We start from the raw sequence: 113,280 nt of genomic DNA on the forward strand, positions 1-113,280 counted from the left end.
TTTTCCTCCGTCCTTGTTGTTTGTAGGGTGTTTTCTTTTTTTTTTCTTTTTCTCCCCCCCCCCCCCCCCCCCCCCCCCCCCCCACCCCCCACCGGCCCGCACCCTAAGAACCGGCCGCAACCTTCCCCCGCGCCTCCTTCATCCGCACCGCGTGCTCGTTCGTCCGGACGTCGTACGTCATGAGCTTCGGCAGGCACAACGCGAGCGCCCCCACCGCGGCCACGCACAGCAGACCCCCGGCCCACACGGACCCCCGCACACCGATCCACGCGGCCATGCCGCCGGCCCGTACCTGTCCCAGCTGAGGCCCGACCGAGTACGAGAGCAGCTCGATCCCGGCCAGCCGCCCCCGCAGCTCGTCCGGGATCGTCTGGTTCCACATCGCCGCGCGGAAGATCCCGCTGACCATGTCGAAACACCCGCCCAGCGCGAGGAACAGCAGAACCAGCCACACATCGTGGACGACCCCGGCGGCCACCATCGCGAGCCCCCAGAACGCCGCCGCCAGCACCACCATCCGCCCGTGCCGATGCACCCGGGACGTCCACCCGCTCGTCAGGCTCACCAGCAGCGCCCCGGCGGGCAGGGCCGCGTACATCAGGCCCAGCGACCACTCGGCGTCCAGCTCGTCCGCCAGGAAGGGCAGTACGGCCAGCGGGAACGCGAAGAACATGGCGGCCAGGTCGATGGCGTACGTCCCCAGGAGCTCCTTGCGGCTCCACGCGTACTGGGCCCCCTCCAGGATCGACCGCAGTGACGGCTTCGCGGCCTCGTGGGAGGCGGGCGACGCGGCGAGGCCCACGGCGAGCGCGACCGACACCACGAAGGTCGCCAGGTCCGCGGCATAGGCCCAGCCGAGCCCGGCGTACGCCACGACGAGCCCCGCGACCGCCGGGCCCGCGACCCCGCCGACCGTCCACCGCAACGAGTTGAGCGCGGCCGCCGCGGGCAGGTGCTCGTGCCGCACGATGCGTGGCGTGAGTGCGTCCAGGGCGGGCCGCTGGACGGCGACCAGCGAGGAGGAGAGCGCGGCGACGGCGTACAACGGCCACACCAGGGGATCCGGCAGCAGCGCGTTGACCAGCAGCACGGCACTCAGCAGCCCCTGCCCCACCTCCGTCCAGAGGATCAGCTTCCGCTTGTCCAGGGCATCGGCGAGGGCCCCGCCGTACAGCCCGAACACGATCAGCGGGACGAGTTCCACCGCGCCGATCGCGCCGACGGCCACCACGGAGCCGGTCAGATCCTTCATCTGCACCGGCAGCGCGACGAAGGTCAGGAAGCTGCCGAAGTTGGTGACGAGCCCGGCCACCCACAGCCGCCGGAAGTCGGCGGAGGTCCGCCACGGCGCCAGATCGGGCAGCAGCGCGCGCAGGCGCGAGGGGGCCGGGCCAGGGGCCGAATCGGGGGTATCGCAATCGGGTTCCGTCACGAGGTGCCATGGTCCGGCGCGGCCCCGACGAGGACAACCGCTTTTCCGACCGCGGAGGACCTCCGGGCCACCGGCGAGCAGGTCACCGCCACATTGACACCGGCCAGCACGTCACCGCCACGGCGGCACCTGCGAGTACTTCGCCGACAAGGTGGCACCTGCGACTACCTCACCGACGCCGCGGCACCTGCGACTACCTCACCGGTACAGCGGCCCCGGCGAGTGCGTCACCACCGTGCCGGCGGTGGAGACGTCAACTGGTCCGCCAGCCGCGACAGCCGGTCCCGCAGCCGCCGCCTGCCCCGCGGGGAGGGGAGCGAGTTCTCCCCGGCCGCCGCGCTCACCAGGTGCTGCACGGTGTCCAGGTCGAGGTCCGGCTCCGATGGCACCGCGAGCGCCTCGTGCGCCATCGCGTGCAGTTCACGGTCGCCGCAGTCCAGCGCGAGGACCGTCGCCCCCGCCCGGCGTGCGTCGTGGACCCGTTCCAGGAGCGGGGCCCCGGGTGCGTCCGGCGCCACCACGAGAAGCGTCTCGCCCCGCCGGGCCGCCTCGATCCGGCCGAGTCCGACGGCCAGATGGGCCGGGTCCCCGGGCCGCGCCCCGTGCCGTACGAGCGTCGGCGTCAGCTCCGGGGTGCCCGACCAGGCGGCCTCGTCCACGAGGTGCGCGGCCAGGTGCCACGGCTCGTACTCCGCCGTCCCCACCAGCAGCAGTCCGCCCCCGTGCGGCAGCACGGAGGACCGCAGCGCTCCCGCGAACCGCCTTGTGGCACCCGGCCACTCGGTTCCGGCGAGCACTTCGCGCAACAGGGCGACCCGTACGGCATCCATGCGCACGCATCCTGCCGCAACCGGCCACTCGTCAGGTGGAGTTCACCATGAATTCGCCCGGGGTGGGCAGAGTGTCCGTCCGAGTCGGTAAGGGAGGGTTCCATGGCCAGTACTGAGACATCCGTGCCGTTCCGGGCGGGACAGGAGGGCTACGCGAGCTTCCGCATCCCGGCCGTCGTCGCCACCGGCGGAGGCACCGGCAGCGGCACCCTGCTTGCGTTCTGCGAGGGCCGGGTCGGCTCCCGCGACGACTTCGGGAACATCGACATCGTGCTGAAGCGCTCCACCGACGGCGGCCTCACCTGGGGCCCGCTCCAGGTCGCCGCCAAGAACGGCGACGCGCTCTCCGGGAACCCGGCCCCCGTCGTCCTCGACACCGGCCGCGTCCTGCTCGTCCACCTCCGCAACGCCGCCCTCGCCACCGAGGACGCCATCCGCCGCGGCAAGGTGAGCGCCGCCGACGGACGTCGCGTCTGGGTCCAGCACAGCGACGACGAGGGCCTCACCTGGTCGAGCCCGAAGGAGATCACCAAGCAGGCGAAGAAGGACACCTGGCGGTGGTACGCCACCACCCCGGGCCACGCCGTCCAGTTGAGCACCGGCCGGGTAGTCGTCCCCGCCAACCACTCCCTGCCGCCGACCGGCAAGGACACCGGCACCGAGGGCAAGTACAACGGCGGGCACTGTCTGCTGAGCGACGACGGCGGCGGGACCTGGCGCATCGGGTACGTCGACGACAACACCGACAACTACATCAACGTGAACGAGACCACCGCCACCGAACTCCCCGACGGACGCGTCTACTTCAACACCCGCACCGACTCCACCGCCCCCGGCACCCGCGCCGACGCATACTCGCGGGACGGCGGCCAGAGTCTGGTCAAGCCCTTCCGGCCGCAGGCCGGACTCACCGGCCCGGTCGTCGAGGGCAGCGTGCTCCAACTCCGCGACCCGGACGTGCTGCTGTACTCCGGCCCCGCCGACCCCGGTTTCCGCGCCCTGATGACGATCCGCGCCAGCACCGACGACGGCGTCACCTGGCGGCCCGCGCACACCGTGGACGGGCTGCCCGCCGGGTACTCCGATCTCGTCCGCGTCGACGACGACACCGTCGGACTCCTCTACGAGACGGGCGACTTCGGCGCGTACGAGACCATCGTCTTCCGCAGGGTGCCCGTGACGGCGCTCACCTGACCGCCGCGGACGCGAACCGCGCACGTAAAGTCGGCCCATGACCTCTACTGACAGTGCACAGAAGGCGCCCGCGAAGGACCCCTGGGACCTTCCCGACGTGTCCGGGCTCGTCGTCGGCGTACTCGGCGGCACCGGTCCGCAGGGCAAGGGCCTCGCCTACCGGCTGGCGCGGGCCGGCCAGAAGGTGATCATCGGATCGCGGGCCGCCGAGCGCGCGCAGGCCGCCGCCGACGAACTCGGCCACGGCGTCGAGGGCGCCGACAACGCCGAGACCGCCCGCCGCAGCGACATCGTGATCGTCGCCGTGCCGTGGGACGGACACGGCAAGACGCTGGAGTCCCTGCGCGAGGAGCTGGCCGGCAAGCTCGTCGTCGACTGCGTCAATCCGCTCGGCTTCGACAAGAAGGGCGCGTACGCGCTGAAGCCCGAGGAGGGCAGCGCGGCCGAGCAGGCCGCCGCCCTGCTTCCGGACTCGCGCGTCACCGCCGCCTTCCACCACCTCTCCGCGGTCCTCCTCCAGGACCCGGAGATCGAGGAGATCGACACCGACGTCATGGTCCTCGGCGAGGAGCGCGCGGACGTCGAGATCGTCCAGGCACTGGCCGGCCGCATCCCCGGTATGCGGGGCGTCTTCTCCGGGCGGCTGCGCAACGCCCACCAGGTCGAGTCGCTGGTGGCGAACCTGATCTCGGTGAACCGCCGGTACAAGGCCCACGCGGGTCTGCGTGTGACCGACGTGTAGCCGTGCGGCGAGTTCCGGACGGAGCGCGTGCGGACGGGCTCCGGACGTGGGGGACACTGGACACAGCAGTGTCCCCCCGACGGGACAGAGCACTCGTCCCCTCGACGGGACCGAGCAGAGTCCCTCGGCGGGACCGACAGCCACGACAGGAACCGACAGGAGCCGCACCCCATGTCCCGACTCGCCCTCTACGCCCTCGTCGTCTGCCTGCTGGCCACCGCCGCGGCCGTCGTCTCCTTCGTCCAGGGCAGCTGGCTGGGGATCGTGTGGGTGCTGCTCGCGGGTCTCTCGTCCAACATGACCTGGTACTACCTGCGCCGGGACAGGGCGCGCCGCCAGGCGCAGTCCGTCACGGGCTGACCGAGCAGTACTCGTTGGTGTCCGTCCAGAAGCGGTAGAGGTTCTGCCCGCAGTACGTCCGGAACTCGTCGATGTCCAGGCTGCGCAGCAGCGCGTCGATCACGTCGAAGAACACGCCGTTCACCGCCGGGATCCACAGGATGGCGATCACGAGGAGCAGCCCGAAGGGCGCGAGGGGCTCCACCTGGCGACGGATGTTGTGCGACAGCCAGGGCTCGATCATGCCGTAGCCGTCCAGGCCCGGCACCGGCAGGAAGTTCAGCAGCGCGGCCGTGACCTGGAGCAGCGCGAGGAACGCGAGGGCGAACTGGAAGTCCGCCGGTACGCCGTCCAGCGCGTCCAGCCAGAACGGGGCCGTGCAGACCACCGCGAACAGCACGTTCGTCAGCGGGCCCGCCGCCGAGATCAGACTGTGCTTCCAGCGGCCCTGGATCCGGCTCCGCTCGATCCAGACCGCGCCGCCCGGCAGACCGATACCGCCCATCATCACGAAGATGACGGGCAGCACGATACTCAGCAGCGCGTGGGTGTATTTGAGAGGGTTGAGGGTCAAATACCCTTTCGCGCCGATCGAGATGTCGCCGCTGTGCAGGGCCGTGCGCGCGTGCGCGTACTCGTGCAGGCAGAGTGAGACGATCCAGGCGGCCGTCACGAACAGGAAGACGGCCACGCCCGGCTGCTCGGCGAAGCCCGTCCAGGTGGCCCATCCCGTCACCGCGGTGACGGCCACGATCCCGAGGAAGACGGGGCTGATCCGCCGGTCGCTGTGGCGGGTGGTGGCGGTGGTCATGGGGTCGGGCTCCCTGGGGTTCGCTCAGCGGGCTTCATGCTGAGGGGCGTGCCCGACCGTACCGGGCGTATGCCGAAAACGTCTCGCGATCGCCTGTGAGTTCCGGAGAGGGTGGACCCATGAGGTCGTGGCAGGTGTTCTACGCGGGCAGGCGGGCGCAGTGTGAACCCGTACCCGGGGAGCGGTCGCCGCGTCCGGCCGATACCTGGGCCAAGCGGTCCGAACCGGCGGAAACCCGTACACCGGAGAGCTCCGCAGTGACCGGTGTCCTCGTCACGATCGACATCCCGGGCGCCACTCCGCAGGAACCCCGCGACCCGTGCTGAGACCACCGGAGACAATGGACCCCGTGCGCTACCGCATTCTCGGCACCACCCAGGCACTCCGCGGCGACGGCACCCCCGTCCCGGTCGGCGGGGCGCGGCTGCGTGCCCTGCTGACCGTGCTCGCCCTGCGGCCGGGACGGACCGTGCCCGCGGCCGTACTGGTCGACGAGGTGTGGGGCGCCGACCCGCCCGCCGATGCCACGGGCGCGCTGCAGGCCCTGGTGGGCCGGCTGCGCAGGGCGCTCGGCGCGGACGCGATCGCCTCCGCCGAGGGCGGCTACCGGCTGTGCGCGGCGGCCGACGACATCGACCTGTACCGCTTCGAGCGGCTCGCGGGGGAGGGCGTCCGCGCGCTCGCCGACGGCGACCCCGGCAAGGCGGCCGTCGTCCTCGACGACGCCCTCGCGCTCTGGCGCGGCCCCGCCCTCGCCGACCTCCCGGACCGCACCGCCGAGTCCTCCCGCTGGGAGACCCGCCGCCTCGACGCCCACCGCGCCCGCCTCACCGCGGCCCTCGCCCTCGGCCAGGCCGAGCAGTACCTCCCCGACCTCACCGCCCTCGGCGACGAACACCCTCTGGACGAGCCCCTCCAGGTCCTGCGCCTGCGCGCCCTGCGCGACGCGGGCCGCACCGCGGAGGCACTGGCGGGCTACGAATCCGTACGACAGCTCCTCGCCGACCGTCTCGGCACCGACCCGGGCCCCGAACTGCGGTCGCTGCACGGGGAGTTGCTGCGGGGGGAAGCGACTGAGAACGGACACCGGCCGACGTCGTACGAGCAGCCGCCCGGGCCCGATGCCCCGTCCGGCGCCCGCGACCGCACCCTCGGCAACCTGCGCGCCCGGCTCACCTCCTTCGTCGGCCGGCACACCGACCTGGAGACCATCCGTGGGGACCTCGGATCCGCCCGCCTCGTGACACTGCTCGGGCCGGGCGGGGCCGGCAAGACCCGGCTGTCCCAGGAGGCCACCGAGAGCATCGCCGCGTCCATGCCCGACGGGGTGTGGCTGGCCGAACTCGCGCCCGTCGACTCCCCGGAGGCCGTACCCGAGGCCGTGCTCACCGCGGTCGGAGCGCGGGAGACCGTGCTGCGCGGCGCCGGCGCCGAGGAGATGCGGGCCGTCACCGACCGGCACGACGACCCCCTCGTCCGGCTCACCGAGCACTGCGTCAACCGCCGCATGTTGATCGTCCTCGACAACTGCGAACACGTCGTGGACGCCGCGGCCCGCCTCGTCGAACAGCTCCTGGAGCGCTGCCCCGGACTGACCATACTGGCCACGAGCCGCGAACCCCTCGGCGTACCGGGGGAGTTGCTGCGGCCGGTGGAACCGCTGCCCGAGCCCTACGCGCTGAAGCTGCTCGCCGACCGTGGCGCGGCCGCCCGGCCGGGCTTCCGTGTCGAGGACGACCCGGAGGCGGCAGCCGAGATCTGCCGGCGGCTCGACGGACTGCCGCTGGCCATCGAACTGGCCGCCGCCCGGCTGCGGATGCTCACCCCGCGGCAGATCGCCGACCGCCTCGACAACCGCTTCCGCCTCCTCACCTCCGGCAGCCGTACGGTCCTGCCGCGCCAGCAGACACTCCGTGCCGTCGTCGACTGGTCCTGGGACCTCCTCGACGAGGGTGAACGGGGCGTGCTGCGGCGGCTGTCCGTCTTCGCCGGCGGCTGCGACCTCGCCGCCGCCGAGGCCGTCTGCGGACCCGCCGCGCTGGACGCCCTCGGCTCGCTCGTCGACAAGTCCCTTGTGGTGGCGGCGCCTTCCGCCGTGGAAGGGGCCGACGGCGGGATGCGCTACCGGCTCCTGGAGACCGTCGCCGAGTACGCCGGGCAGCGGCTGGACGAGTCCGGCGAGCGCCCCGCCGCCGAGCGCGCCCACCTCACGTACTACCGCGAACTCGCCCGCACCACCGACCAGAAGCTGCGCGGCCCCGGCCAGCGCGCGGCCATCGAACTGCTCCAGGTCGAAGGCGAGAACACGCGCGCCGCACTGCAGCACGCCGTCGCCGAACGCGACGAACAGGAGGCGCTCTGCCTCGTCCTCTCCCTCGCCTGGTACTGGCAGATCCGCGACCTGCGCACGGCGGCCCGCAACTGGACCCGCGAGATCATGGCGCTGGGCCCCGACCCGTTCGCGCCGCCCGCCGAGCCCGCCGTCCCGATCTACGAACCGTGCACCGCGACTCCGCCACCGATGCGCCCCGAGGTCCTCGCCGAGGCCCGGCGCGGTGTCCACCTCCTCCATCTCGCCTGTATGGACCTGGAGTTGGAGACCTGGCAGACCTCGGAGGCCGAGGCGAAGCTGCTGGCCATCACCGAGACCTACCAGCCGGGGCTCCCGCAGGTCTGCCGCAACCCCGGCTTCCTCTGGTTCTACGCCGTGATGCTGACCGGCGACATGGACCGGCTGCGCGAGGTCATCGACGCGAGCGTCGACACCTGCCGGGAGCTCGGCTACCAGTGGGAGCTGGCCGGCTCCCTGCAGATGCGCGCCAACATCCTTGCCAACCGCGCCGACTGGGCCGGTGACGCGACCCGTGACGCGGACGAGTCACTGGAGATCTTCGTCCGCATCGGGGACGGCTGGGGTGCCGCCGAGGCGCTCTCAGCACGGGGCGAGGCCCGTGAACGCAAGGGCGAGTACCAACTCGCCGCGGCGGACTACCGGGCGGCCATCACCCACGCCGAACACCTCGGTGCCCGCGCCCAGACGGCCATCCTCACCACCCGCCTCGGCAGCGTACTCATCGACTCGGGGGAGGCCGAGCGGGGCGAGCGGCTGCTCCGTGACGTCCTGGAGAAGGGCCACGGAGCGCGCAACGAGGCGATGCCCGCGGCCCGGCTCTTCCTCGCGATGTGGCTCGGCCGCACCGGCCGGCTCGCCGAGGCCCGCACCCAGATGGACCGGATGCGTGAGGAATTCGCCGCTGTCCATTTCGTGGTCTTCGACGGGTACGTGCTCGGGGTCGAGGCATGGCTGGACGCCGTGGAGGGGCTGTACGAGGGAGCGGTTACGAAGGTGCGGGGTGCCCTGCAGCGGGCGCGAGACCCGCTGAGCCTCATGATCTCGCCGAACATGATGTCGGCACATCTGGTCACCGCCGCCTTCGCGCTGTGCGGCGTCGACGGCGGACAACGGGTCCGGGACGCCGCCCGCTGCCTCGGCGCCGCCGACGGGCTGCTGCCGTCCGGCCACTTCCGGTCCGCGATCGAACGGCATGTGCGGGAGCGCGCCGAGACGGCCTTGCGCGCCGTCCTCGACGACGAGGCGTACGAGACGGCGTACGCGGAGGGCGGCGGCCTCTCCGCGGAGGAGGCCGCCGCCCTGGTCTGACGACGCGGATCGTGGACGTACCGTGGTCCGGACGATTCGTGAACGTCAGCTCTTGGTACGGAACTTGTGGATCGCGACCGGCGCCATCACGGCGGTGATCGCCACCGACCAGGCGAGGGTCACCCACAGGTCGTGCGCCACCGGGCCGCCCACCATCAGCCCGCGGGCCGCGTCGGCGAGCGTGGACAGCGGGTTGTAGTCGGTGAACGCCTGCAGCCAGCCGGGCATGGACGCCGTCGGGGCGAAGATCGACGAGCCGAACTGCAGCGGGAAGAGCACGAGGAATCCCATCGCCTGCACGGACTGTGCGTTCTTCAGGATCACGCCCAGGGTGAGGAACACCCACATGATCGACGAGGCGAACACCGCGGCCAGGCCCACGGCCGCGAACAGACCGGGCCAGCTGTTGATGTCGAACCCGACCAGTACGGCGACGATCATCAGCACGGTCGTCGCGAACAGCATGCGCACGAGTTCCACGGAGACCTTCGCGAACAGCACCGAGCCGCGTCCGATCGGCAGGGACCGGAAGCGGTCCATGACACCGGAGTTGAAGTCCTGGCTGAAGCCGGTGCCGACGCCCTGGGACAGCGTCATGCTCATCATCGCGATCATGCCGGGGATCACGTACTGCACGTAACCGTCCTGGCCGCCGCCCAGGGCCTGCCCGATCGAGCCGCCGAAGACGTACACGAACAGCAGGGTGAAGACGACCGGCATCAGCAGGGCGTCGAACATCGACTCGGGGTCCTGCCGGATCCACAGCAGGTTGCGGCGGACGAGGGCGCCGGTGTGGCGCAGATGGCCGCGCAGCGGGATCCGGCCGTCCGCCTTGGCGTCGGCGGCGGAAAGGTCGCTCGGGGCAAGAGTGGTGGCGCTCATACGGCGACCTCCTCGAGGTCGGGGGCGGGCGTCGCGTCCTGCGGGGCACTGGCGCGGTGACCGGTGAGGGACAGGAACACCTCGTCCAGACTGGGCAGTTCGGTGGTGACGGAGGAGAGCGTGATGCCGCGCGCGACGACCGCGCCGACCACGGCGGTCAGCTGCTCGTCGCTGAGGATCGGGACCAGGACGGCACCGCGTTCGGTGTCCACGGTGCTGGCGGCGAGGCCGGTGAGACCCAGCTCGTCGAGCGCGGCGGCCAGGGGCCGCAGCTGCAGCGGATCGACCGGGCGGACCCGCAGGGTACGGCCGCCGACCTTCGCCTTCAGCTCCTCGATGGCGCCGCCCGCGATGACCTTGCCGTGGTCCACGACGGTCAGCTCGGAGGCGAGCTGCTCGGCCTCCTCCATGTACTGGGTGGTGAGCAGGACGGTGACACCGTCGCCGACCATGCGCTTGATCTCGGTCCACACCTCGTTGCGGGTGCGCGGGTCGAGACCGGTGGTGGGCTCGTCGAGGAAGAGGACGGAGGGCTGCCCGATCATCGACGCGGCCAGGTCGAGGCGCCGCCGCATGCCTCCGGAGTACGTGCTCGCCGGCCGCTTGGCGGCGTCGGTGAGCGAGAAGCGCTCCAGCAGTTCGTCGGCACGGGCGCGGGCGTCCTTGCGCGGCAGATCGAGGAGCCGGCCGATCATGTAGAGGTTCTCCCAGCCCGGGAGCTTCTCGTCGACGGAGGCGTACTGACCGGTGAGACCGATCACACGGCGCAGCTGCCGCGGCTGCCGTATGACGTCGTAGCCAGCGACGTTCGCCTGCCCGGAGTCGGGGGAGAGGAGGGTGGACAGGATGCGTACGAGGGTGGTCTTGCCGGCGCCGTTCGGTCCGAGCACACCCATCACGGTGCCCTCGCGGACGTCCAGGTCCACGCCGTCCAGTGCCTTGGTCTCGCCGTAGTGCTTGACCAGCCCCCGTACGGAGACGGCGGCGTTTCCGCCGCTGGGGTTCTTGTCGATTCGCGTCATGCCGCCAAGGTGTCAGCCCCCACCGACAAACCACCGACATCCCACCGACAGACTCGATATGTCACCGACAGTCGTTTGTCGGGTGTCGTGTGCGGCGCCGTTGTGGCTGGTCGCGCAGTTCCCCGCGCCCCTGAAAGCGGCCCGCACCCGATCCCGGCCCGGCCCGCGCGGCAAAGGGGCAGCCCGCCGACGGGGGAAGATCGGCGGGCTGCCTGGTGCCACAGTGGACTAGTGGACGGAGTGCTCCTCCAGAGGGAACGTTCCGCCGACGACGTCATCGGCGAAGGCCTTCGCCGCGTCGCCCATGACCTCACGCAGATTGGCGTACTGCTTCACGAACCGGGGCATCTTGCCTCCGGTCAGCCCGAGCATGTCCGTCCAGACCAGCACCTGCGCATCGGTGTCCGGCCCCGCCCCGATCCCCACCGTGGGAATGTGCAGCACCCGGGTCACCTCGGCGGCCAGCTCCGCGGGAACCAGTTCGAGGACGACCGCGAACGCCCCCGCGTCCTGGATCGCCTTGGCGTCCCGCAGAAGCTGCTGGGCGGCCTCCTCGCCGCGCCCCTGGACGCGGTACCCCATCGAGTTCACGGACTGGGGGGTGAGCCCGATGTGCGCCATCACCGGGATACCGGACTCCACGAGCAGCTCGATCTGCCGGTGGGACCGCTCACCGCCCTCCAGCTTCACCGCCCCGACCCCGGCCTCCTTCACCAGCCGGGTCGCCGAGCGCAGCGCCTGCACCGGCCCCTCCTGGTAGGACCCGAAGGGCAGGTCGCCGACGATCAGGGCGCGCGAGGTGCCCCGTACGACGGCCGCCGAGAGCATGGTCATCTCGTCGAGGGTGACGGGCACGGTCGACTCGTACCCGAGGTGGCAGTTGCCCGCCGAGTCGCCGACGAGCATGACCGGGATACCCGCCTCGTCGAAGACGGACGCGGTCATCGCGTCGTACGCGGTGAGCATCGGCCACTTCTCGCCGCGCTCCTTGGCGGTGGTGATGTCGCGGACGGTGATGCGGCGTGTGCCCTTGCCCCCGTACAGCGCCCTACTGCTGCTGTCGGTGGTCGCCTGGGCAGCCGAAAGCTGCGTCATTGCAACGGCTCCTTCTGTCATCTCGAAGCGCCCTCACGGCGTCTCCGGATCCCCTCCATGGTGGCACCTCGTGCCAGGGAACGGCTAGAGGGGGCACCCCGCTCCCCATAGCGGGGCACCCCGCGGCACCCCGCTCCCCATGGCCCCGTAAGGTCTCGGTAAAGGGTTTCAAATACGAGACGGTCTCGTATCGAATGTCTTCTAGGCTTTTCGGCATGACAACTCCCGCCGTCCCGGCCACCCGCATACCGGAAGCCGTGCACCGGCGCCGCTGGGCGATCCTCGGCGTCCTGATGCTGAGCCTGCTGATCGTCGTCCTGGACAACTCGATCCTGAACGTCGCGATCAAGACCATCTCGACGCCCGCCCCGACCGGCCTGGGAGCCACCCAGAGCGAGCTGGAATGGGCCATCAACGCCTACACCCTCGTCTTCGCGGGCCTCCTCTTCTCCGCGGGCCTCCTCGGCGACCGGCTCGGGCGCAAGAAGGTCCTGCTCGGCGGACTCTTCGTCTTCGGCGTCGGCTCGGCACTCGCGGCCTCCTCCGGGACGCCGGTCGAGCTCATCTCGTTCCGCGCCGTGATGGGCCTCGGTGCCGCCTTCGTGATGCCGGCCACCCTCGCGGTCCTCATGAACGTCTTCGAGCGCGACGAGCAGCCCAAGGCCATCGGCATCTGGGCGGGCGGCGTCGGCCTGGCCATCGCCATCGGCCCGATCACCGGAGGCGTGCTCCTCGACCACTTCTGGTGGGGCTCGGTCTTCCTGATCAACGTGCCGATCGTGATCCTCGCACTGGGCCTGATGATCTGGCTGGTCCCCGACTCCCGAGACCCGAAGCCGGGCCGGATCGACCCCGTGGGCGTCGTACTGTCCGTCGTCGGTCTCGTCCTGCTCGTCTACGGCATCATCAAGGGCGGCCAGCTCGCCGACTTTACGGACCCCACGGTCCTCGCGACCATCGGCGCCGGACTCGCCGTACTCGTCGGCTTCGTGGTGTTCGAGAAGCGCAGCAGCCACCCGTCGATCGACGTCACGTACTTCAAGGACAAGGTCTTCTCGGCGGCGATCAGCGCCATCGCGCTCGTGTTCTTCGCGCTGATGGGCGTCACCTTCTTCGCCGTCTTCTACACCCAGAGCGTGCGCGGCTACTCGCCCCTGCAGACCGGCCTGCTGATGCTGCCGCTGGCCGTCGCGCAGCTCGTCTTCGCGCCGCGCGCCCGGCTGGTCGTGGACCGCTTCGGCAACAAGGCCACCACCACCGGCGGCATGCTCCTCATCGCCGCCATGCTCGCCGCGTTCGCCACGCTGGAGGCGGACACGCCGATCTGGATCCTGGAGGTCATCTTCTTCCTCATGGGCGCCGGGATGGCGCACATCATGACGCCCACCAGCGTCGTGATCATGCAGGCCCTGCCCCGCGAGAAGGCCGGCTCCGCCTCCGCGCTCAGTAACACGTTCCGCCAGGTCGGCGGCGCCCTCGGCATCGCCGTACTCGGCTCGGTCCTGTCCGCCGCGTACCGCTCGGGCATCGAGGACAAGCTGCCCGCCGCGGCCCGGCACAGCGCGGGTGAGTCCATCGAGGCGACGCTCGGCTTCGCCGCGAAGCTCGGCCCCAAGGGGGAGGCTCTCGTCGGCCCGGCCAACGACGCCTTCCTGCACGCGATGCATGTCACGGCCCTGTGCGGCGCGGGTGTCGCCCTCGTCGGCGCCGTGGTCGTGGGCCTGTTCCTGCCCGGCCGCACACCGGCCCCGGAGGAGAAGGAGACGGAACTGGTGGGCGCGGACAACTGAGCCGTACGGCAGGGATCCGGCCACCCGGGACGGCGAGTGACCGAACTCCCCGCGCACCGGGGAGAATCAACGGGGCGGCCGGCCGAACACGGGCGGCCGAAACAGCGGGATTCGAGAGCGGAGCGAGGACGTGGGCGTCGCGGAGCAGGAGGCGGGGGCGGCCGGCGGGAGCGGACCCGCCAGAGGGCGCCCGCGCAGCGAGGCCGTCGAGCACGCGATCGTCGAGGGCGTCATGAAGCTGCTGGAGGAGGGCGTCCCGCTCGCGGACATCTCCATCGAGCGGGTCGCCCGCATCGCCGGTGTGGGAAAGGCCACCATCTACCGGCGCTGGAGCGGGCGCGAGGAACTCTTCTGCGACGTGCTGCGCACCGCCGAACCGCCCGACCCGGAACTGCCCGGCGTCTCCATGCGCGAGGACCTGATCATCCTGCTCGAATCGCTGCGGCAGCGCGGTCTGGCCAACCGCTCGTCGGCGATCATGTACAACGTCCACGCGCAGATGAAGAGCAGCCCCAAGCTGTGGAAGGTCTACCACTCGGCCGTCATCGAACCGCGCCGCCGCATGACGTTCGACGTGCTGCGCCGCGGCCAGCTCAACGGCGAACTCCGCCCGGACGTCGACGTGGAGCTGGCCAACGACCTCTTCGTGGGACCCATGCTGGTTCGCGCCGTCCTCCGCCCGGACGCCGGTCTGGAGGAGGACCTGCCCGAACGGATCGTCGACACGGTCCTGGCGGGACTGGGACCAGCCCAACTCTGAGCGCGGCCCGGCGACGGCTTCCGGAACGGCTGCCGAAGAGGCTGCCGAGACGGCTTCCAACCCCCGTGGGAATGTGCGCGTTTCGTCACAGACCACCCCTGTCGGGCGCGCAACCGGAACTCCTCACGTCGACTCTTTCGTCCTCGTGCCCGTACGGCCGTCATGGCACGGCGAGAACAAACGCGATCATCCCCTAGGGTCTTATCCGCAGGGATGGTGTGCACGGCACTTGGTGAGGCGACGGTATGGCGCAGGCGTACAAGACGGAGACGGGCAGCGGTGACCAGGGGTCCGACCGCAGAGAACCCCGGCTTCGGCGCCTGCTCTCCACCCTCCGCGACGACCGGGGCATCTGGCGCCGGGGCATCGTCCTCGCCGCGTTCGCCCTCGTGCTCGCCCTGGTCATGGGGCTGCACGCGCGGATCCCGAACACCATCGGCAACCTCGGCAGCCTCACGGAGACGTTCCTGCCCTGGCTGGCCGTCCTCATCCCGGTGCTGTTCGTCCTCGCGCTGGTCCGCAGGTCCGCGACCGCGCTGATCGCCGTACTGCTGCCGGCGGTCGTCTGGCTCAACCTCTTCGGCGGACTGCTCGCAGACCGGACCGGCAGTGGCGGAAATCTCACGGTCGCCACGCACAACGTCAACGCCGACAATCCGGACCCGGCCGGCACGGCCCGCGACGTGGCCGCGTCCGGCGCCGACGTGGTCGCCCTGGAGGAGCTGACGGCCTCGGCGGTCCCGGTGTACGAGCAGGCCCTGGACCCGACGTACAAGTACCACTCCGTGCAGGGCACGGTCGGCCTGTGGAGCAAGTACCCGCTGAGCGAGTCCCGGCCGGTCGACATCAAGCTCGGCTGGACGCGTGCGATGCGGGCCACGGTCACCGCGCCGGAGGGGAAGCTCGCGGTGTACGTGGCCCATCTCCCCTCCGTGCGGGTCAAGATGGAGGCCGGGTTCACCGCCCGCCAGCGCGACAAGAGCGCCGACGCGCTCGGTGAGGCCATCGCCGACGAGAAGCTCCCGCAGGTCGCCCTGCTCGGCGACCTGAACGGCACGATGAACGACCGTGCGCTGAACGGCGTCACCTCGCAGATGCGCTCCACGCAGGGCGCGGCGGGCAGCGGCTTCGGCTTCAGCTGGCCCGCGTCGTTCCCGATGGCCCGGATCGACCAGATCATGGTCAAGGGCGTCGAGCCGGTCACCTCCTGGACACTCCCGGAGACGGGCAGTGACCATCTTCCGATCGCCGCGCGCGTGAAGCTTTCGGCAACCGGCTCGTAACCCCTGGGAATACTGGGGCTGGGACGCTTTGTTCCGTAGATGAACATAAGCTGTACGGAACTCCGCTCACCCTTTGAAAGGCCCCCTCATGCCCCTGGCCCTGCTCGCCCTAGCCGTGGGCGCCTTCGGCATCGGCACCACCGAGTTCGTGATGATGGGCCTGCTGCCCGACGTCGCGGACGACCTGGGCATCTCGATTCCCGCCGCGGGACACCTGGTCTCGGCGTACGCGATCGGTGTCGTCATCGGCGCCCCGCTGCTCGCCGCGGTGACCGCCCGAATGTCCCGCCGCAAGGTCCTGATCGGCCTCATGGTGCTGTTCGTCGTGGGCAACACGCTCTCCGCCTTCGCCCCCGACCACCACTCGCTGCTCGCCGCCCGCTTCCTCAGCGGACTCCCTCACGGCGCCTTCTTCGGCGTCGGAGCCGTTGTCGCCACCGGCATGGTCGCCCCCGAGCGCAAGGCCCGCGCGGTCTCCCTGATGTTCCTCGGTCTGACCGTCGCGAACATCGCGGGCGTGCCCGCCGCGACGCTGGTGGGCCAGAACCTCGGCTGGCGCGCCACGTTCCTGGGTGTCAGCGTGATCGGCCTGGTGGCCATCGCGTCCCTGGCGCTGGTGCTCCCGCGTGACGACTCTCACGCCCCCGCCGCCGGACTGCGCGGCGAACTGGCCGCGCTCAAGTCCCTGCCGGTGTGGCTGGCCCTCGGCACGACCGTCGCGGGCTTCGGTGCGCTCTTCTCGGCGTACAGCTACATCACGCCGATGCTCACGGACTCCGCCGGATACGCCGACTCCAGCGTGACCCTGCTGCTCGCGCTGTTCGGGGTGGGCGCGACCATCGGCAACCTGCTGGGCGGCCGCCTGGCCGACCGCTCGATGCGGGGCACGCTGTTCGGCGGGCTCGTTTCGCTGGTGGCGGTTCTGGCTCTCTTCCCGGTTCTGATGGGCACGGCCTGGAGCGCGGCCCTGGCCGTGGTGCTGCTCGGTACGGCGGCCTTCGTCACCAGCTCCCCGCTTCTGCTGATGGTCATGGAGAAGGCATCCTCGGCCCCGTCCCTGGCCTCCTCCGCCAACCAGGCCGCGTTCAACCTCGCCAACGCCGGTGGTGCCTGGATCGGCGGGCTCACGCTGGCGGCGGGCTTCGGCACGACGTCGCCCGCCCTGGCGGGTGCGGGGCTCGCGGTCCTGGGCCTGGGGGTGGCGGTGGTCGCGTACGTGGTGGACCGCCGTCGGGTGACGGTCCGTACCGGACGCGTTGTCGCCGGGGGTGTTCCGCGGCCTGTGGAGACTGCCGCCCGTCGATGACCTCCGGCGGTTGTCCGCACGTCTCGGGGACGGGTGCCGGTCCGGTGCCCGTCCCGCTCAGACGTTCTCGCGCCACCTGTTGGTGATCGGCAGACGGCGGTCCTTGCCGAACCCCTTCGCGGAGATCTTGGTCCCGGCGGGTACTGCCGCCGCTTGTACTCCGCCGTGTCGACCATCCGCAGCGTCCTGGTGACCATCTCGCGGTCGAACCCCGCGGCCACGATCGCGTCGCGGCCCGTGTCCCGGTCCACGTACAGCTCCAGAATCCCGTCCAGGACGGGGTAGTCCGGCAGCGAGTCCGTGTCCACCTGGCCGGGCCGCAGCTCGGCGCTGGGAGGCTTGCTGATGGAGTTCTCGGGGATCGGCGGGGTCTGACCGCGCTCGGCCGCCGCGCGGTTGCGCCACCGGGCGAGCCGGAAGACCGACGTCTTGTAGACGTCCTTGATCGGGCCGTACGCGCCCACCGCGTCGCCGTAGAGCGTCGAATACCCCACCGCCGGCTCGGACTTGTTGCCCGGCGCCAGCACGATGTGCCCCTCCTGGTTGGAGAGGGCCATCAGCATGGTGCCGCGCAGCCGTGCCTGGAGGTTCTCCTCGGCCAGGCCGGTGAGGCCGAGCGACTCCATGCAGGCACTGAACATCGGCTCGATCGGTACGGTCCGGAAGTTGAGCCCGGTGCGGCGGGCCAGCTCGGCCGCGTCGTCCATCGCCTCGGCGTTGCCGGCGAGATCGCCGACCGTCGAGTCGATCTGATTCAGGGCGAGACGTAGTTGAGCCACGTGGTGAGTGTAATCGTCAGAGCGACGAAATGGGGGGTGGGGGGCGGCTGGAGGTGGGTGGGGCGTTTGTCGGCTGAGGTCGGCCCCCACCCACCCGCGGCCGACGAACATGCGAAACAAGCCCCCCGCACCGATCATGGGCGTCAATGATCAAGCCCCGCCCGACCGCAGCCGCCCTCCTGGCACTCGGCGCGCTCACCTACGCCGCCTGGACACTCGAAGCCGTCCTGACGACAGAGCTCGCCCCCGCGCACACCTACGTGAGCGAACTGGCCGCCCGGAACCAGCCCCACGGCACCCTGTTCCGCACGACGGACCTGCTCGCGGGCGCCCTGGTGTGGGCCGCAGGCCTGCTGGCATGGCTCCGGCGGACCTCCCCGGGGCGGTGGGCACAGGTCGGCTGGGCCGCACTCGTCCTCTTCGGCGCCGCCACAGCCGTGGACTCCCGCCTGCCACTGAGCTGCGCGCCCACCGCGGACCCCGCGTGCGCGGCACGGGAGCGCGCGGGCCTGCTGCCGGTGGCCCATTCCGCGCATTCCGTGAGCAGCACGGTCGCCCTGTGCGGCATCCTCGTCGCCATGGTGATCCTCACCCTCACCGCCCGCCGGTACGCGCCCCGGGCGCCCCTCGCCCGCTCCGGCCCCGCCCTGGTGACGCTCGAACTGGCCGCCACGGCTTGGACGCTGGCCGCCATCGCCGCGCTGGAGGCGGGCCACGACGGCTGGGGCCTGGGCGTCGCCCAGCGGCTTCAGGTGGGCGTCATCGCGGTCTGGATGGGGATACTGGCCGTTTCGCTGATGCGCCCCACCACGACATCCGGCGCACCTCTTCGGCGGCGGGGCCCGGACGCGGACGTACTCGGCAGGGAACGTATTCCGTCCGGTTCCGGAGACGCCCGCCCATGACCTTCGTACGCATCCTTGGAGTCCCCCATCACATCCGCGTCGACGGCACCGGGCCCGTCTGCGTGCTCAGTGCCGGTCTGGGGATGGCGTGGTTCGACTGGGATCCCGTCGTCCCGCTGCTCGCCCCGCACCGCACAGTCGTCCGCTTCGATCGGCCGGGGCTCGGGCTCAGCGGCCACGCGCGCGCGTGGCCCACGCTCACCGGTGAGGCGGAGCGCATCGCGCACGTGCTCGACGCGGCCGGGGTCGGGATCGGTGTGCCCGCGACCGTGGTGGGGCACTCGCTCGCCGGGTTCCACTGCGAGGCGTTCGCCCGGCTCTTCCCGGAGCGGACGGCCGGGCTCGTGCTCGTCGACTCCAGCGTCGAGGAGGCGCCCCGGGCCAGGAGGGCCCCCGGGTTCGCGGACGCGTGCACGCGCGCGTGCGGCACGTTGCTGTCCGCCGCGGGTGTCCCGCGCGTCCTGGGGCCCCTCCTGAGGCGCACCGCGGTCCGCGTCGGGCGGCACAGCGGCGGTGATCCGGCTCCGGACGACCTCGTCCGCCGCGCCTACTCCACCAGCCGTTTCCTGCACGCCGTCCTCGCCGAGAACAGCCACTACAGGGATCAGGCCGTCGAGCTGGCCTCCCTGAGGGGACGGTTTCCGCTCGACGCGCCCGTCACCGTGCTCGCCGCGTACGAGGGTGGTTCACGCCGGTGGCTCGACCGGCAGAGAGTTCTCGCCGAGCGGCTCGGCGGTACGTTGCGCGTGTCCGCGCCCGCCGGTCACCTCATGATGCTCGACCGCCCCCAGGACATCGCGGACGCGATCCTGGAGACATGAGCGCGCCCGCCCTCGCCGACAAGAAGCGGGGGACGGGCGCCGAACACATGGGAAAAGCGTCAGCGACGGTATGACGTCACATAGCCGGGGGCGGGCGAACCCACTCCGGTGACGTCGTCGTATCCCCGCACGGCCTTCAGCGAGCTGTCCTTGCCGAGGCTGCGGACGGAGGTCAGCAGACCCTCCGACGCGTCGAACGCGTTGACGAAGTCGACGCGCGCCACCGCGAGGTCACGGCCCGTGGGGCGGTCCGTGACGTCGTGGTAGAGCTTCGAGCCGTAACGGTCGTAGATCGCCGGGTTGGCGAAGCCGATCGGGTGGCCGCCGCGCTGCTGCTGGGCGAGCGCCTGGACGCCCGCGATGACCGGCGAGGCGAGCGAGGTGCCGCCGATGCGGTACTCGTCGTACTTCTGCGTCCCGTCCGGGAAGGTCTGCGTCTGGCCGACCAGGAACCCGGTGTTGGGGTCGGCGATCGCGGAGATGTCCGGCACCGTTCGCATAGCTTGTTTGCCGCCCGCCTTCGCGAGCGCGGACGGGACCACGCCCCGCTGGTAGAACGGCTGCCTCACCGTCGCGCTGGTGCCGCCGCCCGCGCCGGAGGTGTACGCGCCCGGGAAGTCCGTCCAGCTCTTGCCGTCGTCCGACAGCGTGGCCCTGAACGTGCCCCAGCCGGTCTCCCACTTGTACGTGTCGCCCTTGCCGACGGCCAGCGAGGTGCCGCCGACCGCCGTCACCCACGCCGAGTTGGCCGGGGTGTCGACCTGCTTCGTACCGGTGTTCGCGACCTCGTCGCCGTTGTCGCCGGACGAGAAGTAGAAGCCGATGCCCTCGATCGCGCCCAGCTGGAAGACCTGGTCGTAGGCGGCCGCGAGGTCCGGTGTCTGGTTGGCCTCGATGTCGCCCCACGAGTTGGAGACGATGTCGGCCAGATGCCCGTCGACGATCTTGCCGAGCGAGTCGAGCAGATCGTCGTCGTAGCAGGACTCGGCGCCGACGTAGACGATGTCCGAGGCGGGCGCGACGGCGTGCACGGCCTCGACGTCGAGGGTCTCCTCGCCGTACCAGCCCGCCGCCCCGCACTCCTCGGTCCGCGTGTACTGCGTCGGCAGCACCTGGCTCAACTGCCCGCCGCCGTACGCCGCGTCGCCGTGCTTCGCCGCGTACGTGGCCGCGTCCGCCGCGATGGTGGGCGAGGCGTACGCGTCCGTGATCGCCACGGTCACGCCCTTGCCGGTCGCCCGGCCGGCCCCGTACGCGGCCCGCAGCTGCCTGCCCGTGTAGCCCTTCACGGCGTACGGGATCTTCGTGCCGTAGGCCTTCGGGAGCGTCGTCGCGGTCTTCGAGCCGTAGTACGAGGAGAACGGCCCGGCGTTGTGGAACACCGCGTCCGGCGGCGGCAGCGTGTCGGAGTGGTTCGCCTTGTGCGGGGCGTTGTCCAGACCGGTGACCGTGAGGACGGCGCCGTTCAGGCCCGCGGGCGCCGAGGCGGCCTTGGAGGGTGCCCGGTACGTCTTCCTGCCCTTGGCGTAGTTGTGCAGCTGGGTGCCGAACGCCTTCTCCGCGTCGGCCACTTCACCCGTCACCGAGAGGTAGTGCCGCGTGGTTTCCGTGACAGTCAGTCCCGCCGACTTCAACCAGGCGGTCACGTCGGCCACCTGGGCCCTGGTCGCGCCGAAGCGGGCCTCGGCCTGCCCCGCGCTCAGGTACTTCCCGTACGAGGCCGACGACGGGTCGGAGACGGCCTCGGCGTAGGCGCTCAGGCCCGCCGCGTCCCGGCCGGCGAGGTAGACCCGGGCCGAGACCCGGGAGGCGTCCGCCGTGGCTCCCTTGTCCGCCCCGGCGGTGGCCCACAGCGGTTTGGTGCCCTGGAGCGTGTCACGGCCGTCCGGGTCGGTCGACGCATGGGCCGCGGGTATGCCGAGTGCCAGCGCACCGGCGAGCAGAGGCAGTGTCGCCGCCATGCTCACACCGGCACGCACCGCGGCTCGGTTGGATCTCATGGAGAACCCCCTAATGGATCTCTGGATGGGGGTCACTCTTGCGATGAACCGTTCATGCCAGGGGAATGGCGGGGGCATGGCTGGGCCAAGAAGCGCCCAAGGAACCGTATGTGCAAAGGATTTGGGGCGCGATGCCCGACATAAAACGGTCGCGCCCCAGCGTCGGCGTCAGCTTCACCGGAGCGGCTTGCGGGGAGTTGCCTCGCCCGGCTCGGCTCGGCTCGGCCGCTTCGCGTCGGCCCCGGGCGAGCGGCTCGGCGCCGGGCTCAGCTCTGTGGCTTCGCGCCACGCTTCTTCAACAGGTCGGTGATGAGCCGCATCTCCGACTCCTGGGCCTGGACCATCCCCCGCGCGAGCCGTCGCTCGACGCCGACCTTGCACCGCTCCACACAGCCCTTGGCCATGTGCACCCCGCCCATGTGGTGGGCGTACATGAGCTGCAGATAGCGGATCTCGGCGGCCTTGCCGTTCAGCTTGCCCAGCGACTCCATCTGGGCCGTCGTCGCCATGCCCGGCATCAGCGAGCCGTCCCCGGCGGACGGCATGCCACTCATGTCCATCCAGGCCATGGGCTCCTCGGCCGACACCTTGGGCAGCTCCCACAGGTCCAGCCAGCCGAGCATCATGCCGCGCTGGTTGGCCTGCGTCTGCGCGATGTCGTACGCGAGACGGCGTACCTCTTCGTCCTTGGTGCGGTCGCGCACGATGTACGACATCTCGACGGCCTGCTGGTGGTGCACCGCCATGTCACGCGCGAAGCCGGCGTCCGCGGAGTCGGCCGCCGGGGCCTTCATGCCGGAGTCGTCGCTGTCGGCGACCGCGTACGTGATCGCCCCGGCCGCCACGACCACGGCCGCGGCGACCCCGGAGATCCAGCCGGCGAACTTCATCTTCCTCACTGCGACAGGCCGTTGGTGCAGGCGGCGCCCGGCTCGGGCGTCTGCTTGCCCTGGACGTACGTCTCGAAGAACTTGGCGGCGGCCGGGTCGCTCGCACTCGTCACCGTGCGCTGGTGGCCCCACGCGGAGAGCATGATCGGGTCCTTCTGGCCCTCGACCGGGCTCATCAGCGTGTACGGGGTCTTCTTGACCTTCGCCGAGAGCGCCTTCACGTCCGCGTCCGACGCCTTGCTGTTGTACGTCACCCAGACCGCGCCGTGCTCAAGGGAGTGCACGGCGTTCACGTTCTTGATCGCCTTGGTGTAGACGTCGCCGTTGCAGTTCATCCACACCTGGTTGTGGTCACCGCCGACCGGGGGCTCCATCGGGTACTTCACGTCCTTGGTGACGTGGTTCTGCGTGAGCTTGGTGCTCCACGTCTTCACCCCGTCCTTGCCCGTGACGAACTTCCCCGACGTCGACTTCGAGTCGCCCGACGCGCTGTCCTTGTCGTCGGACTGCGAGTTGATCAGGTACGCGCCGCCGGCGACGAGACCGGCGACGACGATCACGCTCGCGGTGATCGTGAGGATCCGGCTGCGGCGCTCACGTGCCTGCTCGGCACGCCGCATCTCCTCTATCCGCGCCTTGCGCGACTTGGACTCTGTCTTCTTGGCGGAACCCATGGGGTGGTCCTTCTGGGGGAAAGGTTGGATATGGGGTGTGCGCGAAGCGCTCGTTCAGGGTGGTGGTGGGTGACGGGCGGGCGTGTGGTCAGCTGATCGTAGTGGGGGAGAAGTGGATGTACGCGGGGAGGCCGGAGGAATGGCCAAATGAGGGTTTCGTCACCTGCCAGGAGACAGCAGCGGCCGGCCATTACATGCGCGGCGCTCAGCGGGCAAGATGGGCGTCACAGCAGTACACCTGCCGTATGTCAGGCGTTCAGGCGGAGGTCGGCCGGGCGATCTGGGTCCGCAACGCGCATGAAATGCTGTTGTGGTGTGATGCGCAGGTGCCCGACCGCCTCCCTGGGACGGGAGCAGGCGGCCTGACCAGCAAGATTGGGTGGAAGCGGAAGATGGACAAGCAGCAGGAGTTCGTGCTCCGTACGTTGGAAGAGCGCGACATCCGTTTCGTACGCCTGTGGTTCACGGACGTGCTGGGCTTCCTCAAGTCGGTGGCCGTGGCCCCGGCCGAGCTGGAGCAGGCCTTCGACGAGGGCATCGGCTTCGACGGGTCGGCCATCGAGGGCTTCGCCCGCGTCTACGAGTCCGACATGATCGCCAAGCCGGACCCCTCGACCTTCCAGGTCCTTCCGTGGCGTGCGGAGGCCCCCGGCACGGCCCGGATGTTCTGCGACATCCTCATGCCGGACGGCTCGCCGTCCTTCGCGGACCCGAGGTATGTGCTGAAGAGGGCCCTGGCCAAGGCCTCCGACCTGGGCTTCACCTTCTACACCCACCCGGAGATCGAGTTCTTCCTGCTGAAGGACAAGCCGGTCGACGGCTCGCGCCCGACGCCCGCCGACAACTCCGGCTACTTCGACCACACCCCGCAGAACGTCGGCATGGACTTCCGCCGCCAGGCGATCACCATGCTGGAGTCGATGGGCATCTCGGTCGAGTTCTCCCACCACGAGGGCGCCCCCGGCCAGCAGGAGATCGACCTCCGCTACGCGGACGCGCTCTCGACGGCGGACAACATCATGACGTTCCGCCTGGTCATGAAGCAGGTGGCGCTGGAGCAGGGCGTGAACGCGACCTTCATGCCGAAGCCGTTCTCGGAGCACCCGGGCAGTGGCATGCACACGCACCTCTCGCTCTTCGAGGGCGACCGCAACGCCTTCTATGAGTCGGGCTCCGAGTACCAGCTCTCCAAGGTCGGCCGCTCCTTCATCGCGGGCCTGCTGAAGCACGCGGCGGAGATCGCGGCGGTCACCAACCAGTGGGTCAACTCGTACAAGCGCATCTGGGGCGGCTCCGAGCGCACCGCGGGCGCCGGTGGCGAGGCTCCCTCGTACATCTGCTGGGGCCACAACAACCGCTCGGCCCTGGTCCGCGTCCCGATGTACAAGCCCGGCAAGACGGGCTCGGCACGGGTGGAGGTCCGCTCCCTCGACTCGGGCGCGAACCCGTACCTGGCGTACGCGATGCTCCTCGCCGCCGGCCTCAAGGGCATCGAGGAGGGTTACGAGCTCCCGCCGGGCGCCGAGGACGACGTCTGGGCCCTCTCCGACGCCGAACGCCGCGCGATGGGCATCGAGCCCCTTCCCCAGAACCTCGGCGAGGCTCTCTCCCTCATGGAGCGCAGCGACCTCGTCGCCGAAACCCTCGGCGAACACGTCTTCGACTTCTTCCTCCGCAACAAGCGCCAGGAGTGGGAGGAGTACCGCTCCGAGGTGACGGCCTTCGAACTGCGGAAGAACCTGCCGGTGCTGTAGGCGCAGGTCAGCGGGGTATACAGCCGATTCGACACCTTGGGGCCGACGGTCGTGGACCGTCGGCCCCAAGGTGTTTCATTGCTCTGGGCCGCCTCTGTTCCCGGAAGGAAACGGCTGACCCCAGACGCTCGCCGAAGGCCCGGCCGGCGAAAAGGTTGGTGCGCGGGGCCCAGCGCAAGAAGCTGTCCCGCGCCGAACGGCAGAACAACGGCCCGTACCGCAACCTCGACCGCCAGGGCGCAGCCGACCAGAAGGCGGAGCTGATGCGCAAGATGCGCGAGAAGGCAGCCGCAGCTGAGGGCGCCGGTCAGACGGGCGACGACACCGCAAAGAGCTGACGCACCGCTGCCGCAGGGGCGGCACCGCACGGGGCAGGGCCCCGGACCGCGACGCGCGGTCCGGGGCCCTGCTGCCGTACCGGGGCTCTTCTGCCGTACCGGGCGCGGCCGGTACGGCTCAGCTCGCGCCGACCCCACGACACCGTGCCACCGCATCGCCGTGAAGCACCGTATCTGGGACGAGCCGTTCGCCTCCGACGATCTCTGATCGTGGGGTCAGCCGGTGAGGGGGTCCGTCACGGGGTCTGTTCGGCCAGGTCCGTCATGAGCTTGTGGAGGGGCTTTGTGGCGCGCTCCCGGAATTCCTGGATGGCCCAGCCGTTGCCGTCCGGGTCGGTGAAGTGCATGAAGGTGCCGCCGTCCTGGGGGGCGTACTGGACGGGTTCGCTGACGTCCAGGCCCCGGGCGGTCAGCTCCTCGTAGGCCGCCTTGGCGTCCGCCACGACCAGCTGCAGACCGTGGTACGTGCCCGGCTGCGGAGTTCCCGTCGGGATGGGCACCCCCTCGGCGAGCGCGATCGAACAGCCGGAACCGGGGGGTGTCAGCTGGACCACGCGCGCGCCCGGCATCACCTCGGTGTCGAGGTCGACGTGGAATCCGACCTTGTCCTGGTAGAAGGCCTTCGCCCGGTCGATGTCGGTGACGGGAAGTGTGATCACTTCGAGGGCCATGTCCATGGAACGACTCCTTTGTCGTACGCATTGTCTTAGGCGTGCAGTAGGTGCTGCCGGTGGTGCTGTCGTAGGCGTTGCGCCGTCAGTCCGTGCGTCACGTGCGTCACGTGCGTCCGTCGAACCGCCAGCGGGTCTGGCTGAACGGCTCTCCCTTACCGAAGCCGAAAACGGTCCCGGGCGCCACCGAGAAAACGAGGGCCTTCCCGGCGCCGTGGTGGAAGTGCCCGTCGCCGACCTCGAAGTGCCAGAAACTGCCGTACTTGCCCTCCCACGCCTCGGCCAGCGCGCGCAGCCTGTCGTCGTCGGACACCCGGACCGCCTCGCCCTCCACCACGAGGTCGTACCCCTTGTTCCAGGTGTTGGTGCCCGTGGTCAGTACGACGCTCGGGTTCAGCGCGAGGTTGCGCGCCTTGCGCTCCTCGGGCCCGGTGCAGAAGTGCAGCGCCCCGTCCGACCACACCGTCGGCAGGGGCGTCACATGCGGCCGTCCGTCGGGGCGTACGGTCGAGATCCAGAACAGCTCGGACTCGGCCAGCAGCGCCTCGGTCTCGGACCAGGGGCGTGCGGTGGCGGTCTCGTCGCTGTAGCGCGTGTCCAGCTCGGCCCGTGGTTCCATGAGCTCTCCTCCTGTGGCCCGGCGGATGTCTGGATGATTCCTCACCAGGACAGACCCCGCCCACCGACGGAACTCATCGGTCCGGCGGTCACTACATGAGCCGGCGGCCGGCCACAGGACCTCCGCCTCGGGAACATCCGCTCGCCGCAACCGGCAGACCGGACGTGCTCGTGGACCCGCGCCGACCGGCCACGATGGTCGTGGCGCGCTGAAACCGCTGTCCCGCGCCCAGGCGCTTCCCCCAGGCTCTCCGGTTAGGCTCAGGGCCGTACGACCTTGATCCGTGGGAGGAACCGGAGGCCGGGGATGATGACGCCGGGGCGCAGGAGCAGTACCTTCACGCGGCTGCTGCGGCACGGCTTCACCGATCCGTCCGCCGCCGAGCGGCTCATGGAGAGCGCGGAGCTCGCGCCGATACGGAACGATCCGGTGCTGCTCGACGCGCTCGGAGCCACCGCCGATCCGGACCTGGCACTGCTCGGGCTCGTACGGCTCGTCGAGGCGCAGGACGGTCACACGGCCCGGCGCGAGCTGCTCGACACGCTGATCGCGGCCAAGCCGCTGCGCGACCGGCTGCTCGGGGTGCTCGGCGCGTCCGCCGCGCTCGGCGACCACCTCGCGCGGCATCCGCTCGACTGGCAGGTCCTCGTGATGTACGAGCCGCAGGACCTGCACCCGGGCACCGCGGAGTTCGAACGAGGGCTCGCCGGGGCCTCCGACCCCGTGACGCTGCGCGTCGCCTACCGGCGGTGTCTGCTGTCCATCGCCGCGCGTGACGTGTGCGGGACGACCGATGTCGCGCAGACCGCCGCCGAGCTCGCCGATCTCGCGACCGCCACCCTGCGGGCCGCGCTCGCCATCGCGCGGTCGGCCGCGCCCGAGGACGCCGCGATGTGCCGGCTCGCGGTGATCGCCATGGGCAAGTGCGGGGGACACGAGCTCAATTACGTCTCCGACGTCGATGTCATCTTCGTCGGGGAGGCCGTCGACGGGGCCGACGAGGGGAAGGCGCTGCGGGCAGCCACTCGGCTGGCCTCGCATCTGATGCGGATCTGTTCCGAGACCACGGTGGAGGGGTCGATCTGGCCCGTCGACGCCAATCTTCGGCCCGAGGGGCGCAACGGGCCGCTCGTTCGGACGCTCAGCAGCCACCTCGCCTACTACCAGCGGTGGGCCAAGACCTGGGAGTTCCAGGCCCTGTTGAAGGCCCGGCCCGTTGCCGGGGACGTCGAACTGGGGGAGACGTACGTCGCCACGCTCGCGCCGCTCGTCTGGCAGGCCGCGGAGCGGGACAACTTCGTCCCGGACGTGCAGAAGATGCGGCGACGGGTGGTCGAGAACATCCCCGTCGCCGAGATCGAGCGCGAGCTGAAGCTCGGGCCCGGCGGTCTGCGGGACGTCGAATTCGCCGTGCAGCTCCTGCAGTTGGTGCACGGGCGGGCCGACACGTCGCTGCGCAGCGGGACCACGCTGGACGCCTTGAAGGCGCTGGCCGCGGGTGGGTACGTGGGGCGTGTCGACGCCGTGCTGCTGGAGGACGCCTACCGGTTCCTGCGTTCCATGGAGCACCGCATACAGCTCTTCCGGCTGCGGCGTACGCACCTCGTGCCCGAGGACGACGCCGATCTGCGGCGTATCGGGCGGTCGTTGGGGCTGCGCACCGACCCCATCGCCGAGCTGAACCGGGAGTGGAAGCGGCACGCCTCCGTGGTGCGGCGGCTGCACGAGAAGCTCTTCTACCGGCCGTTGCTGGACGCAGTCGCCCAACTCGCGCCCGGCGAGAGCCGGTTGAGTACGACGGCGGCGCGGGAGCGGCTGGTCGCGCTGGGGTATGCCGATCCTGCCGCCGCTTTGCGGCATCTGGAGGCGCTCGCCTCCGGGGTTTCCCGTAAGGCAGCCATCCAACGGACCCTGCTGCCCGTTCTGTTGGGGTGGTTCGCCGACTCGGCCGACCCCGACGCCGGGTTGTTCAACTTCCGCAAGGTGTCCGACGCGCTGGGCAAGACCCCTTGGTATCTGCGGCTGTTGAGGGACGAAGGGGCCGCTGCCGAGAATCTCGCCCGGGTGCTGTCCGCCGGGCGGCTGGCCCCCGACCTGCTGATGCGGGCGCCCGAGGCCGTGGCGCTGCTCGGGGACGGGGACGGTGGCGGGCTCGAACCCCGCAGCCGGGCCCATCTGGAGCAGGAGATCCTCGCGGCCGTCGGGCGGGCCAGCGGGGGCGAGGCCGCGGTCACCGCCGCGCGTGGTGTGCGGCGGCGGGAGCTGTTCCGTACGGCCGCCATCGACATCGTGAACTCCTACGGGACCGAGGAGACGCCGGCCAACGCGGACCAGGGTGCGCTGGTGGATCTGGTCGGCGGGGCCGTCTCGGATCTGACGGCGGCGACGCTCGCGGGCACGTTGCGGGCCGTGGTGCGGGACAAGTGGGGGGAGACCCTGCCCACCCGGTTCGCGGTCATCGGGATGGGGCGCTTCGGGGGACATGAGCTGGGTTACGGGTCCGACGCGGATGTGCTGTTCGTGCACGAGCCCCGGGAAGGGGTCGATGAGCAGGAGGCTTCCCGGGCCGCGAACTCCGTTGTCTCCGAGATGCGGCGGCTGCTGGAGGTGTCCAGTGCGGATCCGCCGCTGCTGATCGACGCGGATCTGCGGCCCGAGGGGAAGTCCGGGCCGCTCGTGCGGACGTTGAAGTCGTACGAGGCGTACTACCGCCGGTGGTCTCTCGTGTGGGAGGCGCACGCCCTGCTTCGGGCCGAAGTCGTGGCCGGGGACGAGGAGTTGGGGCGGCGGTTCATCGAGCTGGTCGATCCGTTGCGGTATCCGGCGGAGGGCCTCGGCGAGGACGCCGTGCGGGAGATCCGGCGGTTGAAGGCCCGGATGGAGTCCGAGCGGATGCCTCGCGGGGCGGATCCGACGTTGCACACCAAGCTGGGGCGGGGTGGGCTGTCCGATGTGGAGTGGACCGTTCAGCTGCTTCAGCTGCGGCACGGGTGGGCGGAGCCCGGGCTGCGGACCACTCGTACGCGGGAGGCCCTCGCGGCGGCCTGTGCGGCGGAGCTGATCTCCGGAGAGGATGCTTCGACTCTGGACGAGGCCTGGGTTCTTGCCACTCGGGTGCGCAACGCGGTGATGCTCGTGCGGGGGCGGGCCGGAGACACGTTCCCTTCCGACGGGCGTGAACTTGCCGCCGTGGGGCGGTACTTGGGGTACGGGCCGGGGCATGTGGGGGACATGCTCGATGACTATCGGCGTACTACTCGGCGGGCTCGGGCCGTTGTCGAGGAGTTGTTCTACGGGGCCGCTGAACGGTAGCGGGGCGGCCGAGCGGTAGGGGGTTGTCGTCGTTCGCCCGCTCGGCGGGGGAGGGCGGCGGACTCCCCGCCGCGTCCCCTTCCGACGTCCTGCGGGTGCGGGTCATCGCCACGCCGGTCAGGACCACTGCCATGCCTGCCCAGATGCGGACGCCGGTGGACTCGTCGAGGACCAGGGCGCCCAGGGCGACGGAGACAACCGGGAGCAGGTAGCCGACCGTTGCCGCGCTCGTGGGGCCCTCGTCCGCGATGAGACGGTAGTTGAGGTAGAAGGTGACGCCCGTGCCGAGGATGCCCAGGGCGGTGACCGCCAGTAGGCCCGTGGCGTCGGTGTGCAGGGAGCCGGCCGCGGGGACGGAGAGGGTCGTCCAGGCTGTGGCGGCCAGGAGTTGGGCCGCCGACATGGCTATCGGCGCGCCCCGGTCGGTGAGTTTGCGGGCCATGTACGCGAAGGCGATGGCGTAGCTCGCCGCGGCGGCCAGGAGGGACAGGGCGCCCCAGGTCAGCAGACCCGCCGAGCGCTGCCAGGGGGCGAAGATCAGGAGTGTTCCCGCGAAGCCCAGGAACAGGCCGGTCAGGCGGACGCGGCCCAGTCCGCGGTCGGTGCCCAGGAGGATGCCGAGCAGCAGTGACCACAGGGGAGTTGTCGCGTTCAGTACGCCCGCGATGCCCGAGTCGACAGTCTGCTCGCCGATGCTGAAGAGGGCGAAGGGGATCGCGTTGCAGAAGAGGGCCGCGATGGCGAGGTGGCCCCAGGTGGCACGCGAGCGGGGGAGGTGCTGGCGCGCCGAGCGGGCCAGGAGGAGGAGTACCGCCGTGCCCAGGGCACAGCGGGTGATCGTGATCTGGGCGGGGGACAGGCCGTGGTTCAGGGCCAGTTTGATCCACAGGAAGCCCGAGCCCCAGAGGAGGGCCAGGGCGGCCATGCGGAGGGTCGATGTGAGTGGCATGCGTCCACGGTGAGGCAGACTGTGGTGTAAGGACAAGTGAAGGATCTTGCATTCACTGTTAAGCTCTGCTGCATGCTTGATGTGCGACGTATGCAGATGCTGCGGGCCGTGGTGACGAGTGGGTCGGTGACGGCGGCCGCCGCGCGGCTCGGCTATACGCCGTCCGCCGTCAGCCAGCAGATCGCCGTGCTGGAGAAGGAGGCTCGTACGCCCCTGCTCGAACGGGTCGGGCGCGGCGTGCGGCCCACCGCGGCCGGGCTGATGCTCACCGAGTACGCGGACGTGATCGGGCGGCAGGTCGCCGAGGCCGAGACCGCGCTCATCGACTTGCTGGAGGGGCGTACGGGGCGGCTTGCCGTGCGGTACTTCGCCACGGCCGGGGCCGCGCTGGTGGCTCCCGCCGTGGCGAAGGTGCGGGCCGAACACCCGGGTGTGCAGGTCGAGTTGAAGCTCGTCGATGTCGAGGACTCACTGCCGGACGTGAAGGAGGGGCGGGCGGATCTGGCGCTCGTGGTCCGGCCCCCGGAGGAGGCCGGACCCGACGATGTGCGGCTCGTGCGGCTGCTCGACGATCCCTACCTCGCCGTGCTGCCCGAGGGGCATCCGCTGGCCGGGCGGCGGACCGTCGCGCTGGCCGATCTCGCCGAGGAGCCGTGGGTGGGCAGCGAGTGGCCCGGGCCGTGCCTCGATGCCCAGCTCTCGGCGTGCGAGACCGCCGGGTTCCGGCCGCGGTTCGTGGTGGACAGCGGGGACTATGCGACCGCGCAGGGGTTCGTCGCGGCGGGGCTGGGAGTGAGTCTTGTGCCGCGGCTGGGGCTGGGCAGCCGGCATCCGGGCGTTGTGGTGCGGGAGGTCCGGGGGCCGGAGCCGGTGCGGTCGATTTTTGCCGCCGTGCGGGAGGGGGCGCCCCGGTCGCCGGCTCTGCGGAGCTTCCTGGGTGCGCTGAGGGAGGCCGGCGGCGCGACCCGAGGCTAAGCCTTTGTCGGCAGCAACGACCGCCTCGGCGGCTTCGCCGGGACCAGTTGCGGCAGGGCGTACGGCAGTGATCCGTACCAGAGCCTCGCCACCGTGTAGCCGAAGGCCAGGCAGATCATGCCGCCCACCGCGTCCAGCCAGAAGTGGTTGGCCGTGGCGACGATGACCACCAGGGTCAGCGTGGGGTAGAGCAGGCCGAGGACGCGGACCCACGGGACCGAGGCCAGGGCGAAGATCGTGAGGCCGCACCAGAGGGACCAGCCGATGTGCATGGACGGCATCGCGGCGTACTGGTTCGACATGTTCTTCAGGTCGCCGGAGGCCATGGAGCCCCAGGTCTGGTGGACCACGACCGTGTCGATGAAGTCGCTGCCGTTCATCAGGCGGGGCGGCGCCAGCGGATACAGGTAGTAGCCGACCAGGGCCACGCCGGTGGTGGCGAAGAGGACCATGCGCGTCGCCGCGTAACGGCCCGGGTGGCTGCGGTAGAGCCACACCAGGACACCCAGCGTCACCACGAAGTGCAGCGTCGCGTAGTAGTAGTTCATGCCGACGATCAGCCAAGTCACCGAGTTCACGCCGTGGTTGACGGACTCCTCCACGGCGATGCCGAGGTGGTGCTCGACCTTCCAGATCCAGTCGGCGTTCTCCAGCGCCTTCGCCCGCTGCTCGGGGACCGCGTTGCGGATCAGTGAGTACGTCCAGTAACTCACCGCGATCAGCAGGATCTCGAACCAGAGCCGGGGGCGGCGGGGCGTACGCAAGCGGCGCAGGAAACCTTGCCCCGCGCGGCTGTTCGTCTCGTCCGCGACGGGCTGGTGTGTGGCCTGCTCCTGGCCTTCCAGTGTCGTCACGGTGCTCTCACCCATAGAGACAGAGTCTGCCAGATAAGCCCTTCCCCACCGATCATCCCTCGGGTGGGTCCTGCCCGCACGTTCTACACCCGGAGTAGGTGGGGCACTACTGCTTACGTACGATTTCGGTCCCCAGGAGCCGAGGCGGTGGAACCCCGCACCACCAGTTCCGGCATGAACACGAACTCACTGTGGGGCGCCGGTGTCCCGCCGATCTCCTCCAGCAACGTACGTACCGCGGCCTGGCCCATGGCGGGGACCGGCTTGCGGACCGTTGTGAGGGGCGGGTCCGTGAACGCGATCAGCGGGGAGTCGTCGAAGCCGACGACGGAGATGTCCTTGGGGACGTCGAGACCGCGCTGCCGTGCGGCCCGTATCGCGCCGAGCGCCATCATGTCGCTCGCACAGACGATGGCCGTGCAGCCGCGGTCGATGAGCGCCGCGGTGGCCGCCTGGCCGCCCTCAAGTGTGTACAGCGAGTGCTGGACCAGACGCTCTTCGATGTCGGCCGCGGCCAGTCCCAGCAGGTCCTGCATCGTGCGGACGAAGCCCTCGATCTTCCGCTGGACCGGCACGAACCGCTTCGGGCCGAGCGCGAGACCGATGTTGGTGTGACCGAGCGAGACGAGGTGGGTGACCGCGAGTGCCATCGCCGCCCGGTCGTCCGGCGAGATGAAGGGTGCCTGCACCTTTGGCGAGAAACCGTCGACGAGGACGAACGGCACACCCTGGCCGCGCAACTGCTCGTAGCGCTGCATGTCCGCGGAGGTGTCCGCGTGCAGTCCGGAGACGAAGATGATGCCGGCGACGCCCCGGTCGACCAGCATCTCGGTCAGCTCGTCCTCGGTGGAGCCGCCCGGAGTCTGGGTCGCGAGGACCGGTGTGTAGCCCTGCCGGGTCAGCGCCTGGCCGATGACCTGGGCCAGGGCCGGGAATATCGGGTTCTCCAGCTCCGGGGTTATCAGCCCGACGAGCCCCTCGCTGCGCTGCCGCAGCCGTACGGGCCGCTCGTAGCCCAGCACGTCGAGCGCGGCGAGAACGGACTGGCGGGTGGTCGCGGCGACGCCCGGCTTCCCGTTCAGGACGCGGCTGACGGTCGCTTCGCTCACCCCCGCCTGGGCTGCGATGTCGGCAAGCCGTGTGGTCACAGGACTGGACTGTACCGGCCGGGTCTCGCCCTGCCCACCGAACGAACGACGGGTGCGGGCACTTGATCGGCCCGCTCGGGGCTGCTGCGTCATCGCGTTCCCTCGTGATTCTGGTCGGCACTTCGGTCGGCATTCCGGGCTGTGTCCGTCGCGTACGCGCTGTGTACGCCTGCGGGAAGGGGTGTTCCTGCAAGGCGCTGCCGGGGCGATGATCCCCGTGACCGACGGGTATGGCAAGAGCTTGCAGAGTCTTGCACAGTGGTCCCGTTCCCGGTGAATGCCCATGAACCAAGGCCTCGGGACGGTCGAGAAGAGGTCACGCCCGGGTAACTGTCTGTCGTTCTTGCACTTTTTTGCTGCAAGGTCTTTCGCGGCGCTTACATCGCTGTTACGTTCACGTCGCCCGGCGGCGGCAACGGTGCGGTCGGAGAGTCGGCAGGGACGGCGGACGGGGCCGTTCCCTCAAGCACACGGGCTTTCACCCTCAAGGAGAACTCATGCGGCGTGGCATAGCGGCCACCGCACTGGTGGCGTCCCTCGCCCTCGCGGCGACGGCCTGCGGCGGCGACAGCGACGACAGTGGCAAGGCGGACGGCCCGGTCACCATCACGTGGTGGGACACGTCCAACGCCACCAACGAGGCACCGGTCTACAAGGCCCTCGCGAAGGAATTCGAGAAGGCCAACCCGGGCATCAAGGTCAAGTACGTCAACGTGCCGTTCGACCAGGCGCAGAACAAGTTCGACACCGCCGCCGGTTCCAAGGGCGCCCCGGACATCCTGCGCTCCGAGGTCGGCTGGACCCCCGCGTTCGCCAAGAAGGGCTTCTTCCTGCCGCTCGACGGCACCGAGGCCCTCGCGGACCAGGGCAAGTTCCAGCCCAGCCTGATCGAGCAGGCCAAGTACGACGGCAAGACGTACGGTGTTCCGCTGGTCACCGACACCCTCGCGCTGGTCTACAACAAGGCCCTCTTCGAGAAGGCCGGACTCGACGGGGCGCCCGCCACCTGGGCCGACCTCAAGGCCGACGCCGGCACCATCAAGAAGAAGACGGGTGTCGACGGCTACTGGGGCTCCACCCAGGCCTACTACGCGCAGTCGTTCCTCTACGGCGAGGGCACCGACACGGTCGACGCCGACGCCAAGAAGATCACCGTCGCCTCGCCCGAGGCCAAGAAGGCCTACAAGACCTGGCAGGGCCTCTTCGACGGCAACGGCCTGCACAAGGCCGACACCACCGCGGACGCGTACGCCCACATCCAGGACGCGTTCGTCAACGGCAAGGTCGCCGCGATCGTCCAGGGCCCGTGGGAGATCACGAACTTCTACAAGGGCTCGGCCTTCAAGGACAAGGACAACCTCGGCATCGCCACCGTCCCGGCCGGCTCCAGCGGCAAGGCGGGCGCCCCGACCGGCGGCCACAACCTCTCCGTGTACGCGGGCTCGGACAAGGCCCATCAGGAGGCCTCGCTCAAGTTCGTGAAGTTCATGACCTCGGCGAAGTCCCAGGAGACGATCGCCCTCAAGAACTCCACGCTGCCGACGCGCGACGACGCCTACACCACCGAGGTCAAGTCCGACCCGGGGATCGCCGGCTACCAGGGCGTGCTCTCCGCCGCCCAGCCGCGCCCGGCACTCCCCGAGTACAGCTCGCTGTGGGGTCCGCTCGACACCGAACTGCCCAAGATCGCCGGTGGCAAGGAGTCGCTGGACAAGGGCCTGGGCAACGCGGAGACCGCGATCGCCAAGCTGGTGCCCGACTTCAGCAAGTGACCCGTGTGGCCGTCGGATCCGCCGGGCCCCCGCGCGACAGGGGTCAGGGGGGACGGATCCGGCGGCCACCGGCCGTGTCTCCAGAACGTGCGCCCAACCCCTGATGTGCAGATCTTCACGAAGGTTGTCGAACCATGACAGTCGTCATCGACCGCGCGACCGGCAAGCGCCGCGGTGAGCGGGCTCCGCGCCCCGGCCCGCTCCAGCGCATGAAGCACTCGTACCAGCGGTACTGGTACGCGTACGCGATGATCGCCCCGGTGATCGTCGTGCTCGGTGTGCTGGTGCTCTATCCGCTGGCGCGGGGCATCTACCTGACGTTCACCGACGCCACGAGCCTCAACTCGGCCCGCACGATCGGCGTCAACCACATCGACGCCACCTACAAGTTCATCGGCCTGGACAACTACGCCGACATCCTGTGGGGCCCCACCGCGTACGACCGCTTCTGGTCGCACTTCATCTGGACGATCGTGTGGACGGCCCTGTGCGTGCTGCTGCACTACGTCATCGGCCTCGGCCTCGCGCTGCTGCTCAACCAGAAGCTGCGCGGCCGGACCTTCTACCGGCTCATCCTGGTGCTGCCGTGGGCGGTGCCGACCTTCGTCACCGTCTTCGGCTGGCGCTTCATGCTCGCCGACGGCGGCGTCATCAACTCCATGCTCGACGCGGTGCATCTGCCCACACCGCTGTGGCTGGAGGACACCTTCTGGCAGCGGTTCGCCGCGATCATGGTCAACACCTGGTGCGGTGTGCCGTTCATGATGGTCTCGCTGCTCGGCGGGCTCCAGTCGATCGACGGCGTCCTGTACGAGGCCGCCGAGATGGACGGGGCCAACGCCTGGCAGCGCTTCAGGCACGTCACCCTGCCGGGGCTGCGGTCGGTCAGCTCCACCGTCGTACTGCTCGGCGTCATCTGGACGTTCAACCAGTTCGCCATCATCTTCCTGCTCTTCGGCGACACCGCGCCGGACGCGCAGATCCTCGTCACCTGGGCCTACTACCTGGGCTTCGGCCAGCAGCCGCGCGACTACGCGCAGTCCGCCGCGTACGGCGTGCTGCTGCTCTCCATCCTGATCGTCTTCACCTCCGTCTACCGCCGCTGGCTGGCCCGCAATGAGCAGCAGCTCGCGATCTGAGGCAGGAGTCCCCATGAGCACCACCACAGTCACGTCCCCCGCCCCGGCGGACCGGGACCCCGCGGACACCGCCCCGGCGGGCAAGGGGCCGCGGCGCGGCGAGCGCAGCCTCGCCGGCTCCCTGACCTCGCACGGCATCCTCGTCGTCGCGAGCCTGATCGCGCTCTTCCCGATCGCCTGGCTCGTCTATCTGTCCCTCGGCCCGGACAAGGACGACTACCTGCACCCCGGGGACATCCTCGGCAAGATGACGTTCGACAACTACTCGTTCGTGCTGCAGCACACGCCGTTCTTCGACTGGATGTGGAGCACGCTCCTCGTGTCGCTCGGCACGACCGTCATCGGCGTCCTGGTCGCGGCCACGACGGGTTACGCGGTCTCCCGCATGCGCTTCCCCGGCTACAAGAAGTTCATGTGGGTCCTGCTCGTCACCCAGATGTTCCCGGTCGCCGTGCTGATGGTCCCGATGTACGAGATCCTTTCGGAACTCCAGCTCATCGACAACTACTTGGGCCTGATCCTCGTCTACTGCTCGACCGCCGTGCCGTACTGCGCCTGGCTGCTCAAGGGATACTTCGACACCATCCCCTTCGAGATCGACGAGGCCGGGCGCGTCGACGGGCTCTCGCCCTTCGGTACGTTCGCGCGGCTGATCCTGCCGCTCGCCAAGCCGGGTCTCGCCGTGGCCGCCTTCTACAGCTTCATCACCGCGTTCGGCGAGGTCGCCTTCGCCTCGACGTTCATGCTGTCCGACACGAAGTACACCTTCGCCGTCGGTCTGCAGAGCTTCGTCAGCGAGCACGACGCCCAGCGCAACCTCATGGCGGCCACGGCGGTGTTGGTGGCGATTCCGGTCTCCGCGTTCTTCTACCTTGTGCAGAGAAACCTGGTGACCGGGCTGACCGCCGGCGGCACGAAGGGGTGACGCTCCGCTGCGAGGGCCGCGATGTGTCCGCCGTCGATCGGCTGCGGCGCCGTCGTGGCTTGTCGCGCCCACGCGGCGGAAGCCGCATATATCGATAGAGTCCCGCGCCCCCAAAGGGCGCGGGTGGCGGTCGCGGTGTCCATCCGACCCCGCTGACACCGCGGCCGCCTCGTCAGTAGTCCCGCATCAGCAGTCACACAAACGAAGAAGACACCCGCCACTACGGCGACTCCATGACCGAACTCAGTTACGTCTCAAGGATGTTATGAGCCAGCACTCCGCCGACCCGGCCCCGACCTCCGCTCTCGCCACTGTCGCCGACCGTCGCGACTGGTGGCGCGACGCGGTGATCTACCAGGTCTATCCGCGCAGCTTCGCCGACAGCAACGGCGACGGCATGGGCGACCTGGAGGGCGTACGTTCCCGACTCCCGTATCTGCGCGACCTCGGCGTGGACGCCGTGTGGCTCAGCCCCTTCTACGCCTCGCCGCAGGCCGACGCCGGCTACGACGTGGCGGACTACCGGGCCGTGGACCCCATGTTCGGCAACCTGCTCGACGCCGACGCGCTGATCCGCGACGCCCATGACCTCGCCCTGCGGATCATCGTCGACCTCGTGCCCAACCACTCCTCGGACCAGCACGAGTGGTTCAAACGGGCCCTCGCGGAGGGGCCGGGTTCGCCGCTGCGGGAGCGCTATCACTTCCGTGCGGGCAAGGGCGCGAACGGTGAACTGCCGCCCAACGACTGGGAGTCCATCTTCGGCGGCCCCGCCTGGACGCGGGTGACCGAGCCGGACGGTACCCCGGGCGAGTGGTATCTCCACCTCTTCGCGCCCGAGCAGCCCGACTTCAACTGGGACCACCCGGCCGTCGGCGACGAATTCCGCTCGATCCTGCGGTTCTGGCTCGACATGGGCGTCGACGGCTTCCGTATCGACGTGGCCCACGGGCTGGTCAAGGCGGACGGACTGCCGGACCTGGGATCCCACGACCAGGTGAAGCTGCTGGGCAACGATGTCATGCCGTTCTTCGACCAGGACGGCGTCCACGAGGTCTACCGGGCCTGGCGGATCGTCCTCGACGAGTATGCCGGGGACCGCATCTTCGTGGCCGAGGCGTGGACGCCGACCATCGAGCGCACCGCCAACTACGTGCGCCCCGACGAGCTGCACCAGGCCTTCAACTTCCAGTACCTGAGCACCCATTGGGACGCCGAGGAGCTGCGCTCCTGCGTCGACCGGACCCTCGACGCGATGCGGCCCGTGAGCGCGCCCGCCACCTGGGTGCTGTCCAACCACGACGTGACCCGGCACGCGACCCGGTTCGCCAACCCGGCCGGGCTCGGCACCCAGATCCGTACCGCCGGAGACCGCGAACTGGGTCTGCGCCGGGCGCGTGCGGCCACGCTGCTGATGCTCGCGCTGCCCGGATCCGCCTACCTGTACCAGGGCGAGGAGCTGGGCCTGCCGGACGTCGTCGACCTGCCGGACGAGGTGCGCCAGGACCCGGCGTACTTCCGGGGCGCGGGCCAGGACGGGTTCCGCGACGGGTGCCGGGTGCCGATCCCGTGGACCCGGGACGGCTCGTCGTACGGCTTCGGCAGTGGTGGCAGCTGGCTGCCCCAGCCGTCCGGCTGGGGCGAGCTGAGCGTCGAGGCGCAGAGCGGCGTCGCGGGCTCGACCCTTGAGCTGTACCGGTCCGCGCTCGCCGTACGGAGCGAGCAGGCCGACCTCGGCGCGGGCGACCGTGTCGAGTGGCTGAAGGCGCCCGAGGGCGTACTCGCCTTCCGCCGCGGGGCGTTCGTCTGTACGACCAACACCGGCGGCGAGGCGGCGACCGTCCCGGCGCACGGGCGGGTGCTGCTCGCGAGCGGCGAAGCGACGGTGACGGACGACGGCGAGGCGAAGCTGCCGGCCGACACCACAGTGTGGTGGATCGCTGACTGACCGTTCATCAACTCGGGGGTTCTGCAAGAACTTTCCGGAATTTTCAGAAGCCCGCCTTCCACTTCGGGAGGCGGGCTTCTACTATCTGGCGCACCGCACGGCCGTTGAATCTTGCAGCAAGAAACGTCAACGGCCCTCCCTTCAACGGAGAAGGACCCCCACATGGCCAAGAGAGCTCTGTCCGGCGCGCTCGCCCTCGCCGCGGCCGCGTTCGTCGTCCCCGCGAGCACCGCGGGAAGCGCGTACGCCTCCCCGCCCGGCACCAAGGACGTCACCGCCGTCCTCTTCGAGTGGAACTTCGCCTCGGTCGCCAAGGAGTGCACCAACCGTCTGGGCCCCGCCGGTTACGGATACGTCCAGGTCTCGCCGCCCGCCGAGCACATACAGGGCTCGCAGTGGTGGACCTCGTACCAGCCCGTCAGCTACAAAGTCGCCGGACGGCTCGGCGACCGTACGGCCTTCCAGAACATGGTCAGCACCTGCCATGCGGCGGGTGTGAAGGTCGTCGCCGACACGGTGATCAACCACATGTCGGCGGGCAGCGGCACCGGTACGGGCGGCTCGTCCTACACGAAGTACGACTACCCGGGCCTGTACTCCTCGCCCGACTTCGACAACTGCACCTCGCAGATCAGCAACTACCAGGACCGTGGCAACGTCCAGAACTGCGAACTGGTCGGGCTCGCCGACCTGGACACCGGCGAGGAGTACGTCCGCGGGGCCATCGCGAAGTACATGAACGACCTGCTCTCGCTGGGGGTCGACGGCTTCCGCATCGACGCGGCCAAGCACATCCCGGCCGCCGACCTCGCCAACATCAAGGGCAGGCTGAGCAACTCGTCCGTGTACTGGAAGCAGGAGGCCATCTACGGCGCCGGCGAGGCCGTCCAGCCCACCGAGTACACCGGCACGGGCGACGTCCAGGAGTTCCGGTACGCGTTCGACCTCAAGCGGGTCTTCAACAACGAGAACCTCGCCTACCTGAAGAACTACGGGGAGGGCTGGGGCTACATGAGCAGCGGGGTCTCGGGCGTCTTCGTCGACAACCACGACACCGAGCGCAACGGCTCCACGCTCAGCTACAAGGACAACGCCAACTACACCCTGGCCAACGTCTTCATGCTGGCGTACCCGTACGGCGCGCCCGACATCAACTCCGGCTACGAGTTCTCCTCGACGGACGCGGGCCCGCCCAACGGCGGTACGGTCAACGCCTGTTGGCAGGACGGGTGGAAGTGCCAGCACGCCTGGCCGGAGATCCAGTCGATGGTCGCCTTCCGCAACACCACCCGGGGCGAGTCGGTCACCAACTGGTGGGACAACGGGGGCGACGCCATCGCCTTCGGCCGCGGCAGCAAGGGCTTCGTGGCCATCAACCACGAGTCCTCCTCGCTGACCCGCACCTACCAGACCTCGCTCGCGGCGGGCACGTACTGCAACGTGCAGGCCAACACGACGGTGACGGTGAACAGTTCGGGCCAGCTCACCGCAACGCTCGGCGCGAATGCCGCGCTCGCGGTCTATTCAGGCAAGTCCAGCTGCTGACAGCCGCCGTTCGCGCAGTTCCCCGCGCCCCTTTCAGGGGCGCGGGGAACTGCGCAGTCTTTGTCCTTGACCGGTGCCGACCGGACAGTAGCTGAAAGTTCTTTCTACCCTTTGCAAGACTCTTGCTGAAAGGGTTTCGGCGGCGATACGTTCACGCGGATCCGTAATCGCAAGGAGTCAGGCCTGTGATACCAAGATGGCCGGTGCCCAGCGGGCACCGATCCGTACAGCGCAGACGGGCCGCGGCCGTCGCCGCGACCGCTCTCGCGGCAGCGCTCGCCGCAGCGTTCGTCCAGCCCCTCGCCGCGCGCGCAGCGGCCCCGCCCGCACCCCCGTCGGACGCGGCACTGGCCAAGGCGCCCGCCCGCAACGACCTGACCCGCGAGCAGTTCTACTTCGTCCTGCCGGACCGTTTCGCCAACGGCGACACGTCGAACGACAAGGGCGGCCTCACGGGCTCCCGCCTCGAAACCGGCTACGACCCCACCGACAAGGGCTTCTATCAGGGCGGCGACCTCAAGGGCCTGACGAAGAAGCTCGACTACATCAAGGACCTCGGCACCACGGCCATCTGGATGGCGCCGATCTTCAAGAACCAGCCCGTGCAGGGCACCGGCCAGGACGCCTCGGCCGGCTACCACGGGTACTGGATCACCGACTTCACGCAGGTCGACCCGCACTTCGGCACGAACGCGGACCTCGAGAAGCTCATCGACAAGGCCCACGACAAGGGCATGAAGGTCTTCTTCGACGTCATCACCAACCACACGGCCGACGTCGTCGACTACGAGGAGAAGTCCTACTCGTACCTCTCCAAGGGCGCCTTCCCCTATCTGACGAAGGACGGCGAGCCCTTCGACGACGCCGATTACGCGGACGGGACCAGCGACTTCCCGTCCGTCGGGACCGGCTCCTTCCCGCGCACGCCCGTCGTGCCCGCCGCGAAGAAGAACGTCAAGGTGCCGTCGTGGCTCAACGACTCGTCGATGTACCACAACCGCGGAGACTCGACCTTCGCCGGTGAGAACTCCACCTACGGCGATTTCGGCGGCCTCGACGACCTGTGGACCGAGCGTCCCGAGGTCGTCAGCGGTATGGAGAAGATCTACCAGCGGTGGGTCAGGGACTACGACATCGACGGCTTCCGGATCGACACGGTGAAGCACGTCAACACGGAGTTCTGGACCCACTGGGCCACTGCCCTCGACAAGTACGCCGCTCAGCAGGGGCGTGACGACTTCTTCATGTTCGGCGAGGTGTACTCGGCGGACACGTCGATCACCTCCCCGTACGTCACCGAGGGACGTCTGGACTCCACGCTGGACTTCCCCTTCCAGGACGCGGCACGGGCGTACGCCTCCCAGGGCGGCAGCGCCGAGCGGCTGGCCTCGGTCTTCGGGGACGACTACAAGTACACGACCGACAGGGCCAACGCGTACGAGCAGGTCACCTTCCTCGGCAACCACGACATGGGCCGCATCGGCACCTTCCTCAAGCAGGACAACCCGAACGCGTCCGATGCCGAGCTGGTGAAGAAGGACAGACTCGCGAACGAGCTGATGTTCCTCGGTCGCGGCAACCCGGTCGTCTACTACGGCGACGAGCAGGGCTTCACCGGGGCGGGCGGTGACAAGGACGCCCGCCAGACCATGTTCGCCTCGAAGACGGCCGACTACCTGGACGACGACGAGCTGGGCACCGACCGCACGCACGCCGAGGACGCGTACGACACAAGTGCACCGCTCTACAAGCAGATCAGTGCTCTCGCGAAGCTCCGCAAGGCCAACCCGGCCCTCGCGGACGGCGTGCAGACCGAGCGGTACGCGGCCGACGGCGCCGGCGTCTACGCCTTCTCCCGCACGGACGCGAAGACCGGCATCGAGTACGTCGTCGCCGTGAACAACGCCGACAAGGCGAAGGAGGCGACCTTCGCGACCGGTTCGGCGGGCATGACGTTCCGCGGGATCTACGGGACGGACGGCACGGGAGACGGGGGCGAGTCCCTCAGGAGCGGTTCCGACAAGAAGGTCACCGTCACCGTCCCGGCCGGTTCCTCGGTCGTGTTCAAGGCCGCGGGCAGGCTCGCACCGCCCGCCATCAAGCCGACTCTCACGCTGAAGGCACCCGCCGAAGGCGCCACCGGAACCGTCGAGATCTCCGCGGATGTGGACGGCGGACAGCTCAACCGCGTCGTCTTCGCCGCCCAGGTCGGCAACGGCGAGTGGAAGACGCTCGGCTCCGCCGACCACGCCCCGTACAAGGTCACCCAGGTCGTCGGCAAGGACGTACCGGCCGGAACCGCCGTGCGCTACAAGGCGGTTGTGATCGACTCCGCCGGACGCACGGCGAGTACGACGGCCGCCTCCACCACCGGCACCCCGCCCGCCGAGGAGGTCCCGAGCGCCTCCTCGCGCGAGTACGCGGTCGTCCACTACAAGCGCGAGGCCGGCGACTACGCGGACTGGCGGCTGTACGCCTGGGGCGACATCGCCGACGGCGAGGCGACCACCTGGCCGGAGGGCCACGACTTCGTCGGCCGGGACGCCTACGGCGCCTTCGCCTACGTGAAGCTGAAGCCGGGCGCCTCGAACGTGGGCTTCCTCGTCATCGACAAGGACGGCAACAAGGACGTCTCCGCCGACCGCACGATCGACGTCACCAAGACGGGCGAGATCTGGGTCGAGCAGGGCAAGGAGGCCGTACGGACCGAGCGGCCGGCCGCCGACTACCCGGCGCCGGACAAGACCAAGGCCGTACTGCACTACCAGCGCGCCGACGGGAACTACGACGGCTGGGGTCTGCACACCTGGACCGGTGCCGCCGACCCCACGGACTGGTCGAAGCCCCTGGAGCCGGTGAAGACTGACGCGTATGGCGCTGTCTTCGAGGTGCCGCTCACCGAGGGTGCCACCAGCCTCAGTTACATCATCCACAAGGGCGACGAGAAGGACCTGCCCGCCGACCAGTCGCTCGACCTCACGGCGAACGGCCATGAGGTGTGGCTGTTGAGCGGCCAGGAGAAGTACCTCCTTCCGCAGCCCGCGGGCAGCGCCGCCGCGCTCGACCTGACCACCTCCAAGGCGGTCTGGATCGACCGGAACACGGTCGCCTGGAACGGCAACGAGGCTGCCGCATCGACCCAGTTGCTCTACTCGCGCGACGGATCCATCAAGGTGAAGGACGGCGCACTCACGAGCGACGACGAGCGCTGGCTGCGGCTCGACAAGGCCACGCTCACCGACGCCCAGAAGGCGAAGTTCCCGCACCTCAAGGACTACCAGGCCTGGTCCGTCGACCCGCGCGACCGCGACCGGGTGCGCCAGGCGCTGCGGGGTCAGCTCGTCACCTCCCAACGGGCGGCCAACGGTGCGGTGTTGGCGGCGACAGGAGTACAGATCGCGGGAGTGCTCGACGACGTGTACGGCGGCGCCACGAAGGCGGACCTCGGGCCCACGTTCGACAAGGGACGGCCGACGCTCTCCGTGTGGGCGCCCACCGCACAGGACGTGAAGCTGGAGATCGGCGACAAGGACGCGCCGACGAGGACCGTCTCGATGAAGCGGGACAACGCCACCGGCGTCTGGTCCGTGTCCGGCCCCAAGTCCTGGCAGAACAAGGCCTATCGGTACGTCGTGCAGGTGTGGGCCCCAAGCGTCCGCGAGGTCGTCACCAACAAGGTCACCGACCCCTACTCGGTCGCCCTCACCGCGGACTCCGAGCGCAGCCTCGTTGTCGACCTGGGCGACAAGTCCCTTGCTCCGAGCGGCTGGTCGGGCCTGCGGAAGCCCGAGGCCGTACCGCTGAAGGACGCGCAGATCCAGGAGCTGCACATCCGGGACTTCTCCGTCGACGACAAGACGGTCCCGGCGAAGGAAAAGGGCACCTACCTCGCCTTCACCGACAAGGACAGCGCGGGCTCCAAGCACCTCAAGAAGCTTGCCGAGTCCGGGACTTCGTACGTCCATCTCCTGCCCGCCTTCGACATCGCCACCATCCCGGAGAAGAAGGCGGACCAGGCGACCGTCGACTGCGACCTCTCCTCCTACGCCGCCGACTCCGAGAAACAGCAGGAGTGCGTGGCGAAGGCGGCCGCGAAGGACGCGTACAACTGGGGCTACGACCCGTACCACTACACGGTGCCGGAGGGCTCGTACGCCACCGACCCCGACGGGACGGACCGCACGGTCGAGTTCCGGAAGATGGTCAAGTCGCTCAACGAGGACGGTCTGCGGGTCGTCATGGACGTGGTCTACAACCACACCACCGCGAGCGGCCAGGCCGGCACGAGCGTGCTCGACAAGGTGGTCCCCGGCTACTACCAGCGGCTCCTCGCCGACGGCAGTGTCGCCACCTCCACCTGCTGTGCCAACACGGCGCCCGAGAACGCCATGATGGGCAAGCTGGTGGTCGACTCGATCGTCACCTGGGCCAGGGAGTACAAGGTCGACGGCTTCCGCTTCGACCTGATGGGCCACCACCCGAAGGCCAACATCCTGGCGGTCAGGAAGGCCCTCGACGCGCTCACCCCCGCCAAGGACGGCGTCGACGGCAAGAAGATCATCCTCTACGGGGAGGGCTGGAACTTCGGCGAGATCGCGGACGACGCCCGTTTCGTCCAGGCCACCCAGAAGAACATGGCCGGAACCGGCATTGCCACCTTCTCCGACCGGGCCCGTGACGCCGTGCGCGGCGGCGGTCCCTTCGACGAGGACCCGGGTGTCCAGGGCTTCGCGTCAGGCCTCTACACCGACCCCAACTCCTCGGACGGCAACGGCACTTCGGCCGAGCAGAAGGCCCGCCTCCTGCACTACCAGGACCTGATCAAGGTGGGTCTTTCCGGCAACCTCGCCAAGTACACCTTCACCGACACCGACGGCAAGGAGGTCAAGGGCTCCGAGGTCGACTACAACGGGGCGCCCGCCGGATACGCGGACGCTCCCGGCGACGCCCTCGCGTATGTGGACGCGCACGACAACGAGTCACTGTTCGACGCGCTCGCGTTCAAGCTGCCGAAGGGCACCTCGGCCGCCGACCGGGCCCGGATGCAGGTCCTCGCGATGGGCACGGCCGCGCTCTCGCAGGGCCCGGCGCTGTCCCAGGCGGGCACCGACCTGCTGCGTTCCAAGTCGCTCGACCGCAACTCGTACGACAGCGGCGACTGGTTCAACGCGATCCACTGGGACTGCCGCGACGGCAACGGCTTCGGGCGCGGGCTGCCGATGGCGGCCGACAACGAGTCCAAGTGGCCGTACGCCAAGCCCCTGTTGACCTCCACGGGCCTCAAGGTGGGCTGCTCCCAGATAGAGGGCGCCTCCGCCGCGTACCAGGACCTGCTGAGGATCCGTACGAGCGAGAGCGTCTTCGGGCTCGGCATCGCCGAGCAGGTGCAGTCGAAGCTGTCCTTCCCGCTGTCCGGCAAGGACGAGACCCCCGGGGTGATCACCATGGAACTCGGTGATCTGGTCGTGGTGTTCAACGCGACCCCCGAGCGGCAGGAGCAGCGGATCGCCTCCCTGGCCGGGACGGCGTACGGACTGCACCCGGTGCAGCGGACGGGGGCGGACCCCACCGTCAAGTCCTCTTCGTACGATCCGGAATCGGGCAGTTTCGCCGTTCCGGGGCGGAGCGTGGCCGTATTCACCCGGACCGCCTGACTAGGCATTAATTTGGTGGGGCGGAACCCGAACCCTGTTCCGCCCCACCACCGTGCCCCGGGGGCTGCGCAGATGGACGGCAACGCCAACAGGACGCGCACCACCGTGCTGATCGTCGACGACGTGCCGGCCAGTCGCTACGCGCTGGGGGCCGTGCTGCGCCGCGCCGGTCACCGGGTCGTCCCCGTGGCCACCGCGAGCGAGGCGCTCGTCGAACTCGACGTACGGCTGCGCGCGGGATCCCTGCCCGACGTGGCCCTCATCGACGTAGGCCTGCCGGACATGAGCGGCTTCGAACTGTGCCGCCTGCTCAAGGCGCAGCCGCCCATGTCCACCCTGCCCGTCGTCCACTTCTCCGCCGCCGCCGTGGCACCCGCCGACCGGTGCGAGGGCCTGGAATCCGGCGGCGAGGCGTATCTGACGGTGCCCGCCGAACCCGAGGAGATCCGGGCCGTCGTACGGGCCGCCGTGCGCGCTGCCCGGACGCGCTCCGGCGCCGAGACACTCGTACGCCGGCTGACCCTGCTGTCCGGGATCATCGTCACCGTCCAGGCCGCGCGCAACCTCACGGAACTCGCCGACGCGTCCGCCGAGGGCGCCGCCCGGCTCACCGGCGGCCCGGCCGTCGTCTTCGTCCTCGGCCCGGACGGCGAGTTGTACTACAGCACCTCCAAGGGCCGCAGCGCCTTCGCCGTGCCGGACAGCCACGCACAGGAGGCCGTCGTCCGGCTGATCGGCCAGATCAGCAAGGGGCGCACCGGGGTGTTCCGTACCGTCGTGCCCGCGCACCTGTGGCCCATGGGCTTCTTCCGGCCCGGCGTCCGGGACGACGCCCGCCTGGTGCTCACCCTGACCCAGGACGGCAGGGCACCCGTGTGCTTCGCGACGCCGCTGCGCATACCCCGGCCCGGCGAACCGGATGACGGGGAGCTGGTCGGCCGCCTCGCCCAGGCCACCGCGCTCGCCGCCGAACCCCTGCTGATGTACCAGGTCGAGCGCCACGTGGCACTCACGCTCCAGCACAGCTTCCTGCCCCAGCCGCACCGACTGCCCGACCTCGCAGGCGTCGACGTCGTGGTGCGCTATGTGCCCGCGTCCCGGCAGACCGAGATCGGCGGCGACTTCTACGCCGCGCTGCGCACCGACGACGGGGTGCTCACCGCGGTCGGGGACGTCGTCGGGCACTCGCTGGAGGCGGCCACCGTCATGGTCGAGATGCGCCATGCCCTGCGCGCCTACTGCGTGGAGGAATCCGATCCGGCCGTGCTCGCCGACCGGCTCGACCACATGCTGCAGCGCTACCACCCCGAGGTCACGGCCACCGTCTGCCTGGTCCACGTCGACCCGGCCACCGGGCGCACCCGGATAGCCAACGCGGGCCACATCCCGCCGCTGATCGTCCGCGACTCGGGCAACGCCGAGTACGCCAAGGCCGCCGGGCCGCTGCTCGGCCTCGGCCTCGGTCTGCCCAGGCAGCCGCCCGTGGAACTGTTCCTCGATCCCACGGACCGCCTCCTCATGGTCACCGACGGTCTCATCGAGACCCGCGGCGTCGATCTGGCGGTCTCCATGGAGGAGCTCCGCACGGCCGCGGCCGAGGCGCCGCCCGGGGTGTCCGCCCTGTGCGACACGCTTCTGGAGCGGTTCGGCGGGGCGCCGGAGGACGACATCGCGCTGCTTGCCCTGCGGCTAGGGTGAGGTTTTCGAACTGGAACAGGAGTGCCCGTGCCGCAGATCACCGTTGACTACTCGACGTCCCTCTCCGACGCGTTCGACCGGCAGGGGTTCGCCGTCGCGCTGCACGCCGTGGTGGTGGAGACGGCCGCCGCGAAGATCGAGGCGTGCAAGACGCGGTTCCGGCCCGCGGAGGATGTTGTCGTGGGGACGGAAAGGGCCGGGCATGGGCTCGTCCATGTCACGCTCGCGCTGCTGGCCGGGCGGTCCGACGAGACGAAGCTCCTGTTGACCGAGCGGACGCTTGAGGTGCTGCGGGCGCATGTGAAGCCGGTTGACGGTGTGGCGTTGCATGCGTCCGCGGAGGTGCGGGACCTTGACGCGTCGTACCAGAAGTCCGTGGACTGACGTCCGGGCTACGACGCCAGCGCGACCAGGCGGCCGATCAAGTCCGCGAACGGGCCCTCTGCCGGTTCGTCCGCGAGCATGTGGCGTAGCAGATCGGCCATCTCCGGGTCGTAGGCGGCGCTGACGGCGGCGAGGGCCGCGAAGTCGTGGACGAGTTGGGCCTCCAACTCGGCGCGGGGGATGCGGCGGCCGTCCAGCCAGATGAGGGCGGTCGACTCGGCCAGGGAGATCCAGGAGCGGACGACCAGTTCGAGCCGGGCGGGCGGCCGGTCGATCCGCAGATGAGCCAGGATCTGGAGGTACGCGGCCTGCCGTACGCCCTCGATGAGGGCGTTCGTGTTGGTCGAGCCGACCGCCGGTCCACCGCGCATCAGGGCGGAGAAACCGGGCCCGTGCTCGTCGACGAAGTCGAAGTACCGTCGCATGACCCGCAGTAGCCGCGCGCCCAGCGGGCCTTCCTGAGGTTCGATGAAACGTTCCGCCAGATCGTCCGAGGCGCGCTTCAACGCGGCTTCGTACAGGCTGAGTTTGCCCGGGAAGTAGTGGTAGACCAGCGGGCGCGAGATGCCCGCGGCCGCTGCTATCTCGTCGATGGAGACGTCGTCGGGCGAGCGTCGGCTGAACAGGTCGAGAGCGACGCCGATCAACTGCTGCCGCCGCTCCTCGACACCCATCCTGCGGCGTACCCCGGTTGTCATGCGAACACCTTACCGATCGGATCCGGCCGCGAACGGGTCGGATCCGCGCGGTTGTTTACCCGCGTCAGCGCAGGCCGCCGATCGACCTCCCGTCGGCGAGGGTCCCCTTCAGGCCTGCCTGCGCGCCCTGTTCGGCCCGTACGGCAAGGAGATTGCCCTCGGTGGATCCGTCGACTCCGCCCGTCGCACGGATCGACGAGGTGTCCTTGCTCCCGGCGGCGAGGAGATACCAGTCACCCGTACCGGACTTCCACAGCACGCCCGCCAGGACGTGGGAGTCCTTCGCCCCGCAGGCGGCCACGTTCTGCGCCTTCGCCACGACCGCGCCGTACGGCTGGCCCTGGGCGTGGAACTGGGCCAGCACCCGTGTCCCGCCGCCGCGCCAGGTGTCCGCACGGGTGCACAGCCAGTTCGCGGTGCCGCTCGCGCCGGGCAGCGGCTGCCGGGCGTACTGCCAGGCGTTCACCGCGCGTACGCCCTGCCCGCGGACGGCCGCCAGGGAGCAGGCGAGCGGGGACCAGGTCGCCGCCGACGCCTCGTGGGGCTGCCCAGGGCGGCCCGAGGTGAGGCGGGCCGGGGTCAGCTCACCGAGGTCGGTCGTCAGCCGGGTGCCCGAACGGTCCGTGAGCTCCAGCGCGTTCCACGAGCGGCACTCACCGGTCTGCTGTACGGGGCTGGCGAACGGCTCGGTCACCCCGTCCGCCGACCGGCCGAGACGCGTCGCCCCGGAAGCACCGGAGGCGTCGGACGCGGGTGATGAGCCCGTCGCGGACTTCAGCAGGTCGCGGACTGTCGCCGTACGCACCCACGGTGCCGTCAGATAGCGGACGTTGCCGTCGGCGCGGCCGAGGACCACCGCGTTCGTGTCGGCCCCCGTGGCGCCGTCGACCCGGGCGAAGTCCAGGGCGGCGCCCTGCGTGCCGTCCTTCGGCTCGGCGTAGCGCGCGATGCGCAGTCCGTCGTACAGCAGCACGACCCGGCTCTGGTCGACCTCGCCCGCGTACAGCAGCTGGGGCGGTCCGGGCGGGGCGCCCGCCGGGGTGCCGGGGGTGGCCGAGACCTGCACGGACTCGCCGGGGCGTGCCCAGACGGCGAGCGCCCGGCGCAGCAGTGCCCTGTCACCGGTGAGGGTGCCGCGCGCGGGCCACACGGAGAAGTCGGTGCGCGTGGACGACTGCCAGGCGGCCGCCGGGACGAGCGTCAGCTTGCCGGGATCCAGGGCGGCCTGGGCGGAGGGGTTCTGCGCGTACGGGGGAGCGGCCGCGCCGTCGGGGCCCCAGCCGTCGCCCGGCAGCCCGAGCAGCGCCCCGCACACCGCGACGGCGGCGGCCGCGGCGAGCGCCGCCTTCATGTGCTGGCGGCGGCGCATCAGGTCCGGTGGTCGGGCCTGCAGCGAGCACGGGTCGAACTCGGGGGACGTCAGCAGCCCGTACTTCGCCTCGATCTCGTCGGCCTCGTCAAGCGCGTCGGCCGGGTCCTCCTCGCCCGCCGCGGCCAGCACCCTGAGCACGTCCGCGTCGGCAAGGCGCTCCAGACCGCGCAGGACGTAGGCGGCGCGGGCCGGGGCCGACAGGGCCGACAGCCGCTGGTCCAGGGCGAGTTCGTCGGCGCCGCCCGAGCGCGGGAAGAGCCGCAGACCCCACACCTGGGGGAGCAGCGGTGGCAGTTGCGCCCGCTTCGGCCAGGCCCTGAACGTCAGCGGGCGGCCGGCCTCCAGCGCCGTGCGCAGCACGCGGAGGCGTACGTACGCGTATCCGGGATCGGCGTCGCGGCCCTCGGCGGTCTTCTGGGCGGGGAGGACCGAGGCGTCGCCGGACGTCCGGCCGCGGGGCAGCGCGCGCTGGGTGAGGGCGTGCGCGGTGAGCACCCGGCGGTTGCGGCCGAGGCTCGGCGGCAGCACCAGATAGGCGAGCCGGACGAGCCGCGGATAGTGCTCGACGAGCGCGGCCTCGGCCTGCTCGACGTCGACGACCGGTCCGGGGCGGGGGTCCGGGGCGGGGCGCGGGGCGACATCCTGTGACTGCACGTTCAGCAAAACGAGCGAATCCGTGGTTGGTCACCTGGACTGCCCCGAGTCCATGGGGAGTTACCCCTCCGGCTCCACGAGCGCACGGGCGTAGTTCGCCATGGACCGCTGGTAGCGCGGCAGATGAGCGGCCAGGGCGCCCAGGACGAGCGCGAGCCCCTCGCGCTCGCGGCCCAGGCTCGCCAGGCACAGCGCGAGTGTGGCGCGTACGGCGTCGTCCAACTCGTCGGAGGGCGCGACGAGTTCGGGTGTCAGGAGCTTGACGCCCTCCTCCGGCCGGCCCATGTTCCGCAGCGAGCTGGAGAGCTGGATCTTCGCGCGCCGGCCGCGGTAGCCGTCGAGCCCGCGCGCCAGCGCCTCCTGGTACAGCGGCACGGCCCGGTCCGAGTGGCCCGTCGAGTCCCAGGCGCAGGCCCGCTCGAACGGGCCGACCGGGCTGTCGGCGGGCAGCTCGGCGACCAGCGCGTCGATCACCGCGCGGAAGTCGGCCGCCTCCGCCTCGGCGTAGTCGTCGAAGGTGGCCCAGGCGGCCGTCACGCGCTCGTCCCAGTCAGCATCGATGGTCGTCACGGGCCCACCCTCGCACAGGTGTGCCCGCGAACGACATCGGCTTTACGAGCCCGTCGACAGCCCTGTGCCCCGCCCCTGGCCGACAACGGAGGACCACCGATGTGGCGCACGTCACTGTGATGTGTCCGGTGATGCCGTAAACACGGAGGCGATTGAGCGCCGGGCGTGCGGGAGCCGTATCCGAAGGCAGAGCCCTCTACCGGGGCTCTCAACGGCGTGGGCCGGAACCGACCCGGAGGTACGTACGAATGCGTTTGACGAGGAAGAGGCTCGCGGTCGGTACGGCCGGGGCGGTCACGGCACTGCTGGCGGTGACCGGCTGCGGCGGCTCCGAGGACAGCGGGGAGAAGGTCCCCGAGACCGCGAGCGGGAGCCTGGAGCAGATCGCGAGCGAGGCGGGCTGCAAGCCGGACATGCAGACGGACGCGGACACGATCCGGCAGGCCATCTGCAAGAGCACCGACGGCAAGTACATCCTCGCGACCTTCGCCACCGACCGCGGTCAGCGCGAGTGGCTGAACGGGGCGAAGGACTACGGCGGCTACTACCTCGTCGGCCGCAAGTGGGTCGCCGTCGGCGAGCAGAAGACGGTCACGGCACTGCGCGGCCAGCTCGGCGGGACCATGGAGGAAGGGTCCGAGCACATGAATCCCGGTGGCAGTCACAACAGCGGCGGTCACAGCAGCTGACCGCGTCGACCGCGCCGACCGACGGGGTTCGAGGGCATTCGGTCGAAGGCGGACGTCGAAGGCGGACGAAGACATTCGGGGGCAGAAGACATTCGGGGGCAAGCGAAAGCCGGCGGTGGGAAATCCCACCGCCGGCTTTCTCGTGCTTACTGCCTGTTGCTCACTGCCTCTGTGTTACTGGCAGTCCTGACCGCTGTTGATGCAGTCGACCACCTGGTTCATCGTGTTCTCGTCGAAGAAGTTGATGAAGTCGTTGTGGTCGGTGATCGGCTTGTGCAGCTGGTCCGGGAAGGAGTCCACCGCGAAGGCGTTCTGTACCTGCCCGTTCTGGATCTGCGGGGCGTCCACGTCATAGACCAGACGGACCTGCAGCTGGGGGATGGCCTGGAAACCGTTGCCACAGGTGCCGTCCGCCTGGACGAAGGACACGTGCGTGCGGTGGTTGGCCGAGTCGATGTTCTGACCGTCCCAGCAGCTCTGGAAGTTGGTCGTCCGCACCACGGAGCTGCCCTCGGGGCAGATCGGGTACTTGTCCGTCAGCTGACGGTCCTCGAAGCCGGTGCAGCTCCAGTTGGTGTTGGCGTTGGCGAGGCCGTTCACGAAGGACTTGGCGTCACCGGTGATGATGCGAAGGGCCGTGGGCATCGCGACCACGTCGCCCTTCTGGTTGCCCACGAACTTCAGCTGGGCCTCGGCCGGCTGGAGGATGGTGCCGACGTTGCCGTCCTGACCGCCACCGGGGGCGTTCGCGTCGATGTCGTCCTGACCGTCCTGCACGCGCAGTACGGGCCAGAAGTACGAAGACTTGTCACCCTGGTTCTGGCAGGTGGTGTCCGCCGCCGCCAGGTCCTGGTCGCTCGCGAAAGCGTCGTTGTCCTGGTTGCCGACGTAGTCGTGCTGGTGCTGGGCACCGTTGCTGACACCGGGAGCGACGATCACGTTGTCCGAGTTGCGGTTCTCGTTCTCGTTCGTGCCGCAGTTCGTGGTGAACGTGCCCGTCGAACCGGAGTCCCCGTTCGCGGGAAGACCGTTCGGACCGACGCCCTTCGCGCCACCGGTCGGCTGGACCTGGGTGATGTCCTGGAAGTCGTCAGCCGCCGGACCGTTGCCGTCCTGGCCACCGTTGCCCTGGTCCTGACCCTGGTCCTGGCCATTGTCCTGACCCTGGTCCTGACCGTCGCCCTGGTCCTGACCCTGGTCCTGACCGTCGTTCTGGCCCTGACCGTCGCCCTGGCCCTCACCGGCGGCAGGCTGGTCGGCCGGCACGCCCTCACACTCGGCGAGCTGGTCCTGCTGCTGCGGAGCCTTGCCGCCTGAGCGCCGGATGTTGTTGCCGATCCGGTCGATCGTGGCGGTCCGCTTGGACTTCAGCGGACTGAGGATGGCGTTGTTGACGTAGCTGGAGTCCCCCGCCTGGGCCTGGCGCGTGTCGGCGAGGCGCTTGTAGGCCTCGGTGACCTGCTGGTCGAGCTTCGCCAGCTCCTTGTCGACACCGGCGCGTGCCCCCCTCGGCACGTCGGTCAGCTGCTGGCCGACGTCCGGACATTTGATCGTCGCCACTCCGGCGGCCGTCGTCTGCGCGTTCTGCGTCGAGTTCTTGCCCTCGCCCGCAGAAGCGTAGATGTTGGCCGCCAGCAGACCGCCGCCACCCAGCGCGAGAGCCGCCGATGCGGCTATCGCCCGGTTGGCGAGCGTGGAGCGGCGTTTACGGTTTGTGCGTCCCATGGAACTCCTCTGGCTTCCTTGCGGGGGCATTGAGGCGCCCGACAGGAGGTGAAGCGGCTCCGTTCAATACGGAGGGGGCTCCTGAGGTGTTCAGTGGTCCAAGAAATTGGTGAGAGTTCGGTGACGCAATCCCGGCGCAAGGGGCCCAGAAGCCCCTGAAACAACGGCAGTTGTGCGGGATTTATTGAATATCATTCAGCGAAAGCGGAACGTCGGACCCGCCTCCTGACGGATCTTGGGATGACCGCCGCCGGTCTTTCCCGATCCGCGTTCGGGACCCTTTCAGCGGTCCTGGTCCAAATAGGCGAGAACAGCCAGGACGCGACGGTTGTCGTCGTCCGAGACCTCAAGGCCCAGCTTCGCGAAGATGTTGGACGTGTGCTTGGCGATCGCCCGCTCCGTGACCACCAGTTGGCCCGCGATCGCCGCATTCGACCTGCCCTGCGCCATCAGTTCCAAAACCTCCAGCTCGCGCGGAGTCACCCGGCCCAGCGGGCGGTCGTCCGCCTGCCGCCGCGTCAGCAGCTGCTGGATGACCTGTGGATCCATCGCCGTACCGCCCGCCGCGACCCGCCGTACGGCGTCGATGAACTGCTCGGCGTCGAACACCCGGTCCTTGAGTAGATAGCCGACCCCGCCGGCCCCGTCGGCGAGCAGCTCGCGCGCGTACAACTGCTCCACGTGCTGCGAGAGGACCAGCACCGGCAGCCCGGGTCTCGCCCGGCGGGCCGCCAGCGCGCACTGCAGCCCCTCGTCCGTGTGCGAGGGCGGCAGACGTACGTCGACGACGGCGACGTCCGGCGCCAACTCGGCCAGCGCCCTGGTGAGTTCGGGCCCGGTCTCGACGGCCGCGGCGATCTCGAAGTCGTACGCCTCCAGCAGCCGGACCAGTCCGTCGCGCAGCAGGAACAGGTCTTCGGCTAGGACAACTCGCAAGGGATCTCCATGGTCACCATGGTGGGGCCGCCCGCGGGACTGCTGACGGCCAGGACGCCGTCGAATGTACCCAGTCGCCGCTCGACTCCGGAGAGTCCCGAACCCGCGCCGATCGTGGCGCCCCCGTTGCCGTCGTCGGTGACGGCTATCCGCAGCATCCCGCCGTGCTCCGGCGAGTGGTGGATGTCGACCCAGATCCGGTCCGCCCCCGAGTGCTTGACGGCGTTGGTGAGGACCTCGCTGACGGCGAAGTACGCGGCCGCCTCCACCGGTTCACCCGCCCGGCCCGGCAACTCCACGTCCACCTCCGTACTGATGGGCAGCCGCAGCGCCAACGCCCTTACGGCGTCGCCGAGTCCGCGCTCCGCGAGCACGGGCGGGTGGATGCCGCGTACGAGGTCACGCAGTTCCGTGAGCGCCTCCGCGGAGGACTTGCGGGCCTGCGCGAGCAGCTGCTTGGCCTTGGCCGGGTCCTTCTCGATCAGGGCCTCGATGGTGCCGAGATCCATGCCCATCGCGACCAGCCGCGCCTGCGCCCCGTCGTGCAGATCCCGTTCGATGCGGCGCAGTTCGGCCGCCGAGGTGTCCACGGCGTCGCGCCGGGTCTCCGTGAGCACACGGACGCGCTCGGCCAGCTCGCCCTGGCCGGACCCGAGGACGGACCGGGTCAGCAGGAAGTGGACCCGCAGCAGCAGGGGAGCGGTGTAGACACCGGTGACGAGCAGGGCCGCTCCCAGCGCGGCCGCGGCGAGGGCGCTGAGCTGCCCGCTGACCGGCACGAACCCGTACCACCAGCCGACGCGCGTGCCGTCCGTGAAGACCCGCCACAGCCCGGCGCCCAGCGCGAACCCCTCGAAGGGGTAGGTGAGCAGCGCGGCGGGCAGCAGCGCCGTGACGAAACCCGCGATCATGTCGACCGGCAGCCACATCAGGTCCCGCCACGTCGCCGGATCGCCGAGCAGCCCGAAGCACCGCGTCCAGGGGTTGGCGTCCTTCGGCACCGGCCGGTACGCGGGCGGGATCCGCACCCCGCACCACTGGGCCGCCACCAGCCGCCGCCAGTTCGCGAAGCCGCGTACGCCCGCCAGCACCCACGGTGTCGTGACGATGCCGATGCCCAGCGGTACGAGGACGATCGACACGACGGACAGGACGAAGAGGGTGATCGACCCGGCCGGCGCCACGACGGCCAGCACCAGGGCCCGCACCCCGGCGAGCGCGGCGGTACGCACCCTGCCGCCGACGGTCTTGTCGTCCCCGTTCGTCTTGTCCCCGTTCGTCTTGTCCCCGTTCGTGTTCATGCCCTCAGTCTCGCCGAGCCCGCCGCCGCGGTCACTGGGCCGAACCACCCGGCGGGGGTGGTGCCAACGCCACCCCCTCCGCGGCGCTCAGCCGCCCAGGACCTTCGCCTCCACCGAGGGGTCGAGCCCGACCACCGGCCGGTCGGGGCGCCGGGGAGCCGTACCGCCGATGCTCTGGAGCCAGCTCCAGGTGTCGGCCACCGTCTCGGCGACGGGCCGGCACCGCAGCCCGTCCCGTGCCGCCCTGGACACATCAGCCTGGTGCATCGCGTCGTACGACTCCGAGCCGGGCGGCACCCACACCGGCAGCTGGATCCACGGCTCGATCCCGGCCGCGAGAACCACCTCGGGATCGGTCCACCGGAGCTCGGCCGGACCTCCCGCGGCCGTGCCTCCGGCAGCCGTGCCTCCCGCGACCCGGACGCACGCGTCGAGCAGTGCCCCCATGGTCGCGTGCCCCGACGGGCTGATGACGTTGTACGCCCCGTCCGCCCCCGCCTCCACGGCCCCGAGGGTCCACTCGGCCAGATCGCGGACGTCGACGTACTGGAGGGGCAGTTCACGGGGACCGGGCGCGAGGACGGGCCCGCCGCGCGCCATCCGGTCCAGCCACCACGGCAGGCGCCCGATGTTCTCGTACGGGCCGAGGATCAGGCCGGCCCGTACGAGAAGCGTCCGCTCGGCACCGAAGGCCTCCAGCACGGCCAGTTCGCCGCCCCGCTTGTCGCGTGCGTAGTCGGTGTGTTCCGCGTCGGGGGAGGCGCCCTCCACCGGCGGGCTGCCCTCGTCGTATCCCGCGGCGGGCGGCCAGGCGTACACGGAACAGCTCGACACGTACACGTACCGGCGGGCGCGGTTCGCCAGCAGCCGGGCCGCGTCCCGGACGACGCGCGGGGCCGCGGACCAGGTGTCGACGACGACGTCCCACTCCTCCTCGGTCCCGGCCAGGGACGCGAGCCCGTCGGGCGCGGTGCGGTCACCGTGCAGGGACCGCACCCCCGCCGGAGGTTCGTGGCGTCCCCGGTGGAAGACGGTCACGTCCCAGCCGCGGGCGAGCGCCGCCTCCACGACGGCCCGGCCCACGAACTCCGTACCACCCAGCATCAGAAGTCTCATGGGGGTGACTCTGCCCGGCGGCCCCGCGTGACGGAACGGGAATCTGCCGACAGGAGAACCGTTCCGCCGACGGACGAATCCACGAGCGGTACGGGTACGGGTACGGGTACCGGTATCGGTTCGGGATCAGCTTGCGGTCGGCGGCGTGTACTTGTACCCCACGCGCCGCACCGTCTGGATCGCCTCCCGGTGCTCAGCCCCGAGCTTGCGGCGCAGCCGGGCGATGTGGACGTCCACGGTCCGGCCGTCACCCACGTGCCCGTAGCCCCACACCGTGGTGACCAGCTGGTCGCGGGTGTGCACCCGGTGCGGATGGGCCACGAGATGCGCGAGCAGCTCGAACTCCAGATACGTGAGATCCAGCGGCCGCCCGCCGACCTCGGCCGTGCGCTGCACGGTGTCGACGCGTACGAGGGAGTCGTCGCCCGCGCCCCCACGCTCAGGCTCCGCCCGGTCCGCGTCCGGTACGGCGACCGGCAGCAGGGGCGGCTGGTCGGCCGGCACGAGGACCAGGTACCCGATCATCGGCGGCCGGCCCGGCAGCGTCGGCAGGGTGTGCGGGGGAGCGGGCAGCCAGGTGGCGCCCGGCGGGAGGAGGTCCGTGACGTCGACCACCTCGTCCCGGTCGACGGCACGCAGTCGATGGCGCGCCGAGCCAGTGGAAGGGACCGGGGAGGGCGCCGTGGAGGGCGCGGTGGCAACGGACGAGAAGGAACGGGTGTTCGCCATGAGAGGTCAGCTCTTTCGCGCGAGAGGTCGTCGGAGGACGTACGTCGTGCGCGCTGGCCGAAGGCCGGGATGTACGGCTTTAGAGGGCCCGCGCGTTCACCGCGCGACAACACACCCGGTCGAAGTCGTGATGCTGCCGGGAAGGCCAGAAGGGCTCAAGATCACGACGACCCGTCGCGCTGAACTCCTGGAAGCCGGTCATGCTCCCATTGAAGCAGAGACGCGATCCCGACAGCACCCTTCTCTCACTGGTCGGACGCCAACTGCTCAGGGGCGCGGGGCTGTGTCGATGTGCGGCTCCGCCGCAGGGCGCGACAAGCCCCCACGCACCCGCACCCGCACCCGCCCACGCGGAAGGGGCGCCCACCATCAGCGGGCGCCCCTTCGGAAGAACAGGTAACTCAGACCTGCCCGGCCTTCTCAAGGGCAGAGCAGCACGTGTCGACGATGAGCCGCGTCACCAGGTACGGGTCGACGTTGGCGTTGGGCCGACGGTCCTCGATGTACCCCTTGCCGTCCTTCTCGACCTGCCACGGGATCCGCACCGAGGCACCACGGTTGGACACACCGTAGGAGTACTCGTTCCACGGGGCGGTCTCGTGCAGACCGGTCAGCCGGTCGTCGATCCCGGCACCGTAGTTCTTGACGTGGTCGAGCGGCTTCGAGCCCTCGCCCAGCGACTCGCACGCGGTGATGATCGCGTCGTAACCCTCGCGCATCGCCTTGGTGGAGAAGTTGGTGTGCGCACCCGCGCCGTTCCAGTCGCCCTTCACCGGCTTCGGGTCCAGCGTCGCGGAGACGTCGAAGTCCTCGGCGGTGCGGTAGAGCAGCCAGCGGGCCACCCACAGCTGGTCGGCGACCTCCAGCGGCGAGACCGGGCCGACCTGGAACTCCCACTGGCCGGGCATGACCTCGGCGTTGATGCCGGAGATGGCGAGACCGGCCTTGAGACAGTTGTCCAGGTGGGCCTCGACGATGTCACGGCCAAAGATCTCGTCCGAGCCGACGCCGCAGTAGTAGCCGCCCTGCGCGGCCGGGAAGCCGCCCTCGGGGAAGCCCAGCGGGCGCGAGCCCTTGAAGAACGTGTACTCCTGCTCGATGCCGAAGATCGGCTCCTGCGCGGCGAACTTCTCCGCGACCTCGGTGAGCGCGGCACGGGTGTTGGACTCGTGCGGCGTCATGTCGATGTTGAGGACCTCGCACATGACGAGCACGTCGTCGCCGCCGCGGATCGGGTCCGGGTAGACGGCGACCGGCTTGAGCACGCGGTCGGAGGCGTGACCCTCGGCCTGGTTCGTGGAGGACCCGTCGAAGCCCCAGATCGGCAGCTCCGCACCCTTGGCGTCGTCGGCCATTATCTTCGTCTTCGAACGGAGCTTGGCCGTCGGCTCGGTGCCGTCGATCCAGATGTACTCAGCCTTGAAGGTCACGGGCCACATCCTTCGGGGTGGGTCTCTCAGCGCAGTGCGGGTGCTGCGGCGCTGCGGCACCGGGGCGCCGCGGTGGATGCCGGGAAGCCTGTCAACAGGCGATTTCCCGATCATTGCTCGAATGTGAACCCCGTGTTACCTGGTGCCTCTGTGCTGCGACTCACTCGCTGAGAGCGTTCGCGCGCCGCGTACCCGCCTCCCGAACAGCGGATTCCGCATGACGCCCGCCCCAGCCCCGGACCCTCGTATGCGATGGGTTTCGCCCGCGCGTCCCGACCGGACGCGCGGCAGAGAGTCACCCGGCACCTTCGGATCACACATCCGGTTCCGCGCCCGATGCGCCGCCCGACGCAGCCTCCCGTACGCCCGCCAGGAAGCCCCGGATCGCGGCGAGTTCGCGCTCGTCGTACCCCCGGAGCAGTTCCACGGACCGGCCGATGAGCGGACCGAAGAAGGCCTGGCCCAGTTCGACCGCCCGCTTCTCCACCTCGACGAGCACCCGGCGCCGGTCGCGCCCGTCCCGTACCCGCCGCGCGTGCCCCAGCCGTTCGAGCCGGTCGACGACGGCGGTGGTCCCCGCCGAGTTGAGCCCGAGCAGGCCCCCGAGTCGTCCGGCCGTCATCTCGGTCCCGTCCCTGCGGGCGTCCATGAGGCAGATCAGTGCCCTGACGTCCGTGGCGTGCATGCCGTTGTCGTGCGCGAACCGGGCGCTGTGCAGGCCGAGTTCGACGGTGGCCGCGCGCAGGAGATGGACGATTTCCATCTCGGGCCCCTGGTCCTTCACACCGCGTCCCCGTCTATCATCTCGATGAGTGAGTATCTCGTTCAGCGAGATAATAGAGGGAGGGGAAGCGGAGCATGAACTTCAGCGTGGCGTACGACAAGGTCGTGGCCAAGTGGCCCGCCGACCGGGAGGAGATCAGCGTCCGCACTGCCTTCGGCGAGACCGTGGTCAACGTCTGCGGTCCGCGCGACGGCGCCCCGCTCCTCCTGTTACCGGGCGGAGGCGGCGCCACCTCGGGCTCCTGGTTCGCCAACGCCGCCGAACTCGCCCGTACGCACCGGGTCCACGCCGTCGACCTGATCGGCGAACCGGGCCGCAGCGTACGCGATGCCGAGAGCCCCCTGCGCACGGTCGAAGACCTCGCGGCGTGGCTCGACGAGCTCGTCGGCGCGCTTCTGCACGACATGGGCGCCGCGCCGGCTGCCCGGATCCACCTGGGCGGGCACTCGTACGGCGGCTGGATCGCCCTGCAGTACGCGCTGCACGCGCCGGAGCGGGTGAGCCGTCTGTTCCTCCTCGACCCGACGAAGTGCTTCTCCGGGTTCAAGACGGCTTACCTGCTGCGCGCCGGGTCGATGATGCTGCGGCGCTCGCCCCGCCGCCTGCGCGCCTTCCTGGAGTGGGAGACCGGGGGCGTCCCGCTCGACCACGACTGGCTGCGTCTTCAGGAGGAGGCCGGCACCTTCCCGCTGGTGCGGCCGGTCACGGGCCCGGCTCCCGAGCCGGAGGCCCTGCGCGCACTCGATCTGCCGGTCCTGGTCCTGCTTGCCGAGAGGAGCAGGACCCATGACGCACGACGGGTGGCGGCTCGCGCCGCCACCCTGTTGCCGCGCGCGGAGGTGGCCGTCCTGCCGGACGTGTCGCACCACGCGCTGCCCCACACGGACCCCGCCGAGCTGAACCGCAGGCTGACCGGCTTCCTGGCAGCCTGAACCGTCACTGCGGCGAGGTCCCACCGACGGGAGTCGTCCCGTCGGTCCACCCTCTCGATGAGGGCTCAGCCCACCTTCTCGATGAGGGCCCTGCGGATCAGGAACTTGCCGGGCTCGCGGACCTGCTCGAACGCCGCGTTGTTCAGGAGCGCGCAGCTGCCGGAGACCGAAGTGACCTCCACGGTCGTGGACTTGTTGTTGTCCAGGTTCGTGACCTTCAGCTTCGTACCGGCCGGGAACTGGTTGCTGGACGCCGCGGGGGCGCCGTCCTCGCCGGAGAGGGTGACGGTGGAACCGTTGCAGACCTGCTGGCCGCCGACAGCGTTGTCACCGCCCGCGTCACCGGTGGCAGGCGGGGCAGCGCTCTGCGAGGGCTGCTCGGCGGGGTCCGCGGCGGCGGGCGGGGCGGACGCGGCGGGCGTCCCCTGGGGCGCGCCCGCCTGCGAGGACTCGCCGACCTCGCACCCGGAGGCCTCCTGCTGGACCTTGATCTGGGCGATCACCGCTTCGCGGTTGGCGATCCGCGCCTCGGACTGGGCGTCCGGGCTGGTGCGCTGCCCCTCGATGAACTTCTCGTTGTTGCCGAGCGCGGTGGCCAGCCCGTCGCAGACCACCGAGGACTGCGCGGCCGGAGCGTTGGTGCTCGCGTTCGAGGTGGCGGCGAAGGCGAAGGCCCCGCCGCCGGCCACGGCCGCGGCGCTCACCAGCAGCGCGATCTTCTTCTTCGGGCCGAGAGTTCTCCTGCGTGACATGAACGGCTCCTGTCCCCGGCCACCCCTGGCGGTGGCCGTTCCGCCGCTATGTACGAGATACCGAACGGAGTTACTCAGTAGTTCACACGAGTCACCTGAGTAACGTAGATCACACGGGAGTTGAGGGATCCTCACCTTGACTTCGGCCCAACGCGTCACGTACGGCCTCGTCCGTACGTGCCACCACGGCGGTTCCGTCCTCCGCGGTGATGATCGGCCGCTGGATGAGCCGAGGGTGCTCCGCCAGGGCCGCGACCCACCGCTCCCGCGAACCGGGGTCCCGGGCCCACTCCTTCATCCCCAGCTCCTTCGCCACGGCCTCCTGGGTCCGGGTGATGTCCCAGGGCTCAAGACCGAGCCGCTCCAGGACCTGCCGGATCTCGGCCTCGCTCGGCACGTCCTCCAGGTACCGCCGAACCGTGTACGCGGCCCCTTCCGCGTCCAGCAGGCTGATGGCGCTGCGGCACTTCGAACATGCCGGATTGATCCAGATCTCCATACCGCACAAGGTACGCGAAACGCCGTTCGGGGCATCCGCCACGCCATGACCCAAAGGGCTTCTGGCCAGGGGTGATTGTCAGTAGCCGGGCGGGATCCGGTCCCGTGGTCCGTCAGGTGCCTCCGCCGCACCGTCCTCCGACTGCGCCGCGCTGTCCTCCAACTGCACGGGGCTGTCCTCCGGTTCCGCCGCGCCGTCCTCCAGTCGTGCCCGCTCGGCCACGGCCGGGTCGGTCGAGTCCGAGACCAACTCCGCGACGCGCAGGGTGCACTCCCACTCCGACAGCCTGCCCTTGATCACCACCAGGTACGACTCCTGGTCGGCGAAGCGGTACACATGGCGCCGCTTCTCCACGATGCTCTTGCTCGGCAGATACGTGTGGAGGGCAGCACGGAGTGCCTTCAGTGCCTGTTCCTTCGTTTCCTGCCCACGGCAGATGAACTCGGTTCTGTACACGTCGCTGCTGTACTGCGCGATCACGACCCAGTCGCCCATGCCCGCTCCCCCTCGGCGCCGCTGCCAGTCAGCCACAGCTCGGCCGCCGGAACAAGAACGACGCCGCCGGAACAAGCACGACACAGAACCGGGGGATGGCTCTGTTCGAATTTTTTGCCGCCTCACGCACATCTCGCAAACCAGGTGTGACACGGCGCCAATTGCCTTGCCCACCTGGACATTTACTGGACGCCCTGGGCTCGCTCGATGTCAGTGGCGGCCGGTAAACTATAAGTAGTGTTCGAGGGATTCGCCGGAGACGCCGGACGGTTCCCTGACCGCGACAGGAGGATGCCTGTGCCCGCTGCCGCACTCAGCCCGCTGCCCACCCAGTCCACATCCAAGAGGGCGGTCCTGCTCGACCTGCCGTACGAGCCCGTCGAGAAGCGCCCGCTGCCACCGGGCCGCCCGCGCGACTGGTACGTGACGCACAACCGCCGTCTGAAGGCGATGCGACTCGCGATCGCCCTCCTCGACTCGGGTGTGTACGTGCCGAACCAGGCCCGCAACGAGAAGATCCGCAGCACGGCCCAACTCATCGGAATCCACCCGCCGTCGGACACCACATGCCACATGGTCCGAGCCCTGATGAGGTACGCCCGCTGAGCTCACGCCCGGTGCGCCGCCCGTTTGTCGGGGCGGACGGCGCACCGGGTCGTGGCCCCGAGGTGTGTGCGCCACGAGTCGCCGGCGTGACGGCCCCCGACGTCAGCCCGACGCCAACTCCCGTTCCAGCGGCGTCCGGAAGCGCGGTGTGACCCGGGTCGGACCCACCCAGGCGTGCAGCCGCGCGGCCTCCGCCTCGATGGCCTCCCGCGCCTCGCGGCCCACACCCTCGGTGTCCAGCAGCCGCCAGACGATCTCGCCGTCGGGCCGCTGGGCCCACCCGCCGACGATCCGCCCGTCCCACCACACGGTGGGCCCGATGTTCCCGCTACGGTCGAAGAGCGCGGACCGCAGCTCCGCCGGGCAGTACCAGTCCCGCTCCTGCCAACCCATGGCCGTCGGATCCAGGCCGGGCAGCAGCGCGGCCCACGGCTCGGCCGCCCCGACCGGCTCCACGGCGTCGGCGAGGACGTGTCCGATGCCCTCGTCCACAGACACGGTCACCGCCCCGACCGCCTTGAGCGCGGTCCGTACGTCACTGACCTTCCAGCCCGTCCACCACTTCAGGTCCGCCTCCGTGGCCGGCCCGCACGCGCCGAGCCACCGCCGCACCAGCTCCGCCTGGGCCTCGGCGACCGGCAGTTCGGGGGAGGGCGGGGCCACCGCCCACCGGAACTGCGTGGACGTCCACGAGCCCAGCGGCCGCCCCCGTACGACCCGGCCCTCGACCCCCAGCACCCTCCACAGCCGCGAGGAGACGGTGTGCACGCCCTCGTAGCTCTTCCCCGCCGCGTACACGAACTGTTCCCTCAACCGGGGCTCGTCCTGGGCCAGTTCCACCGCGGTGGCCTCCCCGCGCCGGGCCAGCGCCGCCAGTGCGGACGCCTCCACCTCCGCGAGCCACTGCGCGTCCGGTGCCCCCGCCTTGGCCATGTCCTTGATCAGTGCGGCCCGCGCCCGCGCGGCGACGGTGAGTCCGGTCGACGCGTGCACGACCGGGACGAGCCCGGTGGGGAACACGAACACGGTGTGCCGCATGCCGTGCATCCGTACCAGCGTCCGGTCCTCGTACAGCGCGCGTTCCGTCTCCGGCACGGTCTTCGCCGCGTCCGCCAGGCGCGCGCCCACGGCGAGGAAGACGCTCGCGGGATCCGTCCCGTGCAGCGCCACCAGCGACTCCGCGACCTCCTCCGGCGAGTCCGCCCGCGCGGACCCGGCCAGCCGCTGCCCGACAGCCAGCCGGGCCCGCCGCTCCGCCACCTCGATGTACCGCAGTTGTCCGCTCACTCGATCCCCTGTGTCGCTCAGTGGCCGTGCCCTGCACTGTCCTGTCCCGGCCCCGCCCCTGGATTCTCCCTCCAAGCGTCGATTTTGTTCGACTTCAGGAGTTCTGTGAGCGTTCGCCCTCAGAAGCTGGCGTTATTCGTTTCCGTCGGACAGGCATCACCCGGCATCCTGAGGGCTACTCTCAACGCACCGACGGACGGGTGCCCGCCCCTGGGCCGTGTCCGACCCAGCGCCGCGTCGGACATCTCAAGGTCCCACCACCCACGCACAAGGAGACCCATCATGGGTACCTTGATCATTTTGGCGATCCTCGCTCTGGTCGTCCTCGGTTTCAACAACCCGCTCTGGTGGCTCGCCGGAGCCGTCCTGCTCTACCTGCACTTCCGTTACGGCCGCACCGGCCAGGGGACGACGGGCTCCTCGTCGCCCCGCGGGGCCGGCTCGTCGGTACGCGGCGACAACGACTACCGCGCGTACCGCCAGCGCCGTGACCAGCAGGCCAGGTGGGAGCGCCGCTACCGCCGCGAACGCCCCTGGATGACCCGCCAGAAGCGGAACTAGCCCGACCGGAGCAGCCCCCGCCCGGAGACCCGGAGACCCGGAGACAGGCCGGGCGGGGAACCGGCCCTGCGGAGGGGAGCGGCTAGCCCAGGCCCGGCGCTCCCCACAGCGGGAACCACCGGCCCAGGTCCTGCTCCACCCGCAGGTCGTTCCCGAGTGCCGCCCTGACCTGCAGTTCCAGCGCGTTGTCGCGCCGCTCACCCTCCCCGGGCAGCGGCGCGAACGGGTAGAACGTCCCGCGCTTGTAGAGATAGACGAGCCCGAGCCGCCGCCCGTCGCCGTGCCGGAACCCGACCACCGAGCACAGCAGTTGGGGGCCGAACCCGCTGCCCTCCAGCGTGCTGTTCACCGCGTGCAGATCACCGACGAGCGCGGGCAGATCGTCCGGCTCCCGCCGCGACACCAGCCAGGTGTACCCGTAGTCGTCCCGGCTTACCTCCACCGGCGGCTCCGAGTCCGCGTCGAGCAGTTCCCGCACTTCCTCCCGTACGTCGTCGAAGGCGGCCCCCTCGACGGACGCGAAGCACACCGAACCGTGCCCGGTCGGAGTGAACCCGGCCGCCGCCTCCAGTGTCACGGCGGCCGACGGCAGCCCGAAGAGCTGGTCGAGATCGGGCGCGACGGGCCTGCTGCGGCCGAGGAGGATGTCGAGGAACCCCATGCTCAGCCCGCCTTCCCGGGGGCCGGCGCCTCACCCAACTCGCCGGAGATACGGCCGAGTTGATCAAGCCGGTCCGCCAGGCTCGGGTGCGTCGACAGCAGGGAGGAGAAGAGCTGCCGACCGCCCGGTGCGGCACCGAACGCGGGCGTGAAGTAGAAGGCGTTGAAGGCCTGCGCGGTCCGCAGATCACGCGTGGGGATCTTCGCGATGTCCCCGGTCAGCTTGGTCAGCGCGGAGGCCAGCGCCGAGGGACGCCCGGTGAGCATGGCCCCGGCCCGGTCGGCGGCCAGTTCCCGGTACCGGGACAGGGCCCGGATCAGCAGGAAGCTGAGCGCGTAGACGGCCGCGGACACCGCCATCACCGTCATCAGGACGACGACCGTGTTCTGGTCCTTGCGCCCCCGCCCGCCGAACACCTGCGAGTAGAGCGTGAAGCGCACGACGAGCCCGGCGAGCACTCCGAGGAACGAGGCCACCGTGATCACCGCGACATCGCGGTGCGCCACGTGCGACAGCTCATGGGCGAGTACGCCCTCCAGCTCGGCGGGGTCGAGCCGGCGCAGCAGCCCGGTCGTCACGCAGATCGCGGCGTGGTCGGCGTTGCGCCCGGTGGCGAAGGCGTTCGGCATCTCCATGTCGGAGACGGCGACCACGGGCTTCGGCATGTCGGCGGTCGCGCAGAGCCGGTCGATCACCCCGTGCAGCTGCGGATACTCCTCGCGCTCGACGACCCGCCCGTGCATCGCGTACAGCGCGATCCGGTCCGAGAACCAGTACTGCGCGCCGAGCAGCGCCGCGGCGATCACCACGACCAGTACCCAGGACTTCAGCAGCACGATCAGCACGGCCACGAAGGCCACGTACAGCAGCCCGAGGAGGAACAGCGTGATGCCCATCCTCGCGGTCAGTCCCCGGTCGGCCTGGAAGCGGCTCTGCATAGCGATCACCTCGAAATCGGGCACTCGTCCCGATTCCAGTGTGCACCCGGGCATTTCCACGAATGGATCTGGATCAGCCCTCCACCAGGCAAAGAACGACAAAGCCCTGTCACTGCCCGAGGGCGGTGACAGGGCTTCGTCCGTCAGCTGTTCGTCAGCCGCGACGCGCTACGCGTACGTGTCGGTCACGGGGTCGATCACACGTCGTAGTAGAGCTCGAACTCGTGCGGGTGCGGACGCAGCTGCAGGGGAGCGATCTCGTTGGTGCGCTTGTAGTCGATCCACGTCTCGATCAGGTCGGGCGTGAAGACGTTGCCCGCGAGCAGGAACTCGTGGTCGGCCTCAAGGCGGTCCAGGACGGCCGGGAGGGAGGTCGGGACCTGGGCGACGCCCGCGTGCTCCTCGGGGGCCAGCTCGTAGAGGTCCTTGTCGATCGGCTCGGCCGGCTCGATCTTGTTCTTGATGCCGTCGAGGCCCGCGAGCAGCAGCGCCGAGAAGGCGAGGTACGGGTTGCCGGAGGAGTCGGGCGCGCGGAACTCGACGCGCTTGGCCTTCGGGTTCGAGCCCGTGATCGGGATACGCATGGCCGCGGAGCGGTTGCGCTGCGAGTAGACCAGGTTGATCGGGGCCTCGAAGCCCGGGACCAGGCGGTGGTACGAGTTCACCGTCGGGTTGGTGAACGCCAGCAGCGACGGGGCGTGCTTGAGGATGCCGCCGATGTAGTAGCGGGCGGTGTCCGACAGGCCCGCGTAGCCGGCCTCGTCGTAGAACAGCGGGTCGCCGTTCGTCCACAGCGACTGGTGGACGTGCATGCCCGAGCCGTTGTCACCGAAGATCGGCTTCGGCATGAAGGTCGCGGTCTTGCCGTTGCGCCAGGCGACGTTCTTCACGATGTACTTGAAGAGCTGGAGGTCGTCGGCCGCGGCGAGCAGCGTGTTGAACTTGTAGTTGATCTCGGCCTGGCCGGCGGTGCCCACCTCGTGGTGCTGGCGCTCGACCTGGAGGCCGGACGCGGCCAGCTCCAGGGAGATCTCGGCACGCAGGTCGGCGAAGTGGTCGACCGGCGGGGTCGGGAAGTACCCGCCCTTGTAGCGGACCTTGTAACCGCGGTTGTCCTCCAGCGCACCGGTGTTCCAGGCGCCCGCCTCGGAGTCGATGTGGTAGAAGGCCTCGTTCGACTTGGTCTCGAAGCGCACGCTGTCGAAGACGTAGAACTCGGCCTCGGGGCCGAAGTACGCGGTGTCGGCGATGCCGGTCGACGCGAGGTACGCCTCCGCCTTCTTCGCCACGTTGCGCGGGTCACGGGAGTACTGCTCGCCCGTGATCGGGTCGTGGATGAAGAAGTTGATGTTGACCGTCTTGTCGCGGCGGAAGGGGTCGACGCGCGCGGTGGACAGGTCGGCGCGGAGCGCCATGTCGGACTCGTGGATGGCCTGGAAGCCGCGGATGGAGGAGCCGTCGAAGGCCAGTTCCTCGGTCGGGTCGAAGGCCTCTGCCGGCAGCGTGAAGTGCTGCATGACACCCGGCAGGTCGCAGAAGCGGACGTCGACGAACTTGACGTCTTCGTCCTTGATGAACTTCTTGGCCTCGTCGGCGTTCTGGAACATCCAGCTCCTCCTACTCCCGACCATGTCCGACCGGGGTGGTAGTTCGTTCGTGCGGCCAGTGCGGTGGCACACGCTGATCCCGACCTTAGGGACGGGTGATTTCTCAAGCGTGACCCATTTGTTTCGCCCAAGTTAACCGGACCGGGCCCGGAACACCCCACCTGTACGCATGCCAAAAGGGGCGCAGTACCGTGGACGGGTGGACAACAGGCAAGCAATCGGATCGTGGCTCTCCGGACCCCGCGCGGCCGCGGAGGAAGCCGGTGCCGACTTCGGATACCGCGGCGAGCAGCTGGGTCTGCCCGAGTCGGGCCCCGGCTCGATCGCCCGCCCGGGGAGGCGCCTGGGCGCCCTCGCCGTCGACTGGGGCCTGTGCCTCTTGATCGCATACGGCCTGATCACCGACGGCTACGGCCAGGCGACCGGCAACTGGGCGCTGGCAGTCTTCTTCGTCCTGAGCGTCCTGACCGTCGGCACGATCGGCTTCACCCCGGGCAAGCGCCTGTTCGGCCTCCGCGTCCTCGCCCTGGACACCGGCACGGTCAACCCGCTCCGCGCCCTCCTGCGCACGGCCCTCCTGTGCGTCGCCCTCCCGGCCCTGATCTGGGACCGCGACGGCAGGGGCCTGCACGACCGCCTGGCCCGCACGGTCGAGGTCAGGATCTGAGCGGACTCATGCGACGCGGGGGCCCGGAACCGATCGGTTCCGGGCCCCCGCGTGTGGGCCCTGCCCAATTGTTTACGGGGCGCCCCGGAACCTCAGGTTCCGGGGCGCCCCGTTTCAGTCGAGTCCAGCGACAGCGCTACCGCATCTTCGGGCCGCCGCGCGGCATGCGCATGCCCTTGGGCATCGGGCCCTTGGGGAGGGGCATATTGGACATAAGGTCACCAAGCGCGCGCAACCGGTCGTTGGTGGCGGTGACCTGGGGGCCGGACAGCACGCGGGGCAGCTTCAGCATCGTCGTGCGGAGCTTCTTGAGCTCGACCTGGCCCTCGCCCGTGCCGACGAGGATGTCGTGCACCGGCACGTCCGAGACGATGCGGGCCATCTTCTTCTTCTCGGCGGCCAGCAGGCTCTTCACCCGGTTCGGGTTGCCCTCGGCGACCAGGACGATGCCGGCCTTGCCGACGGCCCGGTGGACCACGTCCTGGCTGCGGTTCATCGCCACCGCCGGGGTCGTCGTCCAGCCGCGCCCGACGTTGTCGAGCACCGCGGCGGCCGCACCCGGCTGGCCCTCCATCTGCCCGAACGCCGCACGCTCGGCCCGGCGTCCGAAGACGATCGCCGACGCGAGGAAGGCGAGCAGGAGGCCGAGAATGCCGAGATAGATCGGGTGACCGATCAAGAAGCCGATCGCGAGGAAGACACCGAGGGTGCCGATTCCGACAGCTGCGAGTACAAGACCGATCATCTTGTCGGCCTTGCGGGTCATCTTGTAAGTCAGGGCGATCTGCTTGAGTCGCCCGGGGTTCGCAGCGTCCGCTGCGGATTCCTTCCTCGCCATGCCGTGAAGTCTACGTGGCGTGGGAAGCGCCGACGACGGCGGTGCCGGGTCGGGCCCGGATCAGGGGCGGGCGACGAAGCTCTGATCCAGGACGCGCTGGGCCTCGACACGGTCCTTGGCGCGGCGGCGGTCCTCCAGGACGGAGGTCCAGGCGTTGCGGCGGGCGGTGCGCTGGCCGCTGCTCAGGAGCAGCGACTCGACGGCACGGAGTGCATCGCCGAACGACGGAATCGGTGTGGCGCGTACGGGCGCGGTCTGCATGGTGGAGGTCCCCCCTCGGGATGGCGGCTCTGGCTAGGGCTCTACGTGGCGTAAGACCAGGGTCACTGAATGGTGTTACCAGGGCGTGACCGACCGGTCAAACGCCAGTGAAGCCTTGATGCGCGGGCCGAAAACACTGACGCGGCCCTGATGGGGTCCCCATCTGCGGGGACGGTCAGGACCGCGTCGTATCGGCCACTACCGGTGGGTAGTTGCTTGTGCTCGGATTCACACGCTTGCGTGGCACTGCGTGCCATTCCGCAGGTCGCGCAACGTGTCGCGCGACCCCCTCTGGGCCTCGTCTCAGACGGCCTGCGAGGCGACGTACGAGCCCCGCTTCTCGATCGCCATCTGGTACAGGCGGCCCGCGCGGTACGAGGAGCGGACCAGCGGGCCCGACATGACTCCGGAGAAGCCGATCTGGTCGGCCTCCTCCTTCAGCTCGACAAACTCGTGCGGCTTCACCCAGCGCTCCACCGGGTGGTGGCGCACGGAGGGCCGCAGGTACTGCGTGATAGTGACGAGCTCGCAGCCGGCCTCGTGGAGCTGGCGCAGGGCCTCGCTGACCTCTTCACGGGTCTCGCCCATGCCGAGGATCAGGTTCGACTTCGTGACCAGACCGTAGTCGCGGGCATCGGTGATGACCTTCAGCGAGCGCTCGTAGCGGAAGCCCGGGCGGATGCGCTTGAAGATGCGCGGGACCGTCTCGACGTTGTGCGCGAAGACCTCGGGCCGGGAGGAGAAGACCTCGGCCAGCTGCTCGGGGACCGCGTTGAAGTCGGGGGCGAGGAGCTCGACCTTGGTGGGGCCGCTCTCGCGGTTCGCCGTCTGCGCGTGGATCTGGCGCACGGTCTCCGCGTACAGCCAGGCGCCGCCGTCCTCCAGGTCGTCGCGGGCGACGCCCGTGATGGTCGCGTAGTTGAGGTCCATGGTGACCACGGACTCGCCCACGCGGCGGGGCTCGTCGCGGTCCAGTGCCTCGGGCTTGCCCGTGTCGATCTGGCAGAAGTCGCAGCGCCTCGTGCACTGGTCGCCGCCGATGAGGAACGTGGCCTCGCGGTCTTCCCAGCATTCGTAGATGTTGGGGCAGCCCGCCTCCTGGCAGACCGTGTGCAGGCCCTCGCTCTTCACGAGGTTCTGCATCTTCGTGTACTCGGGGCCCATTTTCGCCCGGGTCTTGATCCACTCGGGCTTGCGCTCGATGGGGGTCTGGGCGTTCCGGACCTCCAGGCGCAGCATCTTGCGTCCGTCGGGTGCGACTGCGGACACATCGGCTCCCTGTAGCTTCGATTCTTCGGCGTACACCAGGGTACGCCCGTTCGCTTCTCGGCCCCCGGGGTGGGCAACCTTCGGGAACGGGGGTGCATTCCCGGGGTTTTTCCTCGCCCCCGCCGCCCCTACCCGTCCCGTCCCTGGGGGCTGCCGCCCCCAGACCCCCGCTGATCGGCCTGAACGGCCTCGTCCTCAAACGCCGGACGGGCTGAAGGTGTCGGCCCGGGCTGCGAAGTCTTGGGCCCCTCCGGCGTCCGAGTCTTCAGCCCCTCCAGCGTCCGAATCTTTAGCCCCTCCGGCGTTTGAGGAGCGGGGGTTCGGGGGCGGAGCCCCCGAGTAAGGGACGGGAATGGGTAGGGGCGGCGGGGGCGAAAAAAAGCCCCTACACCACCGCCCGTTCTACTTCCCGCGGCCTCAACTCCGCGTTCCCGAGGACATCCCGCAGGTGTCGCTCGGCCACCGGCAGGACGTCCGCGATGGTGAGGTCGCGGCCGAGCTCGTGGGCGAGTGACGTGACCCCCGCGTCACGGATACCGCAGGGGATGATCTTGTCGAAGCTGGACGTGTCGGGGTTCACGTTCAGCGCGAAGCCATGCATCGTGACGCCCTTGGCGACGCGGATGCCCATGGCGCAGATCTTCCGGTCCTCGCGCCGCTGCCCCGCGTTGGACGGCGCGTACTCGGGCCCGTTGAGCCGGGGGTCGAACTCCTCGTCCGCGAGCCGGGGATCGAAGTCCAGGGAGAGCCCGCCGAGGGAGGGCCGCTCGGCCACCGGGTCACCGAGGACCCAGACGCCGGCCCGCCCCTCGACCCGGCTCGTCCCGACACCGAACTCCGCACAGACCCGGATCATCGCGTCCTCAAGGCGGCGGAGGTGGGCGACGACGTCGACCGGCCGGGGGAGCTTCTGGATCGGGTAGCCGACCAGCTGCCCAGGCCCGTGCCAGGTGATCTTGCCGCCACGGTCCACGTCGACGACGGGTGTGCCGTCGAGGGGCCGCTCACTGTCCGCCGTGCGCCGGCCGGCCGTGTAGACCGGCGGATGCTCCAGGAGCAGACAGGTGTCGGGGATCTCGTCCTGGAAGCGCGCCGTGTGCACACGGCGCTGCTCGTCCCAGGCCTCCTGGTACTCGACGGCGTCCGCACCGAAACCCATGCGGACGAACCGCAGCTCACTCACGGCAAGCGCCTCCCTGAAAGAGTCGTAAGGCTCATAACAGCCTCACGCCACTGTACGTCCGGTCGAACCTCGTCAGCCCTGGGGGCAATCCTCACACGATCGGATGAATGCGCGTCGAAGTGTGCGATCGGGTGCTTACGGACCGCTACATTCGCGCCGTTCACGAGGCTTTCAAGGGCTGCTCAAGGCATGGCGGCCGACCTCGCCCGGGCCTGTTCCCGCAGGCCCCCAGCCCGGAAGGCAGGAGTTCGCACCGCAGATGACGGAACGACCCGCGCAGCGCACCCCCAACCGTCAGCTCGCCGCACTAATCGCAGAAGCGGGGTTCTCCAACGCGGGGCTAGCCCGCCGAGTGGACCAGCTCGGCCTCGAACACGGGCTCGATCTCAGATACGACAAGACATCCGTGACCCGGTGGCTGCGCGGCCAGCAGCCAAGAGGCACCACACCCGCGCTGATCGCCGAGGTCTTCACCCGCCGCCTCGGCCGCCGTCTCACCGCCCAGGACCTCGGACTCGACGCGTGCGCCCCGGTGTACGCCGGGCTCGAATTCGCGGCCACGCCCGAGGAGGCCGTCGACATCGTCGGCGGACTGTGGCGCAAGGACTCCGGGAGCCACGCGGAGCTCCGCAAGATCGCGTTCACCCCGGCGGGGCTCGTCGTGCCCAGCCGGGACTGGCTGATCGGGCGGGCCGACGACCGGGTGGGCCGCGGCGACCCCGGTGCCGTACGGATCCCCGTACAGGGCCGCCCCGCCGTGCCCCGGCAGCGCGCGCAGACCGAGCGCGGCCCTGGGCAGCGGGTGACCGCGGGTGACATCGCGGCGCTGCGCTCGGTCGGGGAACTGTTCCGCACGCTCGACAACGCGTACGGCGGAGGGCACGCCCGGCAGGCCCTCGTGCGGTACCTGGAGCACGAGCTGGAGCCGATGCTGCGCGGCACCTACGGGGAACAGACGGGGCGCCGCCTGTTCGCCGCCGCGTCCGATCTGACCCGGCTGGCGGGCTGGACCTCGTACGACATCGCCGCGCACGGACTCGCCCAGCGGTACTTCGTGCAGGCGCTGCGGCTGTCGCAGGCGGCGGGGGACCGGGCGTACGGCTCGTACGTGCTCGTGACGATGAGTCGACAAGCCGTCTATCTGGGACACGGCCGGGAGGCGGTTCAGCTGGCCCGGGTCGCCCAGCAGGGCGTGGGCTCGTCGGCCCCGCCCGTCGTCCAGGCGCTGCTGTACGCGGTCGAGGCGCGGGGGCACGGTGTGCTCGGCGAGGTGCGGGCGGCCACGGCCTCGCTGGTACGGGCCGAGCGGGCTCTGGAGACCGCCCGGCCGGGTGACGAAGTGCCGTACTGGGCGCGGTTCTTCGACGAGGCGCAGCTCGCGGACGAGTTCGGGCACTGCCACCGTGATCTCCAGCAGTACAGGGCGGCCGCGCAGCATGCCGAGCGGTCCCTGCAGTTGCGGGCGCCCGGGTATGCGCGCAGCAGGCTCTTCTGCCGGGTCGTCCTGGCCTCGGCGCGGCTCGGGCTCGGCGAGCTCGATCAGGCCTGCCAGTTGGGTGCCGAGGCGGCGACGCAGGCCTCGGAGATGCGGTCGGTGCGGGCGTTGGAGTACGTGCGGGACTTCGAGCGGCGGCTGGAGCCGTACAAGGACGCGCCGCCGGTCAGGGGGTACCGCGACAAGGTCGCTGCGCTCGGCTGACCGGCACCACCGGAGGGGTCGTCTTGTGGCTGCGGGCCGGTGGGGGGCCGGTCGCGCAGTTCCCCGCGCCCCTTACGCGGCGCTGCGCAGCCGGATATCGGTGCAGCCCTGCGCTCCTGACGGGGCGCTGCGGAGCCGCATATCGGTACAGTCCCGCGCTCCTGACGGGGCGCTGCGGAGCCGCATATCGGTACAGTCCCGCGCTCCTGACGGGGCCTGCGGAGCCGCACCTTGATACAGCCCCGCGCCCCTTACAGGGGCGCGGGGGACGTGGATGGGGAGGAGGTCCTGCCCCGCGGCGGGACCTCCACCCCTTGGCTCTCGTACGCCTACGCGGCGGTCGAGGCCGTTAACGGGGTCGCCGTGGGGGCCGAGTTGACGCCGAGGTCCGTGAGGAGGGCCCTCGCGGCTCGGTGGCCCGAGTGCAGGGCGCCCTGGACCGTGCTGGTGTCGCGGTGGTCGCCGCAGACGTACAGGCCGGCGAGGAGGCGCACCGGGCGCCGTAGGTCGTGCGGGGGTGCCATCGCGGGAACCGCGTCGGAGGTGTGGTGGACCGCGAGCAGCTCCCAGCGGTGCGTGGCGGCGCCGTAGAGGGCGGCCAGGTGGGCGCGTACGGCCCGGTCCGTGTCCGCGGGCGGTGCGCCGAGGATCGTGGACGAGATCAGGGCGCGGCCCACGGGGGCGCGGGTCGGGTCGACCTGGCTGATGACCGCGGTGTGGGCGACCGGGCCCCGGCGGTCCGCGTCCAGGAGGAGCGCGGGCTCCGTCAGGGGTGCCTCGTCGGCCGTGTGGTGCACCACGGTGACCTGGTGGAACGGCGGCACCCGCAGACCCGGCAGCAGCTCGGCGGCGGCGTGGGCGTCGGTCGCCACCAGGATGGCCCGGCAACGGAGTTCGCCGTGGTCCGCCGTCGTCACGGAGGTCGTGGACACGGAGGTGACCCGCACCCCGGTGCGGACCGTTCCGGGCGGCAGGGCCGACGCCAGCAGTTCCGGCAGAGTGTCGGCGCCGCCCTCCGGGACGCACAGGCGGCCGGAGGCGAAGGCGCGCAGCGCGAGGTCCGCGCACCGGCTGGACGTCGTCAGATCCGGATCGCAGAGCAGCGCGGCCAGCAGCGGGCGCAGAAAACCCTCGACGGTACGGGCCGGCATGCCGCGGGCCGCGAGCGCGCGACCCGCGGGCCGCTCGGGCCGGGCCAACAGCCGTTCCACGGGCACGGTCGCGATCCGTCCGAGGGCCGCGGCGAGCCGGGCCTGGTCGAGGGCGCCCCCGAGCGGCGGGAAGGCCCGCGAGACGGGCGGCACGGCGGCCGCCGGTATCTGCCTGGCCCTGCGAGGGGGGCTCACCAGGGCGCGCGCCGCGTCGAGTGCGCCCCGTGCGCCCCCGGCGCCTGCGGGTTCGCCGGCCCGGTGGACGCGGCCTTCGGCATGGACGAGCACGCCGGGGGCGAACGGCCGCAGCGCGAGCCTGTCGAGACCTGGGGTCAGCCGTAGCTCGGGATAGGACGTGGAGAGGAGCTGGCCGATGCGGTCGAGACGGAAGCCGTCGACCTTCTCGGTCGTCATGCGGCCACCCACGTAAGGGGCGGCCTCCAGGACCACGGTCGTTACACCTGCGCTGTTCAGCCGATGGGCGGCCGCGAGTCCGGCGACTCCGGCTCCCACGATGACGACGTCCGCCTGATACGCGGGCTCAAGCACGTGCCCCTCCCCGAGGTCGCGTGGCTGCTGGGGACGTGATGCCCCCAACGGGCTCCAGGAATACCCGAGTTCGGCACGAGAGTAGGGCCGCCGACGGTCGGTGGAAGTCGCGCATGAACAGGGCACGGTCGCACGCAGGTCGCATGGGTCGGTCCTGCTGGCCGGGGACTATGCCCGTGCCCCGTGCCCCGTGCCCCGTAAGGGGCGCGGGGCTGTATCGATATGCGGCTCCGCCGCGTGGGCGCGCTCAGCCACAGCCGGCCCGCACATATCCACCGCAGCCCAGCGGAGCGCCGGCGCTAGCGGACCGCCCGGATCGCCTCCTCGATCCCGGGAAACGCAAAGGTGAACCCCGACTCCAACAGCCGGGTGGGAAGCACCCGTTGGCTCCCCAGAACCTCCTGCGCCATCTCCCCGAGCACAAGCTTCAGTACAGGCGCGGGCACCGCGAAGAGCGCGGGCCGGTGCAGCGCGCGCCCCATCGCGGCCGTGATCTCCCGGTTGGTGAGCGGCTCCGGCGCCGTCAGGTTGAAGGGGCCGGACAGCGACTCGGAGTCGATCAGAAATCGCAGCGCGGCCACGTGGTCGTGCAGCGCGATGTAGCTCCAGTACTGCCGCCCGTTGCCCATCCGCCCGCCGAGCCCCGCCCTGAAGAGCGGGAAGAGCCGCCCCCAGGCGCCGCCCTTCGCCGCCACCACCAGGCCGGTGCGGGCGAAGACGGTCCGTACGCCCGCCTCCTCCGCGGGGGCCGCCGCCTCCTCCCACTCGACGCACAGCGAGGGCAGGAACCCGATCGCGGGAGGCGCGCTCTCGTCCACGGCCCGCTCGCCGGTGTCTCCGTAGATGCCCATCGCGCTGCCGTTCAGGAAGACCTGTGGCGGCCGGTCGAGGGAGGCTACGGCCTCCGCCAGCGCGGCCGTGCCGAGCAGCCGGCTGTCCCGGATCTTCCGCTTGTACGCGTCGGTCCAGCGGTGGTCGCCGATGCCGGCGCCCGCGAGGTTCACCACCGCGTCGCAGCCGACGAGCCCCGCCGCGTCGACGTACTGGCGTTCGGGGTCCCACTCGACCTCGTCCTTCGCCCGGGGCGTACGGCGCACCAGCCGCACCACCTCGTGCCCGTCGGCGGTCAGCGAGCGCACCAGGGCGCTGCCGATGAGGCCGGACGCGCCGGCCACGGCGATTCGGGAAGTCTCCATGGTTCCCATCCTCCGCCAACCACCCCGGGAGCAGTGCGCCGAGGGTGTCCGGCATATCGGACGGCGTCGCGGGCGCCGGTCGTAAAGTGTCGTCATGCCCGAGCCGTCCATACGCACCGCCCGGCCCGACGACGAAGAGGCGCTGGGCCGTCTCGACCGCGCGGTCTGGTCCTATCTGCACGCTGTCAGACCCCAGGAGCAGCCGCCGTACGATCCGTTCTTCAACGAGCGCTTCGGCCCCCGCGACCACCTGGTGGCGGAGCTGGCGGGGCGTGTCATCGGATATGTACGGCTCGGCTTCCCGACCCCGCTCGTCTCGAACGCGCACGTACGGCAGATCCAGGGTCTCGCCGTCGCCGAAGAGGCACGCGGTCACGGCGTGGGCCGGGCCCTGATCCGCGCGGTCGTCACCGAGGCCCGCCGCCAGGGCGCCCTGCGGATCACCCTGCGCGTCCTCGGCCACAACACCCCGGCCCGCAAGCTGTACGAGTCGGAGGGCTTCGTCGTCGAGGGGATCCAGCCCGGGGAGTTCTACCTCGACGGGGAGTACGTGGACGACGTGCTCATGGGGCGTAGCCTCTGAGCCCGAACGGACCGCGGTCCGAGTGATCCTGTGATCCTCGGCCCGGCCCGTCCGCGGATCAGCTCCTCCGCGGCTCCTCCAACAACCGCATCCCGCCCGTCAGTTCCCGCAGGCAGCGCACCGCGAGCTCCGCGGGTGAGCCCGGGCCCTCGACGTCCGCGTCCGACTCGGCCCAGGTCTCCAGGGCGACCCGGATCGCGTCCGTGGCGGCCGCGGCGGCGAGGCGGATCTCCAGGGGGTCGGCGTCGTCGCCCGCCAGTCGGGCCACCAGGGGGATGAGCTTGTCCTCGGACTCCTGGTTCACGCGGTACCAGACCGCGCGCAGCGCCGGGTCCTCGGCGGACGCCCGCAACAGGCCCCGCGTCCAGCGCAGCCCCTCCGCCTTGGCCTCGTGGGGGACGGTCAGCGACGCGGTGACGGCCGTTTCCAGCGCCCGGGGGAGTGCGGTGCCCGGCTCGGCCGCCGCCAGCCGCTCGCGCCAGTGGTCGCCGCCGATCGCGAGGAGGGGGCCGACGGCGTCCTGTTTGTTGCGGAAGTAGCGGTAGAAGGTCCGCAGCGCCACACCGGCGCGTACGGCGATCTCCTCGGCCGTGGTGCCGTCGGGGCCGCGCTCGGTGAAGAGCTCGGCGGCGGCGCGGGCGATGTCGAACTGGGTTGCCGCCTTGCGGCGCTCGGTCAGCGACGGGGTGCTGGTCGCTGCGGACGACTTGGTGCTCACGCGGGGAAGCGTACGCCCGGAGGACGGTGGGGGCATGTTTCGCCTGGGTGGCAAAACGTGCCAACTGGCTGGTCGTCCACCTGCGCCCGACGCCGCGCGGTCGCTCGACGCCGCGCCGGCTGCCCGATGCCGCGTCAAGCCGCCCCTGGCCACCCCTGGCCACCTCGGGGCCACCCCTGGGCCGCGTTGAGCCGCCCCGGTCCGCTCCGGTCCGCCCCGGTCGGCCCCGGTCCGCGTCGGGCGCCCCGGTCCGCGTCGGGCGGCAAGGGGCTCAGGAGGTGACGAGGTCGCCCGTGTCCACCGCGGCCTCCGCCTTCGCCGCGCGCTGGGCGTCGCCCGCGACCTCGTCGGCGGTCAGCACGTAACCCGTCTCGTCGTCGCTCGTGGAGCGGGCGAAGACGACGCCGTAGACCTTGCCGGTCGTGGTCAGCAGAGGGCCGCCGGAGTTGCCGGGACGGACCGTGGAGCGGATCGAGTAGATCTCGCGGGTGACCTGATCGGAGCCGTAGATGTTCTGGCCCCTGGCGTTGATCTTGTTGGCGACGGTGGCCGCCTGGAGGTCGAGGCCGCCGTCCTGCGGGTAGCCCGCGACCACGGCCGCGTCGCCGCGGGTCGCGCCGGTGTCGAAGGCCAGGACGGGCGCCTCCAGGCCCGGGACGTCGAGCACGGCCACGTCCTTCTGCGGGTCGAAGAGGACGACCTTCGCCTCGTACGCCTTGCCCGTGCCGCCCACGCGTACGGTCGGGTCGTCGATGCCCGCCACCACGTGCGCGTTGGTCATCACGCGCTCCCGCGCGTACACGAACCCGCTGCCCTCACGGCCCTGGGTGCCCACCGCGCCCTCGACCTTCACGGTGGAGCGCTGTGCGGCCCGCGTGGCGGCCGCGGTGACGCTGTCTCCCGAGGGCTTGGCGACGCTGGCCGCCGGCTCGTTCTCGAAGGGGTTGAAGACCTGCGGGAAGCCCGCCTCGGTGAGCGCCGAGGTGGCCCGGGAGAACCAGGTCGGGGTGGTCTCCGGCATCGCGTCCTGCACCGCGCCGAGCAGCGCGGAGTCGCGGATCGACGAGGTGACCACGGGTGAGGCCGACGCGCCGAGGACGCTCGCGGCGACCCATGCCACCAGCAGCACCGCGACCCCGTTGGCGGCGGCGCCGCCCACTCCGTCGACCGTGCGCAAGGGGCCGCTGTCCAGTTCGCGCCGGAGCTTCAGGGCCAGCCGGCCTGCCAGCTCGTGGCCCGCGGCGGCCGGCAGCAGCACCGTGAGCACCGCGGTGACCGTCGCCGCCGTGGTCCCCGCCTCCACCAGGTCCATCATCCAGGGCAGCACCCATACGCCGATCACGGCACCGCCCACGAAGCCGGCCAGGGACACACAGCCCGCGACGAGCCCGCGCCGGTAGCCGGACGCCGCATAGCCGAGGATCACCAGCAACAGCAGGATGTCGAGCAGGTCCACGGAGCTCCCTTTCTCTTGGGTCTCCTAGTACGTGCCGGGAGGGCCCAGTGATCAGGTACGCACGCGTGGAAACCGGCCATCCGGCACGCGTGCGTGGACCTGTAGAAACGTCTCGGACCGGGACGTTGGTTCCACCGGGTGGCACAGCACACATCGCGGACGGTCCGACCGTCCCGGAGAGTGGATCCCATGTGCGCCCGACGAACCCCTCCGCCACACCGCGCCCGTGGCGCGTTGCGGGGGGGTCGCGCCCGGTGGCGAAAAGCCCTCCGGCGGGCCGGGCCCGAGGCCGACGGCGACACCGGGCCGCGTCCGTCGGCCCTGGCCCGTATACCCCGCCCCGCGCGCGTCGCCCTCGCGTGTGTCCCGGGCCTGGCCGCCGTCACCGGTCTCGTGCTGTGTGCCGTGGGCATCGACCGCACGCCCGGTGAGGCAAAGCGTCCCGTCGCGGCGCGGGCCGCCGTGGGGCACCAGGCCGCCCGGCCCCCCATCGTGCCGCGGGAACGCTGGCTGGCCGACGCCGCCTACACCAGGCCGCCGACCCGGTACGCCGGCCGTGTGACCGCCGTGTTCGTGCACCACACCGACTCGCCGAACGGCTACGACTGCGCCGACGCACCCAAGATCATCCGATACCTGTACGCGGGACAGGCCGGGGTCCGGCACTGGGACGACATCGGCTACAACTTCCTCGTCGACCGCTGCGGCACCATCTACGAGGGCCGGGCGGGCGGCATCGGCCGAGCCGTCGTCGGCGCGCACACGCAGGGCTTCAACGTGGGCACGACGGGCATCGCCGCGATAGGGACCTTCACCGCGGGCGTGCCGGTCCCCCAGGCGATGACCGACGCCATAGCGGCCGTCGCCGCCTGGAAACTCGGCCTCGTGGGCATCGACCCGCGCGCCCACGTGCGGCTCGTCTCCACCAACAGCCTGAGCAAGTACCCGGCCGGCACCCGCGGGACGTTCACCGCCGTCTCCGGCCACACCGACGGCTACTGGACCGCCTGCCCGGGCGCCGCCCTGATGGCCAGGCTGCCCGAGATCAGAGAGCAGGCGGCCCACCTCCAGGGCAGGCGTTAGGCCTGTCGCTCCGGGCTTCCGCCCGTCCCGCGACTCCTCGCGATTCCCCGCGACTCCCTGTAGCGCCTCACAGGTACGCCACAGCCGGCTCACGGATCACCCCGAGCCAGGCCTTCTAGCGTCGAGGCACGCACTGACCGGAGGTGGGGATCATGAGCAGTCGCAAGGAGCAGCAGACCCGGGGGACTTCGCTGTGGGCACGGGCCGTACGCAGCCCGTGGACCGTGGCCTGCGTGGTGGCCGCCGTCGTGGTGGGGCCGTCCGCCGTCACCGCGTCCGCACTGGACCGGGCGAACGCGGCGCCGCCGCTGAGCGCACGGAAGGACGGCTCGCCCGCGGCCGCCGCCTGGCCCGCCACCGTGGTCGCCCCCGCGCACCAGATCCGGACGGCCGGGCCGCGCGGCTCCTCTTGGTGAGTTGGGTTCTCCCGGTGAAGCGGGTTCTCCCGGCGGGACCGTCCGTCGGTCCCGTGCTGGGATCGCCCGTCAGTCGGCTGGCGGGACCGCCCGTCGGTCCGCTGGTGGGGACCGCCCGTCAGTCCGCGAACCGGTCCCACAGCTGGGGGAAACGCTCCGCCAACTGGGCCTGGTTCTCCAGGTCCAGCGCGGTGCCCAGTGGCTCGGGCGGCGCGGCCGGAATGCCGAGGTCCGGGGCGACCGTGCCGGTGAGCTGCTCGTACGCCTCGTCCGCCGCGTAGCCCAGCTCCTCACCGTCCCCGTCGACCTCGTCGTCGAAGTCCGTGAGGAGCTCGGCGAGCTTGTCGGGATCGTGGACGGCGGCCTCGTACACCTCCCGGCCCTGGCCGATCAGCCAGCAGCGGAAGAAGTCGAAGGCGTCGTCGCTGGCCCCGTCGAGCAGGATCCAGGCCGCGCCCCACAGGTCCCACATGTACGCACGGTTGTAACGGGCCTCGAAGTGACGGGCGAAGTCCAGGACCATCTCGGGGTCCAACTGGACGAGCCGCTCCACGAGCAGGTCGGCCTGCTCCTCGGGGTCGCCCTCCGCGGCCTCGCGGGTCGCGTCCACCAGCTCCCAGAACTCCGTCTCGTCCATCACGGGACAAGCATCGGGCCTCGACCCGGCCCGCGCACCCGGGGACAGGCAGATCGTTATGCGCGCACATGCCCACGGAAAGTCCGACAGCGGATGTCCGCATTCGGCGCGATGCTCGGACCATGGAGACGACAGCACAGAACACAGCGCGGGAGTCCGCCCCACAACTCAGGGGAAAGGTCGCCCTGGTCGGGGGCGCCACACGCGGCGCCGGCCGGGCCATGGCGGTGGAACTGGGCCGCGCCGGAGCCACGGTGTACGTGACGGGACGCACGACCCGCGAGCACGTCAGCGAGGTCGGCCGGACCACCGAGACCATCGAGGAGACGGCCGAACTGGTCGACGCGGCCGCGGGCGCCACCGGACGGGGCATCGCCGTACCGACGGACCACCTGGAACCCGAACAGGTCCGGGCCCTCGTCGACCGCATCGACCGCGAACAGGGCCGCCTGGACATCCTCGTCAACGACATGTGGGGCGGCGACGTCCTCCTCGACTGGTCGGCGGAGAAACAGCCCGACATGTGGGACATGGATCTCGACAAGGGGCTGCGGATCATGCGCCTCGGCATCGAGTCGCACATCATCACCAGCCACACCGCCCTGCCGCTCCTCGTCCGCAACCCCGGCGGGCTGCTCGTCGAGGTCACCGACGGCACGGAGGAGTACAACCGCCGCTACCGCAAACCGTTCTTCTACGACCTCGCCAAGACCACCCCCATCCGCATGGCCCACGACCTAGGGGAGGAGCTCAAGGAGCACGGTTGTACGGCGGTCTGCCTCACCCCGGGCTGGCTGCGCTCGGAGGCGATGCTCGACACCGCCTTCAAGGTCACCGAGGAGAACTGGCGCGACGCCTGCGCGTACGTCCCGCACTTCGCGATCTCCGAGACGCCCACCTATGTGGGGCGGGCCCTGGTCGCACTCGCCGCCGACCCCGACGCGGCCCGCTGGAACGGACAGTCGCTCTCCAGCGGCGGCCTCGCCCAGGAGTACGGCTTCACGGACGTCGACGGCTCGGCGCCCGACGCGTGGCGCTACATGATCGAGGTGGAGTCGCAGGGCAAGCCGGCGGATGTCACGGGCTACCGGTAGCCGTCAGCGCTCACCCGCTCCTCGGTCCCGCGCGCCGTAGTACGCCGCCGTCCTGGCCGCCGCCTCGGCGAAGCGTTCACGGAGTTCGGACGGCTCCAGGACCTCCACCTCGGGGCCGAGGGAGAGGAGCTGGGTGTACGCGACATTGTGCGACTCGACCGGCAACGTGACCGTCACCCGGCCCGCTTCGTCGGGCGGGTCGGCCACGGCCAGGGCCTCCTGCGCGGAGAGCGGATCGACGGTGTGCTTCAGCCGTCGCGCGCCCGCCTCGGTGAGCCGCACCACGACCGTCGCCCGCAGGAGCGAGCGCGCGAACTGGGCCGCCCGCTCCGCCCAGAAACCCGGCAGGTCGAATCCCTCGTCGCGGCTGAAGCGCTCGTCGCCCGGCTCGACCGACGTGAACCGGTCGATGCGGTAGACGCGGAAGGACCCGGGATCGGGGACGCGGGCGCAGACGTACCAGACGCCCGCCTTGAGGATCAGCCCGTACGGCTCCAACTCGCGCTCCACGTCGCTCTCCTGGCGCCGGTAGCGCGCGATGATCCGACGGTCGTCCCACACCGCCTCGGCGACCTCGGGCAACAGTTCGGGTGTCTTGGGCTCGGCGAACCAGGCGGGGGCGTCCAGGTGGAATCGCTGGGACGCGGTGCGGGAGGCGTCCTTGAGGGAGGGGAGGAGGGCCGCGGACACCTTCAGCCGGGCGGCGGAGGCGGCGTCCTCCAGGCCCATCTCCCGGAGCGCGCCGGGCACGCCCGAGAGGAACAGGGCCTCGGCCTCGCTCCTGGCCAGCCCGGTGAGTCGGGTCCGGTACCCGCCGATCAGCCGGTACCCGCCGGCCCGGCCGCGGTCCGCGTAGACCGGGACGCCCGCCTCCGACAGGGCCTGCGCGTCCCGGGTGATCGTCCGCTCCGACACCTCCAGCTCCCGAGCGAGCTCGGCGGCCGTCATCGACGGCCGGGACTGAAGCAGCAACACCATCTTGATCAGCCGGGCAGCACGCATGTCTTCATGATGCCGGGTGGTCGGGTGCGGGTCGGTGGGGGCTGGTTGCGCAGTTCCCCGCGCCCCAAAAGACGAAAGCCAGGGGCGCAGCCCCGCTTTTCAGGGGCGCGGGGAACTGCGCAACCAGCCCCGCGCCCCTGCAGCCGAACTACAACCCGTACCGCTCCCGCGCTTCCTTCACCGCAGAAGCAGGCACCTCACCGCGCCGCGCAAGCTGCGCCAGCGCCGCCACGACGATCGACTGCGCGTCGACACCGAAGTACCGGCGAGCGGCCTCGCGGGTGTCGGAGAGGCCGAACCCGTCCGCGCCGAGCGAGGAGTAGTCCTGCTCGACCCACTGCGCGATCTGGTCGGGCACCTGCCGCATGTAGTCGGAGACCGCGAGGACGGGCCCCTCGGCACCCTGCAGCGCCTGACGGACGTACGGCACCTGGTCCTCGCCGCGCAGCAGCGCCGCGTCGGCCTCCAGGGCGTCCCGCCGCAGCTCCGTCCAGGACGTGGCGGACCAGACGTCCGCGGCCACGCCCCACTCCTCGGCGAGCAGCTTCTGCGCCTCCAGGACCCAGTGGATCGCCGTACCGGAACCGAGCAGCTGGATGCGCGCGGCGTTGGCGGCGTTGACCTGGACGTCGGCCGACTCCGCCGTGTTGAAGCGGTAGAGGCCCTTGACGATGCCCTCGTCGATACCGAGCCCCGACGGCTTTGCGGGCTGCGGGATCGGCTCGTTGTAGACGGTCAGGTAGTAGAAGACGTTCTGGTCCTCGCCGGGCGCCGCCTCGCCGTACATACGGCGCAGACCGTCCTTGACGATCGTCGCGACCTCGTACGCGAACGCCGGGTCGTACGACAGGGCGGCCGGGTTGGTCGCCGCGATGACCGGCGAGTGTCCGTCCGCGTGCTGCAGGCCCTCGCCCGTCAGCGTCGTACGGCCCGCGGTGGCGCCGACGAGGAAGCCGCGGCCGAGCTGGTCGCCGAGCTGCCACATCTGGTCGGCCGTGCGCTGCCAGCCGAACATCGAGTAGAAGATGTAGAACGGGATCATCGTCTCGCCGTGCGTGGAGTACGCGGTGGACGCGGCGATGAAGTCGGCCATCGAACCGGCCTCGGTGATCCCCTCGTTGAGGATCTGGCCGTCCTTGGCCTCCTTGTAGTACATCAGCTGGTCGCGGTCGACCGGCTCGTACGTCTGGCCCTTCGGCGAGTAGATGCCGAGGGACGGGAAGAGGCTCTCCATACCGAAGGTGCGGGCCTCGTCGGGGACGATCGGCACCCAGCGCTTACCGGACGTCTTGTCGCGGACCAGGTCCTTGACCAGGCGTACGAAGGCCATGGTCGTCGCCACGTTCTGCGAGCCGGAGCCCTTGTCGAAGGCCGCGAACGCCTTGTCGGCGGGGGCGGGCAGCGGGGCGAGGGCGTGCGTACGGCGGGCCGGGGCCGGACCGCCGAGGGCCGCGCGGCGCTCCTGGAGGTAGCGGACCTCGGGGGAGTCGGCGCCCGGGTGGCCGTAGGGGACCACACCGTCGACGAAGTCACTGTCCTTGACGGGCAGTTCGAGCAGGTCACGCATCTGCTTGAACTCGTCCGTCGACAGCTTCTTCATCTGGTGGTTGGCGTTCTTCGACGCGAAGCCCTCGCCGAGCGTGAAGCCCTTGACCGTCTGGGCCAGGATGACCGTCGGAGCGCCCTTGTGCTCGACGGCCGCCTTGTAGGCCGCGTACACCTTGCGCGCCTCGTGACCACCGCGCGAGAGGTGGAAGCACTCCAGGATCTTGTCGTCGCTGAGCAGCTTCGCCAGCTCGACGAGCGCCGGGTCGGAGCCGAAGAAGTCCTGGCGGATGTAGGCGGCGTCGCGGGTCTGGTACGTCTGCACCTGCGCGTCCGGGACCTCACGGAGGCGGCGGACGAGGGCGCCGGTGGTGTCGAGCCGGAACAGCTCGTCCCAGGCGTTGCCCCACAGCGACTTGATGACGTTCCAGCCGGCGCCGCGGAACTGGGCCTCCAGCTCCTGCACGATCTTGAAGTTCGCGCGGACCGGGCCGTCGAGGCGCTGGAGGTTGCAGTTGATGACGAAGGTCAGGTTGTCCAGACCCTCGCGGGAGGCGAGTGCGAGGGCCGCCGTCGACTCGGGCTCGTCCATCTCGCCGTCACCGAGGAACGCCCACACGTGGGACGCCGAGACGTCCTTGATGCCGCGGTTGGTCAGATAGCGGTTGAAGCGCGCCTGGTAGATCGCCGACAGCGGGCCGAGGCCCATCGACACCGTCGGGAACTCCCAGAGCCAGGGCAGGCGCCGCGGGTGCGGGTACGACGGGAGGCCGTTGCCGCCCGCCTCCTGGCGGAAGTTGTCGAGGTGCGTCTCGTTGAGGCGGCCGTCGAGGAAGGCGCGGGCGTAGATGCCGGGGGAGGCGTGGCCCTGGATGTAGAGCTGGTCGCCGGAACCGTCGGCTTCCTTGCCCTTGAAGAAGTGGTTGAAGCCCGTCTCGTAGAGCCAGGCCGCGGAGGCGAAGGTGGCGATGTGGCCGCCGACGCCGTGTTTCGCGCCCCGGGTCACCATCGCGGCCGCGTTCCAGCGGTTCCACGCGGTGATCCTGCGCTCCATCGCCTCGTCGCCGTCCACGGTGGGCTCGGCGGCGGTCGGGATGGTGTTGACGTAGTCGGTCTCAAGCAGCTTGGGCAGCGCGAGGCCGTTGCCCTCGGCACGCTCCAGCGTGCGCCGCATCAGGTACGCGGCACGGTGCGGCCCGGCCGCCTTGGCGACGGCGTCCAGGGAGGCCTGCCATTCGGCGGTCTCCTCCGGGTCACGGTCCGGGAGCTGGTCGAGCTCGCTCGGCTGGATTGCGGTGGGGTCGGTCATTGCGCCGCCTTCCGGATGCGGAGGGGGTTCCCTCGTCGGTAAGGGGTTTTCGGGGGTGCCCTTGGTCTTTGGCAGGACAGGGCGGCAGGCTCTGGTGGGAGCCCGCCGATGACTGTAACTCGCTGATCGATGATCGATCAAAGGGTTGAAGGGCAAAACCTCTTGATCACGAGAAAGTAGGCACGGGGTGTCTCGGTGCAGGGCACCGCGTGCCTTGTTTTCGCAGGTGAGGGTACTTCTGAGCGGGGTTGTGCTCCGGTGTTCCGGGCCCGCCGCGCGGCGGGCGTGGCTAGGAAGGCTCGCTGCCCGTCCTCGGCGCACAGCCCAGTACATGCGCCTTCACCAGCTCCGCGATCAGCGGGTCCCGGCGGCGGAACGCCTCCACCAGGGCCTCGTGCTCCTCCGCGTACGACTGCTGGACCGTGCCCAGCCAGCGGATCGACAGGGCCGTGAAGACCTCGATGCCGAGGCCTTCCCAGGTGTGCAGCAGCACGGAGTTGTCCGCGGCGCGCACCAGCTCGCGGTGGAAGGCCACCGTGTGGCGGACCTGGCCGGTGCCGTCGGCCTTGCGGTCGGCCTCGTACAGGGCGGTGACGTGCGGTTCCAGCGACGAGCAGTCGGCGGCGAGCCGCTCGGCGGCCAGCTCGGCCGCGATGGCCTCCAGACCGGCCCGCACGGGGTAGCTCTCCTCCAGGTCCGCCGCGGTGAGATTGCGAACGCGTACGCCCTTGTTGGGGGCCGACTCGATCAGGCGCAGCGACTCCAGCTCGCGCAGGGCCTCCCGCACGGGCGTCTGGCTGACCTCCAGCTCGGTGGCGATCCGGCGCTCCACGATGCGCTCGCCCGGCTTCCAGCGACCGCTCACGATCCCCTCCACGATGTGCTCGCGGATCTGTTCGCGGAGCGAGTGGACGACGGGCGCGGTCATTGGGGCTCCTTCGGCGGGGGCCGCTCGGGCCCCGAGGCGTTGACTTCTAGACAATAAAGCCGTGGGTCCCTCCGGGAAGGGTGTGCGGGGGTGCTTTGGTGCAGGTGAGATGAGACTTACACGTGGTGCTCCGCCGGGGGTGGGCGCCTGAGGGGGTGGGTGCGGCGGTGGTTCGGCGGGTGCGGGTTCGTCGTGGCTGGTCGCGCAGTTCCCCGCGCCCCTGAAAGCGGGGCTGCGCCCCTGCTTTTGTCTTTAGGGGACCGGGGAACACAAAGGGCCCCCGCCCGGAAACCCGGGCGGGGGCACCTCGTCGTGCGGATGTGGCGGCGGAGCCTACAGGCCGAGTTCGACCTCGAACTCGCCCGCCTCCAGGATCGCCTTGACCGCAGTCAGGTAGCGGGCGGCGTCGGCGCCGTCCACCAGGCGGTGGTCGTAGGAGAGCGTCAGGTAGGTCATGTCGCGGACGCCGATGACCGTGCCCTCCTCCGTCTCGATGACGGCCGGACGCTTGACCGTGGCGCCGATGCCCAGGATCGCGACCTGGTTCGGCGGCACGATGATCGTGTCGAAGAGCGCGCCGCGCGAGCCGGTGTTCGAGATCGTGAAGGTCGCGCCGGACAGCTCGTCCGGAGTGATCTTGTTGGCCCGGACCTTGCCCGCCAGGTCGGCGGTGGCCTTCGCGATGCCGGCGATGTTGAGGTCGCCCGCGTGCTTGATGACCGGGGTCATCAGGCCCTTCTCGGAGTCCACCGCGATACCGACGTTCTCGGTGTCGAAGTAGGTGATCGTGCCCTCTTCGACGTTGATCCGGGCGTTGACGGCCGGGTGGGCCTTCAGCGCCTGGGCCGCCGCCTTGACGTAGAACGGCATCGGGGAGAGCTTGACGCCCTCGCGCGCGGCGAAGGAGTCCTTGGCCTGCGCGCGCAGCCGCATCAGCCGCGTGACGTCGACCTCGACGACCGAGGACAGCTGGGCCTGCTCGTGCAGGGCCTTGACCATGTTGTCGCCGATGACCTTGCGGATGCGGGGCATCTTCACGGTCTGGCCGCGGAGGGGAGAGGCCTCCAGGGTCGGCGCCTTCTTGGCGGCCGGGGCAGCGGCGGCGGCCGGAGCCGGAGCGGCCGCGGCGGCCTTCGCGGCCTCGGCGGCGGCGATGACGTCCTGCTTGCGGATACGGCCGCCGACGCCGGTGCCCTTGACGGTGGCCAGGTCGACGCCGTTCTCGGCGGCGAGCTTGCGCACCAGCGGGGTCACGTACGCGCCGTCGTCACCGGAGGTCGCGGCGGGAGCCGGGGCCGGGGTGACGGGAGCGGGAGCCGGCACCGGCGCGGCCGGAGCCGGGTCGGGGGCCGGGGTCGTCTGCTGCTGCGGGGCGGGAGCCGAAGGCGCCTGCGGAGCCGGAGCGGCCGGGGCAGCGGGGGCCGGAGCCGGAGCAGGAGCCGCGGGAGCAGCCGGAGCCGGGGCAGCGGCGGCGGGCGCCGGAGCCGGGGCGGCCGGGGCCGGAGCGGCGGCCGGAGCCGCGCCCGGGGCGCCGATGACGGCGAGCTTCGCGCCGACCTCGGCGGTCTCGTCCTCGGCGACCACGATCTCCAGCAGTACGCCGGCGACCGGCGCGGGGATCTCGGTGTCGACCTTGTCCGTGGAGACCTCGAGCAGCGGCTCGTCCTCCGCGACCTCCTCGCCGACCTCCTTGAGCCACCGGGTGACGGTGCCCTCGGTGACCGACTCGCCCAGCGCGGGAAGGACCACGTCGGTGCCCTCGGCGCTGCCACCGCCGGAGGCGGCCTCGGCGGTCGGGGCCGGCGCCGGAGCGGCGGCCTCGGTGGACGGGGTGGCCTGCGGAGCCGGCTCGGGAGCGGCGGCCGGGGCCGGAGCCTCGGCGGCAGCGGGAGCCGGAGTGGCGGCGGGTGCGCCGGAGCCGTCGTCGATGACGGCCAGCTCGGCGCCGACCTCGACCGTCTCGTCCTCGGCGACCTTGATGGAGGCGAGCACGCCGGCGGCAGGGGAGGGGATCTCGGTGTCGACCTTGTCGGTGGACACCTCGAGCAGCGGCTCGTCGGCCTCGACGCGCTCGCCCTCGGCCTTCAGCCAGCGGGTGACAGTGCCCTCGGTGACGCTCTCGCCGAGCGCCGGAAGGGTTACGGAAACCGCCATGGTTTCGGTTGCTCCTTACGAATTGCGGAAGTCTGTGTCGTCGCGTCGTGAGTTGACCGAGGGTCGGTCAGTCGTGCGAGTGCAGCGGCTTGCCTGCGAGAGCGAGGTGGGCCTCGCCCATCGCCTCGTTCTGGGTCGGGTGGGCGTGGATGAGCTGCGCGACCTCGGCCGGCAGCGCCTCCCAGTTGTAGATCAGCTGGGCCTCGCCCACCTGCTCGCCCATGCGGTCGCCGACCATGTGGACGCCGACCACGGCACCGTCCTTGACCTGGACGAGCTTGATCTCGCCCGCGGTCTTGAGGATCTTGCTCTTGCCGTTGCCCGCGAGGTTGTACTTCAGAGCGACGACCTTGTCCGCACCGTAGATCTCCTTGGCCTTGGCCTCGGTGATACCCACGGAGGCGACCTCGGGGTGGCAGTACGTCACCCGCGGCACGCCGTCGTAGTCGATCGGAACGGTCTTCAGGCCGGCCAGACGCTCCGCCACCAGGATGCCCTCGGCGAAGCCGACGTGCGCGAGCTGGAGCGTCGGGACCAGGTCACCGACTGCGGAGATGGTCGGGACGTTGGTGCGCATGTACTCGTCGACCAGGACGTAGCCGCGGTCCAGCGCGACGCCCTGCTCCTCGTAGCCGAGACCGGCGGAGACCGGCCCGCGGCCGATGGCGACCAGGAGGATCTCGGCCTCGAAGGTCTTGCCGTCGGCGAGGGTCACGCGGACGCCGTCCTGCGTGTACTCGGCCTTCTCGAAGAACGTGCCGAGGTTGAACTTGATGCCGCGCTTGCGGAAGGCGCGCTCAAGAAGCTTGGAGCTGTTCTCGTCCTCCACCGGCACGAGGTGCTTGAGACCCTCGATGACCGTGACGTCGGTGCCGAAGGACTTCCATGCCGAGGCGAACTCGACGCCGATGACGCCGCCGCCCAGCACGATCGCGGACTGCGGGACGCGGTCCAGCTTCAGCGCGTGGTCCGAGGAGACGATGCGGTTGCCGTCGATCTCCAGGCCCGGCAGCGACTTCGGCACGGAGCCGGTCGCGAGGAGCACGTGACGGCCCTGGACGCGCTGTCCGTTGACGTCCACGGAGGTGGGGGACGACAGACGGCCCTCACCCTCGATGTACGTCACCTTGCGCGAGGCCACCAGGCCCTGCAGGCCCTTGTACAGGCCGCTGATCACGTCGTCCTTGTACTTGTGGACGGCGTTGATGTCGATGCCCTGGAAAGTCGTCAGGACACCGTACTGGTCCGCCTCGCGTGCCTGGTCGGCGATCTCGCCGGCATGCAGCAGGGCCTTGGTGGGAATGCAGCCGTTGTGCAGGCAGGTGCCGCCGAGCTTGTTCTTCTCGATCAGGGCGACGTCCAGGCCCAGCTGCGCTCCGCGCAGGGCCGCGGCGTAGCCGCCGCTACCACCGCCGAGGATCACTAGGTCGAAAACGGTGCTGGCGTCGTTCGCCACGTCACGTCCTCCATGCATGTGCGCCGTACGCCGGTCTGCGTCGACCGGGCGGCGGCTGGTGTCCGGCCGCTCTTTCTTCGGCCCTGAGGTGGGCCCTGTCCTGCCGAGAACCCATCTTCGCACCTGTCGGCGCCGAGCGGGACGCCGGGCCGGGCAGTGAGACGTCTGATCGATCACATGACCGGGCCCGGCGCCCCTCAGGGGCGAGAGGCTGCATCCATTCGCGGCTCCGCCGTGTGGGCGCGATCGGCCCCCGCCGGCCCGCACCCGCCGTACGACGGGCCCGGGCCGGACCAGTGGGCGATCCTCAGCCCAAGTCACCCGCAGCCGTGATCTCCGCCAGCCGCACCAGCGTCCGTACGGCCGACCCCGTCCCGCCCTTGGGCGTGTAGCCGAACGGCCCCTGTTCATTGAAGGCGGGTCCCGCGATGTCGAGGTGCGCCCATGTGATCCCCTCGCCCACGAACTCCTTGAGGAAGAGTCCGGCGACCAGTCCCCCGCCGTACCGCTCGCCCATGTTGGCGATGTCGGCGGTGGGGGAGTCCATCCCCTTCTTCAGGTGGTCCGGAAGCGGCATCGGCCACGCCGCCTCGCCGACCTCCTCGGCCGCCTCGTACACCGCCGTACGGAACGAGTCGTCGTTCGCCATGACACCGAACGTCCGGTTGCCCAGCGCCAGCATCATCGCGCCGGTCAGCGTCGCCACGTCGACGATCGCGTCCGGGGTCTCCTCGGAGGCCTTGGCGAGCGCGTCGGCGAGGACGAGCCGGCCCTCGGCGTCGGTGTTGAGGACCTCGACGGTCTTGCCGCTGTACATGCGCAGCACGTCGCCGGGGCGGGTCGCGGAACCGGAGGGCATGTTCTCGGCCAGCGCGAGCCAGCCGGTCACGTTGACCTCAAGACCCAGCCGCGAGGCGGCGACGACCGCGGCGAACACGGCGGCGGCGCCGCTCATGTCGCACTTCATCGTCTCGTTGTGCCCGGCCGGCTTCAGCGAGATGCCGCCCGAGTCGTAGGTGATGCCCTTGCCGACGAAGGCGAGGTGCTTCTTCGCCTTGGAGGAGGTGTACGACAGCTTCACCAGGCGGGGCGCGGACGCGGAACCGACGCCGACGCCGAGGATGCCGCCGTAGCCGCCCTTCTCCAGGGCCTTCTCGTCGAGCACCTGCACCTTGATGCCGTGCTCCTTGGCCGCGGCCTGCGCGACGGCCGCGAAGGCCTCCGGGTTCAGGTCGTTCGGCGGGGTGTTGATGAGGTCACGGGCGCGGTTCAGCTCCTCGGACACGGCGGTGGCGCGCTCGATGGCCGCCTTGAACGCCTTGTCGCGAGGCTTGCCGCCGAGCAGCGTGGCCTCGGCGAGCGGGGCCTTCCCGTTCTTGGCGTCCTTCCCGCTGCCGTTGCTCTTGCCGTTCTCCTTGTAGACGTCGAAGGAGTACGCGCCGAGCAGCGCGCCCTCGCCGACGGCGCCCGCGTCGGCGGCGTCCTCGATCGGCAGGGCGAAAGCGGCCTTCTTCGTACCGGCGAGGGCACGTGCGGCGACACCGGCCGCCCGTCGCAGGGTCTCCCCGGAGAAGGAACCGTCCTTCTCCGGCAGAGCACCGAGACCGACCGCCAGCACGAGCGGTGCCTTGAAGCCGGACGGAGCCGGCAGCTTCGTCACCTCGCCCTCGCCGCCCGAGGCGCCGAGGGTCTCCAGAACGCCGGCGAGCCTGCCGTCGTACGCCTTGTCCACGGCCTCGGCGCCCGGTGCCACGACCAGGTCCCCGGACTTGGGCCCGGTGCCCTTGGCGACACCGACGACGATGGCGTCGACCCGCAGGCCGGGTGCCGCGGCGGTGCTGAGAGTGAGAGCAGTCACGGTGGTGAAATCTCGCTTCCATTGAGTTGCTGTGGCCGTCAGGGGTGAGGCCGGCCGGGGCGGTGGAGTCCCGGGCACGAGCCTACGCGCGGTGGCGCGTTTCGCTCATTCCAGCGGACGTTCATCCGTGCGTGGTGGCCTGGCCACTTATCACCCCTCACTTCTGTGACCTGAGACACACTCCTGCTGTTTGCGATGAGTAACCCACTCGTCGCTTTGCATGATTTCCACGGATCCTCCTCGAAACGACCATCAGGGGATCTTGTGGGGGGAGGGGCGGAACATGGCGCAGAGTGCGCACAGATGGAGAAACGCGGCCGCTGTCATGGCGGCCGCCGGTCTGCTGAGCCTGGGGCTGGGAACTCCCGGAGCCTCGGCGGCGGAAGAGCCGCGCATCGATCTGAAGGTGCTCGTCGTCGACAACGGCGACAGCCCCGTGGAAGCCATCACGGAGGAACTGAAGACCACCGGCATCCCGTACACGACCGTCGACCTGAACGACTCCGGCCGCCCGACCATCACCGAGGCGTTCCTGAGCGAACCCGCTGACGGAGCTGACGGCGCACCGCGCGCCAAGTACCAGGGCGTCGTACTGCCCAACGAGGCGCCGTTCGGGTCCGGTTCGGCCGAGCAGACGGCCCTGGAGACGTACGAGAGGACCTTCGGCATCCCCCAGGTCGACGCCTACACCTGGGCGCACCCCGGGGTCGGCCTCGACTACACGAACGCGGGCGGCTGGGCCGGCACGCTCGACGGCCGCGAGGCGGCGGTCACCACGGCCGGCGGGGCGGGCTATTTCGGCTACCTCGACGGCCCCCTCGCATTCGAGGACAACTCGCCCTCCGTCCAGGAGAGTTACGGCTACGTGGCCCGGCCCCGCGCGGGCTTCACCAGCTACGTGGACATCGCGGTGCCCGGCGGGAGCGGCCGTGGCAGCCTGATCGGCGAGTACGCGCACGACGGACGTCGCGAACTCGTCGTGACCTTCGCCTACAACCACTACCAGCAGCAGTTCCGCGTCCTTGCCCGCGGCATTGTCGAATGGCTGACTCAGGGCGTACACCTTGGTCAGAACAGGAACTATTTTTCTGTCCATGTCGATGATGTGTTCGCGCCCGACAGCCGCTGGGACACCGAACGCAACTGCACCCCCGGCGACTTCGACTGCGTGGGCGGTGACGGCGAGGGGACCACGCCGATCCGTATGACCGCGGCCGACGCGGTGTACGCCGCCCAGTGGCAGCGGGACAGCGGCTTCACCCTCGACATGGTCTACAACGCCGGGGCGGGTGAGGAGTGGAAGAGCGAGAACGGCAACGTCGACGCGCTGACCGACCAGCTCCTCGCCGACAAGGGCGAGTACCGCTGGGTCAACCACACCTACACGCACCCCTTCCTCGGTTGCGTCCAGGACACCAGCACCGTGCCGTGGAGCTGCGCGAAGAACGCCGACGGCTCGACCCAGTACATGAGCCGCGCCGACATCTCGGCGGAGATCCGCGAAAACAACCTGTGGGCGGCGAGCCACGGACTGCCCGTCGACAGCAGCGAGTTGGTCACCGGTGAGCACTCGGGCCTGAAGACCCTGCCCCAGCAGCCGGACGACAACCCGAACCTCGCGGGCGCCCTCGCGGACAACGGTGTCGACTGGACCGCCTCCGACAACTCCCGTGAACCGCAGCAGCGTTCGGTGGGCAGCACCCTGACCGTGCCCCGCTACCCGATGAACGTGTACTACAACGTCGGCACGGCCGAGGAGATCACTGACGAGTACAACTGGATCTACACCTCGAAGGCCGACGGCGGCAGCGGCATCTGCGAGAACAACCCCACGTCGACCTGCCTCGACGACCCGCTCGACACGGCGACCGGCTTCGAGTCGTACATCCTCCCGCAGGAGGCCCGCACCGCCCTCGGCCACGCCGTGGGCAACGACCCGCGCCCGCACTACGTGCACCAGTCCAACCTGGCCGAGGACCGGCTGCTCTACCCGGTCCTGGACAAGGTGCTCGCCGACTACCGCGCGCTCTACGCCGACAACGCCCCGCTGCAGAACCCCCGGCAGAGCGCCATCGGCACCGAACTGAAGCGTCGCGCCGCCTGGCAGGAGGCCGTCGCCGACGGTGACGTCACGGCGTACCGCGTCGGCACGACCGTCACCGTCACCGCCCCGTCCGGGACACAGATCCCGGTGACCGCACCCGAAGGGACACTCAAGCAACTCCTGCTGGGCACCACCGCGTTCGGGACGCCGTACGCGGGAGAGCGATCGGCCTGGACCACGCCGGACGCTCTGCAGACAGCCCTCACCCTGAGACTGCCCGCATAACGGAGACAAGCGCCGCAGCACGACGCGGGCCCCGGCCAAAACCGGCCGGGGCGCGCCACCGAGCCGTAAGAAATGTTCCAGGGGGGAACACGCATGATGAGCACAGGCCGTCATGTCACCATGCTCACGGAGGGCACGTATCCACTGGTCCACGGCGGGGTCAGCACCTGGTGCGACCAGCTCGTGAAGGGGATGCCCGAAGTCGAGTTCAACGTCGTCTCGCTCGCCGGCAACGGCCGTGAACCCGTGACCTGGGAGCTGCCGGGCAACGTCTACCAGCACACGTCCGTACCGCTGTGGGGCACGCTGCAGGGATCCCGGCGCGCACCGCGCGGCCCCGCCCGCCGCCGCTTCATCGACACCTACGAGCGGTTCCTGCTGTCCTTCCTCGACCCCGAGGCGCACTGCGACTTCGGCGAGGCCTTCTACGAACTCGCCCAACTCGCCCGTGACGGAAAGCTGTCGGCGGCCCTGCGCACCGAGGCCGCGCTGCGCTCGCTGATGTGGATCTGGACCATGCCGCACCTCCAGATCGCCCAGGCATGCCCCACCGTGCACGACGCGCTGACCGCCACCGACCTGCTGGAGCACGCGCTGCGCCCGCTGGGCGTCCGGCTGCCCGAGAACTCCGTCTCGCACGCCACCGGCAGCGGTCTGGCCACGCTTCCCGCCCTGGCCGCACGGCAGTTGGACGGCATCCCGTTCCTGCTCACCGAGCACGGCATCTATCTGCGCGAGCGCTACCTCGGCTACCGCAGCGACGCACAGCGGTGGCCCGTCAAGGCCCTGATGCTCGGCTTCTACCGCGAACTCAACACCCTCGGCTACAAGGCGGCCGACCTGATCACCCCGTGCAACCAGTACAACCGCCGCTGGGAAGAGCGCGGCGGCGCCGACCCCGACAAGATCCGTACCGTCTACAACGGCGTCGACCCCGCCGCCTTCCCGCACGCCGGACCCGAGCCGGACGTACCCACGCTCACCTGGTGCGGCCGCGTCGACCCGATCAAGGATCTCGAAACGCTGCTACGCGCGTACGCCATGGTGCGCGCCGAACTCCCCGAGACCAGGCTGCGGTTGTTCGGCCCGGTGCCGCCCGGCGGAGAGGCGTACAAGACCAGGCTGGAGAAGCTCGCCGCCGAACTGGGCGCCACGGACGGGCTCACCTTCGAGGGCCGGATCAGCGAGGTGTGGCGGGCCTACGCGGCCGGGCACGTCGTGATGCTCTCCTCGATCTCGGAGGGCTTCCCGTTCTCGATCATCGAGGCCATGTCGTGCGGCCGGACCACGGTCTCCACCGACGTGGGCGGCGTCAGCGAGGCGGTCGGCGACACCGGGCTCGTGGTGCCGCCGCGCGAGCCCGAGAAGATGGCCGCCGCCGCGCTCGTCCTGCTGAGGGACGACGAACGACGCCTGGAACTGGGCCGGTTGTCCCGCCAGCGCGTCATCGAGCGCTTCACGCTCCGCCGTTCCGTGGACGCCTTCCGGACGATTTACCAGGAGCTCGCGGGCCTGCCCGAGGTGTACGAGCCCACGCTGGAGACCGTCGCCGACTGGACCCTCGAACTGCGCGACCCCTGGTACCAGGCCGTCGCGACGGACGGGACCGGCTGGTGAGCGGATCGATCCGGATGCCGCCCGGCTCGCGGCCCGACACCCTGCCCTATGTGCCGCGCCAACGCCGTCCCAGCTGGGCGGAGCCCGACCCGGTGGACGAACTCGCCAAACGGCTGGAGGAGTTCATAGCCGCCGCCGTCCACCCGGACGAGATAGCCGCGCTCCTGGAGTCCGACGGAATGTCGGACGACCAGATACGCGAGAAGTACGGCTGCAAGGACTCCTTCTCGCTCGCCGAGGAGCTGTACGAGCGTGTCGAGCGCCGCCATCCCGAACCCTCGGGACCGGCCCACGATCCCTGGGAAATCGGTCTGCTGGGCTGCCTGTTGAGAGGCGTCGTCTTCGCACTGCCCGGCCTCGGATACGTCCTCGGGGCACCTCTCCTTGCGGGCCCGCAGGACGGCCTCGGGCTCCCCGCCGGTACGGTCCCGCTGCTGGCCGGCGCCCTGTGCGGCTGGACCTGGAACCAGGGGCTCGCCCACCGGGCGTACTCCTGGCTGGGGTTGGGCGACAAGGCGGCCTCCCGCCGCTCGCTTCTCGTCGGGGCACCCATGGGCGCCCTGCTCGGCTCACTCGTCGCACTCGCCGTCGCCCCCGGGCACCTCGGCGCGGTCGCCTTCGCCGCCGGCCAGTCCTGCTACCTCGCGGCCGCCACGGTACTGCTCGTGATGGGCCGTGAACGGGCCCTGCTGGCCGCCCTGTTGCCCATGGCGGCCGGTGCCGTACTGGCGATGGCCCAGCCGGTCCCCGAGGCCGCGAGACTGGGCCTGCTGCTCGGCTCACTCGGCATCGTCGGCGCGCTGGCCGCGATCGAAGTCGCCCCGGCCGTACGGCAGTCGGGGGACGGGACACGGATCGGCTGGTCCGCCGGGTTCGCGGCCCTGCTGCCCTTCGGCGGCGCCCAGGAGACCAAACGGCCGCGCAGCGCCTCGCCCTGGCTCGCCGGCTCCCTGCCGTACGCCTTCTTCGGCCTCGGCAGCGGCGTCCTCGTCGTGTTCGTGGCGCTCGGCGACGTCCTGGCCGACGTGTCGTCGACCGCCGCGGTCGCCGCCCCGGCCGCCGTGGCGCTCACGCTGAGCATGGGGCCCGCCGAGTGGCTGCTCTATCGGTTCCGCAGCGGAAGCCTCGCCGGACTGCGCTCCAGCAGCACCTCACGCGAGTTCTGGCGGACCACCGCGGGCACCCTCGTCAAATGCCTCACCGCTTACCTCGCTGCGCTGTTCCTGCTGAGCCTCGCCACGGCCGCCCTCTGGCCGCACGCACCCGGCCTCGGCGGCGTACGGCTCACCGCCCTGCTGCTCCTCGGCGTCGTCCTCTGGACCGGCCTGCTGCTCCAGTCGTTCGGCGCCGTCCTGAGCGCCGCCGTGGTCTGCTGCGCCGCGGGGCTCGCCCAGGCCGGGGCGCTGCTCGCGGACGGGGTGAGCCCGCACCTGGTCGGCCTCGTCGTGTACGGGGCCGCTGCCGCGGTGCTGGCCACCCTGGTCTGCTGGCAACTGGGAAGGGCGACCGCCCACAGATGAGCACCCTCCTCGTCCCGTACTACGAGCACCCGTCCGTCCGCCCCGCCGAATGGGAGGCGATCGTCGAGGCCGCGCCCCGCCTCTACGGGGTCGTGCTGAACCCGGCCAGCGGGCCCGGCGAGCGCCCCGACCCGGCCTTCGCCGAGGTCGCCGAGCGGCTGCGGGGGAAGGGCGTCCGGGTGCTCGGGTACGCCGACACCGACTACGGCCGCAGACCGCGCACGGAGGTCGTCCGGGATCTCACGCGCTACCGCGACTGGTACGACGCGGACGGCGCCTTCCTCGACCAAGTCGCCTCGGGGCTCGGCGACTTCGGCTACTACCAGCGGCTCGCCACGTCCGCCTGGGGCACGGGTTGCACGACCATTGCCCTCAACCACGGGGCACCGCCGCATCCCGCGTACGCCCGCCTCGCCGACGTCCTCGTCACCTTCGAGGGCACCTGGGAGGCCTACCGCAGCCTCCGCCCGGCCCCCTTCACGGGAGGCCGCACCCGTCAGTGCCACCTGGTCCACGGCGTGCCCCCGGGCGCCCCCGTGGGCGACCTGGCCCGCACCCGGGGCGCCACGATCCACTGCGCGGTCCCGGGCGAGGGGGCCCACCCCTGGGGCACGCTGCCGCATGCCTTGCGGGCGGGCTGAGTTCTTCGTGTGCGGGTGGGTGGGGGTGGTTGCGCAGTTCCCCGCGCCCCTGGGGTGGGGAGGGGTCTGCGTGGTGTGTTGGGTACGGGTGGGTGGGGGCTGGGGTCGCGCAGTTCCCCGCGCCCCTGGGTGGTGGGGCTGGCCCTCGTGTATTGGGTGCGGGTGGGTTTGGGCTGAGCGCGCAGTTCCCCGCGCCCCTAAAAGCGGGGCTGCGCCCCGGCTTTTGTCTTTTTGGGGGCGCGGGGAACTGCGCACTCGGCCACGGACCGACGTGCACGTCGTAATCCACCGGAACCTCCACGCACCCAGGGGCGCGGGGAACTGCGCACTCAGTCACGGACCGACGTGCACGTCGTATTCCACCGGAACCTTCACGCACCCCAGGGGCGCGGGGAACTGCGCAACACCAGCCCCCACCCACCCGCACTGTCACCCCACAGCAAGAACCACCAGCGCCGCGGTACCGGCAGTTTCGGCCAATCCTCCGAACACGTCTCCGGTGACTCCGCCGAACCGGCGAACGCAGTGGCGCAGCAGCAGCTCGGCGCAGCCGCACGCGGCGACCACGGCGACCGCCCCCAGCACGAGCCCGTACGTCCCGAAGAACAACCCCGCCCCCGCCGCGAGGGCGACCACACCGACCCCCACCAGCCCAGCTCCCCGCAGGGGCACCGTCCCCGCGACCGCCGCCCCCAACCCCTCCGGCCGAGCCGGCGGCACGCCGACCCGCGCGGCCAGCGTGAGCGCGAGCCGGGCCGCGACCGCCGACACGACGGTCGCGAACGCCCCCCGCCCCCAAGAGCCGCCGTAGGCCTCCGCAAGCGCCGCCACCTGGGCGAACAGCACGAACACCAGGGTGATGACACCGAACGGCCCGATGTCCGACTGCTTCATGATGCGCAGCGCGTCCTCGGCCGGCTTGCCGCTGCCCAGCCCGTCCGCGGTGTCGGCGAGCCCGTCGAGATGGAGGCCGCGCGTGAGGGCGGCAGGAACGGCGGCGGAGGCCACGGCCGCGAGCAGCGGACCCGCGCCGAGGACCAGCAGGAACAGGCCGAGCGCCGCGGCGGCGAGACCCACGACCAGCCCGGCGACCGGCGCGCACAGCATCCCCGCCCGCGCGGCCTCGCGGTCCCATCGCGTGACCTCGACGGGCAGCACGGTGAGCGTGCCGAAGGCGAATCGGAGGCCGTCGGGCCAGGAGGTCCCGGGAGTTTCCGGCGGGGGCTTGGACACCGGCGCAGGTTACCCGGCGGCCCGGAAGCCGCCCACGGCAGCCGCGGATAAAGTGCGCACATGGGGCATTGGTGGACACGGAACATCACCGAACCGGGAAAGCTGCCGCTGCTGCTGGCGCTCTCCTCCTTCGTACTGACCTTTGTGATCACCCGGATCGTCGTCCGGATGATCCGCGCGGGCAAGGGCCCCTTCGGCAACGTCGAGGCTGGCGGTGTCCACATCCACCACGTGGTCCCCGGAGTCGTCCTGACGGTGATCGGCGGCTTCGGCGCGGTGGCGAGCGGCCGGCACGGCTTCGGCTCGGCCGCGTTCGCCGTGGTGTTCGGGATCGGCGCGGGTCTCGTCCTCGACGAGTTCGCGCTGATCCTGCACCTCGACGACGTCTACTGGAGCGAGGAGGGCCGCAAGAGCGTCGAGGTCGTGGTGCTCACCGCGGCCCTGGTGGGCCTGATGCTCAGCGGCTTCCTGCCGTTCGGCGTCAACGACCTCACCGAGGACGAACTGCAGGACCGCGCGGGCGTCATCGTGAGCATCGGGCTGAACTTCCTCATCTCGCTGCTGGCCCTGAGCAAGGGCAAGGCACGTATGGCGATCTTCGGTGTGATCGTCCCGCTCGTCGCCCTGGTCGGCGCCGTCCGTCTCGCCCGCCCCGGCTCGCCGTGGGCCACGCGCTTCTACCGCAGACGGCACCGGGCCCGGGCCAAGGCCCAGCTGCGGGCCTACCATCACGACCGCCGCTGGGCGGGCCCCCGCCGCAGGCTTCAGGACTGGATCGGCGGCAAACCGGACCCGGAACCCGTGCGGTCCCTGCCCGGCGGCCGGTGACGCAGCTCGGAGATCCCGCACAGCACCAGCACGGCCGCGATCGCGGCCAGATGCTCCCTGCCCGCCAGGTTCTCCTTGAGCAGCACCTCCACCACCATGGCCGCGACGACGACCCCCGCGGTGACGTACGCGCGATACCGCCAACAGAGAAAGACCGCGAGCCCGACCACGGCCGCCGACGGCCCGGTGTCCACGACCATCGAGTCCGAGGCGGGCAGCCCCAGAAAGCCGTGCGGGCCCAGCGCGATGCCCACGCGCGCGTAGAGGGTGCCGGCCAGCGTGGCGACGTACGCGATGACGAGCGTGCGCCACCAGCCCAGACAGATCTCGGCGATCCCGAACACGAGCAGGATCTGCGCGAGCGCACCCCAGACGGGCAGGTCGAGGGCCGGTACGAAGAGGGAGAGCGGGGTGCGCAGAAGGGCCGGCCAGAGCGGGTCCTCGGCACGGACGGCACCGATGTTCTGGACGAACTGGTAGCCCCACGGCTGGTTCTGCGCGTACTGCATGAGCGCCGTCAGGCACACCGCGGCGACCGTCATGGGGATCGCCCGCCGGCCTCGCTCGACGAGGCCCGCGCGCACGGCCGCGTACAGCGGGCCCCATTCGGCGCGGGCCATCCGGGCGAGGGTGCTCATGGGCGGGCGCCGCTCTGTTCACGCGTGCTCATCGGCAGGTGACCACGGGTCCGTACGTACTCGTCTGTCTCGTCTGCCTCATCTGCGCGTACTCATCTGTGCGACTCCAAGTGCTTGCGGTGCAGCCACTTCGGCAGGCCCGGCGCCTCCAGGAACCCCTCCGCGCGGGCCGCGGCGATGCCGATGCGCGGCAGGTCACCGCTCTTCTCGAAGAGCAGGAACCGCGGTTCCCAGATGGGCCGGTACTTGGCGTTGGCGCGGTACAGCGACTCGATCTGCCACCAGCGCGAGAAGAAGCTGAGGAGCGACCTCCACAGCCGCAGTACCGGGCCCGCGCCGAGACGCGCGCCACGTTCGAAGACGGAACGGAACATGGCGAAGTTGAGCGAGACCTGCGTGATCCCGATCTCGGGGGCCCGCTGGAGGAGCTGGATGACCATGAACTCCATCAGTCCGTTCTCGGAGTCCCGGTCCCGCCGCATGAGGTCGAGGGAGAGCCCGTGCGGCCCCCAGGGCACGAAGGAGAGCACCGCTCTCAGCTCGTCCGTGCCTTCCCCCGTGCCTTCCCCCGCGCGGCTGTTCGTGCATTCGAGCATCACGCACCGGCCGTCGCCCGGATCCCCGAGCCGCCCCAGCGCCATGCTGAAGCCCCGCTCGGTGGCCCCGTCCCGCCAGTCGTCGGCCCGCTTCAGCAGGTACGCCATCTCGTCGGCCGGGATGTCCTCGTGGCGCCGGATGCGGACCTCGTAGCCCGCGCGCTGGACGCGGTTGTAGGCCTGGCGGACGGTCCGCATGGCCCGCCCCTCCAGCGTGAACTCGGCCGTCTCGACGATCGCCTCGTCGCCGAGCTCCAGCGCGTCCAGGCCGTGGCGTGCGTAGATGGTCCCCGCCTCCTCGCTCGCGCCCATCACCGCCGGGATCCAGCCGTGGGCACGCGCCTCGGCGAGCCAGGGGTCGATGGCGCCGGGCCACGCCTCGGGATCGCCGATCGGGTCGCCGGAGGCCAGCGAGACACCGCTCACGACGCGGTAGACGACGGCCGCCTTGCCGGTAGGCGACCACACCACGCTCTTCTCGCGGCGCAGCGCGAAGTAGCCCAGGGAGTCGCGGTCGCCGTTCCTGTCGAGCAGCGTCCGCAGCCGCTCCTCGTCACCCTCGGTGAGCGGGTCGACGGCGCGGCGGGAACGGAAGGCCGCATAGAAGACGGCCAGGACCAGCAGGGTGCTGAGCACGTTGATGGTGACGTTCACCCAGTTGGGAGTCGTGATCCCGGGGAAGCGGGCGTCGTCGGCGGCGACCGAGATCAGCCGCAGGGTGCCGTAGCGCCAGCGGTCGGGGAACGTCGAACGGCCGGCGTCGTGCGCGTCGTTCGTGACGGTCACCAGGAGCGCGGCGAGCAGCGAACAGAGCAGCAGTCCGCCCACCGCGACGGCCGCCGCCAGCTTCGGGTTCGAGCGGTCGCCCTTCGCGTAGAACTCGCGTCGGCCGACGAAGAGGGACGCCACGAAGGCGGCCGTCAGGGCGAGGGAGATCCAGTTCTGCGGGTACGCGCGGATCTCCGGGAAGACCATCGCGAAGGCGAACAGCAGCAGGAAGAGCCCGCTGAGTACGAGGTTGAGGATCCAGGCGGCTCGTTTGCGGCGGCGCATCGTGATCGCCAGGAACATCGTGAACGCGCCCGACGCGAAGCCCGCCGTCAGGAGGTACGGGGTGAAGTAGTTCTCGGTGTTGTGGCGGCGTACGTCCTGGCCGAGGGAGACCCATACGGCGCTCAGGAAGTTGAGGAACGCGACGAGGCGGAGGTACCAGACGGCGAACGCGGCGGCTCGCCGTGAGGCGGGGGTGGTCGGGCGGGCGCCGTCGCCTGTGCGGGCGGGGGCCCGCTCTGGCTCCGGAACCGGGGTTTGCTTGACGGCGATTCGGGCGCTTCCCATGAAACGGGATCATATAGGGCACTGTTGTGCGCGAGCGTCTACTGCGTGGGGTGGGGTGGTTGCGTTGAGGTGCGGGTGCGGGTGCGGGTGCGGGTGAGCGGGGGTTGCTCGCGCAGTTCCCCGCGCCCCTTCGTCTTTAGGGGCGCGGGGAACTGCGCGACCAGCCCCCACCGGCCCGCACCCGGCAAACCGACCCCAAGCCGCTATTCCTTCTCGGGGTCCTCGGGGTCCTCGGGGCCCTCCGGGCTCTCCGGGCTCTCCGGGCTCTCGGGCAGCTCCGCTGCCAACGCCGCCGCGGCCTGCACCAGAGGCAGGGCAAGCAACGCCCCCGCCCCCTCCCCAACAGTCACCCCATGGTCGAGCAGCGGCTCCAGCGCCATCCGATCGAACGCCTTCGCCTGGGCCGGCTCACCGCTGGTCTGCCCGGCCAGCCACCAGTCCGGCGCCCGGAAGGCGACCCGCTGCCCGACCAGCGCACAGGCCGCGGACACGACCCCGTCGAGGATCACGGGAGTCTTCCGTGCGGCACTCTGCAACAGGAACCCGGTGATCGCGGCAAGATCCGCCCCGCCCACCGCCGCGAGCAGTTGCAGCTGATCGCCGAGAACGGGCCGGGCCCGCCGCAGCGCATCCCGCACCGCCGCGCACTTCCGCATCCAGGCGAGGTCGTCGATGGCCCGCCCCCCGCGCCCGGTGACGACCGACGCGTCGGTACCGCAGAGCGCCGCGATCAGCACGGCAGCGGCGGTGGTCCCTCCGACACTCACGTCCCCGAGGACGACGAGATCGGTCCCGGAGTCCGCCTCCTCGTCCGCGACCGCGACCCCCGCGAGGAAGGCGGCCTCCGCCTCCTCCAGGGTCAGCGCGTCCTCCACGTCGATCCGCCCGGAGCCGCGCCGCACCCGATGCCGTACGACCTCGTCGGGCAGGCCCTCCGGCTCGCAGTCGAGAGCCATGTCCACCACGCGCACCGGCACCCCGAGCCGCCGGGCCAGCACCGAGACGGGGCTCGAACCGTCGAGCACGGCGCGCACCAGCTCGTCCGCGCCCCCCGCGGGCCGCGCCGACACCCCAAGTCCGGCGACCCCGTGGTCACCCGCGAACAGCACCACACGCGGACGCTCGATCGCCCGCACCGGAACGGCCGCCTGCGCGGCCGCCAGCCACTCACCGAGGTCGTCGAGGCGTCCCAGGGCCCCGGGCGGCACGACCTGCCGCTCCCGGCGCGCCTCGGCGTCACGGCGCACACCGCCGTCGGGGCGCTCGATCAGATCGGTGAAGTCGTCGAGATTAAGCGAGCTCATTCGCCGAACAGTACCGCCAGTGATCGGGCCGGTCTCCTGACGGTCGGTCAGTGCGCTGCACCGGGTCGTTGCATCGAGGATCGCTATCCCATACGTTCCGGTTTGCAGTGGATTGTCATACCGGTTTGTATCGACCGGTAGTAGCTCATATCAGCCTCTACAGGGTCGTACCGCGTCGGACCGGCAGGAGCAGACAGACCATGCCCCCCACACCCGCAACACCCCCCACACCTGCAACACCTCCCGCACCCGCAACACCCTCCGCCCAGCAGACCTTCGCCCGTCGCCGCGCCGCGTATCTCAGCGAACTCGCCCAGGGCACCGACCACTTCCACGAGCCCCGCCGGCCCGACTGCCCCTGGTGCGGTTCCCGGCGGCTGCGCACCCGCCTGCGCACCCCGGACCTGCTCCAGCACAAGCCCGGCACCTTCGTCGTCGACGAGTGCGAGGACTGCGCCCACGCCTTCCAGAACCCCCGCCTCACCGCCGAGGGCCTGGCCTTCTACTACCGGGACTTCTACGAGAGCCACGAGCACCACGACACCCACGAGGGCTTCGCCGAGCGGATCCTGCGGGCCCGAGCCGGACGCAGACGCCACGAGGCCGCCGCCCGCGCGATGCTCCCGTACCCGGAGCCCGAGAGCTGGCTGGACGTCGGCACCGGCCACGGCCACTTCCCGGCGGCGGCCAAGGAGTTGTACACGTACACGTCCTTCGACGGGCTCGACCCCACCTCGCGCGTCGAGCAGGCGCGGACGGCGGGCCGGGTCGAGGAGGCCCACCACGGCCGGCTGCCCGACCTGGTCGACCGGCTGCGCGCCCGCTACGACGTGGTCAGCATGTTCCACCACCTGGAGCACAGCCCCGACCCGCGCGAGGAACTGCGCGCCGCGCTCGCCGTACTGCGTCCCGGTGGGCATCTGCTCGTCGAAGTCCCGGACCCGGACTGCGCGTTCGGGGCGCTGCTCGGCAAGTGGTGGGTGTCCTACTGCCAGCCGCAGCACCTCCACCTCATGCCGCTGCGCAACCTGCTCGACGAACTCGACGAGCTCGGCTGCACGGTCGTCTCCACCGACCGCCGCGAACCGCACATCCCGTACGACCTGACGGGCGCCCTCGCGCTCGCGATCGGCAACCGGCTGCCGGGCGGCGACGAGCCCTGGCGCCCGAGCCCGCCGACCGACCTCCAGCGCACCCTTCGTACGGCCCTGACCCGGGCCACCACCCCGCTGCTGGCCTCCGCCTTCGCCCTGGACCACGTCCTGGCCCCGCTGCTGCGCCGCACCCGCTTCTCGAACGCGTACCGGATCATCGCCCGCAAGACGGCAGGCAGGCACACTCCCCGCCCGTCGGCCGCCTAGCCCTTCAGGGTGAGAGCCTGCCCCGCCACCACCAGCAGCACGTGCTCGCACTCGGTCGCGAACGCCGCATTGAGGCGGCCGAGTTCGTCGCGGTAGCGGCGGCCGGAGGGGGTGGCGGGGACGATGCCGGAGCCGACTTCGTTGGAGACGGCGACCACCGTGCGGCGGGTCTCGCGGACGGCGGCCGTCAGCTCCTCCACCCGGGCCCGCAGCGCGCGCTCGCCGCCACCGCCCCACTCGTCGTCGTCCCACGCGTTCACCGAGTCCATCGCGTCCGTCAGCCACAACGACAGACAGTCGACGAGCAGCGGCGCCCCGTCGTCCTTCAACAGGGGTACGAGGTCACAGGTCTCGGCGGTACGCCAGGAGCCGGGCCGCCGCTCACGATGGGCGTGCACGCGGGCGGCCCACTCGCCGTCCCCGTTCCGCGTCCCGCCGGTCGCCACGTACAGCACGTCCGGGAAGGCCTCCAGACGCCGCTCGGCCTCCACCGACTTCCCGGACCGGGCCCCGCCGAGCACGAGAGTCCGCCGGGGCACGTCGGGCACGTCCTCGTACACCCCCACGGGCAGCGTCGTACCGTCCGGCACCGCCCGTGCTCCCGCCGCCGCGAGCCGCCGCCCCAGCTCCCGGCCGGGCGGCACGTCGTGGTCGAGGTGCACCGCGATCACGTCCGTGGCCGGCCCGACGGCCCCCGCCACCCGCAGCCGGGCCAGCGCGTCCGGCCGCCCGACGACATCGGCGACCACCATGTCGTACGCCCCGGCCGCCTCCTCAAGCCCCGCGGGCGCCGCGCCCGGCGGCAGATACAGCAGCCGCTGCCCGTCGGGCCCCGTCACCGCGTACCCGGTGCCCGGCGCGTCCATCGGCACAGCCCGCACCCGATGCCCCGTCAGCAGCGCCAGCTCCCGACCGTCCGGCACCCGCCCCGGCTGCGGCAGCCCCGCCGGCACCTCCACCGCGGGCCCGTTGTGCGGATGCGACAGCAACACCTGCCGCACCCCGCCCAACGACCGCCCGGCCCGAGCCGCGGCAAAGGCCGCCCCGGGCGTCAGATCCAGCAACAACGCCCCGTCCACCAGCAGAGCGGCAGCCGCCCGGGCATCCACACCCAGCGCCACCGCACAAGCAGCACAGGGGCAATCGGGCCGAGGCAGTCCCGCAGGCCCACCAGTACCAAGCAAAGTCACTTCCACGGATCTGATTTTCCCGCGTCAACACGGCTTGTGCCCGTCAGGGGGGTACACGGGAGCGCGTCCTGAAGGGGCGCGGGGAACTGCGCGACCAGCCCAAGACAACCCGCAGATGGCACACGACAGTTCTCGACCTGCACCTTTGAACACCGGACAACCAACAGAACACCTAGGCTTCGGGCAAGAGCCCGATCTTGCTGGGAACTTTGGGAGGCTGACATGGCGGCATGGACGTGGCGGTTCGAGAAGGCCGACGGGACGGAAGTCCAGCCCGCGGTCCAGCCCGAGGAGTTCACCACCCAGGGCGACGCGGAGTCCTGGCTCGGCGAACACTGGAAGGCGCTGGCCGAGGCGGGGGCGGACCAGGTCCGGCTCTCCGAGGACGCCACGGAGATCTACGGCCCGATGAGCCTGCACGCAGAGGCTTCCTAGGCCGCCGTAGCCCATACGCGTGAGGGCCGCGGCCGTACGAACGACCGCGGCCCCTGCGCCGCCCACCCTCACCACCCGCCGAAGGCCGTGACACGGCCGGCCACCGCCGGGTCACTGCTCGCCGAGCGTCACCTCGGCGCTCTTCTCGTCACCGTCCCGTGTGTACGTCACCCGCACCTTCCCGCCCGGCTTCCGGTCCGCGAGCGCCTCGGAGAGCGAGGTGATCGTGGTGATCCCGGTGTCACCCAGCCCGGTGATGACGTCCCCGCGCTCGATCCCCGCGTTCGCGGCCGCACCGCCGTCCTTGACCTCGACCACCGCGACCCCGGCGGGCTGGTAGTCGGCGCCCACCACCGTCCGGGCGGTGATGCCGAGCGCGGCCCGCCCCGAATCGGTGACCCTGCCGTCCTCGACGATCTGGTCGGCGACCGTGCGCACCATCGACGCGGGAATCGCGAAGCCGATGCCCGCCGCCGCGCCCTCGCCCATGCCGGGATCGGTCGCGGCGAGCGTCGGGATGCCGATGACCTGCCCGTCGAGGTCGACGAGCGCGCCACCGCTGTTGCCCGGGTTGATCGCGGCCGACGTCTGCACCATGTTGGCGATGGTGGCGCCCGTGCCGCCGTCCGTACTGCCCTCGCTGACGGTGCGTCCGGTCGCCGACACGATGCCCTGGGTGACGCTGGACGACAGCCCGAGCGGTGAACCCATCGCCAGCACGATCTGGCCGACGTCCACCTTCGAGGAGTCCCCGAACGCGGCCGCCCTCAGCCCCTTCGGCTTCCGGTCCAGTTTGACGACCGCGAGATCCTGCTGCGGGTACGTGTAGACGAGCTTGGCGGTCAACTCGTCCTCGCTGTTGGCCGTCGTCACTTCGAAGGTTTTCTCGTCCCCGACCACATGCGCGTTCGTGACGATGTGCCCCTTGTCGTCGTACACGACCCCGGAGCCCAGATCACTGGTCGCCCGGATCTGCACGACCGACGGCAGGACGTCCTTGATCACCTTCTGGTAGGCGTCCTGCAGATCGTTCGCGGCCCGGGGAGCGGCGGCCCGGGCGGCCTCGGTGCCCCGCTCGGCCCCGGTCGACGCCCCACCGCCGGAACACCCGCCGAGCAGGACCACACAGCAGCCGACGATCACGGGAAGGGCCCAGGCAAGGACGCGGCTACGGGGATGGGGGCGGCGACGGGTACGGGTACGGGTACGGGCAAGCGACGCATCATCCATGCCCCGAGTCTTGCCTCGGGGCGGTGGGTCCGGCCTGCGGTGCGGGGCCGAACAGGGGGTTCTCAGCCCCGTACGCCGCACAGGTGAAGCAGGGCCGCCACCCGGCGGTACGGATCCGTCCGCCCGGCCCGCTCCTCGGCGGCCAGCAGCGTCTCCACGTCGTCGGGGACGGTCGCGTCGTCCGCCGCGGTGTCCGTGAAGACCCGCACCCCGTACCAGGCGTGCAGCGGTGCCCCGATCCCGGCGAGTGTGCCGGTGAGCGCGTCGAGCCGGTCGGCCCGTACGTCGAGTCCGAGCCGGTTCGTGTACGCGCTGGTGTCGAAGGACGCCAGGGTGCCCGCCCAGTCGCCGGCCAGCCCCGGCCGCATGGCCAGCGCGTCGGCGTTCCGCACGAGCAGGGAGAGCAGGCCGCCGGGGGCCAGCATCCGGGCGAGCCCGGCGAGGAGGGGGTCGGGCTCCTCGACGTACATCAGCACGCCGTGGCACAGCACCACGTCGAAGCTGCCCGGCAGGAAGTGGACGCCGGTGTCGCGCCCGTCGCTCTCGACGAGCCGCACGCGGCTGCGGATCCCCTCGGGCTCGGCGGCGAGGCTCTCACGCGCGACGGCGATCATCGTGGAGTCCTGCTCGACCCCCGTGACCTGATGCCCGGCCCGGGCCAGCCGCAGCGCCTGCGTGCCCTGGCCCATGCCCACGTCGAGCACGCGCAGCCGCTGCCCCACGGGGAACCGCCCGGCTATCTGCTCGTCGAGCTGCCGGGCGACCAGTTCCTGCCGTACGACATCACGCAGGCCGCCCAGCTTGCTCAGCCAGGCATCGGCCGCGCCCCCCGCGAAAGATGCCGCGCTCAGGGCCGCTCTCCGCGCTTGACCTGCGGCTTCGGCAGCCGGAGGCGACGCATCTGGAGGCTGCGCATCAGTGCGTACGCGACCGCGCCGCGCTTGGGCTCGTCCGGGAAGCGCGCGTTCAGCTGCTTCTTCATGCGGATCGCGATACCGATCGAGTCGACCACGATCATCACGATCACGAAGAGCCACAGCAGCAGCGCCACGTTCTGCAGCTGGGCGATCTGGACCATGCTCAGGACGAGGATGATCACCGCCAGCGGCAGGAAGAACTCGGCGATGCAGAACCGCGAGTCGATGAAGTCGCGCGCGAACTTGCGCACGGGACCCTTGTCACGGGCGGGCAGATAGCGCTCGTCCCCACTGGCCAGCGCCTCGCGCTGCTTCGCCATCTGGGTACGGCGATCGTCACGCTGCCGCTTTGCGGCCTCCTTGCGCGTCGTCGGCGTATTGGCCACGCTTCGGCGCTGGGACTGGGCCTCACTGCGCTTGGGCGTGGGCCGACCCTTGGGGGCCTGCGGGTCACGGGGCTGAGTGGAGTCGGTCAGCGCCTTGTCGGCGGGGGCCTTCTCATCCTTGGCACGGCTACGGAACACAAAACCCAAGGGTAAGGGGTACGGAGGCATGGACGGCAGCCGAGTGGGGAACGATCCGGCAACACCGGTCGTCTGTAGGGGGACAGAGGGGCCCGAAAAGGGGTGGCTGCCTACGGTTCTCCCGGCCGACCCCGGGACGAACCCCGGGGGACACCTACTCCCTACGCCGGAGCAAGATCATTCACAGTCGTCCTTGGGGATGAGCGCATCCGTCCCCGAACAGTGCGGTAATGGATGCAGGGCCCGTACTGTGGGTTCTGTTGCAGTCGCTGGAGCTGGAGTCCGTCAGAAGGGGGCGCGCGAAGCCCATGAGCGGTGTCATGAAGCGTATGGGGATGATCTTCCGCGCGAAGGCGAACAAGGCCCTTGACCGGGCCGAGGACCCGCGCGAAACCCTCGACTACTCGTACCAGAAGCAGCTGGAGCTGCTGCAGAAGGTGCGCCGGGGAGTCGCCGATGTGGCGACCTCCCGAAAGCGCCTGGAGCTGCAGCTGAACCAGCTCCAGAGCCAGTCCTCCAAGCTGGAGGACCAGGGCCGCAAGGCACTCGCGCTCGGCCGGGAGGACCTGGCCCGTGAGGCGCTGTCGCGCCGTGCCGCGCTCCAGCAGCAGGTCACCGACCTGGAGACGCAGCACCAGACCCTCCAGGGCGAGGAGGAGAAGCTCACCCTCGCGGCGCAGCGGCTCCAGGCCAAGGTCGACGCCTTCCGGACCAAGAAGGAAACGATCAAGGCGACGTACACGGCCGCCCAGGCGCAGACCCGCATCGGCGAGGCCTTCTCGGGCATCTCCGAGGAGATGGGCGACGTCGGCATGGCCATCCAGCGGGCCGAGGACAAGACCGCGCAGCTCCAGGCGCGCGCCGGTGCCATCGACGAGCTGCTCGCCTCCGGCGCCCTCGACGACTCCTCCGGGCTCGCCAAGGACGACATCCAGACCGAGCTCGACCGGCTCTCCGGCGGCACGGACGTGGAGCTTGAGCTCCAGCGCATGAAGGCCGAGCTGTCCGGCGGTTCCTCCTCCCAGCAGGCGATCGAGGGCGGCAAGGACCAGACTCAGTCCCAGCAGAAGCCGCAGGACACCCCGCGCTTCGACAAGCAGTAGCAGCAGCCGCAGGCAGTAGTCCCACGCCGAGGAGGGCGTCATGATCGTACGGATCATGGGGGAGGGACAGGTGAGGCTGGACGACGGCCACCTCACCGAACTGAACAAGCTGGACGACGAACTCCTCGCGGAGATGGAGTCCGGTGACGAGGAGGGCTTCCGGCGCACGCTGGGGGCGCTC

The 113,280-nt window shown here is 70.6% G+C and carries 96 protein-coding genes and 1 pseudogene (1 of these 97 only partly in view); 42 read left to right on the forward strand and 55 right to left on the reverse strand.

Annotated features, from left to right (window positions below):
• Positions 1 to 103: 103 nt before the first annotated feature.
• The gene (locus ACZ5VQ_RS40665; protein ID WP_469109399.1) at positions 104 to 1,432 is read right to left on the reverse strand and encodes an MFS transporter; all 1,329 of its coding nucleotides are present in this window, start codon (positions 1,430 to 1,432) and stop codon (positions 104 to 106) included.
• Positions 1,433 to 1,659: 227 nt separating this feature from the next.
• Entirely contained in the window at positions 1,660 to 2,262 is a 603-nt protein-coding gene (locus ACZ5VQ_RS40670) for a hypothetical protein (RefSeq protein ID WP_143631296.1), read from the reverse strand.
• A gap of 102 nt (positions 2,263 to 2,364) precedes the next feature.
• Here ACZ5VQ_RS40670 and ACZ5VQ_RS40675 point away from each other — a divergent pair, with 102 nt between their 5' ends.
• The 3 genes from ACZ5VQ_RS40675 (at position 2,365) to ACZ5VQ_RS40685 (ending at position 4,558) form a co-directional block, all read left to right on the forward strand.
• Positions 2,365 to 3,456 carry a sialidase family protein gene (locus ACZ5VQ_RS40675; protein ID WP_469109400.1) on the forward strand — a complete coding sequence of 364 codons (1,092 nt, stop codon included), beginning with the start codon at positions 2,365 to 2,367 and terminating at the stop codon, positions 3,454 to 3,456.
• Between the two features lie 37 nt (positions 3,457 to 3,493).
• Positions 3,494 to 4,198 (forward strand): NADPH-dependent F420 reductase, encoded by a 705-nt coding sequence (gene npdG, locus ACZ5VQ_RS40680; protein ID WP_362080122.1) that lies wholly within the window; start codon positions 3,494 to 3,496, stop codon positions 4,196 to 4,198.
• A 171-nt stretch (positions 4,199 to 4,369) separates the two neighbouring features.
• The gene (locus ACZ5VQ_RS40685; protein WP_189838244.1) at positions 4,370 to 4,558 is read left to right on the forward strand and encodes a hypothetical protein; all 189 of its coding nucleotides are present in this window, start codon (positions 4,370 to 4,372) and stop codon (positions 4,556 to 4,558) included.
• Here the strand turns inward: ACZ5VQ_RS40685 and ACZ5VQ_RS40690 are convergent.
• Positions 4,548 to 5,348 carry a site-2 protease family protein gene (locus ACZ5VQ_RS40690; protein WP_469109401.1) on the reverse strand — a complete coding sequence of 267 codons (801 nt, stop codon included), beginning with the start codon at positions 5,346 to 5,348 and terminating at the stop codon, positions 4,548 to 4,550. The genes ACZ5VQ_RS40685 and ACZ5VQ_RS40690 overlap by 11 nt on opposite strands.
• Before the next feature lie 119 nt (positions 5,349 to 5,467).
• Between ACZ5VQ_RS40690 and ACZ5VQ_RS40695 the strand changes: the two genes are divergently transcribed.
• Positions 5,468 to 5,674, forward strand: a complete 207-nt coding sequence (locus ACZ5VQ_RS40695) for a hypothetical protein (RefSeq protein ID WP_469109402.1) — start codon at positions 5,468 to 5,470, stop codon at positions 5,672 to 5,674.
• A 14-nt stretch (positions 5,675 to 5,688) separates the two neighbouring features.
• Positions 5,689 to 9,009: an AfsR/SARP family transcriptional regulator gene (locus ACZ5VQ_RS40700; protein WP_469109479.1), complete on the forward strand. Its 3,321-nt coding sequence runs from the start codon at positions 5,689 to 5,691 to the stop codon at positions 9,007 to 9,009.
• 45 nt (positions 9,010 to 9,054) lie between these two features.
• On the opposite strand, the gene ACZ5VQ_RS40705 is transcribed toward ACZ5VQ_RS40700, so the two are convergent.
• The 3 genes from ACZ5VQ_RS40705 to panB form a co-directional block, all read right to left on the reverse strand.
• Entirely contained in the window at positions 9,055 to 9,891 is an 837-nt protein-coding gene (locus ACZ5VQ_RS40705; protein ID WP_469109403.1) for an ABC transporter permease, read from the reverse strand.
• Positions 9,888 to 10,913 (reverse strand): ATP-binding cassette domain-containing protein, encoded by a 1,026-nt coding sequence (locus tag ACZ5VQ_RS40710; RefSeq protein WP_306940400.1) that lies wholly within the window; start codon positions 10,911 to 10,913, stop codon positions 9,888 to 9,890. The genes ACZ5VQ_RS40705 and ACZ5VQ_RS40710 overlap by 4 nt, the downstream gene beginning before the upstream one ends.
• A 228-nt stretch (positions 10,914 to 11,141) precedes the next feature.
• On the reverse strand, positions 11,142 to 12,008 hold the full coding sequence (gene panB, locus ACZ5VQ_RS40715) for a 3-methyl-2-oxobutanoate hydroxymethyltransferase (protein ID WP_055611165.1): 867 nt from the start codon (positions 12,006 to 12,008) through the stop codon (positions 11,142 to 11,144).
• Positions 12,009 to 12,223: 215 nt separating this feature from the next.
• Between panB and ACZ5VQ_RS40720 the strand changes: the two genes are divergently transcribed.
• The 4 genes from ACZ5VQ_RS40720 (at position 12,224) to ACZ5VQ_RS40735 (ending at position 17,147) form a co-directional block, all read left to right on the forward strand.
• Positions 12,224 to 13,798, forward strand: coding sequence for an MFS transporter (locus tag ACZ5VQ_RS40720; RefSeq protein ID WP_469109404.1), 1,575 nt, complete (start codon positions 12,224 to 12,226; stop codon positions 13,796 to 13,798).
• 130 nt (positions 13,799 to 13,928) lie between these two features.
• Positions 13,929 to 14,558, forward strand: coding sequence for a TetR/AcrR family transcriptional regulator (locus tag ACZ5VQ_RS40725; protein ID WP_469109405.1), 630 nt, complete (start codon positions 13,929 to 13,931; stop codon positions 14,556 to 14,558).
• Positions 14,559 to 14,803: 245 nt separating this feature from the next.
• Entirely contained in the window at positions 14,804 to 15,841 is a 1,038-nt protein-coding gene (locus ACZ5VQ_RS40730) for an endonuclease/exonuclease/phosphatase family protein (RefSeq protein WP_469109406.1), read from the forward strand.
• A gap of 88 nt (positions 15,842 to 15,929) precedes the next feature.
• Entirely contained in the window at positions 15,930 to 17,147 is a 1,218-nt protein-coding gene (locus ACZ5VQ_RS40735; RefSeq protein ID WP_469109407.1) for an MFS transporter, read from the forward strand.
• A 57-nt stretch (positions 17,148 to 17,204) separates the two neighbouring features.
• Here the strand turns inward: ACZ5VQ_RS40735 and nadE are convergent.
• Positions 17,205 to 17,851, reverse strand: a pseudogene (gene nadE / locus ACZ5VQ_RS40740) (NAD(+) synthase); the annotation flags it as partial.
• Positions 17,852 to 18,072: 221 nt separating this feature from the next.
• Here nadE and ACZ5VQ_RS40745 point away from each other — a divergent pair.
• Together ACZ5VQ_RS40745 and ACZ5VQ_RS40750 are read left to right on the forward strand one after the other, a co-directional pair.
• Positions 18,073 to 18,831, forward strand: a complete 759-nt coding sequence (locus ACZ5VQ_RS40745) for a DUF998 domain-containing protein (RefSeq protein WP_469109408.1) — start codon at positions 18,073 to 18,075, stop codon at positions 18,829 to 18,831.
• Positions 18,828 to 19,652 carry an alpha/beta fold hydrolase gene (locus tag ACZ5VQ_RS40750; RefSeq protein ID WP_469109409.1) on the forward strand — a complete coding sequence of 275 codons (825 nt, stop codon included), beginning with the start codon at positions 18,828 to 18,830 and terminating at the stop codon, positions 19,650 to 19,652. The genes ACZ5VQ_RS40745 and ACZ5VQ_RS40750 overlap by 4 nt, the downstream gene beginning before the upstream one ends.
• A 59-nt stretch (positions 19,653 to 19,711) precedes the next feature.
• Here the strand turns inward: ACZ5VQ_RS40750 and ACZ5VQ_RS40755 are convergent, their stop codons facing one another.
• The 3 genes from ACZ5VQ_RS40755 to ACZ5VQ_RS40765 all read right to left on the reverse strand — a co-directional run bounded on the left by ACZ5VQ_RS40755 (position 19,712) and on the right by ACZ5VQ_RS40765 (position 23,216).
• Positions 19,712 to 21,652, reverse strand: coding sequence for a S53 family peptidase (locus tag ACZ5VQ_RS40755; protein WP_469109410.1), 1,941 nt, complete (start codon positions 21,650 to 21,652; stop codon positions 19,712 to 19,714).
• Between the two features lie 266 nt (positions 21,653 to 21,918).
• A complete protein-coding gene (locus ACZ5VQ_RS40760; protein ID WP_469109411.1) occupies positions 21,919 to 22,542 on the reverse strand; it encodes a DUF305 domain-containing protein in 624 nt (207 codons plus the stop codon).
• Positions 22,543 to 22,547: 5 nt separating this feature from the next.
• On the reverse strand, positions 22,548 to 23,216 hold the full coding sequence (locus ACZ5VQ_RS40765; RefSeq protein WP_469109412.1) for a DUF3105 domain-containing protein: 669 nt from the start codon (positions 23,214 to 23,216) through the stop codon (positions 22,548 to 22,550).
• A gap of 392 nt (positions 23,217 to 23,608) precedes the next feature.
• Between ACZ5VQ_RS40765 and glnA (ACZ5VQ_RS40770) the strand changes: the two genes are divergently transcribed.
• The gene (gene glnA / locus ACZ5VQ_RS40770) at positions 23,609 to 24,970 is read left to right on the forward strand and encodes a type I glutamate--ammonia ligase (RefSeq protein WP_362080165.1); all 1,362 of its coding nucleotides are present in this window, start codon (positions 23,609 to 23,611) and stop codon (positions 24,968 to 24,970) included.
• Between the two features lie 158 nt (positions 24,971 to 25,128).
• Positions 25,129 to 25,308 (forward strand): DUF6243 family protein, encoded by a 180-nt coding sequence (locus ACZ5VQ_RS40775; protein ID WP_469109413.1) that lies wholly within the window; start codon positions 25,129 to 25,131, stop codon positions 25,306 to 25,308.
• A 236-nt stretch (positions 25,309 to 25,544) separates the two neighbouring features.
• Here ACZ5VQ_RS40775 and ACZ5VQ_RS40780 read toward each other — a convergent pair whose 3' ends face one another.
• Both ACZ5VQ_RS40780 and ACZ5VQ_RS40785 read right to left on the reverse strand, forming a co-directional pair.
• Positions 25,545 to 25,985 carry a VOC family protein gene (locus tag ACZ5VQ_RS40780; RefSeq protein WP_362080168.1) on the reverse strand — a complete coding sequence of 147 codons (441 nt, stop codon included), beginning with the start codon at positions 25,983 to 25,985 and terminating at the stop codon, positions 25,545 to 25,547.
• 100 nt (positions 25,986 to 26,085) lie between these two features.
• Positions 26,086 to 26,598 carry a pyridoxamine 5'-phosphate oxidase family protein gene (locus ACZ5VQ_RS40785; RefSeq protein WP_469109414.1) on the reverse strand — a complete coding sequence of 171 codons (513 nt, stop codon included), beginning with the start codon at positions 26,596 to 26,598 and terminating at the stop codon, positions 26,086 to 26,088.
• Between the two features lie 306 nt (positions 26,599 to 26,904).
• Between ACZ5VQ_RS40785 and ACZ5VQ_RS40790 the strand changes: the two genes are divergently transcribed.
• Positions 26,905 to 29,910: a bifunctional [glutamine synthetase] adenylyltransferase/[glutamine synthetase]-adenylyl-L-tyrosine phosphorylase gene (locus ACZ5VQ_RS40790; protein ID WP_469109415.1), complete on the forward strand. Its 3,006-nt coding sequence runs from the start codon at positions 26,905 to 26,907 to the stop codon at positions 29,908 to 29,910.
• Here ACZ5VQ_RS40790 and ACZ5VQ_RS40795 read toward each other — a convergent pair.
• Positions 29,852 to 30,859, reverse strand: a complete 1,008-nt coding sequence (locus ACZ5VQ_RS40795; protein ID WP_469109416.1) for a DMT family transporter — start codon at positions 30,857 to 30,859, stop codon at positions 29,852 to 29,854. The two genes, ACZ5VQ_RS40790 and ACZ5VQ_RS40795, sit on opposite strands and share 59 nt — an antisense overlap.
• A 72-nt stretch (positions 30,860 to 30,931) precedes the next feature.
• Here ACZ5VQ_RS40795 and ACZ5VQ_RS40800 point away from each other — a divergent pair, with 72 nt between their 5' ends.
• Entirely contained in the window at positions 30,932 to 31,834 is a 903-nt protein-coding gene (locus ACZ5VQ_RS40800; RefSeq protein WP_469109417.1) for a LysR family transcriptional regulator, read from the forward strand.
• Here ACZ5VQ_RS40800 and ACZ5VQ_RS40805 read toward each other — a convergent pair.
• A complete protein-coding gene (locus tag ACZ5VQ_RS40805) occupies positions 31,831 to 32,703 on the reverse strand; it encodes a phosphatase PAP2 family protein (RefSeq protein WP_362080189.1) in 873 nt (290 codons plus the stop codon). The two genes, ACZ5VQ_RS40800 and ACZ5VQ_RS40805, sit on opposite strands and share 4 nt — an antisense overlap.
• A 98-nt stretch (positions 32,704 to 32,801) precedes the next feature.
• The gene (locus ACZ5VQ_RS40810) at positions 32,802 to 33,836 is read right to left on the reverse strand and encodes a LacI family DNA-binding transcriptional regulator (RefSeq protein WP_406489205.1); all 1,035 of its coding nucleotides are present in this window, start codon (positions 33,834 to 33,836) and stop codon (positions 32,802 to 32,804) included.
• Positions 33,837 to 34,333: 497 nt separating this feature from the next.
• Here ACZ5VQ_RS40810 and ACZ5VQ_RS40815 point away from each other — a divergent pair, with 497 nt between their 5' ends.
• From ACZ5VQ_RS40815 to ACZ5VQ_RS40850, 8 genes are all read left to right on the forward strand, one after another.
• A complete protein-coding gene (locus ACZ5VQ_RS40815; RefSeq protein ID WP_469109418.1) occupies positions 34,334 to 35,608 on the forward strand; it encodes an extracellular solute-binding protein in 1,275 nt (424 codons plus the stop codon).
• 134 nt (positions 35,609 to 35,742) lie between these two features.
• Positions 35,743 to 36,747, forward strand: a complete 1,005-nt coding sequence (locus ACZ5VQ_RS40820; protein WP_469109419.1) for a carbohydrate ABC transporter permease — start codon at positions 35,743 to 35,745, stop codon at positions 36,745 to 36,747.
• Between the two features lie 13 nt (positions 36,748 to 36,760).
• Complete coding sequence (locus tag ACZ5VQ_RS40825; protein WP_469109420.1) at positions 36,761 to 37,672, forward strand: sugar ABC transporter permease; 912 nt, start codon at positions 36,761 to 36,763, stop codon at positions 37,670 to 37,672.
• A gap of 265 nt (positions 37,673 to 37,937) precedes the next feature.
• Complete coding sequence (locus tag ACZ5VQ_RS40830) at positions 37,938 to 39,620, forward strand: glycoside hydrolase family 13 protein (RefSeq protein WP_469109421.1); 1,683 nt, start codon at positions 37,938 to 37,940, stop codon at positions 39,618 to 39,620.
• 162 nt (positions 39,621 to 39,782) lie between these two features.
• A complete protein-coding gene (locus ACZ5VQ_RS40835) occupies positions 39,783 to 41,165 on the forward strand; it encodes an alpha-amylase (RefSeq protein WP_469109422.1) in 1,383 nt (460 codons plus the stop codon).
• 185 nt (positions 41,166 to 41,350) lie between these two features.
• Entirely contained in the window at positions 41,351 to 46,819 is a 5,469-nt protein-coding gene (pulA, locus tag ACZ5VQ_RS40840; protein ID WP_469109423.1) for a pullulanase-type alpha-1,6-glucosidase, read from the forward strand.
• Between the two features lie 72 nt (positions 46,820 to 46,891).
• Positions 46,892 to 48,517: a SpoIIE family protein phosphatase gene (locus ACZ5VQ_RS40845; RefSeq protein WP_469109424.1), complete on the forward strand. Its 1,626-nt coding sequence runs from the start codon at positions 46,892 to 46,894 to the stop codon at positions 48,515 to 48,517.
• 27 nt (positions 48,518 to 48,544) lie between these two features.
• Complete coding sequence (locus ACZ5VQ_RS40850; protein WP_469109425.1) at positions 48,545 to 48,901, forward strand: 5-carboxymethyl-2-hydroxymuconate Delta-isomerase; 357 nt, start codon at positions 48,545 to 48,547, stop codon at positions 48,899 to 48,901.
• A gap of 8 nt (positions 48,902 to 48,909) precedes the next feature.
• Here the strand turns inward: ACZ5VQ_RS40850 and ACZ5VQ_RS40855 are convergent, their stop codons facing one another.
• The 3 genes from ACZ5VQ_RS40855 to ACZ5VQ_RS40865 form a co-directional block, all read right to left on the reverse strand.
• Positions 48,910 to 49,599 carry a TetR/AcrR family transcriptional regulator gene (locus ACZ5VQ_RS40855; protein WP_469109426.1) on the reverse strand — a complete coding sequence of 230 codons (690 nt, stop codon included), beginning with the start codon at positions 49,597 to 49,599 and terminating at the stop codon, positions 48,910 to 48,912.
• 64 nt (positions 49,600 to 49,663) lie between these two features.
• Positions 49,664 to 51,625, reverse strand: a complete 1,962-nt coding sequence (locus ACZ5VQ_RS40860; RefSeq protein WP_469109427.1) for a hypothetical protein — start codon at positions 51,623 to 51,625, stop codon at positions 49,664 to 49,666.
• Between the two features lie 60 nt (positions 51,626 to 51,685).
• The gene (locus ACZ5VQ_RS40865; protein ID WP_469109428.1) at positions 51,686 to 52,195 is read right to left on the reverse strand and encodes a tetratricopeptide repeat protein; all 510 of its coding nucleotides are present in this window, start codon (positions 52,193 to 52,195) and stop codon (positions 51,686 to 51,688) included.
• A gap of 248 nt (positions 52,196 to 52,443) precedes the next feature.
• Here ACZ5VQ_RS40865 and ACZ5VQ_RS40870 point away from each other — a divergent pair, with 248 nt between their 5' ends.
• On the forward strand, positions 52,444 to 52,884 hold the full coding sequence (locus tag ACZ5VQ_RS40870; RefSeq protein ID WP_469109429.1) for a hypothetical protein: 441 nt from the start codon (positions 52,444 to 52,446) through the stop codon (positions 52,882 to 52,884).
• A gap of 174 nt (positions 52,885 to 53,058) precedes the next feature.
• On the opposite strand, the gene ACZ5VQ_RS40875 is transcribed toward ACZ5VQ_RS40870, so the two are convergent.
• The 7 genes from ACZ5VQ_RS40875 to ACZ5VQ_RS40905 all read right to left on the reverse strand — a co-directional run bounded on the left by ACZ5VQ_RS40875 (position 53,059) and on the right by ACZ5VQ_RS40905 (position 60,884).
• Positions 53,059 to 54,609 carry a DUF1996 domain-containing protein gene (locus tag ACZ5VQ_RS40875; protein ID WP_469109430.1) on the reverse strand — a complete coding sequence of 517 codons (1,551 nt, stop codon included), beginning with the start codon at positions 54,607 to 54,609 and terminating at the stop codon, positions 53,059 to 53,061.
• Positions 54,610 to 54,891: 282 nt separating this feature from the next.
• Positions 54,892 to 55,545, reverse strand: a complete 654-nt coding sequence (locus tag ACZ5VQ_RS40880; RefSeq protein WP_398893148.1) for a response regulator transcription factor — start codon at positions 55,543 to 55,545, stop codon at positions 54,892 to 54,894.
• Positions 55,530 to 56,846 carry a sensor histidine kinase gene (locus tag ACZ5VQ_RS40885; RefSeq protein WP_469109431.1) on the reverse strand — a complete coding sequence of 439 codons (1,317 nt, stop codon included), beginning with the start codon at positions 56,844 to 56,846 and terminating at the stop codon, positions 55,530 to 55,532. Before ACZ5VQ_RS40885 ends, ACZ5VQ_RS40880 begins: the two co-directional genes overlap by 16 nt.
• A gap of 87 nt (positions 56,847 to 56,933) precedes the next feature.
• A complete protein-coding gene (locus ACZ5VQ_RS40890) occupies positions 56,934 to 57,962 on the reverse strand; it encodes an NAD-dependent epimerase/dehydratase family protein (protein ID WP_469109432.1) in 1,029 nt (342 codons plus the stop codon).
• Between the two features lie 126 nt (positions 57,963 to 58,088).
• Positions 58,089 to 58,691, reverse strand: a complete 603-nt coding sequence (locus tag ACZ5VQ_RS40895; protein ID WP_469109433.1) for a winged helix-turn-helix domain-containing protein — start codon at positions 58,689 to 58,691, stop codon at positions 58,089 to 58,091.
• A 401-nt stretch (positions 58,692 to 59,092) separates the two neighbouring features.
• Positions 59,093 to 60,121 (reverse strand): glutamine synthetase, encoded by a 1,029-nt coding sequence (gene glnII, locus ACZ5VQ_RS40900; RefSeq protein WP_469109434.1) that lies wholly within the window; start codon positions 60,119 to 60,121, stop codon positions 59,093 to 59,095.
• Between the two features lie 313 nt (positions 60,122 to 60,434).
• The gene (locus ACZ5VQ_RS40905; RefSeq protein ID WP_469109435.1) at positions 60,435 to 60,884 is read right to left on the reverse strand and encodes a MarR family transcriptional regulator; all 450 of its coding nucleotides are present in this window, start codon (positions 60,882 to 60,884) and stop codon (positions 60,435 to 60,437) included.
• 95 nt (positions 60,885 to 60,979) lie between these two features.
• Between ACZ5VQ_RS40905 and ACZ5VQ_RS40910 the strand changes: the two genes are divergently transcribed.
• Positions 60,980 to 61,837, forward strand: a complete 858-nt coding sequence (locus tag ACZ5VQ_RS40910; RefSeq protein WP_469109436.1) for an alpha/beta fold hydrolase — start codon at positions 60,980 to 60,982, stop codon at positions 61,835 to 61,837.
• A 65-nt stretch (positions 61,838 to 61,902) separates the two neighbouring features.
• Here ACZ5VQ_RS40910 and ACZ5VQ_RS40915 read toward each other — a convergent pair whose 3' ends face one another.
• The 3 genes from ACZ5VQ_RS40915 to ACZ5VQ_RS40925 form a co-directional block, all read right to left on the reverse strand.
• Positions 61,903 to 62,589 (reverse strand): RlpA-like double-psi beta-barrel domain-containing protein, encoded by a 687-nt coding sequence (locus tag ACZ5VQ_RS40915; protein ID WP_469109437.1) that lies wholly within the window; start codon positions 62,587 to 62,589, stop codon positions 61,903 to 61,905.
• 109 nt (positions 62,590 to 62,698) lie between these two features.
• Positions 62,699 to 63,088, reverse strand: coding sequence for an arsenate reductase family protein (locus tag ACZ5VQ_RS40920; RefSeq protein WP_469109438.1), 390 nt, complete (start codon positions 63,086 to 63,088; stop codon positions 62,699 to 62,701).
• A 78-nt stretch (positions 63,089 to 63,166) separates the two neighbouring features.
• Positions 63,167 to 63,583 (reverse strand): hypothetical protein, encoded by a 417-nt coding sequence (locus ACZ5VQ_RS40925; RefSeq protein WP_469109439.1) that lies wholly within the window; start codon positions 63,581 to 63,583, stop codon positions 63,167 to 63,169.
• Positions 63,584 to 63,880: 297 nt separating this feature from the next.
• Between ACZ5VQ_RS40925 and ACZ5VQ_RS40930 the strand changes: the two genes are divergently transcribed.
• Positions 63,881 to 64,189 (forward strand): hypothetical protein, encoded by a 309-nt coding sequence (locus ACZ5VQ_RS40930; protein WP_143631201.1) that lies wholly within the window; start codon positions 63,881 to 63,883, stop codon positions 64,187 to 64,189.
• Positions 64,190 to 64,291: 102 nt separating this feature from the next.
• On the opposite strand, the gene ACZ5VQ_RS40935 is transcribed toward ACZ5VQ_RS40930, so the two are convergent.
• Positions 64,292 to 65,476, reverse strand: coding sequence for a winged helix DNA-binding domain-containing protein (locus tag ACZ5VQ_RS40935; RefSeq protein ID WP_469109440.1), 1,185 nt, complete (start codon positions 65,474 to 65,476; stop codon positions 64,292 to 64,294).
• A 282-nt stretch (positions 65,477 to 65,758) separates the two neighbouring features.
• Between ACZ5VQ_RS40935 and ACZ5VQ_RS40940 the strand changes: the two genes are divergently transcribed.
• A complete protein-coding gene (locus ACZ5VQ_RS40940) occupies positions 65,759 to 66,037 on the forward strand; it encodes a hypothetical protein (RefSeq protein WP_362080264.1) in 279 nt (92 codons plus the stop codon).
• 82 nt (positions 66,038 to 66,119) lie between these two features.
• Here ACZ5VQ_RS40940 and pspAB read toward each other — a convergent pair whose 3' ends face one another.
• From pspAB to glnA (ACZ5VQ_RS40955), 3 genes are all read right to left on the reverse strand, one after another.
• Positions 66,120 to 66,698, reverse strand: coding sequence for a PspA-associated protein PspAB (gene pspAB, locus ACZ5VQ_RS40945; RefSeq protein ID WP_362080267.1), 579 nt, complete (start codon positions 66,696 to 66,698; stop codon positions 66,120 to 66,122).
• A gap of 2 nt (positions 66,699 to 66,700) precedes the next feature.
• The gene (gene htpX / locus ACZ5VQ_RS40950) at positions 66,701 to 67,636 is read right to left on the reverse strand and encodes a zinc metalloprotease HtpX (RefSeq protein ID WP_469109480.1); all 936 of its coding nucleotides are present in this window, start codon (positions 67,634 to 67,636) and stop codon (positions 66,701 to 66,703) included.
• Between the two features lie 197 nt (positions 67,637 to 67,833).
• The gene (gene glnA, locus ACZ5VQ_RS40955; RefSeq protein ID WP_469109441.1) at positions 67,834 to 69,243 is read right to left on the reverse strand and encodes a type I glutamate--ammonia ligase; all 1,410 of its coding nucleotides are present in this window, start codon (positions 69,241 to 69,243) and stop codon (positions 67,834 to 67,836) included.
• A 199-nt stretch (positions 69,244 to 69,442) separates the two neighbouring features.
• Between glnA (ACZ5VQ_RS40955) and ACZ5VQ_RS40960 the strand changes: the two genes are divergently transcribed.
• Positions 69,443 to 69,910, forward strand: a complete 468-nt coding sequence (locus ACZ5VQ_RS40960; protein WP_469109442.1) for an RDD family protein — start codon at positions 69,443 to 69,445, stop codon at positions 69,908 to 69,910.
• A gap of 136 nt (positions 69,911 to 70,046) precedes the next feature.
• Here the strand turns inward: ACZ5VQ_RS40960 and ACZ5VQ_RS40965 are convergent, their stop codons facing one another.
• From ACZ5VQ_RS40965 to lipB, 4 genes are all read right to left on the reverse strand, one after another.
• On the reverse strand, positions 70,047 to 70,748 hold the full coding sequence (locus ACZ5VQ_RS40965; protein ID WP_359725800.1) for a DUF4191 domain-containing protein: 702 nt from the start codon (positions 70,746 to 70,748) through the stop codon (positions 70,047 to 70,049).
• Between the two features lie 60 nt (positions 70,749 to 70,808).
• Positions 70,809 to 71,009, reverse strand: coding sequence for an SCO2195 family GlnR-regulated protein (locus ACZ5VQ_RS40970; RefSeq protein ID WP_469109443.1), 201 nt, complete (start codon positions 71,007 to 71,009; stop codon positions 70,809 to 70,811).
• A gap of 303 nt (positions 71,010 to 71,312) precedes the next feature.
• The gene (lipA, locus tag ACZ5VQ_RS40975) at positions 71,313 to 72,278 is read right to left on the reverse strand and encodes a lipoyl synthase (protein ID WP_143631183.1); all 966 of its coding nucleotides are present in this window, start codon (positions 72,276 to 72,278) and stop codon (positions 71,313 to 71,315) included.
• Positions 72,279 to 72,663: 385 nt separating this feature from the next.
• Positions 72,664 to 73,461 carry a lipoyl(octanoyl) transferase LipB gene (lipB, locus tag ACZ5VQ_RS40980; RefSeq protein ID WP_469109444.1) on the reverse strand — a complete coding sequence of 266 codons (798 nt, stop codon included), beginning with the start codon at positions 73,459 to 73,461 and terminating at the stop codon, positions 72,664 to 72,666.
• A 259-nt stretch (positions 73,462 to 73,720) separates the two neighbouring features.
• Between lipB and ACZ5VQ_RS40985 the strand changes: the two genes are divergently transcribed.
• Entirely contained in the window at positions 73,721 to 75,160 is a 1,440-nt protein-coding gene (locus ACZ5VQ_RS40985; protein ID WP_469109445.1) for a tetratricopeptide repeat protein, read from the forward strand.
• 329 nt (positions 75,161 to 75,489) lie between these two features.
• On the opposite strand, the gene ACZ5VQ_RS40990 is transcribed toward ACZ5VQ_RS40985, so the two are convergent.
• Both ACZ5VQ_RS40990 and ACZ5VQ_RS40995 read right to left on the reverse strand, forming a co-directional pair.
• Entirely contained in the window at positions 75,490 to 76,860 is a 1,371-nt protein-coding gene (locus ACZ5VQ_RS40990) for an NAD(P)/FAD-dependent oxidoreductase (protein ID WP_469109446.1), read from the reverse strand.
• Positions 76,861 to 77,159: 299 nt separating this feature from the next.
• Entirely contained in the window at positions 77,160 to 78,056 is an 897-nt protein-coding gene (locus ACZ5VQ_RS40995) for a TIGR01777 family oxidoreductase (protein WP_362080290.1), read from the reverse strand.
• 94 nt (positions 78,057 to 78,150) lie between these two features.
• On the opposite strand from ACZ5VQ_RS40995, the gene ACZ5VQ_RS41000 reads away from it, so the two are divergent.
• Complete coding sequence (locus ACZ5VQ_RS41000; RefSeq protein WP_469109447.1) at positions 78,151 to 78,639, forward strand: GNAT family N-acetyltransferase; 489 nt, start codon at positions 78,151 to 78,153, stop codon at positions 78,637 to 78,639.
• Between the two features lie 58 nt (positions 78,640 to 78,697).
• Here ACZ5VQ_RS41000 and ACZ5VQ_RS41005 read toward each other — a convergent pair whose 3' ends face one another.
• The gene (locus ACZ5VQ_RS41005; protein WP_469109448.1) at positions 78,698 to 79,357 is read right to left on the reverse strand and encodes a TetR family transcriptional regulator; all 660 of its coding nucleotides are present in this window, start codon (positions 79,355 to 79,357) and stop codon (positions 78,698 to 78,700) included.
• Between the two features lie 271 nt (positions 79,358 to 79,628).
• Positions 79,629 to 80,813: a MarP family serine protease gene (locus tag ACZ5VQ_RS41010; RefSeq protein WP_469109449.1), complete on the reverse strand. Its 1,185-nt coding sequence runs from the start codon at positions 80,811 to 80,813 to the stop codon at positions 79,629 to 79,631.
• A gap of 330 nt (positions 80,814 to 81,143) precedes the next feature.
• Between ACZ5VQ_RS41010 and ACZ5VQ_RS41015 the strand changes: the two genes are divergently transcribed.
• Entirely contained in the window at positions 81,144 to 81,896 is a 753-nt protein-coding gene (locus tag ACZ5VQ_RS41015) for a peptidoglycan recognition protein family protein (protein ID WP_469109481.1), read from the forward strand.
• 152 nt (positions 81,897 to 82,048) lie between these two features.
• The gene (locus tag ACZ5VQ_RS41020) at positions 82,049 to 82,312 is read left to right on the forward strand and encodes a hypothetical protein (RefSeq protein ID WP_469109450.1); all 264 of its coding nucleotides are present in this window, start codon (positions 82,049 to 82,051) and stop codon (positions 82,310 to 82,312) included.
• Positions 82,313 to 82,430: 118 nt separating this feature from the next.
• Here ACZ5VQ_RS41020 and ACZ5VQ_RS41025 read toward each other — a convergent pair whose 3' ends face one another.
• Positions 82,431 to 82,949 carry a DUF4240 domain-containing protein gene (locus ACZ5VQ_RS41025; RefSeq protein WP_189838530.1) on the reverse strand — a complete coding sequence of 173 codons (519 nt, stop codon included), beginning with the start codon at positions 82,947 to 82,949 and terminating at the stop codon, positions 82,431 to 82,433.
• Between the two features lie 122 nt (positions 82,950 to 83,071).
• Between ACZ5VQ_RS41025 and ACZ5VQ_RS41030 the strand changes: the two genes are divergently transcribed.
• A complete protein-coding gene (locus ACZ5VQ_RS41030) occupies positions 83,072 to 84,043 on the forward strand; it encodes an SDR family oxidoreductase (protein ID WP_469109451.1) in 972 nt (323 codons plus the stop codon).
• 3 nt (positions 84,044 to 84,046) lie between these two features.
• Here ACZ5VQ_RS41030 and ACZ5VQ_RS41035 read toward each other — a convergent pair whose 3' ends face one another.
• From ACZ5VQ_RS41035 to ACZ5VQ_RS41060, 6 genes are all read right to left on the reverse strand, one after another.
• A complete protein-coding gene (locus ACZ5VQ_RS41035; RefSeq protein ID WP_469109452.1) occupies positions 84,047 to 85,045 on the reverse strand; it encodes a helix-turn-helix transcriptional regulator in 999 nt (332 codons plus the stop codon).
• A gap of 148 nt (positions 85,046 to 85,193) precedes the next feature.
• On the reverse strand, positions 85,194 to 87,899 hold the full coding sequence (gene aceE / locus ACZ5VQ_RS41040) for a pyruvate dehydrogenase (acetyl-transferring), homodimeric type (RefSeq protein ID WP_469109453.1): 2,706 nt from the start codon (positions 87,897 to 87,899) through the stop codon (positions 85,194 to 85,196).
• 289 nt (positions 87,900 to 88,188) lie between these two features.
• Positions 88,189 to 88,827 carry a GntR family transcriptional regulator gene (locus ACZ5VQ_RS41045; RefSeq protein WP_362080313.1) on the reverse strand — a complete coding sequence of 213 codons (639 nt, stop codon included), beginning with the start codon at positions 88,825 to 88,827 and terminating at the stop codon, positions 88,189 to 88,191.
• Between the two features lie 333 nt (positions 88,828 to 89,160).
• Positions 89,161 to 90,981: a 2-oxoglutarate dehydrogenase, E2 component, dihydrolipoamide succinyltransferase gene (gene sucB, locus ACZ5VQ_RS41050; RefSeq protein WP_469109454.1), complete on the reverse strand. Its 1,821-nt coding sequence runs from the start codon at positions 90,979 to 90,981 to the stop codon at positions 89,161 to 89,163.
• Positions 90,982 to 91,048: 67 nt separating this feature from the next.
• Positions 91,049 to 92,437 (reverse strand): dihydrolipoyl dehydrogenase, encoded by a 1,389-nt coding sequence (gene lpdA, locus ACZ5VQ_RS41055; RefSeq protein ID WP_469109455.1) that lies wholly within the window; start codon positions 92,435 to 92,437, stop codon positions 91,049 to 91,051.
• Between the two features lie 307 nt (positions 92,438 to 92,744).
• On the reverse strand, positions 92,745 to 94,295 hold the full coding sequence (locus ACZ5VQ_RS41060) for a leucyl aminopeptidase (protein ID WP_469109456.1): 1,551 nt from the start codon (positions 94,293 to 94,295) through the stop codon (positions 92,745 to 92,747).
• A gap of 283 nt (positions 94,296 to 94,578) precedes the next feature.
• On the opposite strand from ACZ5VQ_RS41060, the gene ACZ5VQ_RS41065 reads away from it, so the two are divergent.
• From ACZ5VQ_RS41065 to ACZ5VQ_RS41080, 4 genes are all read left to right on the forward strand, one after another.
• Positions 94,579 to 96,624 (forward strand): hypothetical protein, encoded by a 2,046-nt coding sequence (locus ACZ5VQ_RS41065; protein ID WP_469109457.1) that lies wholly within the window; start codon positions 94,579 to 94,581, stop codon positions 96,622 to 96,624.
• 93 nt (positions 96,625 to 96,717) lie between these two features.
• Complete coding sequence (pelF, locus tag ACZ5VQ_RS41070) at positions 96,718 to 98,241, forward strand: GT4 family glycosyltransferase PelF (RefSeq protein WP_469109458.1); 1,524 nt, start codon at positions 96,718 to 96,720, stop codon at positions 98,239 to 98,241.
• A complete protein-coding gene (locus tag ACZ5VQ_RS41075; protein ID WP_469109459.1) occupies positions 98,238 to 99,761 on the forward strand; it encodes a hypothetical protein in 1,524 nt (507 codons plus the stop codon). The genes pelF and ACZ5VQ_RS41075 overlap by 4 nt, the downstream gene beginning before the upstream one ends.
• Positions 99,758 to 100,402, forward strand: a complete 645-nt coding sequence (locus ACZ5VQ_RS41080; RefSeq protein ID WP_469109460.1) for a spherulation-specific family 4 protein — start codon at positions 99,758 to 99,760, stop codon at positions 100,400 to 100,402. The genes ACZ5VQ_RS41075 and ACZ5VQ_RS41080 overlap by 4 nt, the downstream gene beginning before the upstream one ends.
• A 429-nt stretch (positions 100,403 to 100,831) precedes the next feature.
• On the opposite strand, the gene ACZ5VQ_RS41085 is transcribed toward ACZ5VQ_RS41080, so the two are convergent.
• The gene (locus ACZ5VQ_RS41085) at positions 100,832 to 101,635 is read right to left on the reverse strand and encodes an adenosylcobinamide-GDP ribazoletransferase (protein WP_469109461.1); all 804 of its coding nucleotides are present in this window, start codon (positions 101,633 to 101,635) and stop codon (positions 100,832 to 100,834) included.
• Between the two features lie 60 nt (positions 101,636 to 101,695).
• On the opposite strand from ACZ5VQ_RS41085, the gene ACZ5VQ_RS41090 reads away from it, so the two are divergent.
• Positions 101,696 to 102,463, forward strand: coding sequence for a hypothetical protein (locus ACZ5VQ_RS41090; protein ID WP_469109462.1), 768 nt, complete (start codon positions 101,696 to 101,698; stop codon positions 102,461 to 102,463).
• On the opposite strand, the gene ACZ5VQ_RS41095 is transcribed toward ACZ5VQ_RS41090, so the two are convergent.
• From ACZ5VQ_RS41095 to cobT, 3 genes are all read right to left on the reverse strand, one after another.
• Positions 102,400 to 103,101 (reverse strand): hypothetical protein, encoded by a 702-nt coding sequence (locus ACZ5VQ_RS41095; RefSeq protein WP_469109463.1) that lies wholly within the window; start codon positions 103,099 to 103,101, stop codon positions 102,400 to 102,402. The genes ACZ5VQ_RS41090 and ACZ5VQ_RS41095 overlap by 64 nt on opposite strands.
• A gap of 92 nt (positions 103,102 to 103,193) precedes the next feature.
• On the reverse strand, positions 103,194 to 105,035 hold the full coding sequence (locus ACZ5VQ_RS41100) for a phosphatidylglycerol lysyltransferase domain-containing protein (protein WP_469109464.1): 1,842 nt from the start codon (positions 105,033 to 105,035) through the stop codon (positions 103,194 to 103,196).
• A gap of 203 nt (positions 105,036 to 105,238) precedes the next feature.
• The gene (gene cobT / locus ACZ5VQ_RS41105) at positions 105,239 to 106,339 is read right to left on the reverse strand and encodes a nicotinate-nucleotide--dimethylbenzimidazole phosphoribosyltransferase (protein WP_469109465.1); all 1,101 of its coding nucleotides are present in this window, start codon (positions 106,337 to 106,339) and stop codon (positions 105,239 to 105,241) included.
• 200 nt (positions 106,340 to 106,539) lie between these two features.
• On the opposite strand from cobT, the gene ACZ5VQ_RS41110 reads away from it, so the two are divergent.
• Entirely contained in the window at positions 106,540 to 107,700 is a 1,161-nt protein-coding gene (locus ACZ5VQ_RS41110; protein ID WP_469109466.1) for a class I SAM-dependent methyltransferase, read from the forward strand.
• Here the strand turns inward: ACZ5VQ_RS41110 and ACZ5VQ_RS41115 are convergent.
• Positions 107,697 to 108,896, reverse strand: coding sequence for a bifunctional adenosylcobinamide kinase/adenosylcobinamide-phosphate guanylyltransferase (locus tag ACZ5VQ_RS41115; RefSeq protein ID WP_469109467.1), 1,200 nt, complete (start codon positions 108,894 to 108,896; stop codon positions 107,697 to 107,699). The genes ACZ5VQ_RS41110 and ACZ5VQ_RS41115 overlap by 4 nt on opposite strands.
• Before the next feature lie 216 nt (positions 108,897 to 109,112).
• On the opposite strand from ACZ5VQ_RS41115, the gene ACZ5VQ_RS41120 reads away from it, so the two are divergent.
• Positions 109,113 to 109,325, forward strand: a complete 213-nt coding sequence (locus ACZ5VQ_RS41120; protein WP_055618417.1) for a hypothetical protein — start codon at positions 109,113 to 109,115, stop codon at positions 109,323 to 109,325.
• A gap of 111 nt (positions 109,326 to 109,436) precedes the next feature.
• Here the strand turns inward: ACZ5VQ_RS41120 and ACZ5VQ_RS41125 are convergent, their stop codons facing one another.
• The 3 genes from ACZ5VQ_RS41125 to ACZ5VQ_RS41135 all read right to left on the reverse strand — a co-directional run bounded on the left by ACZ5VQ_RS41125 (position 109,437) and on the right by ACZ5VQ_RS41135 (position 112,026).
• A complete protein-coding gene (locus ACZ5VQ_RS41125; protein ID WP_469109468.1) occupies positions 109,437 to 110,555 on the reverse strand; it encodes a S1C family serine protease in 1,119 nt (372 codons plus the stop codon).
• 62 nt (positions 110,556 to 110,617) lie between these two features.
• On the reverse strand, positions 110,618 to 111,322 hold the full coding sequence (locus ACZ5VQ_RS41130; protein WP_359854356.1) for a methyltransferase domain-containing protein: 705 nt from the start codon (positions 111,320 to 111,322) through the stop codon (positions 110,618 to 110,620).
• 80 nt (positions 111,323 to 111,402) lie between these two features.
• Entirely contained in the window at positions 111,403 to 112,026 is a 624-nt protein-coding gene (locus tag ACZ5VQ_RS41135; protein ID WP_189838317.1) for a DUF3043 domain-containing protein, read from the reverse strand.
• A 278-nt stretch (positions 112,027 to 112,304) separates the two neighbouring features.
• Here ACZ5VQ_RS41135 and ACZ5VQ_RS41140 point away from each other — a divergent pair, with 278 nt between their 5' ends.
• Positions 112,305 to 113,099 carry a PspA/IM30 family protein gene (locus ACZ5VQ_RS41140; RefSeq protein WP_469109482.1) on the forward strand — a complete coding sequence of 265 codons (795 nt, stop codon included), beginning with the start codon at positions 112,305 to 112,307 and terminating at the stop codon, positions 113,097 to 113,099.
• A 40-nt stretch (positions 113,100 to 113,139) separates the two neighbouring features.
• A protein-coding gene (gene pspAA / locus ACZ5VQ_RS41145) for a PspA-associated protein PspAA (protein WP_143631130.1) crosses the window boundary here: on the forward strand, positions 113,140 to 113,280 show its 5' portion. Its footprint extends 138 nt past the window's final position; only the first 141 of its 279 coding nucleotides appear in the window; the start codon lies at positions 113,140 to 113,142; the stop codon falls past the right edge of the window.

This window comes from Streptomyces sp. NPDC033178 (assembly GCF_055577685.1).

What these genes read in the sequence shown, in the direction of transcription:
- ACZ5VQ_RS40670 (WP_143631296.1), bottom strand. Translation starts at nt 2,262, where the DNA reads ATGGATGCCGTACGGGTCGCCCTGTTGCGCGAAGTGCTCGCCGGAACC.
- ACZ5VQ_RS40675 (WP_469109400.1), top strand. Translation starts at nt 2,365, where the DNA reads ATGGCCAGTACTGAGACATCCGTGCCGTTCCGGGCGGGACAGGAGGGC.
- npdG (WP_362080122.1), top strand. Translation starts at nt 3,494, where the DNA reads ATGACCTCTACTGACAGTGCACAGAAGGCGCCCGCGAAGGACCCCTGG.
- ACZ5VQ_RS40685 (WP_189838244.1), top strand. Translation starts at nt 4,370, where the DNA reads ATGTCCCGACTCGCCCTCTACGCCCTCGTCGTCTGCCTGCTGGCCACC.
- ACZ5VQ_RS40690 (WP_469109401.1), bottom strand. Translation starts at nt 5,348, where the DNA reads ATGACCACCGCCACCACCCGCCACAGCGACCGGCGGATCAGCCCCGTC.
- ACZ5VQ_RS40695 (WP_469109402.1), top strand. Translation starts at nt 5,468, where the DNA reads ATGAGGTCGTGGCAGGTGTTCTACGCGGGCAGGCGGGCGCAGTGTGAA.
- ACZ5VQ_RS40700 (WP_469109479.1), top strand. Translation starts at nt 5,689, where the DNA reads ATGGACCCCGTGCGCTACCGCATTCTCGGCACCACCCAGGCACTCCGC.
- ACZ5VQ_RS40705 (WP_469109403.1), bottom strand. Translation starts at nt 9,891, where the DNA reads ATGAGCGCCACCACTCTTGCCCCGAGCGACCTTTCCGCCGCCGACGCC.
- ACZ5VQ_RS40710 (WP_306940400.1), bottom strand. Translation starts at nt 10,913, where the DNA reads ATGACGCGAATCGACAAGAACCCCAGCGGCGGAAACGCCGCCGTCTCC.
- panB (WP_055611165.1), bottom strand. Translation starts at nt 12,008, where the DNA reads ATGACGCAGCTTTCGGCTGCCCAGGCGACCACCGACAGCAGCAGTAGG.
- ACZ5VQ_RS40720 (WP_469109404.1), top strand. Translation starts at nt 12,224, where the DNA reads ATGACAACTCCCGCCGTCCCGGCCACCCGCATACCGGAAGCCGTGCAC.
- ACZ5VQ_RS40730 (WP_469109406.1), top strand. Translation starts at nt 14,804, where the DNA reads ATGGCGCAGGCGTACAAGACGGAGACGGGCAGCGGTGACCAGGGGTCC.
- ACZ5VQ_RS40735 (WP_469109407.1), top strand. Translation starts at nt 15,930, where the DNA reads ATGCCCCTGGCCCTGCTCGCCCTAGCCGTGGGCGCCTTCGGCATCGGC.
- ACZ5VQ_RS40745 (WP_469109408.1), top strand. Translation starts at nt 18,073, where the DNA reads ATGATCAAGCCCCGCCCGACCGCAGCCGCCCTCCTGGCACTCGGCGCG.
- ACZ5VQ_RS40750 (WP_469109409.1), top strand. Translation starts at nt 18,828, where the DNA reads ATGACCTTCGTACGCATCCTTGGAGTCCCCCATCACATCCGCGTCGAC.
- ACZ5VQ_RS40755 (WP_469109410.1), bottom strand. Translation starts at nt 21,652, where the DNA reads ATGAGATCCAACCGAGCCGCGGTGCGTGCCGGTGTGAGCATGGCGGCG.
- ACZ5VQ_RS40760 (WP_469109411.1), bottom strand. Translation starts at nt 22,542, where the DNA reads ATGAAGTTCGCCGGCTGGATCTCCGGGGTCGCCGCGGCCGTGGTCGTG.
- ACZ5VQ_RS40765 (WP_469109412.1), bottom strand. Translation starts at nt 23,216, where the DNA reads ATGGGTTCCGCCAAGAAGACAGAGTCCAAGTCGCGCAAGGCGCGGATA.
- glnA (WP_362080165.1), top strand. Translation starts at nt 23,609, where the DNA reads ATGGACAAGCAGCAGGAGTTCGTGCTCCGTACGTTGGAAGAGCGCGAC.
- ACZ5VQ_RS40780 (WP_362080168.1), bottom strand. Translation starts at nt 25,985, where the DNA reads ATGGACATGGCCCTCGAAGTGATCACACTTCCCGTCACCGACATCGAC.
- ACZ5VQ_RS40785 (WP_469109414.1), bottom strand. Translation starts at nt 26,598, where the DNA reads ATGGAACCACGGGCCGAGCTGGACACGCGCTACAGCGACGAGACCGCC.
- ACZ5VQ_RS40790 (WP_469109415.1), top strand. Translation starts at nt 26,905, where the DNA reads ATGATGACGCCGGGGCGCAGGAGCAGTACCTTCACGCGGCTGCTGCGG.
- ACZ5VQ_RS40795 (WP_469109416.1), bottom strand. Translation starts at nt 30,859, where the DNA reads ATGCCACTCACATCGACCCTCCGCATGGCCGCCCTGGCCCTCCTCTGG.
- ACZ5VQ_RS40800 (WP_469109417.1), top strand. Translation starts at nt 30,932, where the DNA reads ATGCTTGATGTGCGACGTATGCAGATGCTGCGGGCCGTGGTGACGAGT.
- ACZ5VQ_RS40805 (WP_362080189.1), bottom strand. Translation starts at nt 32,703, where the DNA reads ATGGGTGAGAGCACCGTGACGACACTGGAAGGCCAGGAGCAGGCCACA.
- ACZ5VQ_RS40815 (WP_469109418.1), top strand. Translation starts at nt 34,334, where the DNA reads ATGCGGCGTGGCATAGCGGCCACCGCACTGGTGGCGTCCCTCGCCCTC.
- ACZ5VQ_RS40820 (WP_469109419.1), top strand. Translation starts at nt 35,743, where the DNA reads ATGACAGTCGTCATCGACCGCGCGACCGGCAAGCGCCGCGGTGAGCGG.
- ACZ5VQ_RS40825 (WP_469109420.1), top strand. Translation starts at nt 36,761, where the DNA reads ATGAGCACCACCACAGTCACGTCCCCCGCCCCGGCGGACCGGGACCCC.
- ACZ5VQ_RS40830 (WP_469109421.1), top strand. Translation starts at nt 37,938, where the DNA reads ATGAGCCAGCACTCCGCCGACCCGGCCCCGACCTCCGCTCTCGCCACT.
- ACZ5VQ_RS40835 (WP_469109422.1), top strand. Translation starts at nt 39,783, where the DNA reads ATGGCCAAGAGAGCTCTGTCCGGCGCGCTCGCCCTCGCCGCGGCCGCG.
- ACZ5VQ_RS40845 (WP_469109424.1), top strand. Translation starts at nt 46,892, where the DNA reads ATGGACGGCAACGCCAACAGGACGCGCACCACCGTGCTGATCGTCGAC.
- ACZ5VQ_RS40855 (WP_469109426.1), bottom strand. Translation starts at nt 49,599, where the DNA reads ATGACAACCGGGGTACGCCGCAGGATGGGTGTCGAGGAGCGGCGGCAG.
- ACZ5VQ_RS40870 (WP_469109429.1), top strand. Translation starts at nt 52,444, where the DNA reads ATGCGTTTGACGAGGAAGAGGCTCGCGGTCGGTACGGCCGGGGCGGTC.
- ACZ5VQ_RS40875 (WP_469109430.1), bottom strand. Translation starts at nt 54,609, where the DNA reads ATGGGACGCACAAACCGTAAACGCCGCTCCACGCTCGCCAACCGGGCG.
- ACZ5VQ_RS40885 (WP_469109431.1), bottom strand. Translation starts at nt 56,846, where the DNA reads ATGAACACGAACGGGGACAAGACGAACGGGGACAAGACGAACGGGGAC.
- ACZ5VQ_RS40890 (WP_469109432.1), bottom strand. Translation starts at nt 57,962, where the DNA reads ATGAGACTTCTGATGCTGGGTGGTACGGAGTTCGTGGGCCGGGCCGTC.
- ACZ5VQ_RS40895 (WP_469109433.1), bottom strand. Translation starts at nt 58,691, where the DNA reads ATGGCGAACACCCGTTCCTTCTCGTCCGTTGCCACCGCGCCCTCCACG.
- ACZ5VQ_RS40905 (WP_469109435.1), bottom strand. Translation starts at nt 60,884, where the DNA reads ATGGAAATCGTCCATCTCCTGCGCGCGGCCACCGTCGAACTCGGCCTG.
- ACZ5VQ_RS40910 (WP_469109436.1), top strand. Translation starts at nt 60,980, where the DNA reads ATGAACTTCAGCGTGGCGTACGACAAGGTCGTGGCCAAGTGGCCCGCC.
- ACZ5VQ_RS40915 (WP_469109437.1), bottom strand. Translation starts at nt 62,589, where the DNA reads ATGTCACGCAGGAGAACTCTCGGCCCGAAGAAGAAGATCGCGCTGCTG.
- ACZ5VQ_RS40920 (WP_469109438.1), bottom strand. Translation starts at nt 63,088, where the DNA reads ATGGAGATCTGGATCAATCCGGCATGTTCGAAGTGCCGCAGCGCCATC.
- ACZ5VQ_RS40925 (WP_469109439.1), bottom strand. Translation starts at nt 63,583, where the DNA reads ATGGGCGACTGGGTCGTGATCGCGCAGTACAGCAGCGACGTGTACAGA.
- ACZ5VQ_RS40940 (WP_362080264.1), top strand. Translation starts at nt 65,759, where the DNA reads ATGGGTACCTTGATCATTTTGGCGATCCTCGCTCTGGTCGTCCTCGGT.
- pspAB (WP_362080267.1), bottom strand. Translation starts at nt 66,698, where the DNA reads ATGGGGTTCCTCGACATCCTCCTCGGCCGCAGCAGGCCCGTCGCGCCC.
- htpX (WP_469109480.1), bottom strand. Translation starts at nt 67,636, where the DNA reads ATGCAGAGCCGCTTCCAGGCCGACCGGGGACTGACCGCGAGGATGGGC.
- glnA (WP_469109441.1), bottom strand. Translation starts at nt 69,243, where the DNA reads ATGTTCCAGAACGCCGACGAGGCCAAGAAGTTCATCAAGGACGAAGAC.
- ACZ5VQ_RS40965 (WP_359725800.1), bottom strand. Translation starts at nt 70,748, where the DNA reads ATGGCGAGGAAGGAATCCGCAGCGGACGCTGCGAACCCCGGGCGACTC.
- ACZ5VQ_RS40970 (WP_469109443.1), bottom strand. Translation starts at nt 71,009, where the DNA reads ATGCAGACCGCGCCCGTACGCGCCACACCGATTCCGTCGTTCGGCGAT.
- ACZ5VQ_RS40985 (WP_469109445.1), top strand. Translation starts at nt 73,721, where the DNA reads ATGACGGAACGACCCGCGCAGCGCACCCCCAACCGTCAGCTCGCCGCA.
- ACZ5VQ_RS40995 (WP_362080290.1), bottom strand. Translation starts at nt 78,056, where the DNA reads ATGGAGACTTCCCGAATCGCCGTGGCCGGCGCGTCCGGCCTCATCGGC.
- ACZ5VQ_RS41000 (WP_469109447.1), top strand. Translation starts at nt 78,151, where the DNA reads ATGCCCGAGCCGTCCATACGCACCGCCCGGCCCGACGACGAAGAGGCG.
- ACZ5VQ_RS41020 (WP_469109450.1), top strand. Translation starts at nt 82,049, where the DNA reads ATGAGCAGTCGCAAGGAGCAGCAGACCCGGGGGACTTCGCTGTGGGCA.
- ACZ5VQ_RS41025 (WP_189838530.1), bottom strand. Translation starts at nt 82,949, where the DNA reads ATGGACGAGACGGAGTTCTGGGAGCTGGTGGACGCGACCCGCGAGGCC.
- ACZ5VQ_RS41030 (WP_469109451.1), top strand. Translation starts at nt 83,072, where the DNA reads ATGGAGACGACAGCACAGAACACAGCGCGGGAGTCCGCCCCACAACTC.
- ACZ5VQ_RS41035 (WP_469109452.1), bottom strand. Translation starts at nt 85,045, where the DNA reads ATGCGTGCTGCCCGGCTGATCAAGATGGTGTTGCTGCTTCAGTCCCGG.
- aceE (WP_469109453.1), bottom strand. Translation starts at nt 87,899, where the DNA reads ATGACCGACCCCACCGCAATCCAGCCGAGCGAGCTCGACCAGCTCCCG.
- ACZ5VQ_RS41045 (WP_362080313.1), bottom strand. Translation starts at nt 88,827, where the DNA reads ATGACCGCGCCCGTCGTCCACTCGCTCCGCGAACAGATCCGCGAGCAC.
- sucB (WP_469109454.1), bottom strand. Translation starts at nt 90,981, where the DNA reads ATGGCGGTTTCCGTAACCCTTCCGGCGCTCGGCGAGAGCGTCACCGAG.
- ACZ5VQ_RS41065 (WP_469109457.1), top strand. Translation starts at nt 94,579, where the DNA reads ATGGCGCAGAGTGCGCACAGATGGAGAAACGCGGCCGCTGTCATGGCG.
- pelF (WP_469109458.1), top strand. Translation starts at nt 96,718, where the DNA reads ATGATGAGCACAGGCCGTCATGTCACCATGCTCACGGAGGGCACGTAT.
- ACZ5VQ_RS41080 (WP_469109460.1), top strand. Translation starts at nt 99,758, where the DNA reads ATGAGCACCCTCCTCGTCCCGTACTACGAGCACCCGTCCGTCCGCCCC.
- ACZ5VQ_RS41090 (WP_469109462.1), top strand. Translation starts at nt 101,696, where the DNA reads ATGGGGCATTGGTGGACACGGAACATCACCGAACCGGGAAAGCTGCCG.
- ACZ5VQ_RS41095 (WP_469109463.1), bottom strand. Translation starts at nt 103,101, where the DNA reads ATGAGCACCCTCGCCCGGATGGCCCGCGCCGAATGGGGCCCGCTGTAC.
- ACZ5VQ_RS41100 (WP_469109464.1), bottom strand. Translation starts at nt 105,035, where the DNA reads ATGGGAAGCGCCCGAATCGCCGTCAAGCAAACCCCGGTTCCGGAGCCA.
- cobT (WP_469109465.1), bottom strand. Translation starts at nt 106,339, where the DNA reads ATGAGCTCGCTTAATCTCGACGACTTCACCGATCTGATCGAGCGCCCC.
- ACZ5VQ_RS41110 (WP_469109466.1), top strand. Translation starts at nt 106,540, where the DNA reads ATGCCCCCCACACCCGCAACACCCCCCACACCTGCAACACCTCCCGCA.
- ACZ5VQ_RS41120 (WP_055618417.1), top strand. Translation starts at nt 109,113, where the DNA reads ATGGCGGCATGGACGTGGCGGTTCGAGAAGGCCGACGGGACGGAAGTC.
- ACZ5VQ_RS41125 (WP_469109468.1), bottom strand. Translation starts at nt 110,555, where the DNA reads ATGGATGATGCGTCGCTTGCCCGTACCCGTACCCGTACCCGTCGCCGC.
- ACZ5VQ_RS41135 (WP_189838317.1), bottom strand. Translation starts at nt 112,026, where the DNA reads ATGCCTCCGTACCCCTTACCCTTGGGTTTTGTGTTCCGTAGCCGTGCC.
- ACZ5VQ_RS41140 (WP_469109482.1), top strand. Translation starts at nt 112,305, where the DNA reads ATGAGCGGTGTCATGAAGCGTATGGGGATGATCTTCCGCGCGAAGGCG.